Annotated in this window: 118 protein-coding genes and 1 tRNA gene (2 of these 119 only partly in view); 49 read left to right on the plus strand and 70 right to left on the minus strand. The window is 64.0% G+C overall.

Annotation, left to right across the window (positions count from 1 at the left end):
- The 5 genes from ATE64_RS09115 to ATE64_RS09135 form a co-directional block, all read right to left on the minus strand.
- On the minus strand, positions 1–207 hold the 5' portion of the coding sequence (locus ATE64_RS09115) for a phytanoyl-CoA dioxygenase family protein (RefSeq protein ID WP_082657685.1). The gene continues 675 nt to the left of window position 1, outside the view; the window shows 207 of its 882 coding nt (coding positions 1–207); it begins with the start codon at positions 205–207; the stop codon falls past the left edge of the window.
- Positions 208–212: 5 nt separating this feature from the next.
- A complete protein-coding gene (locus ATE64_RS09120; RefSeq protein ID WP_058454899.1) occupies positions 213–827 on the minus strand; it encodes an acyl-homoserine-lactone synthase in 615 nt (204 codons plus the stop codon).
- Positions 828–919: 92 nt separating this feature from the next.
- A complete protein-coding gene (locus tag ATE64_RS09125) occupies positions 920–1,666 on the minus strand; it encodes a LuxR family transcriptional regulator (RefSeq protein ID WP_058454900.1) in 747 nt (248 codons plus the stop codon).
- Between the two features lie 86 nt (positions 1,667–1,752).
- Positions 1,753–2,079, minus strand: a complete 327-nt coding sequence (locus ATE64_RS21130; protein WP_017499963.1) for a helix-turn-helix transcriptional regulator — start codon at positions 2,077–2,079, stop codon at positions 1,753–1,755.
- A gap of 482 nt (positions 2,080–2,561) precedes the next feature.
- The gene (locus ATE64_RS09135; RefSeq protein ID WP_041685272.1) at positions 2,562–3,707 is read right to left on the minus strand and encodes a CaiB/BaiF CoA-transferase family protein; all 1,146 of its coding nucleotides are present in this window, start codon (positions 3,705–3,707) and stop codon (positions 2,562–2,564) included.
- A 116-nt stretch (positions 3,708–3,823) separates the two neighbouring features.
- On the opposite strand from ATE64_RS09135, the gene ATE64_RS09140 reads away from it, so the two are divergent.
- Positions 3,824–4,789 (plus strand): LysR family transcriptional regulator, encoded by a 966-nt coding sequence (locus ATE64_RS09140; RefSeq protein ID WP_217352622.1) that lies wholly within the window; start codon positions 3,824–3,826, stop codon positions 4,787–4,789.
- Positions 4,790–4,953: 164 nt separating this feature from the next.
- Here ATE64_RS09140 and ATE64_RS09145 read toward each other — a convergent pair whose 3' ends face one another.
- The 14 genes from ATE64_RS09145 to ATE64_RS09205 all read right to left on the minus strand — a co-directional run bounded on the left by ATE64_RS09145 (position 4,954) and on the right by ATE64_RS09205 (position 25,384).
- Positions 4,954–7,101, minus strand: coding sequence for a TonB-dependent receptor (locus ATE64_RS09145; protein ID WP_208598043.1), 2,148 nt, complete (start codon positions 7,099–7,101; stop codon positions 4,954–4,956).
- Between the two features lie 197 nt (positions 7,102–7,298).
- Complete coding sequence (locus tag ATE64_RS09150; RefSeq protein ID WP_011415065.1) at positions 7,299–8,201, minus strand: SDR family oxidoreductase; 903 nt, start codon at positions 8,199–8,201, stop codon at positions 7,299–7,301.
- Positions 8,202–8,306: 105 nt separating this feature from the next.
- A complete protein-coding gene (locus ATE64_RS09155; RefSeq protein WP_017499968.1) occupies positions 8,307–9,452 on the minus strand; it encodes an acyl-CoA dehydrogenase family protein in 1,146 nt (381 codons plus the stop codon).
- Between the two features lie 37 nt (positions 9,453–9,489).
- A complete protein-coding gene (locus tag ATE64_RS09160; protein WP_011415063.1) occupies positions 9,490–10,728 on the minus strand; it encodes a thiolase family protein in 1,239 nt (412 codons plus the stop codon).
- A gap of 43 nt (positions 10,729–10,771) precedes the next feature.
- The gene (locus ATE64_RS09165) at positions 10,772–11,566 is read right to left on the minus strand and encodes an enoyl-CoA hydratase/isomerase family protein (RefSeq protein ID WP_058454902.1); all 795 of its coding nucleotides are present in this window, start codon (positions 11,564–11,566) and stop codon (positions 10,772–10,774) included.
- A 66-nt stretch (positions 11,567–11,632) separates the two neighbouring features.
- Positions 11,633–13,177, minus strand: coding sequence for an AMP-binding protein (locus ATE64_RS09170; RefSeq protein WP_082657686.1), 1,545 nt, complete (start codon positions 13,175–13,177; stop codon positions 11,633–11,635).
- Between the two features lie 129 nt (positions 13,178–13,306).
- Positions 13,307–14,941, minus strand: coding sequence for a GMC family oxidoreductase N-terminal domain-containing protein (locus ATE64_RS09175; protein ID WP_082657687.1), 1,635 nt, complete (start codon positions 14,939–14,941; stop codon positions 13,307–13,309).
- A 76-nt stretch (positions 14,942–15,017) separates the two neighbouring features.
- Positions 15,018–16,442 carry an aldehyde dehydrogenase family protein gene (locus ATE64_RS09180; protein ID WP_067678632.1) on the minus strand — a complete coding sequence of 475 codons (1,425 nt, stop codon included), beginning with the start codon at positions 16,440–16,442 and terminating at the stop codon, positions 15,018–15,020.
- Position 16,443: 1 nt separating this feature from the next.
- Positions 16,444–16,587, minus strand: coding sequence for a hypothetical protein (locus tag ATE64_RS21580; RefSeq protein WP_011415058.1), 144 nt, complete (start codon positions 16,585–16,587; stop codon positions 16,444–16,446).
- An 85-nt stretch (positions 16,588–16,672) separates the two neighbouring features.
- Complete coding sequence (locus ATE64_RS09185) at positions 16,673–19,378, minus strand: TonB-dependent receptor (RefSeq protein WP_231729226.1); 2,706 nt, start codon at positions 19,376–19,378, stop codon at positions 16,673–16,675.
- Positions 19,379–19,825: 447 nt separating this feature from the next.
- Positions 19,826–20,755, minus strand: coding sequence for a 3-keto-5-aminohexanoate cleavage protein (locus ATE64_RS09190; RefSeq protein ID WP_011415056.1), 930 nt, complete (start codon positions 20,753–20,755; stop codon positions 19,826–19,828).
- Between the two features lie 13 nt (positions 20,756–20,768).
- The gene (locus ATE64_RS09195) at positions 20,769–21,560 is read right to left on the minus strand and encodes a cyclase family protein (RefSeq protein WP_011415055.1); all 792 of its coding nucleotides are present in this window, start codon (positions 21,558–21,560) and stop codon (positions 20,769–20,771) included.
- A 16-nt stretch (positions 21,561–21,576) separates the two neighbouring features.
- Entirely contained in the window at positions 21,577–23,727 is a 2,151-nt protein-coding gene (locus tag ATE64_RS09200) for a TonB-dependent receptor (RefSeq protein ID WP_231729059.1), read from the minus strand.
- Between the two features lie 238 nt (positions 23,728–23,965).
- Positions 23,966–25,384: an amidohydrolase family protein gene (locus ATE64_RS09205; RefSeq protein ID WP_058454905.1), complete on the minus strand. Its 1,419-nt coding sequence runs from the start codon at positions 25,382–25,384 to the stop codon at positions 23,966–23,968.
- Positions 25,385–25,506: 122 nt separating this feature from the next.
- Here ATE64_RS09205 and ATE64_RS22340 point away from each other — a divergent pair, with 122 nt between their 5' ends.
- A complete protein-coding gene (locus ATE64_RS22340; protein ID WP_058454906.1) occupies positions 25,507–26,214 on the plus strand; it encodes a TetR/AcrR family transcriptional regulator in 708 nt (235 codons plus the stop codon).
- A 219-nt stretch (positions 26,215–26,433) separates the two neighbouring features.
- On the opposite strand, the gene ATE64_RS09215 is transcribed toward ATE64_RS22340, so the two are convergent.
- The 11 genes from ATE64_RS09215 to ATE64_RS09265 form a co-directional block, all read right to left on the minus strand.
- Entirely contained in the window at positions 26,434–27,870 is a 1,437-nt protein-coding gene (locus ATE64_RS09215) for an integrase arm-type DNA-binding domain-containing protein (protein WP_269433210.1), read from the minus strand.
- Between the two features lie 79 nt (positions 27,871–27,949).
- Positions 27,950–28,026: transfer RNA gene (locus ATE64_RS09220), tRNA-Met, on the minus strand.
- A gap of 60 nt (positions 28,027–28,086) precedes the next feature.
- Positions 28,087–28,746 carry a 2'-5' RNA ligase family protein gene (locus ATE64_RS09225; RefSeq protein WP_331458785.1) on the minus strand — a complete coding sequence of 220 codons (660 nt, stop codon included), beginning with the start codon at positions 28,744–28,746 and terminating at the stop codon, positions 28,087–28,089.
- A 56-nt stretch (positions 28,747–28,802) separates the two neighbouring features.
- Positions 28,803–29,555: an alpha/beta hydrolase gene (locus tag ATE64_RS09230; RefSeq protein WP_058454908.1), complete on the minus strand. Its 753-nt coding sequence runs from the start codon at positions 29,553–29,555 to the stop codon at positions 28,803–28,805.
- Entirely contained in the window at positions 29,552–29,914 is a 363-nt protein-coding gene (locus ATE64_RS09235) for a hypothetical protein (protein ID WP_058454909.1), read from the minus strand. Before ATE64_RS09235 ends, ATE64_RS09230 begins: the two co-directional genes overlap by 4 nt.
- 35 nt (positions 29,915–29,949) lie before the next feature.
- On the minus strand, positions 29,950–30,885 hold the full coding sequence (gene mltG, locus ATE64_RS09240; RefSeq protein WP_058454910.1) for an endolytic transglycosylase MltG: 936 nt from the start codon (positions 30,883–30,885) through the stop codon (positions 29,950–29,952).
- Between the two features lie 5 nt (positions 30,886–30,890).
- A complete protein-coding gene (gene fabF / locus ATE64_RS09245; protein WP_058454911.1) occupies positions 30,891–32,153 on the minus strand; it encodes a beta-ketoacyl-ACP synthase II in 1,263 nt (420 codons plus the stop codon).
- A gap of 169 nt (positions 32,154–32,322) precedes the next feature.
- Positions 32,323–32,559 carry an acyl carrier protein gene (locus tag ATE64_RS09250; protein WP_003039428.1) on the minus strand — a complete coding sequence of 79 codons (237 nt, stop codon included), beginning with the start codon at positions 32,557–32,559 and terminating at the stop codon, positions 32,323–32,325.
- Positions 32,560–32,787: 228 nt separating this feature from the next.
- Positions 32,788–34,557 (minus strand): hypothetical protein, encoded by a 1,770-nt coding sequence (locus ATE64_RS09255; RefSeq protein ID WP_058454912.1) that lies wholly within the window; start codon positions 34,555–34,557, stop codon positions 32,788–32,790.
- A gap of 468 nt (positions 34,558–35,025) precedes the next feature.
- Entirely contained in the window at positions 35,026–35,427 is a 402-nt protein-coding gene (locus ATE64_RS09260) for a VOC family protein (RefSeq protein WP_058454913.1), read from the minus strand.
- Positions 35,428–35,500: 73 nt separating this feature from the next.
- Positions 35,501–36,025, minus strand: a complete 525-nt coding sequence (locus tag ATE64_RS09265; protein ID WP_058454914.1) for a DUF3617 domain-containing protein — start codon at positions 36,023–36,025, stop codon at positions 35,501–35,503.
- Positions 36,026–36,086: 61 nt separating this feature from the next.
- On the opposite strand from ATE64_RS09265, the gene uvrB reads away from it, so the two are divergent.
- The 3 genes from uvrB (at position 36,087) to ATE64_RS09280 (ending at position 40,796) form a co-directional block, all read left to right on the plus strand.
- Entirely contained in the window at positions 36,087–38,273 is a 2,187-nt protein-coding gene (uvrB, locus tag ATE64_RS09270) for an excinuclease ABC subunit UvrB (RefSeq protein ID WP_058454915.1), read from the plus strand.
- A 117-nt stretch (positions 38,274–38,390) separates the two neighbouring features.
- Positions 38,391–39,170 (plus strand): hypothetical protein, encoded by a 780-nt coding sequence (locus ATE64_RS09275; protein WP_156416490.1) that lies wholly within the window; start codon positions 38,391–38,393, stop codon positions 39,168–39,170.
- 120 nt (positions 39,171–39,290) lie between these two features.
- Positions 39,291–40,796, plus strand: a complete 1,506-nt coding sequence (locus tag ATE64_RS09280) for a peptidase S10 (protein WP_058454917.1) — start codon at positions 39,291–39,293, stop codon at positions 40,794–40,796.
- A gap of 155 nt (positions 40,797–40,951) precedes the next feature.
- Here the strand turns inward: ATE64_RS09280 and ATE64_RS09285 are convergent, their stop codons facing one another.
- The 3 genes from ATE64_RS09285 to ATE64_RS09295 are packed head-to-tail and all read right to left on the minus strand — an operon-like array spanning position 40,952 to position 42,585.
- Positions 40,952–41,389 carry a hypothetical protein gene (locus ATE64_RS09285; RefSeq protein WP_058454918.1) on the minus strand — a complete coding sequence of 146 codons (438 nt, stop codon included), beginning with the start codon at positions 41,387–41,389 and terminating at the stop codon, positions 40,952–40,954.
- A 23-nt stretch (positions 41,390–41,412) separates the two neighbouring features.
- Complete coding sequence (locus ATE64_RS09290) at positions 41,413–42,021, minus strand: TetR/AcrR family transcriptional regulator (RefSeq protein ID WP_058454919.1); 609 nt, start codon at positions 42,019–42,021, stop codon at positions 41,413–41,415.
- A 9-nt stretch (positions 42,022–42,030) separates the two neighbouring features.
- Positions 42,031–42,585, minus strand: a complete 555-nt coding sequence (locus tag ATE64_RS09295) for a DUF4287 domain-containing protein (protein WP_082657690.1) — start codon at positions 42,583–42,585, stop codon at positions 42,031–42,033.
- Between the two features lie 95 nt (positions 42,586–42,680).
- Here ATE64_RS09295 and ATE64_RS09300 point away from each other — a divergent pair, with 95 nt between their 5' ends.
- Positions 42,681–43,376 carry an NRDE family protein gene (locus tag ATE64_RS09300; protein WP_058454973.1) on the plus strand — a complete coding sequence of 232 codons (696 nt, stop codon included), beginning with the start codon at positions 42,681–42,683 and terminating at the stop codon, positions 43,374–43,376.
- Between the two features lie 11 nt (positions 43,377–43,387).
- Here ATE64_RS09300 and infC read toward each other — a convergent pair whose 3' ends face one another.
- Positions 43,388–43,924, minus strand: coding sequence for a translation initiation factor IF-3 (gene infC, locus ATE64_RS09305; RefSeq protein WP_058454920.1), 537 nt, complete (start codon positions 43,922–43,924; stop codon positions 43,388–43,390).
- A 158-nt stretch (positions 43,925–44,082) separates the two neighbouring features.
- Positions 44,083–45,219: a penicillin-binding protein activator gene (locus ATE64_RS09310; RefSeq protein ID WP_082657691.1), complete on the minus strand. Its 1,137-nt coding sequence runs from the start codon at positions 45,217–45,219 to the stop codon at positions 44,083–44,085.
- Positions 45,220–45,295: 76 nt separating this feature from the next.
- Here ATE64_RS09310 and rsmI point away from each other — a divergent pair, with 76 nt between their 5' ends.
- Genes rsmI through ATE64_RS09330 form a run of 4 tightly spaced genes read left to right on the plus strand, consistent with a single transcriptional unit; the run spans position 45,296 to position 48,102 of the window.
- Positions 45,296–46,156, plus strand: a complete 861-nt coding sequence (gene rsmI, locus ATE64_RS09315; RefSeq protein WP_058454921.1) for a 16S rRNA (cytidine(1402)-2'-O)-methyltransferase — start codon at positions 45,296–45,298, stop codon at positions 46,154–46,156.
- Complete coding sequence (locus ATE64_RS09320) at positions 46,153–46,503, plus strand: YraN family protein (RefSeq protein ID WP_058454922.1); 351 nt, start codon at positions 46,153–46,155, stop codon at positions 46,501–46,503. The genes rsmI and ATE64_RS09320 overlap by 4 nt, the downstream gene beginning before the upstream one ends.
- A gap of 20 nt (positions 46,504–46,523) precedes the next feature.
- Entirely contained in the window at positions 46,524–47,474 is a 951-nt protein-coding gene (gene gshB / locus ATE64_RS09325; RefSeq protein WP_058454975.1) for a glutathione synthase, read from the plus strand.
- A gap of 22 nt (positions 47,475–47,496) precedes the next feature.
- A complete protein-coding gene (locus tag ATE64_RS09330) occupies positions 47,497–48,102 on the plus strand; it encodes a DedA family protein (RefSeq protein ID WP_058454923.1) in 606 nt (201 codons plus the stop codon).
- Here the strand turns inward: ATE64_RS09330 and ATE64_RS09335 are convergent.
- From ATE64_RS09335 to ATE64_RS09355, 5 genes are all read right to left on the minus strand, one after another.
- A complete protein-coding gene (locus ATE64_RS09335) occupies positions 48,099–48,989 on the minus strand; it encodes a tyrosine recombinase XerC (protein ID WP_156416491.1) in 891 nt (296 codons plus the stop codon). The genes ATE64_RS09330 and ATE64_RS09335 overlap by 4 nt on opposite strands.
- Positions 48,990–49,019: 30 nt before the next feature.
- Positions 49,020–50,165 (minus strand): radical SAM family heme chaperone HemW, encoded by a 1,146-nt coding sequence (gene hemW, locus ATE64_RS09340; RefSeq protein WP_082657692.1) that lies wholly within the window; start codon positions 50,163–50,165, stop codon positions 49,020–49,022.
- Between the two features lie 80 nt (positions 50,166–50,245).
- Entirely contained in the window at positions 50,246–50,869 is a 624-nt protein-coding gene (gene rdgB / locus ATE64_RS09345; protein ID WP_058454926.1) for an RdgB/HAM1 family non-canonical purine NTP pyrophosphatase, read from the minus strand.
- A 96-nt stretch (positions 50,870–50,965) separates the two neighbouring features.
- Complete coding sequence (rph, locus tag ATE64_RS09350) at positions 50,966–51,682, minus strand: ribonuclease PH (protein WP_058454927.1); 717 nt, start codon at positions 51,680–51,682, stop codon at positions 50,966–50,968.
- A gap of 48 nt (positions 51,683–51,730) precedes the next feature.
- The gene (locus tag ATE64_RS09355; RefSeq protein ID WP_058454928.1) at positions 51,731–52,531 is read right to left on the minus strand and encodes a dienelactone hydrolase family protein; all 801 of its coding nucleotides are present in this window, start codon (positions 52,529–52,531) and stop codon (positions 51,731–51,733) included.
- 91 nt (positions 52,532–52,622) lie between these two features.
- Between ATE64_RS09355 and hrcA the strand changes: the two genes are divergently transcribed.
- Together hrcA and grpE are read left to right on the plus strand one after the other, a co-directional pair.
- Positions 52,623–53,666, plus strand: a complete 1,044-nt coding sequence (gene hrcA / locus ATE64_RS09360) for a heat-inducible transcriptional repressor HrcA (RefSeq protein WP_058454929.1) — start codon at positions 52,623–52,625, stop codon at positions 53,664–53,666.
- Positions 53,667–53,670: 4 nt separating this feature from the next.
- Positions 53,671–54,222 (plus strand): nucleotide exchange factor GrpE, encoded by a 552-nt coding sequence (gene grpE / locus ATE64_RS09365; RefSeq protein WP_058454930.1) that lies wholly within the window; start codon positions 53,671–53,673, stop codon positions 54,220–54,222.
- 101 nt (positions 54,223–54,323) lie between these two features.
- On the opposite strand, the gene def is transcribed toward grpE, so the two are convergent.
- Positions 54,324–54,857 (minus strand): peptide deformylase, encoded by a 534-nt coding sequence (gene def / locus ATE64_RS09370; protein WP_058454931.1) that lies wholly within the window; start codon positions 54,855–54,857, stop codon positions 54,324–54,326.
- 86 nt (positions 54,858–54,943) lie between these two features.
- Here def and ATE64_RS21585 point away from each other — a divergent pair, with 86 nt between their 5' ends.
- Entirely contained in the window at positions 54,944–55,351 is a 408-nt protein-coding gene (locus ATE64_RS21585; protein ID WP_156416492.1) for a hypothetical protein, read from the plus strand.
- On the opposite strand, the gene recR is transcribed toward ATE64_RS21585, so the two are convergent.
- Positions 55,348–55,944, minus strand: a complete 597-nt coding sequence (gene recR / locus ATE64_RS09380; RefSeq protein ID WP_058454976.1) for a recombination mediator RecR — start codon at positions 55,942–55,944, stop codon at positions 55,348–55,350. The two genes, ATE64_RS21585 and recR, sit on opposite strands and share 4 nt — an antisense overlap.
- A gap of 177 nt (positions 55,945–56,121) precedes the next feature.
- Here recR and fmt point away from each other — a divergent pair, with 177 nt between their 5' ends.
- Positions 56,122–57,042 (plus strand): methionyl-tRNA formyltransferase, encoded by a 921-nt coding sequence (fmt, locus tag ATE64_RS09385; RefSeq protein WP_058454933.1) that lies wholly within the window; start codon positions 56,122–56,124, stop codon positions 57,040–57,042.
- 112 nt (positions 57,043–57,154) lie between these two features.
- Positions 57,155–57,895 (plus strand): tRNA pseudouridine(38-40) synthase TruA, encoded by a 741-nt coding sequence (truA, locus tag ATE64_RS09390; RefSeq protein ID WP_058454934.1) that lies wholly within the window; start codon positions 57,155–57,157, stop codon positions 57,893–57,895.
- 56 nt (positions 57,896–57,951) lie between these two features.
- On the opposite strand, the gene ATE64_RS09395 is transcribed toward truA, so the two are convergent.
- Entirely contained in the window at positions 57,952–58,482 is a 531-nt protein-coding gene (locus ATE64_RS09395; RefSeq protein WP_058454935.1) for a CarD family transcriptional regulator, read from the minus strand.
- A gap of 314 nt (positions 58,483–58,796) precedes the next feature.
- On the opposite strand from ATE64_RS09395, the gene ATE64_RS09400 reads away from it, so the two are divergent.
- The gene (locus ATE64_RS09400; RefSeq protein WP_058454936.1) at positions 58,797–59,615 is read left to right on the plus strand and encodes an SDR family NAD(P)-dependent oxidoreductase; all 819 of its coding nucleotides are present in this window, start codon (positions 58,797–58,799) and stop codon (positions 59,613–59,615) included.
- A 51-nt stretch (positions 59,616–59,666) separates the two neighbouring features.
- Here ATE64_RS09400 and ATE64_RS09405 read toward each other — a convergent pair whose 3' ends face one another.
- The 6 genes from ATE64_RS09405 to hisG form a co-directional block, all read right to left on the minus strand.
- Positions 59,667–60,389: a hypothetical protein gene (locus ATE64_RS09405; RefSeq protein ID WP_231729060.1), complete on the minus strand. Its 723-nt coding sequence runs from the start codon at positions 60,387–60,389 to the stop codon at positions 59,667–59,669.
- A gap of 224 nt (positions 60,390–60,613) precedes the next feature.
- A complete protein-coding gene (locus ATE64_RS09410; protein ID WP_058454938.1) occupies positions 60,614–62,731 on the minus strand; it encodes a sodium-translocating pyrophosphatase in 2,118 nt (705 codons plus the stop codon).
- 183 nt (positions 62,732–62,914) lie between these two features.
- Entirely contained in the window at positions 62,915–63,847 is a 933-nt protein-coding gene (gene thiL / locus ATE64_RS09415) for a thiamine-phosphate kinase (RefSeq protein ID WP_058454939.1), read from the minus strand.
- A gap of 83 nt (positions 63,848–63,930) precedes the next feature.
- Complete coding sequence (gene nusB / locus ATE64_RS09420; RefSeq protein ID WP_058454977.1) at positions 63,931–64,380, minus strand: transcription antitermination factor NusB; 450 nt, start codon at positions 64,378–64,380, stop codon at positions 63,931–63,933.
- Between the two features lie 7 nt (positions 64,381–64,387).
- Positions 64,388–65,680 (minus strand): histidinol dehydrogenase, encoded by a 1,293-nt coding sequence (gene hisD / locus ATE64_RS09425; RefSeq protein ID WP_058454940.1) that lies wholly within the window; start codon positions 65,678–65,680, stop codon positions 64,388–64,390.
- On the minus strand, positions 65,667–66,323 hold the full coding sequence (gene hisG, locus ATE64_RS09430) for an ATP phosphoribosyltransferase (protein ID WP_058454941.1): 657 nt from the start codon (positions 66,321–66,323) through the stop codon (positions 65,667–65,669). The genes hisD and hisG overlap by 14 nt, the downstream gene beginning before the upstream one ends.
- A 38-nt stretch (positions 66,324–66,361) precedes the next feature.
- Here hisG and ATE64_RS09435 point away from each other — a divergent pair, with 38 nt between their 5' ends.
- Positions 66,362–67,444: a DUF2332 domain-containing protein gene (locus tag ATE64_RS09435; RefSeq protein ID WP_058454942.1), complete on the plus strand. Its 1,083-nt coding sequence runs from the start codon at positions 66,362–66,364 to the stop codon at positions 67,442–67,444.
- On the opposite strand, the gene ATE64_RS09440 is transcribed toward ATE64_RS09435, so the two are convergent.
- Together ATE64_RS09440 and ATE64_RS09445 are read right to left on the minus strand one after the other, a co-directional pair.
- Positions 67,441–67,911, minus strand: coding sequence for a DUF1465 family protein (locus ATE64_RS09440; protein WP_058454943.1), 471 nt, complete (start codon positions 67,909–67,911; stop codon positions 67,441–67,443). The two genes, ATE64_RS09435 and ATE64_RS09440, sit on opposite strands and share 4 nt — an antisense overlap.
- A gap of 111 nt (positions 67,912–68,022) precedes the next feature.
- Positions 68,023–68,220: a DUF465 domain-containing protein gene (locus ATE64_RS09445; RefSeq protein WP_058454944.1), complete on the minus strand. Its 198-nt coding sequence runs from the start codon at positions 68,218–68,220 to the stop codon at positions 68,023–68,025.
- Between the two features lie 136 nt (positions 68,221–68,356).
- Between ATE64_RS09445 and ATE64_RS21135 the strand changes: the two genes are divergently transcribed.
- Positions 68,357–68,515, plus strand: a complete 159-nt coding sequence (locus ATE64_RS21135) for a YdcH family protein (protein WP_082657693.1) — start codon at positions 68,357–68,359, stop codon at positions 68,513–68,515.
- Between the two features lie 49 nt (positions 68,516–68,564).
- Here ATE64_RS21135 and ATE64_RS09450 read toward each other — a convergent pair whose 3' ends face one another.
- From ATE64_RS09450 to ATE64_RS09460, 4 genes are all read right to left on the minus strand, one after another.
- Positions 68,565–68,915, minus strand: a complete 351-nt coding sequence (locus ATE64_RS09450) for a PilZ domain-containing protein (RefSeq protein ID WP_231729061.1) — start codon at positions 68,913–68,915, stop codon at positions 68,565–68,567.
- 129 nt (positions 68,916–69,044) lie between these two features.
- A complete protein-coding gene (dksA, locus tag ATE64_RS09455; protein WP_058454946.1) occupies positions 69,045–69,506 on the minus strand; it encodes an RNA polymerase-binding protein DksA in 462 nt (153 codons plus the stop codon).
- 333 nt (positions 69,507–69,839) lie between these two features.
- On the minus strand, positions 69,840–70,130 hold the full coding sequence (locus tag ATE64_RS21140) for a hypothetical protein (RefSeq protein WP_082657694.1): 291 nt from the start codon (positions 70,128–70,130) through the stop codon (positions 69,840–69,842).
- Between the two features lie 54 nt (positions 70,131–70,184).
- Entirely contained in the window at positions 70,185–71,210 is a 1,026-nt protein-coding gene (locus ATE64_RS09460; RefSeq protein WP_231729062.1) for a hypothetical protein, read from the minus strand.
- A 92-nt stretch (positions 71,211–71,302) separates the two neighbouring features.
- Here ATE64_RS09460 and ATE64_RS09465 point away from each other — a divergent pair, with 92 nt between their 5' ends.
- The 5 genes from ATE64_RS09465 (at position 71,303) to ATE64_RS09485 (ending at position 75,512) form a co-directional block, all read left to right on the plus strand.
- Complete coding sequence (locus ATE64_RS09465) at positions 71,303–71,647, plus strand: metalloregulator ArsR/SmtB family transcription factor (protein WP_058455333.1); 345 nt, start codon at positions 71,303–71,305, stop codon at positions 71,645–71,647.
- A complete protein-coding gene (locus ATE64_RS09470) occupies positions 71,644–72,108 on the plus strand; it encodes an SRPBCC domain-containing protein (RefSeq protein ID WP_058455334.1) in 465 nt (154 codons plus the stop codon). Before ATE64_RS09465 ends, ATE64_RS09470 begins: the two co-directional genes overlap by 4 nt.
- 175 nt (positions 72,109–72,283) lie before the next feature.
- On the plus strand, positions 72,284–73,564 hold the full coding sequence (gene serS / locus ATE64_RS09475; protein ID WP_058455512.1) for a serine--tRNA ligase: 1,281 nt from the start codon (positions 72,284–72,286) through the stop codon (positions 73,562–73,564).
- A 94-nt stretch (positions 73,565–73,658) separates the two neighbouring features.
- Positions 73,659–74,423, plus strand: coding sequence for a 5'/3'-nucleotidase SurE (surE, locus tag ATE64_RS09480; protein ID WP_058455335.1), 765 nt, complete (start codon positions 73,659–73,661; stop codon positions 74,421–74,423).
- Between the two features lie 33 nt (positions 74,424–74,456).
- Entirely contained in the window at positions 74,457–75,512 is a 1,056-nt protein-coding gene (locus ATE64_RS09485) for a potassium channel family protein (protein WP_058455336.1), read from the plus strand.
- A gap of 174 nt (positions 75,513–75,686) precedes the next feature.
- On the opposite strand, the gene ATE64_RS09490 is transcribed toward ATE64_RS09485, so the two are convergent.
- On the minus strand, positions 75,687–76,013 hold the full coding sequence (locus ATE64_RS09490) for a DUF423 domain-containing protein (protein WP_058455337.1): 327 nt from the start codon (positions 76,011–76,013) through the stop codon (positions 75,687–75,689).
- Between the two features lie 64 nt (positions 76,014–76,077).
- Here ATE64_RS09490 and ATE64_RS09495 point away from each other — a divergent pair, with 64 nt between their 5' ends.
- The 3 genes from ATE64_RS09495 (at position 76,078) to ATE64_RS09505 (ending at position 80,162) form a co-directional block, all read left to right on the plus strand.
- Positions 76,078–76,785 carry an alpha/beta hydrolase gene (locus ATE64_RS09495; RefSeq protein WP_058455338.1) on the plus strand — a complete coding sequence of 236 codons (708 nt, stop codon included), beginning with the start codon at positions 76,078–76,080 and terminating at the stop codon, positions 76,783–76,785.
- Between the two features lie 165 nt (positions 76,786–76,950).
- On the plus strand, positions 76,951–78,318 hold the full coding sequence (rimO, locus tag ATE64_RS09500; RefSeq protein ID WP_058455339.1) for a 30S ribosomal protein S12 methylthiotransferase RimO: 1,368 nt from the start codon (positions 76,951–76,953) through the stop codon (positions 78,316–78,318).
- Positions 78,319–78,683: 365 nt separating this feature from the next.
- A complete protein-coding gene (locus ATE64_RS09505) occupies positions 78,684–80,162 on the plus strand; it encodes a DUF4403 family protein (protein WP_058455340.1) in 1,479 nt (492 codons plus the stop codon).
- Here ATE64_RS09505 and ATE64_RS09510 read toward each other — a convergent pair whose 3' ends face one another.
- Both ATE64_RS09510 and ATE64_RS09515 read right to left on the minus strand, forming a co-directional pair.
- Positions 80,163–81,176, minus strand: a complete 1,014-nt coding sequence (locus ATE64_RS09510) for an inorganic phosphate transporter (RefSeq protein ID WP_058455341.1) — start codon at positions 81,174–81,176, stop codon at positions 80,163–80,165.
- 15 nt (positions 81,177–81,191) lie between these two features.
- Entirely contained in the window at positions 81,192–82,316 is a 1,125-nt protein-coding gene (locus tag ATE64_RS09515) for a DUF47 family protein (RefSeq protein ID WP_197410146.1), read from the minus strand.
- 192 nt (positions 82,317–82,508) lie between these two features.
- Between ATE64_RS09515 and ATE64_RS09520 the strand changes: the two genes are divergently transcribed.
- Entirely contained in the window at positions 82,509–84,044 is a 1,536-nt protein-coding gene (locus ATE64_RS09520; protein ID WP_058455342.1) for an NAD(P)/FAD-dependent oxidoreductase, read from the plus strand.
- Here ATE64_RS09520 and ATE64_RS09525 read toward each other — a convergent pair whose 3' ends face one another.
- Together ATE64_RS09525 and ATE64_RS09530 are read right to left on the minus strand one after the other, a co-directional pair.
- On the minus strand, positions 84,045–84,227 hold the full coding sequence (locus ATE64_RS09525) for a DUF3008 family protein (protein WP_058455343.1): 183 nt from the start codon (positions 84,225–84,227) through the stop codon (positions 84,045–84,047). It abuts the gene before it with no gap.
- 12 nt (positions 84,228–84,239) lie between these two features.
- A complete protein-coding gene (locus tag ATE64_RS09530) occupies positions 84,240–85,049 on the minus strand; it encodes a DUF4163 domain-containing protein (RefSeq protein ID WP_058455514.1) in 810 nt (269 codons plus the stop codon).
- A gap of 66 nt (positions 85,050–85,115) precedes the next feature.
- Between ATE64_RS09530 and ATE64_RS09535 the strand changes: the two genes are divergently transcribed.
- From ATE64_RS09535 to argC, 3 genes are all read left to right on the plus strand, one after another.
- Positions 85,116–86,528, plus strand: coding sequence for a leucyl aminopeptidase family protein (locus tag ATE64_RS09535; protein ID WP_058455344.1), 1,413 nt, complete (start codon positions 85,116–85,118; stop codon positions 86,526–86,528).
- 75 nt (positions 86,529–86,603) lie between these two features.
- Positions 86,604–87,548 (plus strand): C40 family peptidase, encoded by a 945-nt coding sequence (locus ATE64_RS09540; protein ID WP_231729063.1) that lies wholly within the window; start codon positions 86,604–86,606, stop codon positions 87,546–87,548.
- A 4-nt stretch (positions 87,549–87,552) separates the two neighbouring features.
- Positions 87,553–88,473, plus strand: a complete 921-nt coding sequence (gene argC / locus ATE64_RS09545) for an N-acetyl-gamma-glutamyl-phosphate reductase (RefSeq protein WP_058455346.1) — start codon at positions 87,553–87,555, stop codon at positions 88,471–88,473.
- Positions 88,474–88,476: 3 nt separating this feature from the next.
- On the opposite strand, the gene ATE64_RS09550 is transcribed toward argC, so the two are convergent.
- Entirely contained in the window at positions 88,477–88,692 is a 216-nt protein-coding gene (locus tag ATE64_RS09550) for a hypothetical protein (RefSeq protein ID WP_156416493.1), read from the minus strand.
- A gap of 172 nt (positions 88,693–88,864) precedes the next feature.
- Here ATE64_RS09550 and ATE64_RS09555 point away from each other — a divergent pair, with 172 nt between their 5' ends.
- The gene (locus ATE64_RS09555) at positions 88,865–90,205 is read left to right on the plus strand and encodes a sorbosone dehydrogenase family protein (RefSeq protein ID WP_058455347.1); all 1,341 of its coding nucleotides are present in this window, start codon (positions 88,865–88,867) and stop codon (positions 90,203–90,205) included.
- 52 nt (positions 90,206–90,257) lie between these two features.
- On the opposite strand, the gene dnaN is transcribed toward ATE64_RS09555, so the two are convergent.
- Positions 90,258–91,373, minus strand: coding sequence for a DNA polymerase III subunit beta (dnaN, locus tag ATE64_RS09560; RefSeq protein ID WP_058455348.1), 1,116 nt, complete (start codon positions 91,371–91,373; stop codon positions 90,258–90,260).
- Positions 91,374–91,543: 170 nt separating this feature from the next.
- On the opposite strand from dnaN, the gene ATE64_RS09565 reads away from it, so the two are divergent.
- Together ATE64_RS09565 and ATE64_RS09570 are read left to right on the plus strand one after the other, a co-directional pair.
- A complete protein-coding gene (locus ATE64_RS09565) occupies positions 91,544–92,041 on the plus strand; it encodes a hypothetical protein (protein WP_058455516.1) in 498 nt (165 codons plus the stop codon).
- Positions 92,042–92,355: 314 nt separating this feature from the next.
- Positions 92,356–93,048 carry an aspartate/glutamate racemase family protein gene (locus ATE64_RS09570; RefSeq protein WP_058455349.1) on the plus strand — a complete coding sequence of 231 codons (693 nt, stop codon included), beginning with the start codon at positions 92,356–92,358 and terminating at the stop codon, positions 93,046–93,048.
- On the opposite strand, the gene ATE64_RS09575 is transcribed toward ATE64_RS09570, so the two are convergent.
- A complete protein-coding gene (locus tag ATE64_RS09575; protein ID WP_058455350.1) occupies positions 93,045–93,926 on the minus strand; it encodes a LysR family transcriptional regulator in 882 nt (293 codons plus the stop codon). The two genes, ATE64_RS09570 and ATE64_RS09575, sit on opposite strands and share 4 nt — an antisense overlap.
- 150 nt (positions 93,927–94,076) lie before the next feature.
- Between ATE64_RS09575 and ATE64_RS09580 the strand changes: the two genes are divergently transcribed.
- Positions 94,077–94,400 carry a UrcA family protein gene (locus ATE64_RS09580; RefSeq protein ID WP_058455351.1) on the plus strand — a complete coding sequence of 108 codons (324 nt, stop codon included), beginning with the start codon at positions 94,077–94,079 and terminating at the stop codon, positions 94,398–94,400.
- An 82-nt stretch (positions 94,401–94,482) separates the two neighbouring features.
- Here ATE64_RS09580 and ATE64_RS09585 read toward each other — a convergent pair whose 3' ends face one another.
- Positions 94,483–94,875 carry a helix-turn-helix domain-containing protein gene (locus tag ATE64_RS09585; protein WP_058455352.1) on the minus strand — a complete coding sequence of 131 codons (393 nt, stop codon included), beginning with the start codon at positions 94,873–94,875 and terminating at the stop codon, positions 94,483–94,485.
- 114 nt (positions 94,876–94,989) lie between these two features.
- Here ATE64_RS09585 and ATE64_RS09590 point away from each other — a divergent pair, with 114 nt between their 5' ends.
- Both ATE64_RS09590 and rlmN read left to right on the plus strand, forming a co-directional pair.
- Positions 94,990–95,733, plus strand: a complete 744-nt coding sequence (locus ATE64_RS09590) for an SDR family oxidoreductase (RefSeq protein ID WP_058455353.1) — start codon at positions 94,990–94,992, stop codon at positions 95,731–95,733.
- A gap of 175 nt (positions 95,734–95,908) precedes the next feature.
- Positions 95,909–97,147 carry a 23S rRNA (adenine(2503)-C(2))-methyltransferase RlmN gene (gene rlmN / locus ATE64_RS09595; protein ID WP_058455354.1) on the plus strand — a complete coding sequence of 413 codons (1,239 nt, stop codon included), beginning with the start codon at positions 95,909–95,911 and terminating at the stop codon, positions 97,145–97,147.
- Here the strand turns inward: rlmN and ATE64_RS09600 are convergent.
- Together ATE64_RS09600 and ATE64_RS09605 are read right to left on the minus strand one after the other, a co-directional pair.
- Positions 97,144–98,844, minus strand: coding sequence for a caspase family protein (locus tag ATE64_RS09600; RefSeq protein ID WP_058455355.1), 1,701 nt, complete (start codon positions 98,842–98,844; stop codon positions 97,144–97,146). The two genes, rlmN and ATE64_RS09600, sit on opposite strands and share 4 nt — an antisense overlap.
- Positions 98,845–98,853: 9 nt before the next feature.
- Positions 98,854–99,240 carry a hypothetical protein gene (locus tag ATE64_RS09605; protein WP_058455356.1) on the minus strand — a complete coding sequence of 129 codons (387 nt, stop codon included), beginning with the start codon at positions 99,238–99,240 and terminating at the stop codon, positions 98,854–98,856.
- A gap of 226 nt (positions 99,241–99,466) precedes the next feature.
- Between ATE64_RS09605 and ATE64_RS09610 the strand changes: the two genes are divergently transcribed.
- The 3 genes from ATE64_RS09610 to ATE64_RS09620 all read left to right on the plus strand — a co-directional run bounded on the left by ATE64_RS09610 (position 99,467) and on the right by ATE64_RS09620 (position 101,167).
- Entirely contained in the window at positions 99,467–99,925 is a 459-nt protein-coding gene (locus ATE64_RS09610; protein WP_058455357.1) for an outer membrane beta-barrel protein, read from the plus strand.
- 271 nt (positions 99,926–100,196) lie between these two features.
- Positions 100,197–100,526 carry a YnfA family protein gene (locus ATE64_RS09615; RefSeq protein ID WP_058455358.1) on the plus strand — a complete coding sequence of 110 codons (330 nt, stop codon included), beginning with the start codon at positions 100,197–100,199 and terminating at the stop codon, positions 100,524–100,526.
- Entirely contained in the window at positions 100,523–101,167 is a 645-nt protein-coding gene (locus ATE64_RS09620) for an MOSC domain-containing protein (RefSeq protein ID WP_058455359.1), read from the plus strand. The genes ATE64_RS09615 and ATE64_RS09620 overlap by 4 nt, the downstream gene beginning before the upstream one ends.
- Before the next feature lie 177 nt (positions 101,168–101,344).
- On the opposite strand, the gene ATE64_RS09625 is transcribed toward ATE64_RS09620, so the two are convergent.
- Positions 101,345–102,058 carry an arylesterase gene (locus ATE64_RS09625; RefSeq protein ID WP_082657733.1) on the minus strand — a complete coding sequence of 238 codons (714 nt, stop codon included), beginning with the start codon at positions 102,056–102,058 and terminating at the stop codon, positions 101,345–101,347.
- A gap of 16 nt (positions 102,059–102,074) precedes the next feature.
- Here ATE64_RS09625 and ATE64_RS09630 point away from each other — a divergent pair, with 16 nt between their 5' ends.
- Positions 102,075–102,776: an ATP-binding cassette domain-containing protein gene (locus tag ATE64_RS09630; protein WP_058455360.1), complete on the plus strand. Its 702-nt coding sequence runs from the start codon at positions 102,075–102,077 to the stop codon at positions 102,774–102,776.
- A gap of 2 nt (positions 102,777–102,778) precedes the next feature.
- On the plus strand, positions 102,779–105,280 hold the full coding sequence (locus tag ATE64_RS09635; protein ID WP_197410147.1) for an FtsX-like permease family protein: 2,502 nt from the start codon (positions 102,779–102,781) through the stop codon (positions 105,278–105,280).
- Here ATE64_RS09635 and ATE64_RS09640 read toward each other — a convergent pair.
- The 3 genes from ATE64_RS09640 to thrS are packed head-to-tail and all read right to left on the minus strand — an operon-like array spanning position 105,277 to position 108,892.
- Entirely contained in the window at positions 105,277–106,038 is a 762-nt protein-coding gene (locus ATE64_RS09640; RefSeq protein WP_082657734.1) for a sulfite exporter TauE/SafE family protein, read from the minus strand. The genes ATE64_RS09635 and ATE64_RS09640 overlap by 4 nt on opposite strands.
- A complete protein-coding gene (locus ATE64_RS09645; RefSeq protein ID WP_058455361.1) occupies positions 106,035–106,892 on the minus strand; it encodes a metallophosphoesterase in 858 nt (285 codons plus the stop codon). The genes ATE64_RS09640 and ATE64_RS09645 overlap by 4 nt, the downstream gene beginning before the upstream one ends.
- A complete protein-coding gene (gene thrS / locus ATE64_RS09650) occupies positions 106,889–108,892 on the minus strand; it encodes a threonine--tRNA ligase (protein ID WP_058455362.1) in 2,004 nt (667 codons plus the stop codon). Before thrS ends, ATE64_RS09645 begins: the two co-directional genes overlap by 4 nt.
- Positions 108,893–109,228: 336 nt before the next feature.
- On the opposite strand from thrS, the gene ATE64_RS09655 reads away from it, so the two are divergent.
- From ATE64_RS09655 to ATE64_RS09690, 8 genes are all read left to right on the plus strand, one after another.
- Positions 109,229–109,768: a hypothetical protein gene (locus tag ATE64_RS09655; protein WP_156416494.1), complete on the plus strand. Its 540-nt coding sequence runs from the start codon at positions 109,229–109,231 to the stop codon at positions 109,766–109,768.
- Complete coding sequence (locus ATE64_RS09660; RefSeq protein ID WP_056348973.1) at positions 109,765–109,956, plus strand: helix-turn-helix transcriptional regulator; 192 nt, start codon at positions 109,765–109,767, stop codon at positions 109,954–109,956. Before ATE64_RS09655 ends, ATE64_RS09660 begins: the two co-directional genes overlap by 4 nt.
- 67 nt (positions 109,957–110,023) lie before the next feature.
- Complete coding sequence (locus tag ATE64_RS09665; RefSeq protein ID WP_058455364.1) at positions 110,024–110,278, plus strand: DUF6356 family protein; 255 nt, start codon at positions 110,024–110,026, stop codon at positions 110,276–110,278.
- A gap of 129 nt (positions 110,279–110,407) precedes the next feature.
- A complete protein-coding gene (locus tag ATE64_RS09670; RefSeq protein ID WP_058455365.1) occupies positions 110,408–111,172 on the plus strand; it encodes an alpha/beta hydrolase in 765 nt (254 codons plus the stop codon).
- A 9-nt stretch (positions 111,173–111,181) separates the two neighbouring features.
- Positions 111,182–111,619, plus strand: coding sequence for a thioesterase family protein (locus ATE64_RS09675; protein ID WP_058455366.1), 438 nt, complete (start codon positions 111,182–111,184; stop codon positions 111,617–111,619).
- A 9-nt stretch (positions 111,620–111,628) separates the two neighbouring features.
- Positions 111,629–112,066, plus strand: a complete 438-nt coding sequence (locus ATE64_RS09680) for a VOC family protein (RefSeq protein WP_058455367.1) — start codon at positions 111,629–111,631, stop codon at positions 112,064–112,066.
- Between the two features lie 70 nt (positions 112,067–112,136).
- Positions 112,137–112,877 (plus strand): hydroxyacylglutathione hydrolase, encoded by a 741-nt coding sequence (gloB, locus tag ATE64_RS09685; protein WP_058455368.1) that lies wholly within the window; start codon positions 112,137–112,139, stop codon positions 112,875–112,877.
- A gap of 67 nt (positions 112,878–112,944) precedes the next feature.
- On the plus strand, positions 112,945–113,127 hold the 5' end (the start) of the coding sequence (locus ATE64_RS09690) for a hypothetical protein (protein ID WP_058455369.1). Its footprint extends 258 nt past the window's final position; 183 of the gene's 441 nt are visible here — the first part of the coding sequence; it begins with the start codon at positions 112,945–112,947; its stop codon lies off the right edge, out of view.

The following is a 113,127-nucleotide window of genomic DNA, read 5'->3' on the forward strand; positions in this document are numbered from 1 at the left end:
GATATGCCGTGAACGCCGCAACAACGCGCCAAAGCGCTTGGTGCGGGCTCCGTAGAATCCGCCTTCGCAAAAGGGCGTGGCGACGAAGCGCGGTGCGAGTTCGGCTTCGAGCGCGGTGATTAGCTCGGTCGGCACGGCGTTATCGACAATGACAAAACCGTCGGCGAGCAGCATCGCGGCGAGGCGGGCGGGGTCGTGCATCGCCATTCCCTTCACGCGGCTCTTGCCGCCGCATCGGGAGTGATCGCACCCGGCACATAGATGCCGTTCGACGCCAGCAGCGCAGGCGTACCGGCGCAGATCTCGATGCGGAACGCTCCAAGGAACGCGCCATCGATGCGGCGCGCGGGGCCGAGCGGCGCTGCGCGCCAGCCCATCGCCAAAACCTCCTCGCGAAAAGCAGCGGTCACGACGCCGGTTAGCATGGTGATTCCGCTGCCGAGCGCATGATCGACCATCGCCGAGATGAGCCGGTTGCGGACACGCAGGCGTCCGGGGGCGCCCAATCGTTGCGGCAGGCAAAGTCGCGTAATCTCGCGAACCTGCTCCCCCCGGGGCGCATCGCACTCGCAGAGCGACGCGAAACGATCGGCGAGCAGATGCGCGCCCTCTGTCGATAGCAGCCGCATCGACCCCTGGTGAATGCAGCCATCGTCGGTGGCGATCAGATAGACCGCCTTGTCGCCGTCATAGCTGTCGATTTCATAGCGGCCGCCGACGACCGGAACATCCCAGCCCAGCAGATCGACGAACAGGGTCTTGCGGTCCTCGAACATCGAGGCGGCGCGCGCATCGGTAAGCGAGCACCCTTGGACAATATGGATCATAGCAGTAGCTCCCGTTCAACGTGAACGGTCGCAAAAGGAGCAGAGATGCGGAGTTCAAACAGTCGTCAATATTGAGGATGCGGCGATCCTACTCAGAAGCGCGGGACGATCTCCTCGATGCAGACGATCCCGCAGGCGAGCGCGATCGCCGGGAGCTGCGCGCGGGAATAGATGCCAAAATGCTCGCGCAGGTCGCGCATGTAGGTGCGCACGGTCGTTGGCGCGATGTGCATCATGATCCCGATCTCGACGTCGCTCTTGCCCATCGCCGCCAAGCGAAAGCATTCGAGCCGCTTTGGGCTGAGATGGGGCAATTCCAGGCGGCGCGCCGGAAAGCCGTGCAAGCGCCGCGCCTCGGTAAAAGCCTCGCTCGCCATCAGCGTCGCGATCCGGCAGATATGCGATGGCGGCAATTGCCCGTCGCGCGTTGCGAACGTACAGCATCCGGGCGGCTCGCCGGCGACGCCAATCGGAACGGTGAGGCCGTTGCGCAGGCCATGACGCGCGGCTTCGCGCACGATGCGCGCCTGCCGCCGCGTGAAGCCGCCCAGCAGTCGCTCCATTTCGTGCCAGCCGAACGCCCGGCTTGTCGAGCGCGCCGCGAGCAAGGCGGGATCGTCGCGGTAATTGCCTTCGGCGACGAAAACGTCGCCCCAGCTCTGGAAATTGTCCATGCGGAAATATCGCCCACCGGGCTGAAAGAAGGCCATGCTCTGGACGATCGCGAGCCATGGGAGGCCGAGCTGGCGTGCGGCGGCCTCGCTGCAACTGAACAGCTCGCGATCACTGTTCGCGCGCCTGGCCTGCTTAATATAGGCATCGAGGTCGCGAAACAGCACCGAGGGGCACTCCTTTCGACGCGCGCGTTGCGGGCGCGTCTATCGGGCGCGTGGTTCCAGCCCACGCGCGTGCAGCCCCCGATGATTTACTTGGTCTTGCTCGGCCGCCCCGTCGGCTTGTGCGGATGGCGCCGGAGCGTCACCGCCGGGCGCGCCAGTATCGCGCCGATTTCCAGTTCGTCGTCCGAAACGATCGAGATCGATATCCGGCCGGACAAGAGATAGACGGCATTGACGCCGAGTGCCTTCGCGAGCCGCTCCATTGCTTTCAGCGTCGGGCTCGACCGGCCATTTTCGATCGCACTCAGATAAGAGCTGCTCGTGCCCGCATCATGGGCGAGCGCTTCTTGCGTGATGCGCATCGCAAGCCGCAATTTCCTGAGATTCAAACTGAAGGACTTCGACGCATCCATAAGGGCGTAAGTTCACGCCCTGCGACCATTACTCCACACTGGATACAGGTTGGAGTTATTATCTATATTATTACGTTTTTACAAATATTTAAATGAGATTCCCGAACAACGCGCACTCAACTCTGATGCGGATTCTCAGGCGCGCCAAAAGACCGCATTCGGACGGTCGAATCGGTCGATGACCGAAGCCCTCACGCCAGGACATTGGCCGTGGCCGCCGCAGTGGAAATCCCATCGGCGTCGTCACATCCGGGGCGAGCATTGATTTCAAGCGCCGAGCGAATCACGATGCGAACAACGTCCCGTGGACACGTCCGCAATCGCCGTTCCGGCGTGGCGTACAGGAATCATCGGATAGTTTGACGTGCCTGTGTGTCGTTGTCTCCTTTGATTTGAATGCAGCGAAGCGGAGCGTCGCATTGGTTCATAGTTATGAAATCACCGTTCGTGTCGGGCCGCTGGCCGCCCACCATGCCAACCGACTACTCGCAACAGTCGGTTCTGGCGGTAATCCCGCAGCGGTCCGGTTTGCTCCAGCCCCGCCGAATTGTACTCGGATCTTCATGATGCAGCGGGATCGGTCCGGGGATCGGTAGTGACGAGCCCGAAAAACGTGGCGCCGGCATTGCCTGGAGGATATTGTCGATCTCCCGATAGACGCCTCGCGCTGCCATATGAGGATGGCGCGCCGCTTCGTCCGGATCAAGCACGGGGGCAAAGCAGGCATCGCTGCCTTCCAGCAGTGCGCGCCATTCTTCCCGTGTCCGCATGGCGAATATCTCGCTAAAACGCTGCTTGAGCTCGGGCCAGGCATCACGATCATAGCCGTCGTCAAAACTGCTATCGCCGGCCAACCCCAGCTTTTTGCAAAGCAGCGCATAGAACTTGGGCTCGAGTGATCCGACTGAGATGAAATTCCCGTCGGCGCACCGATAGGTCGAGTACCAGTGAGGGCCGTCAAGGATGCTGCAGCCGCGTATGCTGGCAACCTGGCCGGCGGCCTTCAGGCTCAGGAGCAAGTTCATCATGTGAGCGCTCCCATCGACGATCGCGGCGTCAACCACTTGCCCATTCCCGGTATCCCGGGCGTGCATTGCCGCTGCGAGGACGCCGATGGCCAAATAAAGCGCTCCACCCCCAATATCGCCTACCAGGCTTGGCGGCGCCATTGGCGGTTCACCAGGATGCCCAGCATACCAAAGGGCTCCTGACAGCGCGATATAGTTGATGTCATGGCCGGCCGCTTGGGCGAGAGGTCCCTGCTGCCCCCAACCCGTCATGCGACCGAATACAAGGCGGGGGTTACGCGCTAGGCAAACCTCGGGACCAAGGCCGAGCCTCTCCATCACCCCAGGCCGCATGCCTTCGATCAGTACATCGCCCCTTTGGACGAGATCCAGGACATGCGCGACGCCTTCGGGGGACTTCAGATCCAAGGCAATTACACGTTTCCCGCGGTTCACAATGGCGCCGCTGCCAAGATCGATATTTTCGGAGTTAGGGCTTACGCGTTCAATGACGACGACATCGGCGCCAAGGTCGGCCAACAGCATTCCGCAAAACGGCGCCGGGCCGATGCCCGCAATTTCGAGTATTTTGAGGCCTGCAAGCGGACCAGTTTTCGTCATTCAGGCATACCTGCGTCTGAGACCTTGGCGCTTTGATCCAGGCCGTTTCGCCGCTCCAGATTTCGAGACGGGTTGCAGTCGTGCTGGGCGGCAGTGTCGAAAGTAAGATTGGCAAAATGACCTTGATTCGCCTAATTCATTCTCTGGAGCAATTATTCCTGTGGGGCATGTCCATGCTCGATTCTCGCCTCAAGCATGCCGTCGCGGTTGGTCAGCTTCGTTCCTTCTCCAGGGCAGCGGATGCGGTTGGTGTCACGCAGTCGGCGGTGACCAAGAGTGTCGCTGAACTCGAACGGTATCTTGGCTATTCCCTTTTCCATCGGACCTCACGGGGCGCGATGCCGACAGAGGAGGGACGCGAATTTATCGATCGCGCAGCGCGCTTGCTTGCCGACGCAGCTGAACTACTCGGAGATACAGCCCGCCGCGCCGACGCCTATGCGGGCCCGCTTCGAATCGGACTGTTCCCAGGGTCAATCGACTGGTTGCTCACCCAACCTCTGGTTTCTTTGCTGCGGCGCCATCCGGCAGTGCGCGTCGAAGTCGTTTCGGGCAACAGCGAAAGGGGCGTGCGACTCCTGTCGCGCGGCGATATCGATGTCGCCTTTGGACTTGAAGCGGCCTTTGCACGCTGGCCGGAATTCAAGTGCGAGCGGGTCGCCTCGATCGAAATACTGCCTTTTGTGCGGAACAATCATCCCATTCTGGGGATAAACCCGACCAGCAAGGAGCCGCTGGTCCAGTTCGAATTCGTAGTGCCCTCATCTTCCGAACCCTACACATCGATCATTCAGCAGATGTACGAAAAAAGCGGTAAGCGTCCCGCTGACTGGATCCACATGACAGACTATTTTCAATTGGTTCGACGGATCGTTGCCACATCCGATGCTATCGGGATGGTTGCAAAACAGTTCACCGAGAACTCATGGTTTCGCGCCAATTTCGTGGCCTTGGAGGGAATCGGTTTATTCGATCCATTGACGCTTTGTTATGCTGTGCGTAGCCGCTGGCAGGTAAAACCGGCTGGCCGTGCGCTCGTCAGCCTTGTTCGTCAGGCATGGCGCACCGCACCATCGGATTAACGGCAAGGGGGCGGGGTGCGATCGGAAATCCGCTGCATCCGTCGCGATCAGCTAGAGCATTTCGCGCAGAAGTGGGAACCGGCTTTCCGGCAGGAAATGCTCTAGCAAATTGATCTTGGGCATTTTCCGAGTTGGCGGGTGATTCCACTCGCCTCGAAAATGGCCTAGAAGCTAATCGCCACTTCTCCGCCGATGACGCGCCCCCTGTTTAGCGGTGAAAGGCTTGCACCCGTGCCCCCGAAGGCCGCCGGCAAAGGTGTATCGCCGCCAATCGTCACCTCATTCAGGAGGTTTCGGCCATAGATGGAGAAGCGCCAGTGCTTGTTGTCGGTCGCCAATGTGAGGCTCGCATCGAGCATATCGGCGCCCTGAAGGAAGCCGACGTTGTTGTCGGTGAATGCCGCCTTGTCGCGATGCGTGAAGCTGACACGCGCCGTTGCTGTCCCCAATTCGCCAAGCTGCTGATCATAAGTCAGCCCCACGCCATAGGTCCATGGCGACAGCCTTGGCAATTTGAGCGCACGATCCACATCGTTGATGACGCCATCACCGCTGAGGTCGAACTGGACGTTGCGATACTGGCCATTCACGTAGCCGAGCTGACCCGAAATCACGAGGTTGGACAAAAGAAAAAACTGCCCCTCGGCCTCGACGCCTTTGATTGTGGCGTCGGCGGTGTTCCGTATGACCTGGCTGACGCCAAGCGGTCCGGGCAGGTTGATCTCGCGCTGCAGGTCCTTCATGCGATTGTAGAAGGCCGCCAGGTTGATCCGGTGGCGCCCGAATTGCTTCTTGGCGCCGAGTTCGAAACTGTCCTGGGTCTCTTGATTGAATGGCCCCGGCGGCACAGCGGGATCGGTGTTGCGCAAATTATATCCGCCGCTGCGGAACCCGCGCGTGTAAAGGCCATAAATCTGCGTGTCGTCATCCGGCTTCCACTGAAGGCCGATTTTCGGCGTAAACCCTCGCCATTTTGCCGCGTCGGCGAAATTGGTTGCACAGATCAGCGTGTCTAGATTGCAACCATTTGCGCGTAAGGCCGAGACCCGAACGGCTTTGCGTTCCCAACTATACCGCGCGCCGAGATTCAAGGTCAGCGTATCGGTGAAATGCCAGTCGGTCGAAGCAAAAATGCCCCATGTTGTCTGGTCTTGCGTACCCCCACCGGAAACGATCCGAGCACCGCCCAAAAGATTCCGCAGCTCGGCGTAACGAAGATCCTGGGAAAAATAGTATAGACCGGTTGTCAATTCGACGTCACCGAACCTTCCGGCATAACGAAGTTCGTCGCTGAGTTGATCCTGGTCGATTTCGAAAAAGGCATGAAAGAAGGACTGTGGTGTTCCATCGATATCAGCGCCCGCGGAGGATCGGAATTTCCGATAGCCAGCGATGTTGGTGAAGACGCCTTCGCCCAGACCGACATCGATGTTGGTTTCCACGATCGCCTGGTCCCATTTGGCATCATAGAAACCTGGGAAATTGATCGAAAACCTGAAGCTGTCGCGGGGAAACAGCGCGTGACTCTGGACAGGGGCTCCATCGCTTTCGACATCGCCATGCTCATAGCGGAGATCCATTCGGAAGCGGTCGCCACCCTTGAGCGAAAGTGCCGGGCGAATGATAAGGTCATGTGATTTACCGAAGCTGCGATTGTCGAAGCGGTTGCGAAACCAGCCATTGTCGTCGCTGTAGTAGACGGCCAATTTGGCAGCCAAAACGTCATCGACGATAGGTCCGGTAACCGTGCCGCTTACGGTCTTTTTCAGTCCCGTTTCAATGGATAGCTTGGCTTTGGCTCCAAAATCGAAGCTGGGCCGCGTGGTCCGCACAACCACGGCACCGCCGGTAACGTTGCGACCGAAAAGCAAGCCTTGCGGTCCACGCAGAACTTCGATCCCCTCAAGGTCGAAGTTGTCCAGCACGACACCAGCGTTGATGCCGAGGTAAATACCGTCAGTGAAAACGCCTACGGTGGGGTCGATCGATGGGATCGTGCTGTTGATGCCGAGGCCCCGGATAGTGAAATTGGCATAGCCCGGTGCCGTACCCACATCCTCGAGCTGGACGTTGGGAACGTCGTAGCTCAGACTTTGAAGATTCTGGACGAACTTGGCATCCAGCTGCGCTTCACCAAAAGCCGTGACCGCCATCGGTACTTTCTGCACGCTTTCGCCATAGCCCTTTTTGGTGGCGGTAACGACAATGTCCTCAGCCAGCGCTTCCGTGGCGCTCCCGGTTTGGTCGTTCGCCTGGGGCGTTGCTTCCTGGGCAAATGCTGTTCCCGAGCACAACAACGCGGCAGAAGCCAATAGACATCCTCTCATGGCTGATCCTCTCTTCCCAGGAGATATTGTGTAGTTCATGCCGTTTGGCGGCATTTGAGGGCCGTCGTCCAATTCAATTCGCTGCAGAACTATTCCTGCTGCTCATCGATATCTGGCGGCAGCACGACGCCATCGGCAGCCCGACGGCCGCTCAAAAATATCATGGTAATTCATCGGGTTGATTACGCTCTCAGCGCCCGTTCTACCGCCTCAAGGCTGTCATTCAGCCCGAGCGGGTGCTCGGCATCCGTGAAGTCGACAATTCTACCCCAGTGCCGGGCGACATCATCGAGCGTGAACGCCCTGTCCGCTCCGAAGGCGTGCCCAAGCGCGCGCTCCCACCTAAGCTTGGCGATATAGCCGGCTCCAACTTCAAAAAGCCCTTTGGTTTCGCTGCAATTCTCGTGCGCAAGCCAACCGACCAATGGACTGATCGCTTCCGCTCTGAGATTGGCGAGAAACTCTTGTGGAAAGGCAGTCGCGGTCATACGCGATGCGGCGATTGGGGCGATCGTATTAACCTGGATGTTTCTGGACCGCCCCTCCTCCGCCAGCGCGTTCGCAAGCCCCAATATTCCGAGCTTGGCTGCGGCATAGTTGGCCTGACCGAAGTTGCCGTAGATTGCGGCTGCAGACGTGGTCATGACGATGCGGCCATAGCCCTTGTCGCGCAGTATCGGCCATGCTGCCTGCGTCACTGCCCGCGTCCCATTCAGATGGACCCGCTGAAGCAGTGTCCAGTCTTCGTCGGTCATTTTGTGGAAGCTCACATCGCGCAGGATGCCGGCATTGTTGATGACGACGTCAACGGTTCCGAAGTTGTCAACCGCGGCTTGGATGATCAGCGCGCCCTCCTCGACCGACGCATAATTTGCCACCGCCTGACCGCCCGTGGCTCGAATTTCGTCGACCACATTGTCAGCGGCTGTGGAGCAGCTGCCGCTCCCTTTCTCGTCGCCACCCAGATCATTCACCACCACCTTGGCTCCGCGCCCGCCAAACATCAGCGCGTACTGGCGCCCAAGTCCGCCTCCGGCTCCGGTCACAACCACTACCCTGCCATCGAAACGAAGCTCTTCGTCCATCGCTTGTCTGCCTCTTTTACCTGAGCGACGCATCTGCGCATTTGATCCTGTGCGAGTCAGGCACGCGGCTCCATTTCCGTCGACGCTGTCGTTTTCGTCTGAGCCTTACCGAAAGGCTTGAATGCCGGTCAGGGCGCGCGAAACAACAAGCTTTTGAATCTCCGTCGTGCCATCGGGGATGGGGCAAATGATCGCCTCACGCACCAGCCGCTCAACGATGAATTCGCGGGTGACGCCGTTGCCGCCATGGATCTGAAGCGCATCGCGCGTCGCTTCGATCGCCATTTCGGTGGCGTACCACTTGGCCATCGAGCATTCCGTCTCTGCGCGCGTGCCCGCCTGGACGAGGGATATTGCCCGGTGCGTCAACAGACGGGCTGCGTCGATCTTGGTCGCCATGATGGCGATCTTGTCGGCGATCAGCTGATGGCCGGCGATCTTCTTGCCATGCTGCGCGCGATCGCGAGCGTACGCGATCGCCTCATCCATTGCTCGCCGTGCGATGCCGATACTCCACATCGCCATATGGCAGCGGGCAATCTCGAACACTTGCAACGTATTGCGCAATCCATCGCCGACCCGGCCGATCGTGTTTGCCACCGGTACGCGGCAATCGGACAGGAATATCTGTGCAGTCGATTGGCCGTTGAGCGCCATCTTCTGGATATCGCGCACCTCATACTCACTCTCGTCACGATCGACCAGGATGTGAGTGACTTCATTTTCGCCAGTCTTGCACGTACAGATGAAGATGTCCGAGTAGGCTCCGTTGGTGATCCAGGTCTTTTCGCCATTGATGACCCAGAAATCGCCGTCTCGTACGGCGCGTGTCTTAATGGCGGCGACGTCCGAGCCGACATCGGGCTCCGAGATGCCGAGCGAAACGAACTTCTCGGCCGCGACGAGGTCGGCAAGATAGCGTTGCTTGATCGTCTCCGGGGCGAAGCGGCGGATGAGTTCTGCGCCAACCGCGTTGATGAAGCCGGGTATGGCCACATCGAGCGAGGAATAGGCGATCTCCTCGAAAATGAGCAGATGAGTGAGCCATCCCATATCAAGCCCGCCCCATTGCTCCTGATGCGGTGCGGTAATATGGCCATAGCCGGTCAGTGCTTGAGTCCATTCCTTCATGAGCGGTTTGGGGATGAATCGCTCCCCATGCCGGCGGATTTCCGGCTCAAGCTTGTTGTCGAGAAAGCGGCGGACGGTTTCCACCGCCATGCGTTGTTCATCGGACAGCTCAAAGTTCATATCGTGACCCCGTGTTTCCCTAGGCGCGCTCTGACAACTACCGGCCCAGGATCGTGACGGCGACCACCGCCTCTTCCACCCCGATGACACCTCCGCCGTTCTGCGCGATCGCGAACCGGGCATTCGGAACCTGTCGATCTTCCGCCTCGCCGCGCAATTGCAGCGCAAGCTCGTAGATTTGGCCGAGCCCGGTGGCGCCGATCGGATGTCCCTTGCATTCAAGCCCGCCCGACGTGTTTACCGGAATACGCCCACCCAGCGCCGTCTCACCGCGCTCTGCCGCGAGTCCGCCCTCGCCAGGCGGCGTCAGGCCGAGCGCCTCGATTTCAATGATCTCGCCAACCGCCGTGGCGTCATGCACCTCCGCGACGCCAATATCTTCTGGCCCCACGCCGGCCATCGCATAGGCCCGGTTCGCCGCAAGGCGGCTGACATGGTGGTCATAATCAAAGGGATCGCGCGCGGCGCCGGTTTGCAGCACAGACGCCAGGATTCTTAGCGCCCTGTCCGGGGCTGCCGACAGTTTGCGCCGACCGGCTTCGCTGCAGATGATCGCAGCGGCGGCGCCGTCGCTGATCGGGGAGCACATCGGCAGTGTGAACGGGTAAACGATCGGAGGCGCAGCGAGTACACTTTCGACGGTATATGGGAGGCGATACTGGGCAAGCAGATTGCGCGTCGAATGCATGTGATTTTTCGCCGAGACGGCCGCGATTTGCGCTTGCGTCGAGCCGTAGGTCTTCATGTGCGCGCGTGCCATCGCGGCGTATACATCCATGAAAACGCTGTAAGGCTGACTCGATGTCGTTCCTTCCGGAACATCGACGCCATTGCCCATGGCCAGCAGCTGCGCGCGGCCCGACTCGGTTTCATGCACGTCCCAAGCGCCATCGAATGCACTGAACATGAGCGCCTTGTCGGGCGAGTACATCTTCTCCGCGCCGAGCGCGAGTACGACATCCGCTGCCCCCGATCGAACATAGGCGGCGGCCATGTGCAAGGCCGTGGAAGCCGTCGCACATGCGTTTTCGACATTCACCACGGGAACGCTTGAGATGCCCATCGCTCGCGCCACGATTTCGCCGCGGATCATGTCCTGGCCCTCCATATGCCCCTGGACGCAATTGCCGAAGAAGATGGCTTCGACATCGCCGGCGGTGCATCCTGCGTCGGAAAAGGCCTGCGACGAAGCTTCGGCGCAGAGCATTTTCAGGCTCTTGTCGAACTGTTTTCCGAACGGGGTCATCCCAACCCCCATGACGAATATGTCGGTCATTCGTTGATCCATTCTTCCAATGTGTTCCGCATCCGATCAGGTCTCACCGGTCGGAAAAATCGGGCTTCCGCTTCTCCCGGAATGCCGCCAGTCCTTCGACAATGTCGTTGGACAAGGCGTAAGCAGCCATGGCTTCGAGTTCGTGACGCAGCCCGACTTCGAGCGAGCTATCCTGCGCAGCGCGGACTAGCTGCTTCATGTAGGCGAGCCCTGGCCGGCTCTTTTCTGCAAGAGATTCTACCAGCGCTTGCGCTGCCGCAATGAGATCCTCGGGAGCAACCAGTTGGGTCACGAGTCCGGCTTCCTTCATCTCGGCAGCCGAGATGGTCCCGCCGGTCATCATCAGATGTTTCGCACGCGCTTCGCCGATCTTCCTAGGGAGTCGAACCGACCCTCCACCGCCGGGCAACAGGCCGTAATTTGCATGGGCGTCGCCAAATCTGGCCGGGTGCGCGGCAATGACGAGATCACAGCACAACACCAGTTCCAAGCCGCCGGCGAGCGTAAGGCCGTTGACCGCCGCAATTATCGGAAGGCGCGACGTCTCGATCCTGTTAAAAGCCTGACCGAGCCGCGGCAGAAACAGATTTAAGCGTTCGGCGAGAGTTTGTCCGCCTGTTCCATCGCCAATTGCGAGCAGATCCGCGCCAGCGCAAAACGCCCGTCCGGCGCCGGTAAGAATGCAAGCGCGCACCGTCGCATCTGCTTCCGCTGCCTCGATCGCTGCGGCTAGTTCCTCGGCCAAAGCCAACGACAGACTGTTCAACGCTGCCGGCCGGTTGAGGGTCACCCAAAGCGCTGGGCCGCGTTGCTCAACCAGGATGTATTCATAATCCATTGCAGTCTCCCGCGCGCCGGCAGGCGGTCACCGGAATAGAGGATGTGGCTAGGATGGCTGCGTCGGTCATGCCCCCGAAATGCGCCGGTCCTGGCCCGCCCAATAGGGCTCTCGAAGCTTTGAACGAAGCACCTTTCCGACATTGCTCAACGGCAGTGGCTCGGCGGTAAAAACGACCTTGCTTGGCTTTTTTGCGGAGCCCAGACGCTGGCGCACCAAATCTATTATCTCGGTCTCCGTGATTTGTGCTCCGGGCTTGACACGCACCATTGCAAGCGGCGTTTCACCCCATTTTTCATGGGGCACGCCAAAGACCGCGACCTCGAGTACACCGGGATGGTCGGCAATTACGTTTTCGATTTCGGTGGGATAGATATTGAAGCCGCCTGACACGATCATGTCGTTGTTGCGATCGAGCAGATACAAAAATCCGTTTGTGTCGATCATGCCGACATCGCCGGTTTTGACCCAGCCATCTTCCATGCGCCGGGCGGTTTCCTCCGGATCGTTCCAGAATTCCTCCATCTGGCCATTTTCGAACCGTGCGACGATCTCGCCGGGCTCGTTTGGTCCCAGCACCTTTCCGTCCTCGTTACGGATTTCGATATCGGCGCCGCTCATGGGACGTCCGACCGCCCGAATTGGGGCAGAACCTTCAAATTCGCCGAACCACTCGTTGGGCCCCATAGACGCGATGGGCAGGATTTCGGTCTGTCCATAGCCCGAATGAAGAACATGATTCCCGAATATCTGGCACGACTTGCGAAGCGTCGGCTCGGAGATCGGCGCTGAAGCACTCAGCAGAAACTTCAAATTCGGAAAGTGGCGGCCATATGCCCCGTCGTGATGCACTATGGCATTGAGCATGGTGGGGGCTACAAAGGCATGGCTGATCCGTTCCTGCTCGAGAGTGTCAAGAAAGGACGCTGGATCGAAGCCGTCCATCATCACGTTGCGGGCGCCGCAATACCAGGCCGGCACGAACAGGAAGCCCGATGCATGGGACAACGGGCCGACATGCAGAATGGCATCCCCTGGAGCCACTTGGGGGCCGATGCTGAAAAATGCGGCGGAGATCGTCATCCATGAACGGTGCCGATAGGCAACGCCCTTGGGTTTGCCCGTCGTGCCGCCGGTGTGGCGGATGACACAATAGTCCTCCGGCGCGACGACGGGATCAGGATCCCGGTCCGAGGCTGTCGCCAACCAATTCTCATAGTTGTGATCGCGGATAATGATCCGCTCAAGCGTCGGAGCTTGGGCATCCAGCCCCGCCAACTCCGAAGCCAATGCCTCATCGACCAGCGCCAACCGAGATCCGGTACTCGCGATCATATGGGCGTGCGTTTCACATCGGTTGCGCGCATAGAGAGGAACACGCGTATAGTTTCCAATGGCAGCCGCCAGTATGATGTCGGCGGCCTCGATGGAGTTCTTCTCCAGCGTAGCAATCCGGTCACCCGGTTGAAGGCCGCACTCCGCAAGAGCATTTGCGAGCTTCACGCCGCGCAACCAGGCTTCCGAGAAAGTCAACCGCCTGTGGCCGTGAACGAGAGCCTCTTGCTGGGCGAAATAACGTGCGGCGCGACGTATTTGCGTACGGACGTCCATCAGCCGCGCTCCTCTAAGGCGCTCGCCCACAATGGCGCAGTCGACACATAATAAACTGACATGCGATAGGCCTCTCCGGACTTCTTTTCGTAAGCATCTGTGTCTGCAGCATTGATCCAATCGTCCAATTCAATATTCTGCGATGCTATTCTTGCTGCTCATATTATCGTGCCGGATCATGTCGGCGGCTTTCTCGCCGATCATGATGCAGGTTGCATTGGTGTTGCCGTTGACGACTGATGGCATGATCGAGGCATCGGCCACGCGGATATTTGCGAGGCCGTGAACGCGCAGGCGGTTGTCGACCACCGCCATCTCGTCGGTGCCCATCTTGCATGTTCCCACCGGATGATAAGCATGATTGGCTTCTGCCCGGATATAGGCGTCGATCTCTTCATCAGTTTCAAGGTAGCGGTCAGGATAGAGAGGCCGTTTCATCATCGCCTTCATGCGATCCGAATGCAGGATCTCCTGCACGACACGGAAGGCATTGCGCAACGTCTTGAGGTCGTCGGGATGACTCAAGAGATTGAGGTCCATCTTGGGATCGGATTCGGGGTTTGAGTCATGTAAGGCAACCCAGCCGCGGCTCTTTGGGCGCCCAATATTGAGAATGATCGTATAGCCCCATTTCGTCATCAGCTTGTAGTCGCGCGCATGGTCGCGATAGGCGAGCGGCACGACATGGACCTGGCAATCCGCCCGGTTCTGCCCCGGCGCGGATCGCAAGAAACCGCCTGCAGCCGTGGGCGGCGATGCCAGCCAGCTTTTCCTTTGCGTGAGATACTGGAATAGGTCTCGCACGGTCTTGATCGCGCCAACGACATTGAGTGCGATCCCGAGCCGCTTCTTCGACTGGTAGATCAGCATCAGGTCAGGATGGTCGTGAAGATTCTGGCCGACACCGGGAATATCATGAATCACTTCGATTCCATGCTTCTCCAACTCATCACGCGGTCCGATACCGGAAAGCATCAACAGTTGGGGCGAATTATAGGCGCCGCCGCTGACAATGACTTCCTTTTCGCACGGGATCGTCTTCAACTGCCCGTCCTGGGAATACTCGACTGCCACCGCGCGGTTGCCCTCAAACCTGATACGATGGACGCGGGCATGTACTTCGACGCGGAGGTTGCCGCGCCTGCCCATCACCGGATCAAGGTAACACGCCTTCACGCTGGCGCGCTTCCCGTCCTTCACGGTAAACTGATAGATGCCGACACCTTCCTGGCTGGCCCCATTGAAGTCCGGATTGGCTTGATGGCCCAGTCCAGTCGCCGCCTCGATGAAAGCATCATAGACATCGAATTCGCGCTTGCCGTTGGATACGTGAAGCGGTCCCGACGAGCCGTGAAACTCATCCTCACCGCGCTCATTATTCTCAGCCTTGCGGAAATAGGACAGGACATCGTTGTAACCCCAGCCGTCGTTGCCGAGTTCGGCCCAGTGGTCGAAATCCGACCGGTCGCCGCGGATATAGACCATCCCGTTCATACCGCTCGATCCACCCAGCATCTTCCCGCGCGGATTGTAGAGGCGGCGGTCGTTGAGCGCCTTTGAAGGGTCGGTGTTGAACCGCCAGTTGAGCGTATTGATCCGATAGTCTTGGATCAGCGCCGCAAAAGCGCCGGGCGTGGACACAAGCGGCGAGGTGCCTGGGCCGCCTGCCTCGAGCAGGCAAACGGTGACATCGGGGTCCTCGGACAACCGGCTGGCGATAACGCCGCCCGACGACCCACCTCCAATAATTACATAGTCAGCCATTTGCTTCCCTTGTCATTCGACCCATGCTGGCGACCCGGCGTCATGCAACATGCCAGCATCAACCGCCGCAGCCACGTCAGAGGATCTTTTCGAAGATGTTGAGTAGTCCTTCGGTCTTGCTCGAATAGGGTGGCAGAAGTTGACCAAGCAGGCTGAGTTTCGGCTGAGAGAACACCGGCTTGTAATGAGTGAAGCGCTCGAAACTGGCGACGCCGGTATAGGCACCGATGCCGCTCTGTCCGATGCCACCGAAAGGCAGCCGGCGCTGGAAGACGTGCATGACCGTGCCGTTGAGAGTCACGCCGCCAGCGTGCGTTTCGGAAATGATCTTGCGCCGTTCCTCACTTTCGTCGCCAAAATAATAGAGCGCCAGCGGGCGCTCATGCCGGTTTACGTAGCGAATGAGATCGTCTTCGGAGCGATATGGCATGATCGGCAGGATCGGTCCGAAAATCTCCTCCTGCATCATCGCCATGTCATCGGTAACGTCGAGAACCGCCAACGGCACGATCCGATGCCGTTCAGGAAGCGTTCCATCGCCGTTGTCCGAGAGGTTGAGCACCGTCGCGCCCTTGGCTTCGGCATCATCGAGCAAACCTTGGAGCCGCGCGAACTGTCGGTCATTGATGATACTGGTGAAATCGGGGTTGCTTGCCGCGTTGGGGTAGCATTTGGCAACCTGAGCGCGGAGTGCGGCGACGAAGCTTTCCATCTGATCGACATGGACGAAGGCATAGTCAGCGGCGATGCAGGTCTGGCCGGCGTTGAGCAGCTTGCCGAACACTAAGCTTTCACAGACTTGTGCAAGCGATGCACCCTTGCCCACGATGGCAGGGCATTTGCCGCCAAGTTCCAGAGTAACAGGTGTAAGGTTGGCAGCCGCCGCTTCATAGACTTTGCGGCCAACCGCGGGTGAACCGGTGAAGAGAATATGGTCGAAAGGTAGGGCCGTCATCGCCTGTGCCATGTCGGGCCCGCCCTGGACAATCGCGAATTCCTCTTCGGCGAAATACCGGCGCACAAGCCGCTCGCTGGCTTCGGCGGCGTTGGCGGAAACTTCGCTCGGCTTTGCGATCACGCGGTTGCCGGCCGCCAATGCACCGGCCGCGCCAACGAATATGGTGCCGAGCGGATAGTTCCACGTGCCGAGAACGCCCACCACACCTAGGGGCTGGGGGACCAGGCGCGATGAACCGGGAAGGCCGAAGATGTCAGTCTTCACCCGCCGCGGCCTCAGCCACGTCTTCAGATTGCGGCGCGCAAATTTAATTTCCGATATGCCAAGCATCAGGTCGAGCAGGATAGTCTCGTAGCGGGATCGAATGCCGAAATCGGCGGCAACGGCATCGACCAATTCGTCTCTGTGCTGCTCAAATATCCGGCCAAGGCGCCCGAGCAGGTCCATGCGTTCTTCGTAGCTGCGCGAAACCTGCTCACGCGTCCCTTCGCGTTGGGTCGCGAAAATTCGTTCCAGCTCAGTTCTGTTCCAAGACGCATCCACGTTAAATCGTCCGGAGGCGCGCCGGCCGCTCGGCGCTGCTCGCCTGGGCGGTGCTTTCAGCTGCGCCGATCTCAGTGATCGCAGCGCGCTCGATTCTGTACGCCGTGCCGATGAATGAGGGACCGTTGCCGGTGGAACGCATCATGGATACTCCTCGGTCTGAAAGTCAGGTCGAAAAATCGGGGGCAGCGGGCGGGAGAGGATGCCCGCCGCCCCCGTCGCAGCAGCGATCAGAACTTGACTGTCGCTTCGACGCCATAAGTGCGCGGCATGCCGCGGTTCAGATAATCGTAGCCGAACACGTTGATGTTGAGGCCGTAGGTGTAGTAATATTTGTCGAACAGATTCTTCGCCCACAAGCTAACCGACATATTGTCGTGCGCATAGGTTAATCGCGCATTGGCGAGCCAGTAGCCCGGATTTGCGCATGTAATCGCCTTACCCGCGAGCGTTATGTTCGATCCCGCTGGGGGTGTATCGCACGGTGTCTGCCCATAATTCTTGAACGGATCAAAATAGTACTTGCCCATGTAGGACGCATCACCGCGCAAGGTCAGCTTGTTGGTGCCGTCATCGATCATATCCCAGTCGAATCCGGCCTGGAACGTAACCTCCGGCGCGTTCGGGAAGGGATTGCCGTTGACGTTCAATGTCGGGCTTGCCGGGTTTGCCGGATCGATCACATTGCCTTTGTACTTGCTGTTGAGATAGCCCAGCGAAGCATCGAAACGCAACGTATCGGCCACCTGCCAGGCGAGTTCGGCCTCGCCACCGAACAGGCGACCATTGGCGCTGCGCGTGAAGGTTGTAGCGCCAACCACCTGCGTTACTTGGTGATTCGAATACTCGTAGTAGAAGCCCGCGAGGTTAAGTTGGACGCGGCGATCGAACAGCCGGGTTTTGAGCCCCGCCTCATATGCATTCACCTTTTCAGGCTGGATATAATAGACTTGATTGACGCCCTGATAGGCAAGCCCGTTGAAGCTGCCGCTGCGGTAACCGCGACTGTACTGGAGATAGCCCATGATATCATCGGCGAACTCATAGCTGACATTGATACGGCCGGTTAGCCTGTTTGCCTTTTCGCGCTGCTCAAGCGGCGCGAGATTGGGGTTGTATGGATTGCTGTAGGGGATCAGGTTGACAACCGGCGTCGTACCGTCGAGCGCATAGAGGAAAGTGCTGCCGTTAAGGTAATTGACCTTATCCTGGGTGTAGCGTGCACCCACCGCCACGGTCAGCCGCTCGGTCGTTTTCCAGGTTACGTCGCCGTAGATCGCCTTCGAGGGGCGCGACACGTCAAAACGCTGTTCGCCGAGGATCGGGGTGAACGGAGGCGCGCCTGCCCCGGCGCAGCCCGCCGAAAAGCTACCCCCCATGCCGCCATTGCCCGTATTATTGATCGCGATGTCGGTCTGGAGTGCAATCAGCGAGCGTGCATCAAGGAAGCCGTTGGGATTGATCTCGATCGCGTCGCAGAATCCGGCATCGCCAGGCCCCAACGCCGGATTGGCGGCAAAGGCTGGGATATAGCGGATCGCGTCGGGCGTTCCGATTGCGGCGTTATTGTAGCTGCCCGGAAGACCGGCGCCAAGCAGCAGCGGCCTCAGCGCCCCGAAAAAGTCCGGGTAGTTGACCGTCTTGACCTTGTCCCTGCCATAATAAAGGCCGGCAATGATATCGAGGCGGTCGTTCGAATAGCTGAAACGCAGATCCTGGTTGAAATTCTTGCTCGTCGACGTGAGGCCGATCGAGCAGAGATCGGCTGGGCCGCCATCGCAATCATCAGGATTGTTGATATAGTCGCCGGTGTCGTAGCCGGTAATCGAGGTGACGGAGAATTGGTCGCTGACATCCCATTTGATGTTGAGGGCTATCCCTTTCGACTTGCTGATGTTCTTACCTACCCGATCAACTGCGACCTCATTGTCACGCAGCAACCGCCCGCCTAGGAAAGGTTGCGGATCGTAACGCGAATAGCCGAGCGCATCCTGCCCGCCCGCGAGTTGACCACCTGCATAGGGCGCGGTGCCCCATGGATCGTCCTTCGCGGCATAGAGCTTCAAATTGATGTCGAGATCGGGATCGGGCCGGAAGCGGATCGAGATGCGACCGCCGATCGTATCGGTGGTCCCTAGGTCGCGCTCATTCCCAGGCAGTACATTGCGCTGCCAACCATCCCCTTTTGCAAAAGTACCGGCGACGCGGACGCCCAAGATGTCGGGAACCAGCGTCGCTTCAGCGGCGCCCTGCACCGTGAAAGTGTCGTAATTGGCATAGCCGGCGGTCAGATAGCCATTGGCCTCTCCCAGATCCGGCTTGCGCGTGAAGAAGCTGATCGCGCCACCCGTGGTGTTGCGACCGTAGAGTGTTCCTTGCGGTCCGCGCAGTACCTCGACCCGGTCGATGTCATAGAGTTGCAGGCCATGGCTCGCCCGGAAGCTCTGATAGACTTCATCGACATAGACGCCAACCGGCGACGCAGTGGAGGCGGAAAATTCGTTCGCCACTGAAATCCCGCGCAGCGAGAAATTCGGTTGGGTGCGACCATAGGGAGTGGTGACTTGCAGGCTGGGGATCGCGCCCATCAAGTCTGAGGTCTCCGTGATGCCGCGCGTGCGCAGCGTCTCGCCGCCTATGGCGGAAACGGCGGCCGGAACATCCTGCAAATTCTGTTCGCGCTTCTGCGCCGTGACGACGATTGTCTCAAGGCCACCTTCCTGCGCCTCGGGCTTTTCGCCCTGCGATGCAGCGTCCTGGGCATGTGCCGGCACTGCAAGCGCACACGCGATCGATAGCGCGGTGGCACAAAGCAAATTTGTCCTAAAGGCTGTGACCATGACTGTCCTCCCCACGGCATTTTTTGATTTGGCGCCATTTGCCGCGCCTTGGGGCTCATCGTCCAATTCAATTTGTTGGCGAACTATTCCTTCCACTCATTGATTGAGGATTGTTGAGCCTGCACCGGCGACGTCTCGTGGCGGAGCAAATGACCCCATACACTTCATTGGAATAGTCACGCTGAGCGCGCCCAGCGGGACGGATGCGCGCGCGCGAGGCGTTCCAATCCAGCTTTTCCAAACGGTGTATCGGTGTAATCGGCGGTGCCAACGGTTTTCCCTTGCCGAGTAGCAAAGGAAATCAGCTATTCGGGTGACCGTGAATGCACCATCTCTGTCGCCGTGAGCGGCGACAGCGCGCCTTGAAAGCAGCCCCGTCGACATCCGCGTATACGGGCTGTGCATTGTGCCGTTGTTGGATCATGAAGATGAGGTACGAATTCATCTGGCGATACGGATTCTCAGGCACGCCAAAGGGCCGTGTCTGGACGGCCGAATCGGTCGATGACCGAAGCCCTCATTCGCTTGCTTCCTGTGCACGGCTCAGAAGGCGACGCGGTCACTGCCCTTGAGACCGAGGATTTCCCTCGCTTCGGCGGGGCTCGCGGGTTCGTGACCCATTTCGGCGAGGATGCGCTTGATCTTCTCGACCTGCTGGGCATTCGAAGCCGCAAGGACGCCGCGTTCGATGAAAAGGCTGTCCTCGAGCCCGACGCGGACATAGCCGCCGAGCAACGCCGCCTGCGTCAGAAAGGGCATCTGGTGCCTACCCGCGGCGAGCACCGACCAGCGGTAATTGCCGCGTCCGAAGAGGCGATCGGCGGTTTCCTTCATATAATGAAGATTTTCGAGATCGGCACCGATGCCGCCCAATATGCCGAAGATCATCTGGACGAAGAAGGGTGGCTTCACCAGGCCGCGATCGACGAAATGGGCGAGATTGTAGAGATGGCCGACGTCATAGCATTCATGCTCAAATTTGGTACCCGCCTCCGCCATCGTCGTGAGGATCGTCTCGATATCGCGGAAGGTGTTGCGGAAGATATAGTCGTCGGAGCCGGTGACATAGTCCTTCTCCCACGCGTATTTCCAGTCGGCGATGCGCTTCGCGGCGGGGAAGAAGGCGAAATTGAGCGAGCCCATGTTGAGCGAGCAAAGCTCGGGCTTGAAACGCGCAGAGGCGGCGAGGCGCTCGGCGACCGGCATGGTGGCCGCACCGCCCGTCGTGATGTTGATGACGGCGTCGGTGCGCTGCCGGATCACGGGCAGGAAGCGGGCATAGACCTCGGGATCGCCGGTCGGCCTACCGTCCTCGGGGATGCGGGCATGGAGATGCAGGATCGCCGCGCCCGCTTCGGCGGCGGCGATCGACTGCTCGGCGATCTCCTCGGGCGTGACCGGGAGCGCGTCCGACATCGTCGGCGTGTGCGCCGATCCCGTCACCGCGCAGCTGATGATGACCTTGTTGCTCATGGCCAGACTCCATTCAATCGTCGAGGACGGCGACCGCGCGGGTCCAGCCTGCCGAAGCGCCTTTGATCTTGGTCGGGAAACACATCACGGTGAATCCGGAGGATGGAAGCGCTTCGAGATTATGCAGCTTCTCCAGATGGCAATAGCCGATTTCCCGACCCGCTTTGTGCCCCTCCCAGATCAGGTCGGCATTCCCGGTTTCGGCATATTTCTGCGCCGTGTAAGTGAACGGCGCGTCCCATGACCATGCATCGGTCCCTGTCACCCGGACACCGCGCTCAAGCAGGTGAAGCGTGGCTTCGCGGCCCATTCCACACCCCGCGTTGACATAGTCATCCGTGCCGTAGGCCGAACCGGCCCGCGTGTTGATGACCACGATGGTCAGCGGGCTGAGCTTGACGCCGATCCGATCGAGTTCAGCCCGAACATCCTCGGCGGTCACCACATAGCCATCGGGGAAATGCCGGAAATCGAGCTTGACGCCTGGTTGGCAGCACCAGTGGAGCGGAACCTCGTCGATCGTGATCGCCCGCTTGCCCCCATCCATCGTCGAATGAAAATGGTAAGGTGCGTCGAGATGCGTGCCGTTGTGCGTGATCAGCTCGACATGCTCGATCGCCCAGGCCTCGCCATCGGGCAGGTCGCTGGCCGTCATTCCGGGGAAGAAGGCCAGCATCTGTTCTCGTGTATCATCGTGCCCGAAATATCGGACCCGTGGACGAAAGGCCGCCGGATCCGATACGATATCATTCTCGATGGGCATCGAAATGTCGATGATGGACTCGGCGGTGGGAATCGTGATCATGAGAATATATTCCCGGCTAGAACTTATACCCGATGGTCACGCCATAGGTTCGCGGCTCCTCGAGGAAGCCGTTGACGCCAAATCCCACGATGCTGGAGCTGACAAAGGCGTTTGAGATGTACGTCTTGTTGGCGAGATTCTTGCCGTAGACGGTCACGCTCCAGCGATCGCCCGGATCGGTGTAGATCAGCGAGGCATTGAGCTTGGTCTTTGCCGGCTGCGACACCTGCGGAACGTTGAAGGCACTGAAATAGACCTTATCGACCCACAAGACCTCTCCGCGAAGGGCAAAGGATCCATGGTCCGAGCGCACGGTATATTGTGCCATGGCGTCGACCGTCCATTTGGGGGCTTGCGGCAGGCGGTTGCCGGCGTTGTTGAAAGCCGGTGCGCCGGTCGCCGGGTCGACGGTGCGCCCGTCACCTCCGGGTCGCGCGGGATCGATACTGATGAAACTGTCGAACTTGGCGTTGAGATAGGAGCCGGTCAGACCCAGTTCTAAGTCGGGCGTGGGGCGCGCGCGCAACTCGAGCTCGGCACCGTAGATCGTCGCTGTCGCCGCATTCTCCAGCGCGAGTGACGCGTTGACCACCTTGCCGACCTGGAGATCCTTGTAATCATAATAAAAGCCGGCAAGATTTATGCGGAGCCGCCGATCGAGGAATTCCGATTTCAGGCCCCCTTCATAGGCCGTGACCTTCTCCGGCTTCACGGGCGGCTGCACGCCGCCGACATTGTAGGTGCCGCTTTTGAAGCCTCGCGAAACCGAGGCGTAGAGCAAAGCGTCGGGCGTGATTTGATACTCGAGCGCCACTTTCGGCGTGAAGGATCGGAAGGTCTTGTGCGGTTGGCAGGTCGGGACCGATGGGATATCGGCTCCGCACTGGGCGAGCGGCGCGACGGGATTGGCGGGCGAATAGGGTCGCGCGAGGTCGAACTGAAGCTGTTCGGAAATGCCTTTTCGCTCGATGCTGTAACGGCCACCGACGACGAGGTGAATCTCCGGGGTCAGATTGTAGGTCGCTTGCCCGAAGATGGCGCCGGCATCAGTCTCGAGACGCCCGCCGGCATAATAGCCCTGGCGGATGACGCCGGGACCGCCGAAGCCAATATCATTGTAGGGAATGATGATCGCGCCGGCGTCATTTTCGTGGAAATAAAATGCCCCCAGCAGCCATCGGAACCGGTCGGATTCGGACGAGAGCTGAAACTCCTGGCTGAACTGTTTGTCGTCTTCGTTCTGGAAGATCGGCGCGAGACGAAAACTGGTGGAATCGAGGTCCGATCCGGTAATGTATTTCGTGCTGCGATAGGCCGTGATCGACTTGGCTGTGACGCCGCCGAATCGATATGCAATCTCGCTGCTGACACCCCAGATCGTGCGCCGGTTGAACGGATCGGCTTCGTTTGCGATATCGCGCGGATTGCTTGCGGTGACGCCGCCGAACTGAATGCCGAAAGGTGTGATTGTCTGGCCGCTGGCAGTCTGGCCCGCGGGTCCGAAATAATGATAGCCGTTCGCGTTGTCATTTTCTCGATGATAGTCGGCGATCAGAGTGATGGTGAGATCGTCGGCGGGTAAAAGCTTCAGCGTACCACGGATCGAACGGGCATTGGTGTCGTCGATCCTAGTGCCGGTCGTGATGTTTCGGCCATAGCCGTTGCGGTCGTCCGTCGAGAAAGCGATCCGCGCGAGCACTTTATCAGAGACAATCGGGCCGCTGACGGCGCCGTCGAACGCCAAACGACCATAGTTGCCGACCGTGACATCGCCATAACCCGAAAACGTGTCGGTGGGCTGGCGCGTTATGAGGTTGATTGAGCCGCCGGTCGCGTTGCGGCCATAGAGCGTGCCCTGTGGCCCGCGCAGAACTTCCACGCGATCGACGTCGTAGAATGCGCTGAGCGCTGCGGCGCCGCGCGAAATGAACGCGCTGTTGAGGTGGAAAGCGATACTTCCCTCGGCGCCGGTGCTGAGGTTGTCGAGGCCGATGCCGCGCAGCGAGATTCTCGCGACGCCGAGCTGCTGGCCGAGGTTGAGATTGGGGACGGCGGCCTGCAGACCCTCGATGCTGTTGATGCCCGCCTTCGCGAGGTCATTGCCGGATAGGGCCGTCACCGCGAGAGGAATTTTCTGCACCGACTCGCTGCGCTTCTGCGCAGTCACGATGATGTCCTGAAGACCGGCGCCCTGATCCTGTGCGGCGGGCGTCGATACGGCCTCCGGCTGCGGAGTGCTCGCAGCCGATGAAGCCGGCTCAGTCTGTGCGTAAGCGCTTGTGCCAACGACCGCAGGCAAAAGAAGTCCGATCCGCGCGGCGCGCGGCCAAAGCTTATCCATTTCGTAATCCCCTCCTCGTTGGACGCCGACGCGGTTCATGCGGCGCCTTTGGTTTCCTACCCCGCTATGCGGCCAGGTTCTGGCGCGCGGTCTCCTCCATCTCTGCCATTGCCGTGGTGTTGGGCGGCGGAACGAGCGGACCGCGACGCAGGGCCTGCTCCATGATCCGCTCGCGCGAGCCCTCCGCCATGCGGAGCAACTGCTTGAAGTCGACGCCAGTCAAGCGACCGTGGCGCTTCACGACCTCGCCGCGCAGGACCACCGTATCGATGTTGGAAACGTTAGCCTGCAGCACGACCGCGCCCACCATGTCGTTCAGCGGCATGAGGTTGAAGTCGTTGGGCGCGATGAGAACGATATCGCCATCCTTGCCCGGCGTGAGCGATCCCGTGCGATGATCAAGACCCATCGCTTCCGCGCCGTTGATCGTCATCCACGCGATCGCGTCACGTACCTTGAATGGGATATCCTCAGGCATCCGACCTTGCGCATTGACCGGATCGTTGGCCAGGACGCGCGCGTCTTGAAGACCGAGGCGTGCCTGCGTGAGTAGGTCGCCACCGTTGCAGGAGATAACGTCGGCCCCAAGTGTAGGCTTGATGCCGACATCGTGGGCGCGGCCGATCAAGGGGTGGCCCATGCCCATCTGCAGTTCCGTATCGGGCGTGCATGAAACCTTGGCGCCATTATCGGCGAGCAGGCGAAGTTCGTTGTCTGTCACGGAATTGCAATGCACATGGACCTGGTCGGGTCCAAGGAGTCCGGCCGCCGCGAGTTCCTCTATACCGCTGCAAAAAGCGGAGCCCCAGAAACAGTTCGTGTGAATTGTTTGCTGCACGCCAAGTCGGCGGCCTGTCATGATCTCCTTACGCGTCGAATCGAACGGATACATCCCGACCTCGGTGATCGCGACCGCCATGCCCAGCCGCTGATCGTCCGACGAAAAATGCTGCGTCCTTATCCGTTCCGCATCGGCGATGCGTTGGTCGACGCTCGTAAAATAAGGCCGGTCGACCGGTGCTGGATAGAAGCCGTAGGCATAGAGGCCAGCAATCCGGGCGTCCCGCAGGCCGCGGATGGCCTCATCGGCATGTTCCGGACTGTGCGACGTATGTGAGAAGTCATAGAGCGTCGTGATCCCGGCGTTCAGAGCTTCTAGGGCGCCGATATAATTGCCCACATAGACATCTTCTGGCGTATAGACGGGCGAGATGTTGAAGCGGATGCAGCGCATATACTGCATGAGGCTCATGTCGGCGCAAATCGCGCGTAGCTGAGTCTGCCAAGTATGCCGATGCGTATCGACCATGCCTGGCATTACAATCGTGCCGGTCGCGTCGATCTCCTCTGCCTCATCATGGTGAAGGTTTTGACCGATCTCAGCGATGCGTCCGTTCACGATCAAAACATCCCCACTGGGCACGTCGCCGATCGCAGGATCGCCGGTGATGACATAGCCGTTACGGATCAGGATCGGTCTCACAGTTTCGTTCCCCTACCATCTATTTTTGTGACGGAAGCCAGCGTAGGCTGCGCGTCCTTGATCGAGTGATACGAACGTTCCACTCACATGTCAATTCGGGGCGCTTTTGGGGGAGAAGATGATTGAAATTACCAGATATTAAGCCAAAAAAGGCAATCTCCAAGCCGCAAACGGAACGACCGGATCTGCGCGAGCAGATCCTGGACGCCGCCGAGTCGCTGTTCGCGGACCGGGGCTATTTCGGCGTTTCGGTGCGAGAAATAACGGATGCAGCGTCCACACGGCTCGCCGCTGTGAATTATCATTTTGGAACCAAGGAAGCGCTGTTCACGGAAGTCATAGAACGCCGCAGCGCGTGGTTGAACGAAGAGCGGCTGCGAAGGCTTGCGGAGCTGGACCTCGATCCAGATCGCCCGGAAGCATCGGCTCGACTTCTCATCCGCGCATTTTACGGCCCCCTCTTGAGCCGTTTTGAATCCGGTGAGCCGGGGTGGATGAATTATTGTCGCCTCATCTCACAGATAGCAGGCGTGCAACTCTGGATGGACGAAATAGTTGCACCGCTATTTGATGAAATATCTCGCCGATATGTCGAGGCGATGATATCTATCAAACCAAAGTCATCGCGCGATGATGCCTTGCAGGCCTATCAGTTTATTCTGAGCTGTACGCTGTACACATTCGCCGACAATCGCCGGATCGATCACATGTCGGGTGGGCGACTTTCTTCACGGAACATCTCGGTGACCCTGAAGGCCATGGAGGACTTTTGCGTGGGGGGATTGTTATCGTGTCTTAGGGTACAGGGCATTGGCAAGCTCGATGGTTGATGCCGCTCACCGTGATTGCCTGCTTGATTGAACGAATGTCCGCCATGAGGGCGCTCTTCCGACGTAGGTGAATTTGTGACGTAGGGCATGGTAGGATATGATACGATACTGCTTCTTATTGTTCAGTCCCACTATTCACGGATGCATCTAAGTAACTGACGTTTATAATAATTATGGTGGAAAGCCGCGCTCTTAATCAGCGGTTCCGAGCCGTGACGCTTATCGCGAAGCCGCCCAACGAGGGCGCTGCCAATACGGCTGTCTCCGGTCGCTCGGCGGCAAGCGCTGGATGGGCGCAGAACAGCCCGTGAGCTGTGAGAACTCGATAGGATCCTTCTCGACATCCGACACTGCGGTTGCCGCGTCGATCACGTCGGCCCAATCTTGCAGCATCCGCCTTCGCGGGGTGAGATAGAGCGCGCTGTTATAGGCGCCGCGCACTTCGTCCTCATCCTCGTGGGCGAGCGCCATCTCGATCCAGTCGGGCTTGTAGCGTTCGGCTTCGTTCGCCCAGGTCGAGCCGAGCCCCCGAAACCCATGCACCGTCTGCCGGCCAAGATAGCCCATGCGGTAGCAGGCATAGATCATGGTGTTCTCGGAAATAGGCTTTCCAGGCTTGGCTCCGGGAAAGAGGAACGCATCGTTCGTCGCCTGCAAGCGGCGCTGAACGATCATTGCGGCCTGGCGGGACAGCGGAACAAGATGCTCACGTTCCATCTTCATGCGCTCCGGCGACAGACGCCATAGCGGGTTCGGTCCATAGAGATCCTCGAACTCGTCCCTGGCCGCGAAGCGGGTTTCGCTGGTTCGGACCCATGTGAGCAAGGTGAACAGCAGCGCGTCACGGGTGATCTCGCGGCGGCGCGGCGTGTCCTCGCCGTCATAGGCGAAGATCGCCCGCACCAGCTTCGGAAACTCCGCGAGCGGCACGCGCGCCATGTGCCTGACGGGCGGCTTGGGCTTGAGCGCATCGTTGAGGCCGAGCGTCGGATCGATGGTCGCCCAGCCGCTCGCGATCGCGAAGCGATAGATCTGGCTGACGTTCTGCTTGAGGCGACGGGCGATATCGAGGGCGCCGCGCGCTTCGACCGCGCGGATCATCTCGAGAATCTCGGGCGGGTCGATTTCCGTGATCGGACGCTTCCCGATGACCGGAAAGACGTCGCGCTCCATCCGGTTGATGACGCGCAGGGCATGGGCCGAGTCCAGCCCTTCAATACGATTGGCGTGCCAGGCCCGCGCAATCTCTTCGAACAGCTTGAGCGCGGCCCTCTGCTTCTTCGCCCGCTTCCTGGCCTCGGCGGGGTCCTCACCCTGATCGAGCAGCCGCTTGGCTTCGGTCCGCTTCTCGCGGGCGATCGCCAGCGTGACGGTCGGATATTTGCCGAAGCTCAGCAGTTTTTCCTTGCCGTCGAAGCGGTATTTCAGGCGCCAGAGCTTCGATCCGTTCGGCTGGACGAGCAGGTGCAGGCCTTCTCCATCGGACAGCTTGTAGGGGCGCTGCCGCTTGGTGGCGTATTTGACCTCAAGTTCTTTCAAAGCCATCTGGGGGTATCGCCTGTTTTGGGGACAGCCGAAAAATACCCCCAAAATACCCCCAATCCAAATCGCCGTGGGTGGCCGCAGCGGGTCGCACCGGGACGCCGGCGTACGCAACGGGACGCGAAAAATATTTGATTTTCCTCGAAAAATGTCTGCCAGTGGCCTCAGTGGGCCACCGGTGGACAATCCGGGATGGTAGCGGAGGAGGGACTCGAACCCCCGACACGCGGATTATGATTCCGCTGCTCTAACCTGCTGAGCTACTCCGCCCCGAAAGGCCGCCCTGTGGGCGAGCAGCGCCTATAGGCATGGTGCTGGCGCCGGTCAACATCATCTGCGTCGCCCGCGAAATTTCAATGCGAAGGCCGGTTCCCACGGCCCGTCGCGATAATGCCAGGCTGCCAGGCCGGTGATCTGCAGCGGCCGCGGATGGAAATCCTGCCCAAGTTCGGCGACGAGCATCCGCGCGGTGTCGGACGCCACCTTGTTCTGGACGGTGATGTGGAGTCGCGGCGTTCCCTGGTCCTGCGCGCTCAGAAGACCGTGAAAATGATCGGCAATGCGGGCACGCGCCGCCAGCAGCTCGCGGCTGACGACACGGAAGGCCGTGCCGCGGCCCAGCGAATAAACTTCGCTCACTTCGGCCAGCGGCGCGGGCGTGTCGGCGGCTATCATCCGCACCAAATATTCGAGTTCGTCGAGCGCGGAGGGAGGAAGCTGATGAAAAAGCGTGATGTGCGCCGCAATGAAGTTGCGCAGCGGCGGGTAATGCGCCGCACGAAGCGCGTCGAAATGGCGCTGGTCTGTCGCGCCCATCGTCGCGGTAAGGACGATGGGCGCGGCACCGGCGGCCCGGGAGGGAGGGGGGAAGGCCCGGGTCACCAAGGTCGAGACGGGATGGACGAAGCAGTAAAGGGAGGCTTGCCGTCGTCCATGGGACGCCCTGTCTCGTTGCCCCGCGCATTGGCCGAAGCCGGCAATGCGATCCAATCGATTAATTGGGTCACTATGATTGGCCTTTCCGATGACTTAGCGAAAACCGACGTTTAGAGTTCGCTCCAGAAGCGATGCAGCGCCGCCGCGACCTCGACAGGGCGCTCGGCGATCGCCCAATGCCCTGCTCCTTTAATGAACGTCAGCGGTGCATCATTGTCGGCGGCGAATCGCTCGGCTACCGACTGATCGACATAGGGATCGTCTTCACCCCAGATCAGTGTGCCGTTCGCAGGCAGCTTGTCGAGATCGAGCGCCCAGTCGTGTTGAAAGTTCAGCCCCTTGGCCGAGCGGTAGAGTTTCAGGATCGCGCGACGCTTGTCCTTGTTCGCCCATTGCGCCGCCTCTTCTTCGGCAATCCCGGCGGGCATCCCCTGCTCGGCCAGCCCCTTTGCGAGCGCCGCGGGCTTGCTCAGCGCCATGAAGATTTCGCCGAGAATCGGCGTATTCCAGATGCGCGCGATGCGGTGGCCGCGATAATCGGGATCGATCACCGCGTTTGACACAGCCCAGCTGCGGAACAGGTCGGGCCGTAGCATCGCCGCGCGCTGTGCGATCAGCGCCCCCCAGTCGTGCCCGACGATGTCGACCGGGCCGTGGGCCCCGAACAGCGCCTCGGCCTCTCCCACCGCCCAGTCGGCATAGGCTTCCTTGGTGGCGGAAAAGCCCGCCGGAAGCGGCCCGGTAAATCCCGGCAGCGCAGGGACCGCCACCGGCGTATCGCCGAGGTCGAGCGCGGCAAGCAGCGGCCTCCAGATCGCCGGACTGTCGGGAACGCCGTGAAGGAAAAGTTTGGCGGTGGTCATGATGCGGCCCCTTCGCCGAAACGGATGATCCAGCTTCGGTCGGTCGGCTCGATCCGCCCTTCGCGATATCCGCCGGCGAGCAGCGCCGTGCGCGCGTCAGCCTTGACGAGCGTCATATAGGTCCATGGGCCGCCGAGATCATGGTCGACGCGCGTCGAGGTTCCGCTGGCGACGTCGAAAATCTCCGGTGCGGTGTCGCCGGCCGCGACGAGCTGGTGCGTGGCGCGCGGCGTCGCAAGCTGCGGTCCGTCCTCGATCCAGATATCGCTAACGGCTTGCCCGGCCGCGCTTCCTCCGTTCGCCATGCAGGCGGTCATCGCCTGCAGGATCAGCCCATGGCCCGCAAGGTTTCGCTTCACCGCTTTTCCCCTTCCCGACCGTCGACCGCGCCGGTCTATTCCATTTCCCCGCGATCGCGCCGCAGCTGATACCATTTCTGCACATTCGCATTGTGCTCGCTCAGCGTCCGGGCAAAGGCGTGGCCGCCATCGCCCTTCGCGACGAAATAGAGATAATCATTCGCCTCGGGATCGAGTACCGCGGCGATCGATGCCTTGCCGGGGTTCGCGATCGGCCCTTTCGGCAGGCCGGCCATGCTGTAGGTGTTATAGTCGTTCACTGCGACGATCTCGGACCGCAGGATGCGGCGGCCGAGGGGTTTGCCCTTGGTGATCGGATAGATGATCGTCGGATCGGCCTGAAGCCGCATGCCGACAGCGAGGCGGTTGGTATAGACCCCCGCGACGGTACGGCGCTCCGCCGCGACGCCGGTTTCCTTCTCGACGATCGAGGCGAGCGTGATCGCTTCGTTGCGGTCCTTCGCGGCGCTGCGCGGCGAGCGCTTCGCCCAGAGTTCGTCGAATGCCTTGTTCATCGCGGCCTGCATCCGCTTCACGACCGCGGCGCGCGTCTCGCCGGTCGTGAAGGCATAGCTGTCGGGCAAAATGCTGCCCTCTGCCGGCACCGGAATGTCGCCCTTGAGCCGCGGTTCGGCCATCAACCGCTCCCACACCATGATCGAGGGCATGCCCTCGGGGATCATGACGAGGCGCTGGATCGTCTTGCCCGACTGGAGCAGGCCCAGGATATCGCCCGCGCCCATTCCCTTCTTGATTTCATATTCGCCGGGCTTGATCGGATCGTCGCCGCCAAAGAAGCGCGCGTGGTTGCGGAAGCTGTCCGCCGAGGAGACGGCGCCTGCCTTTTCGAGAATCTCGCCCGCCTTGGCGATGCTCGCGCCCGGCGGAATCACGACGACCGTATCGCGCGGCGCGCCGCCCGAACAGGCGCTGAGCGCGAGCGCCATCAGGGCTGCAAGCAGCCAGCGCATGGCGATCAGTCTTCGACCGCTTTGACGATCAGGCTGGCGTTGGTGCCGCCGAAGCCGAAGCTGTTGTTCAGCGCGGCCTTGACCTTGCGCTTCTTCGCCACCTTCGGGACGAGATCGGCGCCTTCGGTTCCCTCGTCGGGATTGTCGAGGTTGAGCGTCGGGGGGACGACCTGGTCGCGGATCGCAAGGATGCAGAAGATCGTCTCGACCGCGCCCGCGCCGCCCAGCAGGTGGCCGATCGCCGACTTGGTCGAGCTCATCGACACATTCGCCATCGCGTCGCCGAACAGGCGCTTCACTGCGCCGAGTTCGATCGTGTCGGCCATCGTCGAAGTGCCATGCGCATTGATATAGTCGATGTCGGCGGGGGTCATGCCCGCTTTCTTGAGCGCCGCGCTCATCGAACGGAAGGCGCCGTCCATTTCGGGGTCGGGCGCGGTGACGTGATAGGCGTCGCCGGACAGGCCATAGCCCACGACTTCGGCATAGATCTTGGCGCCGCGCGCCTTGGCATGCTCATATTCCTCGAGCACGACGACGCCGGCGCCTTCGCCCATCACGAAGCCGTCGCGGTCCTTGTCATAGGGGCGGCTCGCCTGCTCGGGGCGGTCGTTGTAGCTCATGTTGAGCGCGCGCGCCTGCGCGAAGCCGGCAATGCCGATCGGGCAGATCGTCGCCTCGGCGCCGCCCGCGAGCATGATGTCGGCATCGTCGTCGCGGATCATCCGCGCCGCGTCGCCGATCGAGTGGGCGCCAGTCGAACAGGCGGTGACGACGGCATGGTTCGGACCCTTGAGGCCGTACTTGATGCTGACCTGGCCCGAAATAAGATTGATCAGGCGGCCGTGGACGAAGTGCGGGGAAACGCGGCCCGGGCCCTTTTCGGCGAGCAGCAGGCTTTCGCTCTCGATACCCGGCAGGCCGCCGATGCCCGAGCCGATCGATACGCCGGCGCGAACCTTCTGCTCTTCGGTGAGGTCGGTGAGGCCGGCGTCTTCGAGCGCCTGTCCAGCGGCATCGATGCCGAAAATGATGAAAGGATCGACCTGGCGCTGGACCTTGTGATCGACGCGCTTGGCGGGGTCGAAGCCATATTCGTGGGTCGGGCCCTTCACCTCGCACGCGATCGTGCATTTCTGGTCCGACGCGTCGAAGTGGGTGATCGGACCCGCGCCCGATTTGCCCGCGATCAGATTAGCCCAGGTGGTTTCCACATCGCCGCCCAGCGGCGTCACCAAACCCAAACCCGTCACCACAACCCGGCGCATAAAGATTCCTTTCGTCGGCCCCCGTCCCCACAGGGGCCCGCGTCACTTCCAAAGACGCATATCCATAAAAAAAGCTTCCCGGCCACTGCGCACGAGCGCTCGGGACCGGGAAGCCGGAAACGCGTGGGCGGCGTCGCCGCCGCGTCCGGCTGCGCCGGACAGGGCCCGATTAGCCCTTGTTCGCTTCGATATAGTCGATCGCATCCTTGACGGTGGCGATCTTTTCCGCCGCGTCGTCAGGGATTTCGACGCCGAATTCTTCTTCGAACGCCATCACCAGTTCGACGATGTCGAGGCTGTCGGCGCCCAGATCGTCGATGAAGCTGGCTTCTTCCGTGACCTTGTCGGCTTCGACGCCCAGATGTTCGACGACGATCTTCTTAACCTTTTCGGCCGAATCGCTCATGCACAGTTCCTTTTTTCTGACTATGGCGTGAATGTTGAAATTTGCCCTAGTGCCCAGCGCGGGGGCTGGCAAGAGGGCTGGCATGGGTCGGGCACGGAGCGTCCCGACGATCGCTGGTTTTCGGCGGCAATCTGCGCCAGACGCTCCCCTTCCTGGCCTCTCCTGCAGTTGCGGCCGACATAGGAAATGCCCGGCGCGCCTTCAAGGGAAACGTCGACGGACCGGGATTCAGGAAGCCGGACTGGACGGCACGACACCGGACTCGCGGAGTGCCGCCGACGCACGAACGATCACCGCCGGAGTGATCAGGAACTGCCGCAACACCGTTTCCGGCGCGGCGTTCGCCGGCTGCTTCGTATATTTCAGCAATGCTTGCCAAGTCGCGCGCGCTTCGGGCAGATGCCCCTGTCGCGCCTGGACGATCGCGCGGACCATCATGAATTGCGGTTCCATCTTGCTGGGCGTCGGCACCCGGTCGAGAATGACTTGTGCCGCCTGTTGATCCCCCGCTTGCGACCGCACGAAGGCCAGCGTCACCGCGGGCACGCCGGGGTAAGAGGCGTCGAGATCGAGCGACCGCTGCAACAGCGCGGCACCCTCTTCCGCCTGCGCGCAGGCAAGTTTGAATAATCCGAGAAATCCGGCGATGTCGGCATCATAGGGGTTGAGCCGCATCGCGCCGTCGCCGAACGCGAGCCCGGCGGGGCAATTGCCCGCATAGAAATTCGCGCGCGACATCGCGAATAGTCCCGCCGAGGATCCCGGACCGTTTTCATAGGCGCGCTGGGCCAGCGCCCGCGCCTCGGCAAAGGCGGCGGCGCCCTCGGGCGTGTTGCGGCGCGGTTGCCAGTCACCGAAGCGGACGAGCGACAGGGCGGACAACGCAACCGGATCGTTCGGTGTGCGGTCAAGCGTAGCGCGCAGGCACGCATCGATCTGCTTCGCGGCGGTGGCGCTGCGCATCTGGCGCACCCGGTTGAATTGCGCGAGGCATGGAAAGCCCGGCGCGAAATCGTCCGGATGGCGCTGGACCTGATCACGGACAATCACGCCATAGTCCCCCGCAATCTGGGCGATGGCGGTATCGACTGGCGCGAACTCGGGCATCTGCTCCTTCTCGAGATGAAACTGTTGCGACCAGATCGTCCGCTGATCGGCGACCCGGTTCAGCACCAGCGTGACGTCGGCGGGCCCGTCGAGGTCGCGGACAAGCAGGACGTCGAGGCGATAGTCCGGCTGCGATGCGGCGGCCGATGCTCCATTCGCTTCCGCGCTTCGCAGGTCGACCAGCTCGAACCGCCGGAAACCGTCGCGCAGCCGCCCGTCGAGCGCGCGTGCGAGTGCGCGCGACACCGGCGTTTCGCCCGCCTGCGGCACCCCGACCTCCAGCAGCGGCATCGGCACGGGGGTTGCGCCGCCCATCCGCCCCCAATTGGCGTAGGTCCACCATCCGGCGGCGGCGGCCAGCAGCACGAAAAGCAGTGCCGCCACCCGGCGCGCATAGCCGGATCGCGCCGAGATCCCGGCATCGCGCTTGTGGTGCGATGACGCCACGCCCGCGACGCCCGTATTGGTGTTCGGCGCGAGTTCCACCGCCATGTCACCCTCGGCGTCCGCGGCCGCTCGCGCGGGGGGCGCCGAACGATGCTGGACGACGATTTCGTAACTCCCCTGCGGAACGCGCAGACGGTGGATCCAGGGCGTTTCGGCATAATAGCGGTCGAGGAGCGTCCGGAGCCGACCGACCATGACGCGGGGATAGCTGTCGACCGCAGGATCGAAATCGGCGCTGCGCCCCAACGCCTCGGTTGCGATCGCATAGGCCTTGGGGGCGCTGCGCCCGCCGCGCAGGCGATGCTCGACAAGGAATTGCAATAGACGCGACAGAACCGGCGAACGGGTGAACAGGGCCGACTCGCGCAGCTGTTCGAACTCGGCGGCAATGATCCGGTCGGTTTCATCACCATCGGGAAGCTGATCAGCGATTATATGGTCCATGCAACCTCGAATGCCCCCTCGCGAGGCGTGCGCGCTAGATACGCCAAACGGCCGGGACAGCTAGCCGATTTTACTACCATGTAACGGTAACAGCAGACCGCAACCTTATATCAAAATCATTGCGAGGTGCCAAATGACGCTGAAAAGCGGCATTTGTGGCTAATAATTTCTTGCCGTTTCGCGACATGCCGCGTCGTGACCCCTTGTAACTGCCATACCGCCGAGGGACGTGAGATCGTTAAACGGTCGCGACGTGCCCTGTGCCGTCGTGGTCTGGGCTGGGCTTATGCCCGGTTGGGACAATTGGGGTCACAAGATCGAAGGGCGCGAGCTGGTCCCTGGCGCTTTTCGGCATATCGCGTGGCTCCATAACAGTGACTCCGCCGGACGGACATGCAGCCCCACCTGCATCCCGTCCGGCGAGTCCGAAGCCGGCTACATCGACCCCAGCTTTCCAAATTTCGCTGCTCAGGCCGGCCCGATCCGAAAGGCGCACAGCTTGTTGCCGTCGAGGTCACGGAAATAGGCGGCATAGAAAGCCTGCTCGCCGTCGTCACCGCGAAGTCCGGGCGGCCCTTCGCAAGTGCCCCCGAGTTCGAGCGCCTTGGCGTGGAGCGCATCGACCTTCGCGCGCTCGTCGACGACGATCGCCGCCATATGGCCATTGCCGCGATCGGCGGGCTGGCCGTCATAGGGCCGCGTCACCGCAATGCCGGGCTGGCCCCAACCGGTGCCATAAAGGGTAAAGCCGTTCGCCTCGGTATCCGACATGCGCATCAACTCGCTCGCGCCGATCGTCCCGAGCAGCCCGGTGTAAAATTCGCGGGCGCGCGGCAAATCGTCGGTGCCCATGGTCACATAGCCGATCATGTTTCTCTCTCCCTTCAACAGAAAGGGCGCCGGCTCGCACCGACGCCCCGCTTGTACCCGGTTGCCGTTTGGCTCAGCTCTTGGTCGCGGCTGCGCCGTCCTTGCAGGGACCGGTGTGGGTGCTCGTCATCTGCAGCACCATTTCCATCTCGCCCTGACCGGTCGGCATCTTGCCCTTGGTCGTGATCGTCACGTCGGTCTTCTTCGCTTCCATCGTGCCGGCCATCGCCATGTCGACTGTCTGGCCGTTGGCGGTGCAGGTGCCCGCAACGTCGATCTTGCCGCCGCTGACATCCTTCTTCGACCATTTGCACTCGCCGCCGTTGCCCGGGCCCTTGGCGAGCTCGGCGGCGATATCTTCCTTGTCGACCTGCTCCTGCGTGAAGCACTGGTCCATGCCGCTGGCGCCTTCCATCATCTTCGCCATGCCGTCCTTCATTTCGGGCGGCATGCCCGGAACTTCGAACTTCACCAGCTTGACGTCGGTCTTCCAGTTTCCGGCCTCGCGCTTGACGGTGCCGCCGGCATTTTCGGTCTTGCTGCAGCCAGCCGTCGCCAATGCAACGCCAAGAGCGGCGAACGTGAGTAGCTTTTTCATATCCATCCCCTGTGACTCATTGCGATTGTGCGCCCACCCCATCGATACCATATTGGCAGCGATGGCAATCCAGATTCGTACATCGCTCGATGAAATCGACACCGGCGAGGCCTATGTCCCGCACCGCCCCGCCCGCCCCGACAAGGTCGAGGGCGGCAAGCGTTTTGAACTCGTTAGCGACTATGAGCCCGCCGGCGACCAGCCGACCGCGATCCGCGAACTGGTCGACACCGCGCTCGCGGGCGAGCGTGACCAGGTGCTGCTCGGCGTCACCGGGTCGGGCAAGACCTTTACCATGGCAAAGGTCATCGACGAGTTGCAGCGCCCCGCGCTGATCCTCGCCCCGAACAAGATCCTCGCGGCGCAGCTCTATGGCGAATTCAAGAGCTTCTTTCCGAACAATGCGGTCGAATATTTCGTCAGCTACTACGACTATTACCAGCCCGAGGCCTATGTGCCGCGGTCGGACACCTACATCGAGAAAGAAAGCTCGGTAAACGAGGCGATCGACCGGATGCGCCATTCGGCAACGCGCGCGCTGCTCGAGCGCGACGATGTGATCATCGTCGCCTCGGTTTCGTGCCTTTACGGCATCGGGTCGGTCGAGACTTACTCGGCGATGATCTTCGACCTCAAAAAGGGCCAGGTCGTCGACAATCGCGAGATCATCCGCAAGCTCGTCGCGCTGCAATACAAGCGCAACGACCAGGCCTTCGCGCGCGGCAATTTCCGCGTGCGCGGCGACAGTCTCGAAATCTTCCCTTCGCACTATGAGGATATGGCCTGGCGCGTCAGCTTCTTCGGCGACGAGATCGAGGAGATCGTCGAATTCGACCCGCTGACGGGCAAGAAGATCGCCAGCCTCAACTATGTCCGCGTCTATGCGAACAGCCATTATGTCACGCCCGGCCCGACGCTCAAACAGGCGACCGAGGCGATCCGGCACGAACTGGCGGAGCGCCTCAAGGAACTCGAAGCCGAGGGCCGCCTGCTCGAAGCGCAGCGGCTCGAACAGCGAACCAATTTCGACCTCGAGATGATCGCCGCGACGGGCAGCTGCGCGGGGATCGAGAATTACAGCCGCTTCCTCACCGGCCGCCTCCCCGGCGAGCCGCCGCCGACGCTGTTCGAATATCTGCCCGACAACGCCCTGCTCTTCGTCGACGAAAGTCATCAGACGATCCCGCAGATCGGCGCGATGTCGAAGGGCGACCATCGGCGCAAGATCACGCTCGCCGAATATGGCTTCCGCCTGCCGAGCTGCATCGACAACCGACCGCTGCGCTTCGCCGAATGGGACCTGATGCGTCCGCAGACGGTCAGCGTCTCGGCGACGCCGGGGACGTGGGAGATGGACCGCACGCAGGGCGTCTTCGCCGAACAGGTGATCCGCCCCACCGGGCTGATCGACCCGCCGGTCGAGATCAAACCGGTCGAGGAACAGGTCGACGACCTGATCGCCGAGGCAAAGAAGACCGCCGCGGCGGGATACCGCACGCTGGTTACGACACTGACGAAGCGCATGGCCGAGGATCTGACCGAGTTCCTGCACGAAGCAGGCCTGAAGGTCCGCTACATGCACTCGGATGTCGAGACGCTCGAACGCATCGAGATCATCCGCGACCTCCGCCTCGGCGTGTTCGATGTGCTCGTCGGCATCAACCTGCTCCGCGAAGGGCTCGACATTCCCGAATGCGGGCTCGTCGCGATCCTCGACGCCGACAAGGAAGGCTTCCTGCGTAGCGAAACCTCGCTGGTGCAGACGATCGGGCGCGCCGCGCGCAACGTCGATGGCCGCGTCATCCTTTACGCCGACCGCATCACCGGCAGCATGGAACGCGCGATGCGCGAGACCGACCGCCGCCGCGAAAAACAGGAGGCCTATAACGCCGAGCACGGCATCACCCCGACGACGATCAAGCGCAACATCGGCGACATCATCGCGCATGTCGCGTCGAAGGATCAGGTGACGATCGACATCGGCGACGACAAGCCCGCGCACATGGTCGGGCACAATCTGCGCGCCTATATCGCCGACCTGGAAAAGAAGATGCGCGATGCCGCCGCCGACCTGGAATTCGAGGAAGCCGGGCGGTTGCGCGACGAGATTCGCCGACTGGAGGCCGACGAGCTTGGCCTGCCCGCCGACGAACAGGTAGCGCCGCGCGTGGGGCGGAGCAACGAGGGCAAGCCCGGAACGCGCAAGGGGCGGTTCGGGAAGTCGAGCAAGACCAAGTGGGGACGGTAACGCAAGGCGATGGAGCCTATCGCCGCGCCGGGTAATCCGGCGCTTGCTGTCGACCTTTGATAGTGTCAGTGTCGGCGCAAGGGGAAAAACATGCCCTTTCGTTCGGCCTGGATATATGTGCTGGCGCTGCTCGCGCTGACGTTCGTTGCCTTCTGGCCCGGATATTTCACGAAGCTGCAGACACATAGCATGGCGCACCATGCTCATGCCGCCAGCTCTGTCCTTTGGATCGTCCTTGCGATCGTCCAGAGCTGGACGGCCCACCACCATCGACTCGCGCTGCACCGCGCGACCGGGCTCGCGATATTTCTGCTTTTCCCGTTCTTCCTGGTCGGGGGAATGTGGGTCATCCATGTCGAGGCGGCGACCTTGGCCGGCGATTTCACCAGTATCGAAGGCAAGCAGATCGCGCAGTTCGGTTTTTTCGATCCGCTCGCCAATCTCGCATTCGCCCTTCTCTTCTGGTTGGGACTGAGGCACCGCTATCAGGTCCAACTGCACGCTCGCTATATGCTCGCGACGCTGCTGTTCGTGATTTCTCCGATCGGATTCCGATTGCTTGCCATGCTCATCCCGTTTTTCCGGCCGGATGAGAATTTTTCCTATGCCATGGCAGGCGGCAATCTGATCGCGCTGGCGATCACGCTTTACCTGTTTCGCCAGGCGTCGTCGCATGGCAGGCCATTTCTGATAGCGGCGGGATTCATTGCCGCGCAGGCAATCAGCTTTGATACGCTCGGACGAATTCCAGGCTGGGCGCCGATGTTCGCCGCCGTCTCCCGCGTCAATCTGCCCTTCCTGCTGTTCCTGTCGGCTATCCTTGGCGTCGCGATCGCTTGGCACGGATGGATTGCCGGAGCGCGCCTGGGAACTCCCAAAGCAGCGTTGGCAGCCTGACGATCGCATCGCCCGCTCACCGTCCGGCGCCCTTCGACCAAGGCCCCGCCGCGACCGACCAGCGGCCTTGCCGCCCTTCCCCGCCCCGCTTAGGGTTCGCGCCTCAACGGGGAGAAAATCATGAAAACAGGTCTGTCGCTGATTGCGCTGGCGCTTGCGGTCGCCGCCCCTGCTGTCGTTCATGCACAGGACAAGCCGGATGACAAGGCGAAGGCCGAAAAGCCCGCAGACGTCGAGCCACAGATCCGCACCACGAAACTCTCCGGCACCTTCGGCGGGCAGCGTATCAATTACGCCGCGACGATCGGCGAGACGATCATCAAGAACAAGGACGGCGTGCCGGAAGTCGCGGTCGTCACCACCGCCTATATCAAGGAACCGCGCGATCCGAACCGCCCGGTGACCTTCCTGTTCAACGGCGGCCCCGGCTCGGGCACGGTCTGGTTGATGATGGGCGCCTTCGGGCCGAAGCGCGTTGCGATCCCCAGCGATGCGCGCGATGATGGCGCCCCGCCCTACCCGATCGTCGATAATCCCGACGCGCTGCTCGACGTGACGGACATCGTCTTCATCGACCCGCCGGGCACGGGCTTTTCGCATCTGATCGGAAAAGCCGATCCCAAGGATTATTACGGCGTCACGCAGGACGCCAAGCTGGTCGCCGAGGTCATCCGGCGCTGGCTGAACGACAATGGCCGCTGGAACAGCCCCAAATATCTCGGCGGCGAAAGCTATGGCACCACGCGCTCGGCGGCGGTCGCGAACCAGTTGATGAACGAGACGTACAACGACGTCGCGCTCAATGGCATCATCCTGATCTCGACCGTGCTCGACTTCGCGGCGGGATCCGATACGCCGGGCAACGAACTGAGCTATATCACCAACCTGCCCTCGATGGCGGCCACCGCGATGTTCCACGGCAAGGCGAGCGGCTCGTCGGTCGAGGCCTTTACTGAGGAAGCGCGGCAGTGGGCGATCGGTCCCTATGCCTCGGCGCTGCTCAAGGGGCAGAAGCTGCAGGGCGAGGAACGCGCCGCGATCCGCCGCGACCTCGCGCGCTTTACCGGCCTCTCCGAAACCTATCTCGAAAGCGCCGACCTCCGCGTCACCCCCGGCCGCTTCTACAAGGAATTGCTCCGCGACCGCGGCCTGACGGTCGGCCGCCTCGACAGCCGCTATACCGGCAAGGATTACGACAATGCCGGCGAGCAGCCCGACAACGACCCCAGCTTCTATGGCATCGACGCGAGCTACACCGCGGCGATCAACAGCTGGAGCCGCGATGTTCTGGGTTTCAAGACTACCCTCGAATATCAGTCAATCAGCGGCATCGGCGGGCTGTGGGACTGGCGGATCGGCGGGCGCGACACCAACGCCTATCTCAACGTCACACCCTATATCGGACAGGCGCTCCGCGAGAATTCGGGGCTGCGCGTGTTCGTCGGACAGGGCTATTATGATTTCGCGACGCCCTTTTTCGCCGCCGAATATGCGCTGTCGCGCACCGGCATCCCACAGGACCGGATCACCTATCAATATTATGGCGCGGGCCACATGATGTACATCCGCGACGAGGATCGCCATAAATTGTCGCAGGATATCCGCGCCTTCATTCGGGCGCGTTGAGCGGCCGGTTCCGATCGATTGCGGACATTGTGATCCCCGGCGAAAGCCGGGGCCCAGAGCGGCAAAACACCAGGCTTGTGTGAGAATTCCCTGGGCCCCGGCTTTCGCCGGGGATCACAGAAGGATGTCCGCTTCCTACCCCAAAACGGACGCGGTCACCGCAGTACGCCCGCCGCCGCTTGCTTCCGTGCATAGACGAACAGCGCGATCAGGATCACCCAGATGATCGCCGTGAAGATCATCGGGAACGTTCCGAACAGGCGCATCAGGTCGCCATAATGCAGGCCAAACTGGTAGATGCAGCTGATCGCGAGTCCGACGAGCGAGACGGCGAACGCCGACACCGCATGGCGGCTTCGTGCGAGAAGCAGCAGCGATCCGAGTACCGATCCCCAGACGCCCAGCGCCCAGCCGATATTCGCCCACAGCGGGAAGCTCGCGAACCACGCCTGCTGTTCGGGCGTGAAGGCCGCGAGATATTCAGGGTTCTGCATCTTGGTCATCGTATAGTCGAACGCGCCGACGGCGTTCCACAACAGCGACACAACCCCGACGATCCACAGATGCACGGGTGTCTTGCGTACTTCAGTCATCACTATCTCCCCCTCCAGAAAGATCAGGCGAAACTATCAGATTTCGCGGCGCTCATCAACGATGTGATATAGTCGCGTAACACAGCGATGTTGCGGTCGAAATAGCCGATGTCGCGATAGGTGCGCGCCTGCATCACCGCGCCCTCCATCACCGTCAGCACGAATTCGCCGAGTGCGTTGCGATCGGCACCGGGCGGCAAGCGATCCGATGCCGCATCGAAGCAGCCGGCAATCGCGGCCGACCAGTTGGTGAAATTCGCCGCCATCAGATCGCGGACCACCGGGTCGGGCTCGTGGATTTCGAGCGCGAGGCTCCCGATCGGGCAGCCATAGGTGCAGTCGGTGACGATCAGGTGCGTCCTGTAACCAGCGAGCAACGCGAAAATACGCTCGATGGGGTCGTCGACCCCCTCCCAGTTGGGCGCCAGCAGCATCTCGTCGATCCCGTCGCGATAGAGTTCGAGAACACCGACGAGCACGTCCTGCTTGCCCGGAAAGAAATGGTAGAGGCTGCCCGAATGGACCTGGCTGCGCGAGAGGATGTCGGAGACCGAGGTCGAGAGATAGCCCTTTTCCCAAAAGAGCTCCATCGCGGTCATCAGGATGCGGTTGCGGGTGTCGGCGGCGTTCATCGGCGGCTCCTATCCCGCGCGATCATACGCGGCGCGAAGCCGGTCCGCCACCTCGCGCCCCGCGTCTTCTCCCGCGTTGATGCGAATGCGGTGCGACACCATCGCATTCCAGCTTCCCGCGAGTTCCAGCATGCCCGCCGGCTCTTCGCCCTTCAGCGCCAGCCCGATATCGAACCGGTCCTTGGTCGAGGGCATCAGCAGCGCGAACTGCTTCTTGCGGCGGAGGCTGACATAGCCCTTCTTCGGCGCCAGTTCGACGTCGCCGCCGAAACCTTGCACCAGCGCCACCAGCCGGTCGTAAAGCGGCCGCCAATGCGCCTTCGCTCCATCGAACGCCGCCGCGACGAGCGCCTCGTCGTCCTGCGACGCGGCCGACGAGGCATTCGCCGCGTGGACGATCATATTGGCATAGCCATGCCCGAGACCATGTTCGGATTTCAGGTGGTTCACCAGCGCCATATGGCCCGAAATGCCCGTAGCGCGCGCGACTGCGACCCATTCGTCCAGCACCTTGCCCGTCTTGGCGCGCAGGCTATCGCCCATCTTTTCGAATTCGTCGGCCATATCGCCCTCCTTCGCAAGATCACTTGATTGAACATTCAACCAAGTGATTTGTCAAGAGGCTTGGCAAGCGGGCGCCAAGCCCCGATATGCGCCGCATGTGCGTCGTCGCCCTCGCCTATCAAGCCCACCCCGACTGGCCTCTGATCCTCATCGGCAATCGCGACGAATTTCACGCGCGACCGGCCGCGCCGCTCGGCCATTGGCCCGACGGCAGCGGGATCGTCGCGGGACGGGATATTCAGGCCGGCGGAACATGGCTGGGAGTCCACCAGCCGAGCGGGCGCGTGGTGGTGGTGACGAACGTCCGCGGCGCGATGCCCGACCCCGCGAAGGAGTCGCGCGGCGCGCTCGTCGTCGACATGCTGCGTGGCGACGGCCGCTTCGCCGAACCGGCGGAGGCCGACCTCGACCGCTTCAACGCGTTCAACCTGTTTGCCGTCGGCGGCGCCCCGCGTCTGCTCACCAACCGGCCGACGCCGCTGATCGCGGCGCTGGCGCCCGGCGTCCATGCCCTTGCCAACGAACCGGTCGATGCGCCGTGTCCGCGCGCCGAACGGCTCCGCACCGCGCTGTCGGCGGTGGTCGAGGCGCAAGGCGACCCCGAAGGCCTGCTCGACACGCTGACAGCAGAAGGCGAGCCCGCGCTGTTCCTGCACGGCGAGGTCTATGGCACCCGCGCCTCGACGCTCGTCGCGATTGCCGCGGCGGGTGACGTACATATGGTGGAGCGCCGATACGAAGCGGGCGGCCGTCCTGGTGGAACGACCGCCCTCGATTTTCGCATCGGCTGAGCCGCGACGCCTTATTTCGGCGCGATCACCATGACCATCTGGCGGCCTTCGGTGCGCGGATGCGCCTCGACCTTCGCGATCTCGGCGGTCATTTCGGCGACGCGCTGAAGCACGTTGAGGCCGAGCTGCGTGTGGCTCATCTCGCGGCCGCGGAAACGCATGGTCATCTTGACCTTGTCGCCTTCCTCAAGGAAGTCGAAGACCTTCTTCATCTTCACATCGAAATCATGATCGTCGATGTTCGGACGCATCTTGATCTCTTTGATTTCCTGCGTCTTCTGGCTCTTGCGCGCCAGATTGGCCTTTTTCTGGGCTTCGTACTTATACTTGCCCACATCGAGGAACTTGCACACCGGCGGATCGGCGTTGGGAGACACTTCAACCAGGTCCAGACCGACCGAGGCAGCTTGCTCGATCGCTTCGGCCGTCAGCATTACGCCCAGATTCTCCCCTTCCTCGTCGATCACGCGGACCTTCGGAGAGGAAATGAATTCATTGTATCGCGGGCCGTTTTTGGGCGGCACGGGCGCCATCGAGCGGCGGGTCATGGGCGGTGGTATAGCTGTATCTCCTGGTCATTTACGATAGGCGCGCGGAATCGACGCGATCGCGGCGCGCCATGCCCATATAGTGAACGCGAGCGCGCCGTAAAGGCCGCCCGCGTCACAAACATGACGCTTTTCGCCACGCTGTGGCGGTTATGCCACTACCATTTCGTCGGCGCGGGGTCGATCACGCGGAAGCCTCCGGCCCCGACCTCGCTGACCTCGAGCGCGCGCATCGCGATCCCGCGGTTGTTGAAGCGGAAAATGCCGTCGATGCCCCCGAACCCCTCCTCGGCGAGCAATCGCGCGGCGGGAAAGGTCATGCCCGGCTTCCAGTCGCGCGCGATGCGGACGGTCAGCAGCACCGAGTCGTAGCCGAGGCTGGCGAGCCGGTACGGCGCCTTGCCGTAGCGTGTGCGATATTTCGCGGCGAGCTGACCGTAAAGGCCATCCGAAACGCTGGCGAACCACGACCCGCGCATAGCGGGATTACCGCCAAGCGCCGCGTCTGTATTCCACAGCTCGGTGCCGAGGATCTGTTTGTTTCCCGTGCTCTTGACGACCGGCACGGCGCGGATCGCGTTGCCGCCGCTGTCTGCGACGAGCACCGCGTCCATCGCGCCGGCATTGGCAAGCCGCCGCGCCGCGCCCGTCAGCGCGGTCGCGCTGCGGTCATAGGTTTCGACCGCGACCAGCGTACCCCCCGCGGCCGACACCGCCGAGCGGAAGGCCGCGGCCGAGCGGTCGCCATAGACCGTCTTGGGCACGAGCGCGCCGAACCGCTGCTGCCCCTTGCTGCGCGCATAGGCGACGACGCGCTCGACCGACTGGCCGGGAACGAAGCCCATGATGAAGACGCCATTGCCCGCGACGCTGCTGTCGTTCGAGAAGCTCAGCACCGGCACCTTCGCCTCGCGCGCGATCGGCGCGACGGCGGCGACATCCTCGCTGAGCAGCGGGCCGAGGATCAGCTTGTTGCCGTCGGCGACCGCCTGCCGCGCCGCGGCGGCGGCACCAAGCGCGGTGTCATAGGTCGTGATGCGAACCCGCTCGGTCTTCGAATCGAGCAGCGCCATCGTCGTCGCGTTCGCAATCGCCATACCGACATCGGCGTTGGGCCCGGTCTGCGGGACGAGCAACGCGACGCGGTGGCGGTCGGTATCGGTCGGAAGGCCGGGGCCGACGCCATCGGCGGGCTTTTCGGGCGGCGGCGCGGTGGCCGGGCCTGTCGCCTTAGGCACCATCTGGCACGCGGCGAGCAGACCGCCCAGCGTCAGCATCGCGATCCCGCGCAGCATTTTGCGCCGTGACGATGCATAAACCTGGCGCGAGCCCCCGTGGCAATCTTGGGCAGTTTCTGCCATTTTCGGCGTCATGCCGGATTCGACCATCTCAAAATCTCCCTTGCCCGGTCTCTATATCGTCGCGACGCCCATCGGCAACCTCGGCGACATCAGTGCGCGGGCAGCCGCCACTCTTGCCTCGGCCAACGTCATCGCCGCCGAGGACACGCGTGTGACCGCGAAGTTGCTGTCGCATCTGGGTTTGCGCGTTCCGATGACCCCCTATCACGACCACAGCGACGAACGCACCCGCGCCGCGCTGGTTGCGCGCATGGAGCGTGAAGTTGTCGTTTTGGTGTCAGACGCGGGAACCCCGTTGATTTCGGATCCAGGGTACAAGCTGGTGCGCGACGCGCGCGCAGGCGGACGACACGTCACCACCCTGCCCGGCCCCTGCGCCGCGATCGCCGCGATCACGCTCTCGGGATTGCCGAGCGACCGCTTCCTGTTTGCGGGTTTCCTGCCGAACAAGGCGAAGGCGCGCGCTGACACGATCGCCGAGTTCGCGGGGCTCCGCGCGACGCTCGTCTTCTACGAGAGCGGCCCGCGCCTCGCCGCCGCGCTGACGGCACTGGCTGGCGGCCTCGGCAACCGCGAGGCCGCCGTCGCGCGCGAGATCAGCAAGCTTTACGAGGAATGCGCGACCGGCACGCTCGCCGATCTCGCGGCGCGCTACGCCGACGCGCCGCCCAAGGGCGAGATCGTGATCGTCGTGGGCCCGCGCGGCGAGGAAAGCGGCGAGGAAGCCGATGCGGCGACCATCGACGCCGCGCTGCGCGCCGCGATGGCGGACCGGCCCGTCGCGCAGGCCGCCAAGGCCGTCGCGAAGCAATATGGGCTCGATCGGCACGAGGTTTATGCCCGTGCGCTGGCATTGAAAGAGCGGGCTTGAACCGCGCCGCCGCCGAAGCGCGGGGCCGCAGGGCCGAACGGCGCGCCGCATGGTGGCTGCGCCTGCACGGCTGGCGCATTCTCGGCCAGCGGCTCCGCGTTGCCGCGGGCGAGGTCGACCTCGTCGCGCGGCGCGGCAAAACGCTCGCCTTCATCGAGGTGAAGTGGCGCGAGCGCCCCGAAGACCTCGACCTTGCGATCGACCAGTGGCGCTTGCGACGCGTCGCAGCGGCGGCGGAAATGCTCATCCCCCGATTCGCGCGTCCGTCGGATGACGTCCGCATCGACGTGATGCTCCTTGCGCCGAAGCGATTGCCTCGCCATCTGGTCCACGTCTGGCAGCCGTGACGGCGCCCAAGGAGAAGAAGATGACCCTGCGTGCAGCCGTGCAAATGGACCCGATGGACGCGATCAACATCAATGGCGACAGCAGTTTCCACCTGATCCTGAAAGCGCTCGAACGCGGGTACGAGCTCTATCACTACGACGTGCGCGGGCTGACGTGGGAGGCCGGGCGGCTGACCACCAAGGCGCACCGCATCCTCGACGCGAAGCGCGAGGCCGGCGCGCACTATGAATTTGGCGATTTCGTCACGCTCGACCTCGGCCGCGACGTCGATGTCGTGCTGATGCGGCAGGATCCGCCCTTCGACCTCGGCTACCTCACCGGCACCTGGCTGCTCGAGCGCATCCGCGGCGAAACGCTCGTGGTCAACGATCCTGTCTCGGTGCGCAATGCGCCCGAGAAGGTGTTCGTGCTCGATTTCCCCGAGTTCATGCCGCCGACGATGGTCACGCGCGACCTTGACGCGGTGAAGGATTTTCAGGCCCGTTATGGCGCGGTGGTGATCAAGCCGCTCCACGGCAACGGCGGCAAGGCGGTATTTCGCGTCGACGCCGACGGCAGCAACCTGGGCGCGCTCGTCGAGCTGTTCGGGCAGGTGTGGCCCGAACCGTTCATGGTCCAGCAATTCCTGCCGAGCGTCGCCAGGGGCGACAAGCGCATCGTCCTCGTCGACGGCGAGGTCGCGGGCGCGATCAACCGCAAGCCCGGCGAAGGCGAATTCCGCTCGAACCTTGCGGTCGGCGGCTATGCCGAGGCTGCGGGGCTTACACCGCGCGAGCAGGAGATTTGCGACGTGCTCGGCCCCGAGCTTCGCGAACGCGGATTGCTGTTCGTTGGCATCGATGTGATCGGCGGCGAATGGCTGACCGAAATCAACGTCACCTCGCCCACCGGAATCGTCGCGATCGACCGTTTCAACAACAGCGATACGGCGGGGATGATCTGGGACGCGATCATCGGGCGGATCGGCTGACGGCCCCGCGCGTTCTCTTCGCATGACCGACTTTATCCTGAACCTGATCCAGAGCTGGGGGTATGTGGGGATCTTCATCCTCATGTTCCTGGAAAATGTGTTCCCGCCGATCCCCTCCGAAGTAATCATGGGGCTCGGCGGCATTGCCGTTTCCAAGGGGCATTTCGATTTCTGGACGCTCATCGCGGTCGCCGTGGCGGGAACGACCGCCGGAAACTGGATCTGGTACGGCATCGGCCGGTGGATCGGATACGAACGGCTCAAGCCCTTCATCGACCGCCATGGCCGCTGGCTGACGCTCGACTGGGCCGAGGTCGAGCGGTTGCACAACTGGTTCCTGAAATACGGCCCCGGCATCGTGTTCGTCGCACGCTTCATGCCCGTCGCGCGGACGATGGTGTCCTTGCCCGCGGGCATGGTGAAGATGAACCAGGCGAAATTCCTGGCTTGGACCGCCGCAGGTTCGACAATCTGGATCGCCGCACTCGCGGGCGCCGGCAACTGGTTCGGGGGGAAGTTCGCGAACCTCGACGCCTTCGTCGGCCCCGTCGCGCTGGTGGCGATCGGTTCGCTCGTGGCCATCTATATCTACCGCGTCATCACCTGGAAACCCAAACGGGCTAACTAGGCGCGCGGGTGCGCGCTCCGGTAAATGTCCAGCAGATGCGCGGCGTCGACCGCTGTATAGACCTGCGTCGAGGCAAGGCTGGCGTGGCCGAGCAATTCCTGCAGACTGCGAAGGTCCGCCCCGCCCGCAAGCAGGTGCGTCGCGAAGCTGTGGCGCAATGCATGCGGCGTCGTGCGTTCGGGCAGGCCCAGCGCGCGCCGCGCCGAGCGCACGCTCGCGCGGACCACCCCGGGCTGGAGCGGCCCGCCGCGAGCGCCGAGGAACAGCGGTGCCTCTTTCCCGATCGGCCACGGGCAAGCCTCGACATAGCGCGACACGGCGGCCGCAACGGCGGGCAGGATCGGGACGATCCGGGTCTTGTTCCGCTTGCCCGTGACGCGCAGCGTGTCGCCCAGCGGCAGCGCGGCGCCGGTCAGTCCCAGCGCCTCGCCGATACGAAGGCCGGCGCCATAGAGCAAAAGCAGCAGCGCAAAATCGCGCGCGCCAACCCAGCCTTCGCGGGCATTGTCCTCGACATCCTGCGCCAGTTGGAGCGCTTCCGCAGGCGCGACGGGCCGCGGCAGGCCCTTCTTGACGCGCGGCCCGCGCATCTGCGGAACGGCCGCGTTCGATCCGCCGACGAAGCGCAGGAAGGTGCGCAGAGCGCTGAGTTCGCGTGCGGCGGACGCATTGCCCAGCCCGTCGGCGCGGCGGTCGGCAAGGTAAGAGCGAAGATCGTTCGGCGTCAGACCCTTGAGCATCCGCGCATCGACCGCGCCGCCGCGATGATGCGACAGGAAGGCGCAAAATCGCTCCGCCGTCGCGATATAGGCACGGCGCGTATGCTCCGACCGGCGCTTTTCGTGCGCCAGATGGGCATCCCAGTCGCGGATCAGTCCGTCAGCCAATATCCATTCCCGTTCGGGCTTTGCGCGAACCTAGCCGGTCCGCACGACCTCGGAAAGGATGCTGTCGAGCAGCAGAATGCCATCGTCCGTGACCGCAAGCCGGTCGCCTTTCTGCACCAACAGCCCCTGCCCAGCCAGCCGCGCCACCGCCCCCTCATCGACGAACGCATCGCGCCTCAACCCGCTGCGCGCCTCAATCCGCGCCAAGTCGATCCCCTCGGTCAGCCGCAGCCCCATCAGCATCGCCTCGGTCGCGCGTTCGTGCGCGGGCAGGTCGGTTTCGACCTTCAGGCCGTGTCCGTTACGCTCGACCGCTGCGATAAAATTCTCGGGCTTCTTGTGCCGCTCGGTCGCCTGGCCGAGGCGCCGCCCGTGCGCCCCCGGCCCGACCCCGGCATAGTCGCCATAGCGCCAATATGTCAGATTGTGCCGACTCTCCTCACCGGGCCGCGCATGGTTCGACACCTCGTAGCGCGGGAGCCCCGCAGCGCTCGTCATCGCCTGCGTCGCGTCGAACAGGTCGGCCGCCGTATCGCCGTCGGGGATGACGAGGTCGCCCTTCGCCGCAAGCGTCGCGAAACGCGTGCCGGGTTCGATGGTGAGCTGGTAGAGCGAGAGATGCCCCGTTCCGAACGCCAGCGCGTCGTTCAACTCGGTTTCCCATTGGGCGAGAGTTTGCCCCGGCCGCGCGTAGATTAGATCGAAGCTGACGCGCGCGAAATGCTCCTGCGCCGCGGCAATCGCACGCCGCGCCTCGTCGCCGCTGTGCGCGCGCCCAAGAAATTCAAGTATTTGCGGCTCGAAGCTTTGCACGCCGATCGACACGCGATTGACACCAGCCGATGCGAGCGCAGCGAAATTGGCGACCTCTACCGAATTCGGGTTCGCCTCCAGCGTGATCTCGCAATCGCCCGCCAGACCCCACGCATCGTCGGCAGCCCCGATGACTGCTGCAACGGTTTCGGGCGGCATCAGGCTGGGCGTACCCCCGCCGAAGAAGATCGACGACACCGGGCGGCCCGGAAGCAGTTCCGCCTCATGCCGCAAGTCAGCGAGCAGCGCGGCGCGCCACACCTCTTGGTCGACACTCTCGCGGACATGGCTGTTGAAGTCGCAATAGGGGCATTTGCTGACGCAAAACGGCCAATGGACATAAAGGGCGAGCGGTTCGGCCATGGGGGGCCTTACTCCCATTCGTCATTCCGGCGAAAGCCGGAATCCATGGGTCCCGGATCAGGTCCGGGGCGACGACGATATCAAAACGCTCCGGCCACCAGCTTGGCGAAAGCATCGGCGCGATGACTGATTGCGTGCTTCTCTGCCGGATCGATCTCCGCGAAAGTCAGCGTGTTACCGGCTGGAACGAACACCGGATCATAACCGAAACCCATCGTCCCGCGCGGCGGCCAGGTCAAACTGCCCTCAGCCTTGCCCTCGAACACCTCCGCATGACCGTCGGGCCATGCCAGCGCGAGGGTGCAGACGAAGCGCGCGCTGCGGTCGACATCCGGCCCCTGCTCGGCGAGCAGGCCTTCGACCTTGCCCATCGCCAGATACCAGTCGCGGCCCGGCGCGCCTTCGAACCATTGCCGTTCGGCCCAGTCGGCGGTGTACACGCCTGGACGACCGCCGAGCGCCGCGACTTCGAGGCCGCTGTCGTCGGCGAGCGCCGGCAGCCCCGCCGCCGATGCGCTCGCATGCGCCTTCAGCAGCGCATTCTCGGCGAAGGTCGTCCCCGTCTCCTCGGGCTCGGGAAGGCCGAGGTCACCCGCCGACACGGGATCGATCCCATAAGGTTCGAGCAGCGCGCGGATTTCGCGCACCTTGCCCGCATTGTGGCTCGCGATGACGAGCTTGCCGGGGGTGAGCTTGCGGGTCATTCGAAGATCCTTCTTTCGTCATGCCGGACTCGATCCGGCATCCATTCCGGCCTCGGCTGCATGGACCCCGGATCAAGTCCGGGGTGACGAACAATATTACCGGCCCGCCGCCTTCGCCTGCGCCGCGAAGATATCGGTGCAGCCGATGCGCGCGAGGCGGAGCAGGCGCAGCAGGCCCTCTTCGTCGTAGGTCGCGCCCTCGGCGCTCGCCTGCACCTCGACGATCTGGCCCTTGCCGGTCAGCACGAAATTGCCGTCGGCTTCGGCGACCGAATCCTCGTCATAGTCGAGGTCGAGCACCGGCGTGCCCTTGTAGATGCCGCACGAGATCGCCGCGACGCTGTCCTCGATCGGATCCTCGGTCAACGCCTTGCTTTCGAGCAGCTTGTCGACCGCAAGGCGCAGCGCGACCCACGCGCCCGAAATCGAGGCGGTGCGCGTGCCGCCATCGGCCTGGATCACGTCGCAGTCGATGACGATCTGACGCTCGCCGAGCTTCGCCATGTCGACGACGGCGCGCAAGCTGCGACCGATAAGTCGCTGGATTTCCTGCGTCCGGCCCGACTGCTTGCCCTTCGCCGCTTCGCGGCTACCGCGGGTGTGCGTCGCGCGGGGCAGCATGCCATATTCGGCGGTGACCCAGCCCTGCCCCTTGCCGCGCAGGAACGGCGGAACCTTTTCCTCGACGCTGGCGGTTACCAGCACCTTGGTATTGCCGAAGCTGACAAGGACGCTGCCCTCGGCGTGGATGGTGAAATTTGTTTCGATGGCGATCGACCGCATCTGGTCGGGCGCGCGGCCGGAGGGGCGCATGGGATATCCTTTCGATTGACGATTGCGGAGGCCCTTAGGCCGCCACCCTCAACCGCTCAAGCGCATCCTGAAGAAATCGAGGATTTCGTCGCGCGCCTGCACGGTCGGCTGGCCGGCCTCGTCGATCAGGTGGATGGTGACGACGCTGTGCGGGTTCTTCATCGGGCTGTCGGGGTTCGCGGCGTCGTCGGGCAGCACCTTGCCGATGAACCGGTCGCCGAGCGCATTTTCGAACGCCTCGAACCGCGCAGCCTTGCAGAATTTGTCGCCTTCGAAACGGTAGGCGAGCACCGTCAGATCCTCGGCTTCCATCCGCGCTTTGACGGCGACGAGTTCATCGGGGTGGATATGCATCCCCGCCGCGTCGTTCAGCGGCAGCGAGGGCTGCGACAGCACCGGCGCGAGCACCGCGGGTTCGAGCATCATCGACAGTGCGAAATTGCCGGTGAAGCACATCCCGATCGCACCGACGCCCTTGCCGCCGCATTCCTTGTGCGCCAGCCCCGCAAGCGCGCGCAGCCACCGCGTTGCGGGCGAGCTTTCGTTCGCCTGGAAGGCCCGGAACTGGCGGCTGATGCAGCCGCCGAGGATTGTAAACAGCGCGCCGGGCATCCGCGGCACGGCGCCGTCCTTGCCAAAGATATGCGGCATGTAGACGGTGAAACCGGCATCGCGCACCCAGCGCGCGAAGCGCGCGACATGCGGGCTGATTCCCGGCATTTCGGTCATCACGATCACCGCGGGACCGCTTCCCATTATATAGACCAGCCGGTCTTGGCCGAGCAGCGAGATGGTGCGGCGCTGGAAGTCGTCAAGCGGATCGTCGCGGTCGAGCGGTCGGTCGGTCATGCTTTTCTCCCCTGCAAGGCAGGCTAACGCCACTCCCATGCTCTGACCAGCAGAGCTTGCCCCCACCCCCCTCCATCCCTAAATCCACTCCATGACCACTCCGCCCATCACCGAATTGACCACGCGCGCGCGCGATGTGTTCCGGTTGGTCGTCGACGCCTATCTGGAAACGGGTCAGCCGGTCGGATCGCGGACGCTGTCGAAACTCGCGACGCTCAACCTGTCGCCCGCCTCGATCCGCAATGTGATGCAGGATCTGGAGGAGTTCGGCCTGCTCGCCAGCCCGCACACCAGCGCGGGCCGGTTGCCGACCGAACAGGGGCTGCGCCTCTTCGTCGACGGCATGATGCAGGTCGCCGAACCTTCGCCCGAGGACCGCGCCCAGATCGAGGCGAGCCTCGTCGAGGGCGGCCCGATCGAGAGTGCGCTCGCGCAGGCGACGGCAGCACTGTCCGGGCTGTCGGCGTGCGCGGGCCTCGTTCTCGTTCCCAAGCATGAGCGCGTGCTGAAGCAGCTCGCCTTCGTCCCGCTGTCGGCCAGCCAGTCGCTCGTCGTGCTCGTCGCGGGCGACGGGACGGTCGAGAATCGCGTGATCGACATTCCAGCGGGGCTCAACCCGTCGGCGCTGGTCGAGGCGGGCAATTATATCAGCGCAACCTTGTCGGGCCTGACCCTCACCGAAGCGATGGCGCGCGTCCGCCACGAGATCGAGGCCGAGCGAATTGCGATCGACCGCGCGGCGCAGGATCTGGTCAGCCGCGGGCTCGCGATCTGGTCGTCCGACGGCGCCGACCGGCCGGTGCTGATCGTGCGCGGGCAAGCCAATCTGCTCGATGAAAGCGCGGTCGGCGATCTCGACCGCGTGCGGCAGTTGCTCGACGAACTCGAAACCAAGCAGGATATCGCCCAGCTTCTCGACAGCGCGCGCGAAGGCGCGGCGACGCGCATTTTCATCGGGTCGGAAAATAAATTATTCTCGCTTTCGGGCTCGTCCGTGATAGCGGCGCCCTATCGCGGTTCGGACGGGCGCGTGGTCGGCGTTGTCGGGGTTATCGGCCCGACGCGCTTGAACTATGCCCGGATCGTACCCATGGTGGATTTCACCGCACAATCGCTCTCAAGACTGATACGATAGGTTTATGACGAATATCGAAAATGACACGCCCGTCGACGACGGCGCGACCGAAGAAACCGCAGCCCCCGAAGCCGTCGCCGCCGAACCGCAGGATGAAGCGGCGAAGCTGGCCGAACAGATCGCCGCGCTGCAGCAGGACCTGCTCTATGCGCGCGCCGAGACGCAGAATGTGACGCGCCGCAAGGACAAGGAAATCGCCGACGCGCACGCCTATGCGTCGACCAAATTCGCGCGCGACATCCTTTCGGTCGCCGACAATCTCGGCCGTGCGCTCGCGGCGCTGACCGCCGAGCAGCGCGAGGATGCGGCGATCAAGCCATTGATCATCGGCCTCGAAGCGACCGAGCGCGAATTGCTGAGCGTGTTCGAACGCAACGGCATCACGCGCATCGCCGCGATCGGCCTGCCGCTCGATCCGAACCAGCATCAGGCGATGCTCGAAATCCCGAGCGACAAGGAACCCGGCACGATCGTGCAGGAAATGCAGGCGGGCTATATGATGAAGGACCGGCTGCTGCGCCCCGCGATGGTGGGCGTCGCGAAGAAGGCGGACTAAGCCCGACTTACTGGATATCGTCATGCCGGACCTGATCCGGCATCCATTGCTGCATCGCGGTTGTGGACCCCGGATCAGGTCCGGGGTGACGAATGTTGGCGCTAAGCCGCTTTGCGCAGCTTGGCCAATTTCTTCAGCACCATCTCGCGCTTCAACCGCGACAGATGGTCGATGAACAATATGCCCTCCAGATGGTCATGCTCGTGCTGGATGCACGTCGCCATCAGGCCGGTCATGCGCTCGCGGTGCGGCTTGCCGTCCTCGTCCTGCCAGTCGACGGTGACCTCGGCGGGACGCGTCACATCGGCATATTGCTCGGGGACCGACAGGCAGCCTTCCTGATAGACGCTATGCTCCTCGCTCTCGTCGGAGAAGACGGGGTTGATGAAGACGCGCGGATCGCGGATCACCTTCTTGCCCTCTTCGTCCTCGGGATCGGGTTCCTGCAGGTCGATGACGAGGATGCGCTTCGGCACCCCCACTTGAATGGCGGCAAGCCCGATGCCGGGCGCGTCGTACATCGTCTCGAACATGTCGGCGACCAGCGTCTTCAGCTCAGCGTCGAAGGTCTCGACGGGCTTCGAAATGACGCGCAGCCGCGGATCGGGGGTCTCTATGATGGGTAGGATGGCCATGCGTGCGAGGTATGATCGCGGAGGCGCGGGGTCAAGAGGTTGGTCGTATCGTTGACTCGAGCATTGGGTTGGGGAAGCTGTACGGGATGGCGGACGATGACACCCCGACTTGGACACTCGCTGAACATCTCAAAGCAGGCGAAGCCGCTTTGGATGAAATTCAAGGCGATCCTGAACGAGCAGCTTCCGCTCAGCCCGTTTGCCACCATTTCGATGAGATCGAACCCACCGACATACTGCAGGTCGATCGCGAGGATATATACACAGCAGTTTCTAAACAGCTTTCTGATCTTGGCGTCGTTTTTGCGGCAGATCGACTGGAAGGCTGGGAAACATCTGCGCCAACTCATAGTTGGCTAGGTCAGCGTATTCCCGGCCCCTTTCATGCCGCCAATGCCGCCGGACTGATCTATTGCGGCTGGACGTGGGAACCAACAGGTCGGCAGCCGGTCGGCGCATCCACGCTAACGATAATAAACAACCGATCCGATTAGCCCACCGGCCGTCGCGCCCGCAGCGCCTGCGCCAGCGTTCCCTCGTCCAGATAATCGAGCTCGCCCCCCACCGGCAGGCCATGCGCGAGCTGCGTCAGCCTTACCGGATAGCCTTCCAGCCGCTCGGCTAGATAATGCGCGGTCGTCTGCCCTTCCAGCGTCGCGTTCATCGCCAGCACCACCTCGTCGATGCCCCCCGCGGCGACGCGCGCGACGAGGGCATCGATGCTGAGATCCTGCGGCCGCACGCCCTCCAGCGCCGACAGCCGGCCGCCGAGGACGTGATATTTGCCCGGAAAGAGCCGCGACTTGTCGAGCGCCCAGAGATCGGACACCTCCTCGACGACGCACAGCGAGCGCGCATCGCGGCGCGGGTCGGCGCAGATCGCGCACGGATCTTGCGTATCGACATTGCCGCAGATGCCGCAAGTGACGAGGCGCTCGGACACCGTCTGGAGCGCCGCGAGCAAGGGCGCAAAGCTGCTCTCGCGCTTCTTCATCAGGTGCAGCACCGCACGCCGCGCCGACCGCGGGCCGAGGCCGGGGAGCCGGGCGAGTTGCTGGACGAGGGCTTCGATTTCGGTGGAGGCCATGGCGGGGTGGTAGTGGCTGCGCAAGATATGCACAATATTCCCCGTGTTCCTGCGAAGGCAGGAACCCATCTCCGGCCGGTGCGAGTTGGAACCGGCCGAAGATGGGCCCCTGCCTTCGCAGGGGCACGCCGCGCCAAGACTTGAATGTCGCACTAACCTCCGCCAAAGCCCGCACCCATGCGTATCGCCTTCATGGGAACGCCGCCCTTTGCGGTGCCGACGCTCGCCGCGCTCCACGCGGCGGGGCACGAGATCGCGGCCGTCTACACGCAGCCGCCGCGCCCGGCGCAGCGCGGCAAGAAATTGCAGCAGAGCGCAGTGCATGATTGGGCCGACGCCCATGACCTGCCCGTCCGCACGCCCAAGAGCCTGCGCAGCGAGGAAGCGCAGGCCGAATTCACCGCGCTCGACCTCGATATCGCGGTCGTTGCGGCTTACGGCCTGATCCTGCCGCAGGCGATCCTCGACGCGCCGCGCGAGGGCTGCCTCAACGTCCATGGCTCGGTCCTGCCGCGCTGGCGCGGCGCGGCACCGGTGCAGCGCGCCATTCTCGCGGGCGATGCCGAAACCGGCGTGACGATCATGCAGATGGATATCGGGCTCGATACCGGCGCGATGCGGCTGGTCGAGACGACGCCGGTCGCGCGCAAGACCGCGGGCCTGCTCACCGACGAACTCGCCGAAATGGGTGCGTTGATGATGGTCAAGGTCCTGAGCGACCTCCACGCCTTCGCGCCCGCGCCGCAGCCCGACGAGGGCGTCACTTATGCGGCGAAGATCGACAAGAGCGAGGCGCGGCTCGATTTTCTGACCAGCGCGGTGCAGGTCGAGCGACAGATACGCGCATTCAACCCGATGCCGGGGGCTTTCTTCGAACTCGACGGCGAGCGCTACAAGATATTGGCGGCCGAGGTGGTGCATCCGGCCGAGACCGTCGCGGGCGCGGCGCCGGGCGTCACGCTCGACGACGCGCTGACCATCGCCTGCAACCCCGGCGCGATCCGTGCGATGCGTGTCCAGCGCGCCGGCAAGCCCGCGATGGACGCCGCCGAACTGCTGCGCGGACGGCCGGTCCCGATGGGGACGCGGTTGGCATGACCCGGCCTGTCCCCCTTCGTCACCCAGGAGTTGATCCGGGGTTCATGACTTCAGCGCTGCCGCGGACCCCGCATCACGTCCGGGCTGACGCGAATGGGCGCAGCGGCCGCTCATGACAAGATTTGCCCTCACCATCGAATATGACGGCCGCCCCTTCATGGGCTGGCAGCGGCAGAGCCACGGCCCCAGCGTCCAGCAAGCGCTCGAAGAGGCCGTCACGCGCATTACCGGCGAAGAAGCCGCGGTGCATGGCGCGGGGCGCACCGACGCCGGCGTCCACGCGATCGCGATGCGCGCGCACGTCGACATCGAAAAGGCGATCCGGCCCTTCCGGCTGATGGAGGCGCTGAACGCGCAGCTTCGCCCTGCCCCGGTCGCGGTGCTCGCGTGCGCCGAGGTTGCCGACGACTGGCACGCGCGCTTTTCGTGCATCGGCCGCGCCTATGAGTATCGCATCGTCAATCGCCGTGCGCCCCTGACGTGGGACAAGGGGCTATCGTGGCAGTTCGCCAAGCCGCTCGATGCCGGAGCGATGCACGGCGCGGCGCAGGCGCTGGTCGGCCGCCATGACTTCACGACCTTCCGCTCGGTGCATTGCCAGGCGGAAAGCCCGGTCAAGACGCTCGACCGCATCAGCGTCAGCCGCCACGGCGACGAGATCATCATCGAGACCGCGGCGCGAAGCTTCCTGCACCATCAGGTGCGCTCGATGGTCGGCTGCTTGAGCATGGTCGGCGAAGGCAAATGGTCGGCGCGCGATCTGAAAGCGGCGCTCGATGCTGCCGACCGCAAAGCGCTGGGGCTCAACGCCCCGCCGGATGGCCTCTACTTCGTTGAGGCGAAATACCCCTGAATCAAAAAGGGCGGCCCCGCAGGACCGCCCTTTTCGCTTCATCCGGTTCGGTCGGATCAGACCGCCTTTTCCAGATAATATTTCGGCGCATGTTCGTTGAGGATCTGGAGGATCTTCGCCTGCGCGGTCTTTTCGTCGCTTTCTTCCATCGCGGCGAGTTCGCGCGCGAGGCGGCTCGACGCCGCTTCGAAGATCTGGCGTTCCGAATAGCTCTGCTCCGGCTGGTCGTCGGCGCGGAACAGGTCGCGGGTCACTTCGGCGATCGACACGAGGTCGCCCGAATTGATCTTGGCTTCATATTCCTGCGCGCGGCGCGACCACATGGTGCGCTTCACCTTCGGCTTGGTCGTCAGCACCTGAAGCGCTTCCTTCAGCGTCTTGTCCGACGACAGCTTGCGCATACCAACGCCTTCGGCCTTGTTGGTGGGAACGCGCAGCGTCATCTTCTCCTTTTCGAAGCGGAGAACATAAAGTTCCAGCTGCATACCGGCGATTTCGGACTTCTGCAGTTCGATGACGCGCCCCACGCCATGCTTTGGATAAACAACATAATCCCCGACTTCGAAGACGAGCGTGTTTGCGGACATGCAAGTTCCTTTCTTGGCCTTGCCGATGGACTGGGAAGCGCAGAAAGCCGGTCCTATCCTGCCTTATGAAGCGGCGGATCGGCGTTGTTGGGCGGCGCTAGCCAGTCAGAGTGACAAGGGATATGGCTCCATCAGGACGCCCACAGCTCCCCTTGCACCCGGCGGGCAGAGGCAAACTGTCGATGCGTTGATATTTATTATAACAGATTCGCAACAAAATTGCCACCCCTGTCGCGGAATTCCGCGGGTTGGCACCTTGACGGGCTCCCAGGCCCGTTTCAGGTTGCAACGAAACGATGAGATAGGATGTCGATATGCAGGATCAAGTGTGGTGGGTCACCGGGGCGTCGTCGGGGATCGGTGCGGCGCTGGCAAAGGGACTCGCGGCGCGCGGCGCGCGGCTGATTCTCTCGGGCCGCAATATCGCCGCGCTCGAAGCCGTCGCAAGGGAGATCGGCCCGGGAACGATGATCCTGCCGTTCGAAGCGACCGACTATGCCGCGCTGCCGACCTTGGTCGACGAGGCCTGGGACTGGTGCGGACGGATCGACGGGCTCGTCAACAATGCCGGCATCTCGCAGCGCAGCCTGGCGGTCGATACCGATTTCGCGGTCTATCAGAAGATCGTCGACGTCGACCTGCTCGCGCCGATCGCCCTCACCCAGCAGCTATTGCCGCGCATGATCGCCGCAGGCGGAGGGCAGATTGTCGCCATATCCAGCGTCGCGGGCATCGCGGGCGTGCCGCTCCGCAGCGCCTATTGTGCCGCCAAGCACGGCCTGATCGGCTATCACGACAGCGTCCGCGCCGAGAATGAGCATCTCGGGCTGAAGGTGCTCGTCGTCGCACCGGGATCGGTCGCGACAAATGTCAGCCGCAACGCGCTGAACGCCGACGGCAGCATGCGCGGCGAAAGCGACGCGGCGATAGAGAACGGTCTCTCGCCCGATTTCGCCGCGGAGAAGATCCTCGATGCGGTCGAGGCGGGGACGCGCGAACTGGTCGTCGCCGGGGGCGCCGAGACGGCGGTTGCGGAACTCCGCCGTAGCAATCCCGATGCCCTGTTCGACCGGATGAGTGCGATGGTGCAGGCCGGCTATGCGCAGCAAATGAAGGCTACGTCGGCGTCCTGAACCCGCCGTTCCCTCCGGTTCGGGCCACAAGCGCTCGCGCTACAGCCGATCCTATTGTCGCCTCATGACATAATCGATCCTGATCCGGACCCAGCTGCCGACCAGCAGCTTGCCGCCGAGCCGCGGGGGCCGCACCTTGAACTGCCACGCTGCGGCGAGCACGGCGCGATTGATCTGCGACCCGGTCGGATATTCGTCCAGCCCGACGCAATCTTCGACGCGGTAATCGGGGGCGGTGCGGCAAGCGATCAGGCCCCAGCCAGGCCCGCTGGCGGTGGACAGATAGCCGCGCAGCTCGTCGTCGCTCGGCTGGCGATACCAGGTCGCCGCATAGAGCGGCTCGCCATTGGGCGCCGTTCCGACGCGTTCCGAATCGCGGAACGACGAGGATGAGCCGCCGGTGTTGGGCGGCCCATATGTGCCAGGACGAAGGACGGGGCGGGCAATCGCCGGCGACGGCTGTTGCACGACAGGCGCGGGACTCGGCGGCGCGGGCACCGGCTGCACGGCCGGCAGCGGCTGCGGTTCGCTGGGCTTGGTTGGCGGGGTTTCGTCGGCCTGCGGCTTCGGCTCGGGCTGCTTCTCGCTCCGCTCGGCCTTCGCGGCGCTCGGTTCGGGCGCCTCGTCGGCAATCTCGCTGGCCTCAAGGCTCACCATGCTGACGCGTTCGGTTTGGGAGTCGGGTTTCCCCACCGAACCGAAGGTAAGCAGCATGAGCAACAGCAGCGCCGAAATCAGGACGGCGAGACTTATGGCGAGCGCGCGGCGCCCCACCCCGATGTTGAGCTGTTCGACGTAGGGCGTGACTGGACCAGGGTGCAGCAGAAAATATCTTCGGTGACGGTGCGCGCTTGTGAGAGCGCCGGGGCAAGGGCCACGGAGGGATAGGCGCGCGCCCGACCATTGACAAGCGCGGGTTGGCCGTCGCTAAACTCGCATGAAAAAGCCCCGCCGGATCGCTCCGGCGGGGCCTTTCTTTTGCCCGTAGGCGGCGCGGATCAGACCGCGCCGTGCGCCAGCGCCGCGAGGAGCAGGATCGCCACGATGTTGGTGATCTTGATCATCGGGTTGACTGCCGGGCCCGCGGTATCCTTGTACGGATCGCCCACGGTGTCGCCGGTGACCGCAGCCTTGTGAGCTTCGCTGCCCTTGCCGCCGTGGTTGCCGTCTTCGATATATTTCTTGGCATTGTCCCAAGCGCCGCCGCCCGAGGTCATCGAGATGGCGACAAACAACCCGCCGACGATCACGCCGAGCAGGAGCGCACCGAGCGCCTCGAGCGCCGCGGCCGGACCGGCCACGCCGCGGATCACCAGGAACACCACGATCGGCGCGAGCACCGGCAGCAGCGACGGGACGATCATTTCCTTGATCGCCGCCTTGGTAACGAGGTCGACCGTGCGCGCATAGTCGGGCTTGCTCTCATAGGTCATGATGCCGGGATTGTTCTTGAACTGCTCGCGAACATCCTTGACGACCTCGCCCGCCGCGCGGCCGACGGCGGTCATGCCGAACGCGCCGAACAGGTACGGCAGCAACGCGCCGAGCAGCAGACCGACGATGACGTACGGCGACGACAGCGAGAAGGTCAGCGGCTCGGTCAGCCCGAGCTTCGCCGAATATTCGGTGATGTCGGCCGTATAAGTACCGAACAGCACCAGCGCCGCCAGACCCGCCGAACCGATGGCATAGCCCTTGGTCACGGCCTTCGTCGTGTTGCCCACAGCGTCGAGGAGGTCGGTCTTTTCACGAACCGAATCATCGAGGCCCGCCATTTCGGCGATGCCGCCGGCGTTGTCGGTGACCGGGCCGTAGGCGTCGAGCGCAACGACCATGCCTGCCAGCGCGAGCATTGCGGTCGCGGCGAACGCGATGCCGACGATGCCGGCGATCTGGAACGCAGCGATGATGCCGGCGCAGATGACGAGCGTCGGCGCTGCGGTCGATTCGAGGCTGATAGCCAGACCCTGAATGACGTTGGTGCCGTGGCCGGTTTCCGACGCCTTGGCGATCGACCGCACCGGGCGATAATTGGTGCCGGTGTAATATTCGGTGATCCAGATGATCAGGCCGGTGATGACGAGCCCGAGCAGCGAACACAGGAAGAGATCCATGCCGTTGAAGGTCTGGCCCGTCACATCGGTATTCATGTCGCCCTTCAGCACATAGCTGGTCGAGAACCAGATCGCGGGGACCGACAGAACCGCGGTGACGAGGAAGCCCTTGTACATCGCGCCCATGACATTCTTGCCGCCGCCGAGGCGGACGAAATAGGTGCCGATGATCGAGGTGATGATGCAGACGCCGCCCATCAGCAGCGGCAGGCTCATCAGCGGCAGCAGCATGTCGCCTGCGCTCTTCAGCAGCAGCGCGATCAGCACCATGGTGGCGCCGACGGTGACGACATAGGTTTCGAACAGGTCCGCCGCCATGCCGGCGCAGTCGCCGACATTGTCGCCGACGTTATCGGCAATCACCGCGGGGTTGCGCGGATCGTCCTCGGGAATTCCGGCCTCGACCTTGCCGACGAGGTCGGCGCCGACGTCGGCGGCCTTGGTGAAGATACCGCCGCCAAGACGCGCGAAGATCGAGATCAACGAAGCGCCGAACGCCAGCGCAACGAGCGCGTCGACGACGGTGCGGTCATCGCCGCCGACGGTGTAACCGCCGGGGCCGATCAGGTACCAGAAGAAGACCGAGATCGCGAGCAGCGCAAGGCCCGCCACCAGCAGGCCGGTGATCGCGCCGGCGCGGAACGCCATGGTCAGGCCCGCCTGCAGCCCGGTCTGCGCCGCGGCGGCGGTACGGACGTTCGACTTGACCGAAATATTCATGCCGACGAAGCCCGCGACGCCCGACAGGACGGCGCCGATGACGAAACCCGTCGCCGAAATCGGACCGAGGAAAAACCCGACCAGAACGGCGACAACGACGCCGACGATGGCGATGGTGCGATATTGGCGGCCTAGATAGGCCTTCGCGCCTTCCTGGATGGCGGCGGCGATTTCCTGCATTTTCTCATTACCCGCCGAGGCGCCGAGCACCTGCCGCGAGGTAATGAACCCATAGAGCACGGCCAACAGGCCACACCCTATCGCGATCAAAACCGGATTCATGCGTGTCTATTCCTTCCCCATTGAGAAGGGCGAACGCAGGATAGCAGTCGAACGTCCGACTTATTGATGCCGGCTCGCTCTCTCCCCTGATGCGACCGCCCCAAATTTGGACGGGCGAGTTATGGGAAGAAAGAAAGCCGAGGGCAAGCCCGGTTTTTCGGCAATTTTCCGTATGTTTCGGGCCTAATGTGTGAAACCGAGACGCTCGGGCAGCACGATCCGCTGCGCCTTGTGAATCAGGGTAAGCCCCTCGCCGACCCCTGCATGGCCCACCGGCGTCAGTGCGATTCCCAACCCTGCACCGATCTCGCGGATCGCCACCGCTTCGCCCGGATCGGCCGCGAACAGCAGCTGGTAGTCATCGCCCGCGGTCGCCGCCGCGAGCCGCGTGTCGAGCACATCGGGACGTACCGCAAGCAACGCCGCCGACAACGGCACCGCCTCCAGCATCAGCGTGATGTCGCACCCGCTGGCGCGCGCCATGCGGTCGGCATCGATCAGCAGGCCGTCGGACACGTCCATCATCGCGTGGACGTGCCGCACCAGCGCCTGACCGAGCGTGAGCTGCGGCTGCGGGCGGCGGTAGGCCGCAAGGCACGTTTCGTTCGGATCGACCTCGCCCAGCCGCATCGCTAGGCCGACGCCGGCATTGCCGATCGAACCGCTGACCCAGATCTGGTCGCCGGGACGCACGCCGCTGCGCGCCGGAACGCCGTCGGGCGACGCGCGGCCGATCGCTGTCAGGCTGAAGCTGCGTGGAGCGCCGCCGGGCACGCGAACCGTATCGCCGCCGAGCAGCGCGGCGCCATAGCGGCGGAGTACGCTCTCGAGGCCCGCCACAAATTCGGCGTCCCAGTTCTCATCGCCGGTCAGGCTGTAGCCGAGCAACACGCCCACTGGCGCGGCGCCCTTCGCGGCAAGGTCGGAGAGATTCACCGCGACCAGCTTCCATGCGACATCCTGCGGACCGTCGTCGGGCAGGAAATGAACGCCCTCGACGATCATGTCGTGCGTGAGAACGAGGTCGCCAAGCAGCGCGGCATCGTCATCGAGCCCGCGCGCGGCGGGGTCGGTTGCGATGGTACGCAGGCGAGCAATGAAATCGGCTTCGCTCATTACGAAAAGCCTAGCGAATACCGTAGCGGTATAAAAGATACCGAACGATCCTCCCTGTCGCGAAGCGATGGGGAGGATTTCAGCTACTTGGCCCGCACATCCTTGCCGATCGCATCGAGCAGGCCGTTGGCAAATCCCGCCTCGCGCCCGTCGAAAAAGGCCTTCGCCACATCGACATATTCGCTGACGACCGCGCCGACCGGCACATCGCCGCGCGCCAGCAGTTCATAAGCACCCGCGCGCAGGATCGCCTTCATCGTGCGGTCGAGCCGGTCCATCGTCCAGCCGCTCGCGAGTCTGGCGGTGATCGCCGCGTCGATCTCCTCCGCCCGCGCGAGCGCGCCCTTCACGATATCGTCGAAGAAGGCGACGTCGGCGTCGGCATATTCGGCGCCCTCGATCGTCGCGCCGATCCGGTGCTGGTGGAATTCATGGATGAGCTGCGCGACCGGCGTGCCCTCCATCTCGTGCTGGTAGAGCGCCTGCACGGCGGCAAGGCGGGCGGCGGAGCGGGACTGGGCGCGTTTGTTCATGATCATTCTACTTCAGTCTGTTCTGGACGCTGAGCGCGTGCGCGGGAAGCCCCTCGGCACCCGCGAGCGCGACGGCAGCGGGGCCGATCGCGGCGAGGCTTGCTTCGTCGAGCGCGAGGAAGCTGGTGCGCTTCATGAAGTCGGTGACCGACAGCCCGCTCGAAAAGCGCGCGCGGCGTCCGGTGGGGAGAACGTGGTTAGGGCCGGCAACATAGTCGCCGATGGCCTCGGGGGTCTGGCGGCCGAGGAAGACCGAGCCCGCATGGCGCACCTTGGCGAAGAGCGCATCAGCCTCGGCCGGATCGACCGCGAGTTCGAGATGTTCGGGCGCCAGCCGGTCGCAGAGCGGGATCGCGTCGGCCAGCGTCGGCACTACGATCACCGCGCCATTGTCGGCCCAGCTCGCCTGCATCGTCGATGCTGTGTTCAGCGTCGGAATGACGTGCGCGACCGCCGCCGCGACGGCATCGGCGAAATTGCCATCGTCGGTGAACAGGATCGACTGGCTCGTCGGATCATGCTCGGCCTGGCTCAGCAGGTCGGCGGCAATGACATGCGGTTCGTTCTTGTTGTCGGCCACGACGACGATCTCGCTCGGCCCGGCGACCATATCGATACCGACCACGCCATAGACCTGCCGTTTCGCCTCGGCGACCCAGGCGTTGCCGGGACCGGTCACGACGTCCACGGGCGCGATCCTGCTGGTGCCATAGGCAAGCGCCGCAACCGCCTGCGCCCCGCCGACGCGCCATATCTCATCGACCCCGCCGATATGCGCCGCGGCCATCACGACCGGATTGGTCTCGCCACCCGGCGTCGGCGTCATCATCACGATGCGTTCGACCCCGGCGACCTTCGCGGGCAAGATGTTCATCAGCACCGACGAGGGATAAGCCGCACGCCCGCCGGGGACATAAACGCCCGCCGCATCGACCGCACTCCAACGCGCGCCCAAACGCGCCCCGGTCGCATCGCGGTAGTCGCGATCCTCGGGAAGCTGCGCGGCATGATAGGCGCGGATACGCGCCGCCGCGAGGTCGAGGGCATCGCGCAGCTCGGGAGCAAGCGCGTCATAGGCGGCCGCACATTCCTCCTTCGAAATGCTCCAGCCGCGGGTTTCAAGATCGAAGCGATCGAACCTGGCGGTATAGTCGGCGAGCGCGACGTCGCCCTCGGCCTTCACCCGCGCAATGATAGCCGCGACGTCAGTCGAAACATCGGAGTCGCTCTCGCGCCGGTCATTGACCAGCGCGTCGAACTCCGCGGCGAAGCCGGGGTCGGACGCGTCAAGCCGCCGCATTGCCCACGGCCTCGCGGAATTTCTCGACCAGCGCGGGCACTTCGGCCGAGCGCAGCTTGAACGCCGCGCGATTGACGATCAGCCGCGCCGAAACCTCGCTGATGATCTGCTGCTCGGCGAGGGCGTTTTCGACCAGCGTCCGTCCGGTCGAAACAAGATCGACGATGTGCGAGGCGAGCCCCAGCTTCGGCGCGATCTCCATCGCGCCATTGAGCTTGATGCACTCGGCCTGGATCCCCTGCCCCTCGAACCAGCGGCGCGTCGTCGCGGGATATTTGGTCGCGACGCGGATGTGGCTCTCACCGATGCCGGGAGGCGCGCTGTCTGCGGGTCCCGCAAGCGACAGCCGGCAATGCCCGATGCCAAGGTCGACCGGCGCATAAAGCTCCGAATAGTCGAACTCGTCGACGACGTCCGACCCGACGATGCCGAGTTGCGCGGCGCCATGCGCGACGAAGGTTGCGACGTCGAACGCGCGCACGCGGATCAGCGAGATATGCGGCTGGTTCGTGCCGAACACGAGCGCGCGGCTGCTCTTGTCGAAAAAGTCCGCTGCCGGCTCGATCCCGACACGCGCGAGCAAGGGCAGCGCCTCGTCGAGGATGCGCCCCTTGGGGATGGCAAAGATGATCGGTTCGGGCATAAGCGCCGTGCCTTTAGGCGGCGAGAGGAGAAAGGGCAATGAGCGAGCGCTACCAACTGGTCGACATGGCCGAGACGGGGCCCGCGGCGGTGCGCACCGCCTTTGCGAATCAAGTCGCCTATTGCCGGGCCAACGACGCGCGAGTCACCGCGCGGATCGTCGCCGCGCTCGCGACCTTGCTCGACAAGCCCGCGACCGAATTCGCGCGGCGGATCGCCGACTGGCAGGGGCCGCCGCTCGCCGACGCCCTGCCGCTGCGCGCCGCCGGCGGACTCCATGCGCTGCATCTGTCGGGCAAGTCGCCCGCGCTCGCCCCGATCTACGCCGACGCCGACGACATCAACGACGCAGCCGTCGTCGCGGGGGTCGTGGCGGGCCACGAGGCGGCGCTGCTCCCGTGGCTCGACGGGCCGCCACAGACCAATGAGGCGGGCCGTTCGTCGAATTTCATCGCCGCGATGCTGTGGCTGACCGACCAGGGGTTGCCGCCGCATTTCGATTGCCTCGAAATCGGGTCGAGCGCCGGCATCAACCTGATGATCGACCGCTATCACTACGACCTTGGCGGGGTGCAGGTCGGCCCCGAGCCAGGAGTCATGGCCTTCACCCCCGAATGGCGCGGGAGCCACCCGCCGCAGCACAAGATCGACTTTGCCGGACTGAAAGGGTGCGACGTCGGGCGGGTGGACCTCACCGATCCGGCACAGGCGCTGCGCCTCAAGGCCTATATCTGGCCCGAACATGCGATCCGTTTCCAGCGCATCGAGGCCGCGATCGCGGCAGCGCGCGCGAAGAAACCGAACCTCGTCCACGCCAACGCCGCCGATTTCGTCGAGGCGGAGCTTCGCAAGCCGCAGGCGAAGGGGACGACGCGCGTGCTGATGCACTCGATCGTCTGGCAATATGTCCCCGAGGACCAGCAGATGCGCGTGACGACCGCGATGGAAGAGGCCGGCGCCGAGGCGACCGCCGATCGGCCGCTGGCGTGGATCGCGCTCGAAGCCAACCGTACCGTGCATCAACACGAACTCGTCGTCCGCTACTGGCCCGGCGGCGAAGCGGCGAAGATGCTTGGCCGCGCGCACGCCCATGGCGCGTGGGTCGAGTGGGCGGCCGCCTAAAGCCGCGCTTCGAGCTGCGCGAGCATCGCCTGCACCGGGGTGACCGCGACCGGTGTTTCCCAACCGGCCTCCAGCGCGGCGATCCGCTCGAACAGCCGTTCGCTCGCGGCGACGATCCGGCGCAGCGGCATTGCGAAACGCGCACAGACCTCCCAGTCGGCCGCAACCGGCTCGCCGATCCGCGCCGCGCTGTCACCCGCCCCCGCACCGGGATCGCCAGCGATCATCGCGCGGCGATGGAGCAGCCAGGCGATGATGTGCATCAGCCGCGTCGTCGTCTTGAGTGATTCGCACGCAAGGCTGACCTGCAGAAGGGCGTCGCGACCGACGGCACCGAGGTCGCGTTCGGCCGCAAAGGCCGCGTGCGCCTCATCGGCGAGCAGCATCGCCTCGACATAGAGATTCTCGACCTGCGCGCGGTGAACCGGCAGCCCGATCGCGATACCGTTTGTTGGGTCCGTCGCCATGGCCGCGGAGATGACACGTTCACCGCTGTGGCGGCAACGACGGTAACCATGAAAAATCGAACCGCCAACGTCCCGTTTTGAATCAGGAGCCTTGAAGCGGAACCGTTCCCGTCAGGCGATGATGTCGGGAATGATCTGATCCTCGCACCACGAGATCTCGTCGCGCAGGCGCAGCTTGCGTTTCTTCATCCGCGCGAGCTGGAGCTGGTCTGGTACCGTCGCCTCGCCAAGGGCGATGATCGCCGCGTCGAGATCGCGATGCTCGAGGCGAAGCAGTTCCAGGCGCTGGGTAATTTCTTCGGCGTTCACACCTGCCTCCTGCCACGATAGCGAGCGGTCCGCAACGGGCTGTCCGGGCCGCCTACCGGCTGGCCGAATCGGCACGACAAAGGGTGCGATTCGTGATTTACTCGGCTCCCCCAACCGAGTCGAAGGAGAATGGCCAATGAGCATCTCGCATCTTTCCGCCCTGAAGTCCCGCCACGCGGACCTCGACGCGAAAATTGCGAATGAAGAGCGCCGTCCTTGCCCTGATACGGGACTATTGGCGCAGTTGAAGAAGCAGAAGCTGAGGCTCAAGGAAGAAATGGCCGCGACCGCCTGACCGTCGCACGACCGCTACCGCCCGCTGGTGCTTCCCCTCGCGGAGCGCATCAGCGTCGGCGGTAGAAGGGGCCCTTGTTCAGCGCCGACAGATGCGGCGGAACTTCCGATTTCTGGACAACCTGACGCCGAACCGCCTGCGGATCGACCTGACGGTCGAACGCGATCCCGAACTTGCCCTCGCCGACCCAGACGATTCGCCCTGGAACCGGGCCAACGTTGCGCAGATCCACCTCGATCGCCGCCCCTTGGGCCAGCCCGCGAAACGTGGCTTCTGCAAGCATCCCCCCAGCGGACAGATTGCGAACGCGAACGACGAGCGGCGCGGCCTGTCCGGGAATCAGGACATGCGCCTGCAGGAACAGGCTGTCCCGGTCGGCACTGCGCGACAGCGCCGCCACCTCTTCATCCACCGATAGTGGTTCACGCGATTCCATTGCGACCTTTTCCCCGCGCTGAGTGTCAGGCGGCGAATCTAGGTCGCAGCGATTGCGGAAACGTAAATGCCGCCGACTTTGTCCCGGCGAGGATCAGTCTTCGCGCGAGATGCGTTCGTTGCGCTCGTGACGCTCCTGCGCCTCGAGCGTCATCGTCGCGATAGGGCGGGCCTGGAGCCGCGCGAGCGAGATCGGCTCGCCGGTCACCGCGCAATAGCCATATTCGCCTTCGTCGATGCGCCGGATCGCCGAATCGATCTTCGCGATCAGCTTGCGCTGGCGGTCGCGGGTGCGCAGCTCGATCGCCCAGTCGGTCTCGCTCGACGCGCGGTCAGCAAGGTCGGGTTCGCGAAGCGGCCCGTCCTGCAACTGTGCCAGCGTCGATTCGGATTCGGAGAGGATCGACTTTTTCCATGCGAGCAGCAGGCCACGGAAATACTCCTGCTGCCGCTCGTTCATAAACTCTTCGTCTTCGCTGGGAACATAATCCGAATCGAGGTTCGATTTGGCTTCGCGAAGCGCGTCGGCGCCAACATCGGCGATCTGGGTTGGCATAAAGGGCTTTTCGCGTCCTTTCGTGTCGCCGTCCGCCCGGAACGGACGGAACGGGGAATGCGCCGCGCCTATAACCAGCCGCCGGTTGCGACACAAGCGCCGAAGCAGCCGCTAAGCATTTGGCGGTGAAGCAAAGCTGAACCGGCCACGGCCCGACCGGCGAGACTTAACTTCGCCATGGGTTCGAATTTGTCCAATAGGGCCGATTTGAAGTCATTTACGTGCTGATTTGGGACAGTTATGCTATTCGGGGTTGATTCCGGGGGGCAAATCCCGCTGTCGGACAGGCAAACGCGGTTAACGCAATTGCCGCGTTCACAAAGCTTTGGCCTTTTACGTCCAGTGGAGGGCACGGCGGCGAAGCGTCGGACACCCGCAACGGGAAAGAGAGAAGTCTATGTCGGTTCGAATGGCCCTCGCCAAACTATGTGCTTGCACCTGCGGCGGTGCGATCATTGGCAGCGGCGCGATGCAGATCGCCGACGTCCCGGCGGCACGCGCCCAGTCGGCGAAGCCCTGCACCCCCTGCGGCGGCGCCAAGAAGGTCGTTCGCAAGCGCCATGCCGCGAAAAAGCCGGTGAAGCGCATCCGCCGCGTCGTCACGACGAAGCGTGTGATCCGCACCGCAACTCCGCAGCAACAGGTCGTGACGCAGACGATCCCCCTGCCCCCGATTCCCTATGCGCCCTTCCCGCAGCGCGGATGGGAAGGTGGCGGCAGCGGCGGCGGTGTGACAGTGATCGGCGGCGGCTTCGGCGGCGGTTTCGGCGGCGGCTTCTTTGGCGGCTTCTTTGGGGGCAGCAGCAGCGGCGGGGGCGGCAGCGTGGTTGTCACCTCGACGACGACCGGCGGCATCACCTCGAGCACCAGCTCGACCTCGGGCGGCGTATCCACCTCGACCGGCGGGGTTTCCACCTCGACGTCGAGCTCCTCGGGCAATGTGTCGACGTCGACCGGCGGGGTTTCCACCTCGACGTCGACGGGCGGCGTCAGCACTTCAACGGGCGGCGTTTCGACGTCGACCGGCGGGGTCAGCACCTCCTCGGGCAACGTCTCGACCTCGTCGGGCAATGTCAGCACGTCGTCGGGCAATGTGTCGACCTCGACCGGCGGCATCAGCAGCACCTCGTCGAGCAGCAGCTCGTCGTCGAGTTCGTCTTCTTCCTCCTCGTCTTCGTCGTCGAGCTCGTCGTCCTCGGGCGGGGGCAGCTCGTCGAAGGGCGGTTCGTCGCATGGTTCCTCGGGCTGGGGCAGCTCGTCGAGGGGTGGCAGCAGTTCAGGCGGTTCGAGCAGCAGCTCGGGTGGTTCGAGCAGCAGCAGTTCAGGCGGTTCGGGAAGCAGTTCGTCGTCGAGCAGTTCCTCCTCGTCATCCTCGTCCAGCAGCAGCTCATCGGGCGGTGCGACCTCGTCGGGCGCGACGAGCACCAGCAGCAGCTTCGGCGGCACCAGCACCAGCACCGGGTCCTCGTCGTCGAGCAGCAGTTCCTCTTCGAGCTCTTCTTCCTCGTCGTCGAGTTCGGGCGGCAGCACCAGCAGCTCGTCGGGCGATCCGACCCCGGTGCCGGCCCCGCCGATGATCCTGCTCTTCGGCGCCGCAGCCGCCGCGCTCGTCGCGCGCCGCCGCGCCGCGAACCGCAACGACGACGACAAGTCGGACGCGGCGTAAACGAATCCACTGGCGGTCGAGGGGGCTAACCCGACCACCTAACTGGGGGCCGCCCGCAAGGACGGCCCTCTTTTCATGTGGCGCGCATTTTCAGTTTGCCAATCGGCAAACTATCTATAAAGTTCGCCACATGGTGAACCAATCATCCGCTCTCGACTCGGTCTTTCACGCACTCGCCGACCCGACGCGCCGTGCTGTGATCGGCCGCCTGCTGAGCGGCGCGGCGCCCGTGAAGCGGCTCGCCGAGCCCTTCGACATGGGCCTTCCCGCCTTTTTGAAGCATCTGGCGGTGCTGGAGGGCTCCGGGCTCATTCGCTCGGCGAAGCAGGGCCGCGTGCGCACCTGCCACCTGAACGAAGCCCGGCTCGCCGAGGCGGAAGGCTGGCTGTCCGAACAGCGGGCCGTCTGGCAGGCGCGCACCGACCGGCTGGCGGCATTCGTGGAAGCACAACATCCTCAGGAGCAACGCAGGTGACAAACGGAACCGAGCTTACCATCTCCCGCCTGATCAAGGCGCCGCCGTCGGCGGTCTGGAACGCCTGGAGCGTGCCCGAAAATCTTGAGAAATGGTGGATTCCCGCACCGATCGAATGCCGCGTCGACACGCTCGAGCTCCGTCCCGGCGGCGGTTTCGTGACCCGCATGCGCGAGCAAGGCGCCACCGATTTCCAGCCGCATGTCGACGGCTGCTTCCTCGAGGCGGTCCCCGAGCAGAGGCTGGTCTTCACGACCGTCCTGACCGCAGGCTGGCAGCCCGTCGAACCGTGGCTCGCCATCACCGCGATCCTTACCTTCGAACCGAAGGACGGCGGCACACTCTATGCGGCGCGGGTGCTCCACAAGAGCCCCGAGGATAGCGCGAAGCATGACGAGATGGGCTTCTACGAAGGCTGGGGCACGGCGATCAGCCAGCTCGCCAGGCTGATCGAACCATAGCCCTGCCTGTCGCGCAGCGATGGGGAGGCGGCAGCGCGAAGCGCTGACGGAGGGGCCACGAAGCAACGTTGCAGCCCCTCCACCATCGCCTGCGGCGGCGGTCCCCCTCCCATGCCTGCGGCACTGGGAGGATCAAGGCTTGCACCGCTCGCCCCGCGCCGCCATAGCGCGGCGCATGCACGATATCCGCCTGATCCGGGAAAATCCCGCAGCCTTCGACGCCGGCCTCGCGCGCCGCGGCCTCGAACCCCTGTCCGCGCCAATCCTTGCCGCCGACGCATCGCTGCGCGCGCTTCAGACCGAAATCCAGGCTTCGCTCGCGCGCCGCAACGAAGCGTCGAAACTGATCGGTCAGGCGATGGCGCAGGGCGACAAGGACAAGGCCGAAGCGCTGAAGGCCGAGGTCACCGATCTCAAGACGACCCTCCCCGCAAAGGAAGAGACCGAGCGCGAACAGCTCGCCGCCTTGCAGGACCTGCTCGCTGCGCTTCCGAACCTTCCCGCCGACGACGTCCCCGATGGCGAGGACGAGGACGCGAATGTCGAGATTTCGCGCTGGGGCACGCCGCGAACCTTCGACTTCGCGCCGCAGGAACATGCCGATTTCGCTCCCGCGCTCGGCCTCGACTTCGAGACCGCGGCGAAGATGTCGGGCGCGCGCTTCGCTTTCCTGAAAGGTCAGATGGCGCGGCTCGAACGCGCGCTCGGCCAGTTCATGCTCGATATGCAGACCGGCGAGCCCGGCTATGTCGAATGCGCGACCCCGCTGATGGTCCGCGACGAGGCGGCGTTCGGCACCACGCAGCTCCCGAAGTTCCGCGAGGACCTGTTCCAGACCACCGACGGGCGGTGGCTCATCTCGACCTCCGAAATGAGCCTGACCAACGCGGTGCGCGAGGAAATCCTGTCCGAGGCCGAGCTGCCGATCCGCATGACCGCGCTTACCCCCTGCTTCCGCTCCGAGGCGGGGTCGGCGGGCCGCGACACGCGGGGTTATATTCGTCAGCACCAGTTCTGGAAGGTCGAGCTTGTCTCGATCGTCCGTCCCGAGGACAGCGACGCCGAACTCGAACGCAAGACAAGGGCGGCCGAGAAGATACTGGAAGCACTAGACCTTCCCTATCGCAAGATGCTGCTCTGCGCAGGCGACATGGGCTTCGCCGCGCGCAAGACCTATGACCTCGAAGTGTGGCTTCCCGGTCAGGATAGCTATCGCGAGATTTCGAGCTGCTCCAATTGTGGCGACTTCCAGGCGCGCCGCATGAATACGCGCTTCCGCCGCGAAGATGCGAAGGCCAACGAGTTCGTCCACACGCTGAACGGCTCGGGGCTTGCCGTGGGGCGGACGCTGGTGGCGATCCTCGAGAATTATCAGCAGGCGGATGGCAGCGTCGATATTCCGGCGGCGTTGCTGCCGTATATGGGCGGCCTCACCAAGCTGACGCCCGCGTCCTGAACTCGTCACCCCGGACTTGATCCGGGGTCCACGACGCCGGCGCCAAATGGATCCCGGATCAAGTCCGGGATGACGAAGAAAGAGAGACTCGAAAGTGCGCATCCTCCTCACCAACGACGACGGCTATCACGCCCCCGGTATGGCGGTGCTCGAAGCCATCGCGCGCCAGCTTTCGGACGACATCTGGGTCTGCGCCCCCGCCGAGGAACAGTCGGGCGCGGGCCACTCGCTCACCCTGTCGCGCCCCGTCCGCATCCGCCAGCACGGCGAGCGGCGCTGGTCGTGCAGCGGCACCCCGACCGACTCTGTGATGATGGCAATCGGCAAGCTGATGCCCGAAAAGCCGGACCTGATCCTGTCGGGCGTCAACCGCGGCGCCAACCTGGGCGACGACATCACTTACTCGGGCACCGTTTCGGCTGCGATCGAGGGCGCGCTCGCCGGCATTCGCGCGATCGCGCTGAGCCAGGTCTATGCCAAGGAAGGGATGGGTGACAGCGTCCCCTTCGAAGCGGCCGAAGCGTGGGGCGCCAAGGTGCTGCGCCCGTTGCTCGATCACGACATGCCGCCGCGCACGCTGATCAATGTCAACTTTCCGGCCATCCCGGCGGCCGATGTGCGTGGCATTCGCGTCACCCGGCAGGGATTCCACGATTACGGCCGCGGCTCGATCGTCGAGGGCACCGATCCGCGCGGCTATCCCTATTATTGGTTCGGGCTGCACGGGATCGAGCACAGCCCCGGTCACGACAGCGACCTTGAGGCGATCGACGATCGATATATCTCGGTCACCCCGCTCCAGCTCGACCTCACGCACGACGCTTCGCTGGCGGCGCTGCGCAGCGTCTATAGCGACTAGCCTTCGCGCCACGGCTTTGGCACAAGGTCCGCAATGAGCAAGCGGCCGAAACCCAAGCTCCATATCCAGAGCGGCTTTCACCTGCTGCGCCGTGACGCGAAATGGCCGGTCTGGGCTGACCTGCTCGCGCGGCTTGGCCTCGCCTTCTTCCTCATCGCAATCGTCGTCCTCGTCCACTGGATCGACCGCGCGGGGCTGAAGGACAGCCACGACGGCCACATCAGTTTTCTCGACGTCGTCTATTTCACGATGATTTCGGTCACGACGACTGGTTTTGGCGACATTGCCCCCGTCTCTGACCGATCGCGGCTGATCGAGGCGGTGATCGTGACCCCGATCCGTATCGCGGTGCTCTTCATATTTGTCGGCACCGCCTATAATTTCGTCATCAAACGCACATGGGAAAAATGGCGCATGGCCCGCATCCAGGCAAAGCTCACCGATCATTGCGTCGTGCTCGGTTACGGCACCAGCGGCGCCGAAGCGGTCCGCGAACTCATCGCGCGCGGCACCGACCCCGCGTGCATCGTCGTGATCGACCAGTCGGGCCCCCGCATCGCGGCCGCCGAAGCCGCCGGCTGCAACGTGCTGCAGGGCGACGCATCGAACGACGACACATTGGTCGACGTCCAGATCGCCAAGGCGCGAACGGTCCTCGTATCGGCGGGCCGCGACGACAGCTCGATCCTGATCGTCCTCACCGTCCGTCACCTTGCCCCGCATGTCCCGATCAGCGTCGTCATCCGCGCGAAGGATAATGAACTGCTCGCGCGGCAGGCCGGCGCAAGCACCGTCATCAACCCCGTCAGCTTCACGGGCCTGCTCCTCGCGGGCTCGGCGCAGGGCGAGCATGTCGCGGACTATATGGCCGACCTCGCCGCGACGGGGGGCAAGGTGCAACTGCGCGAGCGGCCCGTGGGCAGCGAGGAAGTCGGCCGCGGTCTCGACCAGCTCGCCAGCGGCGGCCGCGGCCTCCGGATCTACCGCGCCGGCAAGCCCTACGGCTTCTGGGAGCCTGAGGTGCAGACGCTCGAACCCGGCGACACGATCGTCGAGGTGGTCAGGTGCGAGACGTGCGAAGCGGATTGATGGGCGCTCGCAAATGACGCTTTTGGGTGCGAGCTGACGTTCGCTATCCTGAAATTCGTCATCCCGGACTTGATCCGGGATCTATCGCAGCGCCGAGGTCACGGACCCCGGATCGAGTCCGGGGAGACGATAAGAGATATGTCCCCTTATCGTTGAAATCGGCTGCCTGCGACTTCAGCCCCGCCAATAAAGCCAAGCCGCCCACAGCCAGCCACCAATGAGCAACGTCCCGCCGATCGGCGTCACTGCACCAAACCATTTCGGCGCGCCGAGCGCCATCGCGTAAAGCGTGACCGCAAAAATCGCGCCGCCAACCAGCAACATGATCGCTGGTCCGCGCGCAACGCCCATGATCGCGAGCGCCGCGACCGCATGGATGAGCTGATAGATGCCGCCGGTGCGCAGCCATTCGGCCTCCTGCGGTCCTGCCGCGCCGTGCGCACCGAACGCGCCCGCTGCCACCGCCATCGCCGCTGAAATCGCTGCCAATGCACCGAGCACCCGCGTCCCCTTCCCTAACTGCCTGCAATCGGCCAAGCTATAGGCGGAGAAGAGGGAGAAGGCGATGCCCCGTGACGTTCCATTTCCCGAGGGGCTGAAGCCGCCGAGCAAGCTCGCGACGCTCGGCGAGCTTGCGCTGCCGTTCGATATGATCCGCTTCGGCCTTGGCGGCTATCACCTGATCGCCGCGCCCCGCGGCGACGGACGCCCTGTCGCACTCCTGCCCGGCTATGGCGCCAGCGAATTGTCGATGCGGCCGCTGGAGGCATATCTCCGTCACCTCGGCTACAACGTCCGCGACTGGGGCATGGGTCGGAACAACGGCCGCGTCGCCGCCGACGTCGAACGCTTCGCCGCGCAGGCGGCCGAATGGGTGAAGACCGACGGTGCGCCGCTGACCCTCATCGGCTGGAGCCTCGGCGGCGTCATCGCGCGCGAGACTGCCCGCGCCTACCCGCACCTCGTCCGCGAGATCATCACCCTCGGCACCCCGATCATCGGCGGCCCCAAATATACGGCTCTGGCGCAGCGCTTTGCGGGCCGTGACTTCGACGCGATCGAGCGCGACATCCATGCCCGCAACCTCAAGGGCCTGACCCAGCCGCTCACCGTCATCTATTCCGACCGCGACGGCATCGTCGGGCCGGACATTGCGGTCGACATCTACAACGACCAGGCACGGAATATAAAGGTCGACGCGACGCATCTGGGCCTTGGCATCGCCCCGCGCGTCTGGCGGATCATCGCCGATACGTTGGCGGGGAAGAGCTGACAGACAACATTTTTCCTTCGTCACCCCGGACTTGATCCGGGGTCCATGCCTTCGGCGCTACGACGGATCCCGGATCAAGTCCGGGATGACGAAGACAAGCGTGAGCCACGCCAAGCACAGCTATGGTGACAAACCACAAAAAATCCCCTATGCGCCCCGCCAATCATGACAGTCAAAACCCTCCCCACCCAGCCGAAGGTCGGCATGGTGTCGCTCGGCTGCCCGAAGGCGCTCGTCGACAGCGAACGGATTCTCACCAAGCTGCGCGCCGACGGATACGGCCTGTCGCCCGACTATGCGGGCGCCGACGTCGTGCTCGTCAACACCTGCGGCTTCCTCGATTCCGCCAAGGAAGAAAGCCTCGAAGCGATCGGCGAAGCGATGGCCGAGAACGGCCGCGTCATCGTCACCGGCTGTATGGGCAACGAAGCCGAAGTCATCCGCGCGCGCTTCCCGAACGTGCTCGCGGTCACCGGCGCGCATCAGTATGAACAGGTCGTCGACGCCGTCCACGACGCCGCGCCGCCCACCCAAGGACCGTTCGTCGACCTCGTCCCCGAAGGCGGGTTGAAGCTCACCCCCCGCCACTACAGCTATCTGAAGATCAGCGAAGGCTGCAACCACAGCTGCTCCTTCTGCATCATCCCCGATCTGCGCGGCAAACTCGTCAGCCGCCGCATCGACGCGGTGCTGCGCGAGGCCGAGAAGCTAGTCGCGGCGGGCACCAAGGAACTGCTGGTGATCAGCCAGGACACGTCAGCCTATGGCGTCGATATCCGCCACGATCCGCGTCCGTGGCACGGCCGCGAGGTGCGCGCGCATATGACCGACCTTGCGCGCGAACTCGGCCAATTGAAGACCAGCGAAGGCCGCGCCCCCTGGGTGCGCCTCCATTATGTCTATCCCTACCCGCACGTCGATGCGGTGATCCCGCTGATGGCCGAAGGGCTGCTGACCCCTTATCTCGACATCCCCTTCCAGCATGCGGCGCCGAGCGTCCTCAAGCGGATGAAGCGTCCGGCGAACGAAGCGAAGGTGCTCGAACGGCTGAAAAGCTGGCGCGCGATCGCCCCCGATATCGCGATCCGCTCGAGCTTCGTCGTCGGCTTCCCCGGCGAGACCGAGGAAGATTTCCAATATCTGCTCGACTGGCTCGACGAGGCCCAGCTCGACCGCGTCGGAGCGTTCCGCTTCGAACCCGTCGCGGGCGCGCAGGCCAATGCGCTCGACAATCCGGTCCCCGAAGAGGTCAAGGAAGAGCGCTACCAGCGTATCATGGCGAAGACCGCCGCGATCAGCGCCGCGAAGCTCGAAGCCAAGATCGGCCGCACGCTGCCGGTGATCATCGACGAAGTGGGCGAAGCGGATGAGGACGGCAGCATTGGCGCCACCGGCCGCAGCCAGGCCGATGCGCCCGAGATCGACGGCCATGTATATCTTCGCGACGTCGCGAAAACGCTGAAGCCCGGCGACATCGTCGACGTCGAGATCGAGGACGCCGACGAACATGATCTGTTCGGGGTGGTGGCCTAGCCAGCCTGCGAAAAATCGCTGTCCTACATTGCCCGGGCCGCATAGCTTTGCGGAATGACGGCTGCTCGCCCCCGCAAACAGCAAATCGCGAGTGAAGTTGCGCAGTTTTCCGCCGTTTCGGAAACCAGCCCCATTCCTCTCCTTCGTCACCCCGGACGTGATCCGGGGTCCATTCTTGTCACCGGTGGCCGGTGGCCCCCGGATCAGGTCCGGGGTCACGAGGGGAGGTTGCTTAGCGCCCACAAAATGCGATTCCAGAGTGAAGTTAGGCAGATTTCCGCCGCTTTTCGTGCCGTGCTTTTCTGCAAGGAACGGCTTCCGCCAATTGCCGTTATAAGGAGCAGAGACGGTAGCGGGGGCACAATATGCGACTAGTCCAGCTGGCGACCGCCACGTTGCTGTCGAGCGTCGCGCTGACCGGCTGCGACCGCCAGACCGAGGTCGAAGCGCCGCCGCGCGCGACCGACAAGGCGCCCTCGCCCACGCAGAAATCGCTGATCGCGGTGCCGATCAACGCCAGCACCGCTTCGCTCAAACAGGCGCTCGAACGTGCGGTGCCGACAACGCTGTGGACGATCAACCAGCGCGAGCGGGCGTGCGTCCAGCCGCAGCGGGTCAAGGTCTTCGGCAAGAAGGTCAAGGTCACCCCTCCGATCGCCTGCACGATCGTCGGCCAGGTGACGCGCGGCCCGCTGCGACTGCGCGGCGAGGGCGACGAGATCGTCGTCGACGTGCCGCTCCACGCGACGATCGCCGCGCGCGACGTGGGCGGGGTGCTGAAGGGCGAGACCGCGACCGGCGCCGCCATGGCGCATGCGCGCGTCCGCATCGAACTCACGCCCGACTGGCGCACGCAGGGCAAGGCGCGCATCAGCTATGGCTGGACCAAGGCGCCGGGGATCGATTTCCTTGGGCGGCGTATCACCTTCACCGATCAGGCCGATGCCAAGCTGAAACCCGTCGTGCGCGACGTCGAGCGCGAGGTGAACCGGGAGATCGCGAAGATCGACATTCGCAAACAAGCCGCCGACGTGTGGCGGCAGAGCTTCACCGCGCTCGAACTCAACCGCGAGAATCCGCCGGTGTGGATGCGCGTGACGCCGCAGCGCATCCTGTACGGCGGCTACCGGATCGAGGGTGATCGCATGAACCTCAACCTCGGGCTCGAGGCGATCACAGAAACCTTCGTGTCGGGTCGCCCGGCCGATCCGAAGCCCACCCCGTTACCGCGCCTTGTGCGTGAAATGCCCAAGCCGCATCTCGATGTCCGCGTGCCGGTGATCGCTGACTATGCGATACTCCAGCCCGTCGTCGATCGCGCGCTCGCCAAACGGTCGGCGCGGCCCTTTGTCCTTCCGAAGCTCGGCTCGATGATGGTGACGTTCGGCAAGTCCACCATTTACGGCGCGCCCGGCGGCCGGATTGCGGTTGGCGTCGACGTCGAAGCAAAGCTGGAAATGCGAACGGGCGAACCGACGCGCGGACGCATCTGGATGACCGCAATCCCGACCAACAAGCCGGGCTCGGCCGAGGTCCATTTTACCAATCTTTCGATCAACGGCGACACCGACGGGGTCGGCGGCGACCTGCTGATCACGCTCGGTCAGAGCCCGGGCTTTGCCCCGCAGATTGCCGATGCATTGACGCAGAATTTCTCGCGCGACCTCGACGAGCTCCAAGGCAAGATCAAACGCGCGGTGAACCAGCGGCGTGAGGGCGCCTTTGTCATCCGCACGCGGGTCGACGGCTTTGAAACGGGCGAAATCAAGGCGTACGGCAACGGCCTCTATCTGCCGGTGCGGATGACCGGCGCGGCCGATATTGCGTATCGCCCCGCGAAATGATCAGAAGAGGCGCGTCAGCGCGTAGAAGGCGGCCGCCACGATGGCGCTCGCCGGAATGGTGATGAACCACGCCGCGACGACATTGCTCGCGACGCCCCAGCGCACCGCGCTCGCGCGGCGGGCAACGCCGGCGCCGATGATGCTGCCGGTGATCGTGTGCGTCGTCGACACCGGGATGCCGAGCAGGCTGGCGGTGAACACGACGATCGAGCCGCCGGTCGAAGCGGCGAAGCCCTGATGATGCGACAGTTTGGTGATGCGGCCGCCCATCGTCTCGATGATCTTCCAGCCCCCCGACAGCGTTCCGAGGCCGATCGCGATATAGCAGCTGATCGCCACCCAGTGCGGGACATGGAACTCGCCGGTCAGATAACCGGTCGAATAGAGCAGGACCGTGATGATCCCCATCGTCTTCTGCGCATCGTTGAGCCCGTGGCTCAAGGAATAGGCTGCCGACGAGAAGAGATGCAGTGTGCGGAAGGTGCTTTCGGCAAATTTCGCGCTCGCGCGGCGCAAGGCCCAGCTGCTGAGCAGCATCACCAGCATGGCAAGCAGCATACCGAGCATCGGCGACACGAAGATCGCGAGCACCGTCTTGTTGAGTCCGGTCCACTCGATCCCCTCGAACCCGGCATGGGCAACGCCCGCGCCGACGATCCCGCCGACGAGCGCGTGGCTCGACGAGGAGGGGATGCCCTTCAGCCATGTCACGACGTTCCAGAACATCGCCCCGACCAGGGCGCCGAACACGACCGCGGGGGTCACCAGATCCTTATCGATGATCCCCTTCCCGATCGTTTCGGCGACCTTGTGGAGTTCGGGAAAGGCGAGCGACAGGAAATAGGCGGCAAAGTTGAAGAAGGCGGCAAAGACCACGGCCTGCACCGGCCGCAGAAGGCGCGTCGCGACGACGGTCGCGATACTGTTCGCCGCGTCGTGCAGACCGTTCAGAAAATCGAACGCCAGCGCGAGGATGATCAGGCCGACAAGAAGCGGAAAAGCGAGTTCGTGCATCGGGCGGACCCCCGCTTACGCGTGGTCGATGACGAGGCCGTCGATTTCGTTCGCGACATCCTCGAAGCTGTCGGTGACGCGTTCGAGATGTCGGAACAGTTCGCGAGCGATCAGAAACTGCGTCGGGTTCGCCTCGCCATGCTCCTTGAAAAGCCGCTTGAGGCCCGCGGCATGTATCTCGTCGGCATGGCCCTCCATCCGGACCAGCCGTTCGGTGAGTTCATGAAGGCGCGTCCCGTTCGCCGAAATATTGCGCAGCAGCGGCAGCGCCTCGGCGGTCAACCGGGCGGCATCGACAATGATCCCGCCGATATCGCGCATTTCGGGCTCGAATTCGGTGACGTCGTACAGGTCGACCGCGCCGGCGGTCTTCTGCATCTCGTCGATTGCATCGTCCATCGAGGCGATCAGGTCGGTGATCGCGCTGCGATCGAACGGGGTCAGGAAGGTGCGGCGAACGGTTTGCAGTACCTCGCGCGTGATCGCGTCGGCGTCATGCTCGCGCTCGATGATCTCCTGGACATGGTCGGCCATGCCCTCGCCGCCCTGCAGCATCCGCGCGAGCGCTTCGGCGCCCGCGGTCAGCGTCGCCGCGTGTGCCTCGAACAGCTCGAAGAAATTGCCCTGCTTCGGAAGCAGGCGCTGGAACCAGCCGAACATGTGATTGACCCCTGTCTTTTGGGCAACATTATAGACGACGCCCGAACGCTCCGCCGCGGCGCGAAAACCACGGTCGCCGAACGACCGGATCATCGCCTGAAGATCGGGCTCGTCGACCGACGCAGCGGCCTGATCGAGCGTGAACCAGCGCCGCTCGCGCTCGTCCATTTCCTTCCATTCGTCGAGTTCGCGCGTCACCGCGAGGGGAAACACCTCGACATTGTACATGATCGCGGCGCCGTTCGCGCGGCGCTTGCGATATTCATAGCTACCGATCGAGGTCGGGCAGACCGCGCCGAGCACGCCGGCTTCCTCTTCCGCCTCGATCGCCGCCGACGCATGCCGGTCGAGCCCGGTGAGCGGGTTCCCCTTGGGAATCACCCAGCGCCCCGTTCCGCGCGAGGTGACGAGCAGGATTTCGGTCGGACCATCCTTGTCGAGGCCACCGAACCGGTAAGGAAGAACGGCAATCTGGCGCATTTATTCGGGTCTGCAGGTTCCGCTGGCCGCCCCGCGCCGCAATGTGAAATTGCAATTTGGTGACGATAATATGACAATTGAATGACAGAAGTGGCAGCCCTTAGCCCGATCGGACCTTTCCGTAAACGTCAATTCGATTGCAAAATGCAACGCGGTGCGTAAGCTGCGCGCCAAAGACAAACGGGAGACGAAATGATGGCAGGCACGGCGAGCCCGGTGGACCAGGACGTCCTGATCGTTGGCGCGGGCATTTCGGGCATCGGCATGGCAGTGCACCTGCAGATGCACTGCCCCGACCGCAGTTTCGCGCTCGCCGAACGGCGCGCGAACCTTGGGGGCACCTGGGACCTGTTCCGCTATCCGGGGATCCGTTCCGACAGCGACATGCACACGCTGGGCTTCGTGTTCGAACCGTGGAAGCATGAGAAGTCGATCGCCGACGGCCCATCGATCCTCGAATATCTGAATCGCATCGTCGACGAGCGCGGTATCCGCGACAAGATCCGCTTCAACGCCAAGGTCGTCGGCGCCGACTGGGACAGCGCCACCGCGCGCTGGACGGTGACGATGGAGGATGAAAAGGGCGCGACCTCGACCACGACCGCACGATGGCTCTACCTTGGCTCGGGTTATTATGACTATGACGAGCCGTTCGATGCGCAATTTGCGGGTCGGGAGGATTTTCAGGGGCAGATCGTCCATCCGCAATTCTGGCCCAAGGATCTCGACTATGCGGGCAAGAAGGTCGTCGTGATCGGCTCCGGCGCCACCGCGGTCACCATCGTTCCCTCGATGACCGAAAAGGGCGACGGCAAGGGCGCCGCCCATGTCACCATGCTCCAGCGCACGCCGACCTGGTATGCGATCCGCCCGGCCAAAGACGCCTTCGCGAACTTTCTCCGCAAAGTCCTGCCGAGCGAACTCGCCTACAAGATCACGCGTTTCAAGAATGTGAAGATGCAGGACATCGTCTTCAACAAGGCGCGCACCAAGCCCGAGAAGGTTCGCGAGTTCCTGACCAAACAGCTCCAGAAGAACCTGGGCGACAAATATGACCCCGAAGCCTTCACCCCGCCCTACAATCCCTGGGAGCAGCGCCTCTGCCTCGTCCCTGACGCCGATTTCTTCGAGGCGATGAAGGCCGACAAGGCATCGGTGGTGACCGACCATATCGAACGCTTCGATGCGACCGGTATCCAGCTCAAATCAGGCAAGCATCTCGACGCCGACATCATCGTGACCGCGACGGGCCTGAAGCTCGCGGTCGCGGGCAAAATTCCGGTGCGCGTCGATGGCGAAACGATCCAGTGGAACGAGCATTTCTATTACAAGGCGTGCATGTTCTCGAACGTCCCGAATTTCTCGGTCGTGTTCGGCTATCTCAACGCCAGTTGGACGCTACGCGCCGACATCGTGTCGGAATATGTCTGCCGCGTGCTGAACCACATGAAGGCGGCCGGCGCCGATATCGCAACACCGGTGCTAGAGGATCCGAACAGCCTGACCGAAGAGAATATCTTCGACTTTTCGTCGGGCTATATCCAGCGTTCACTGCACATCATGCCGAAAAATGCCGACGCGCTGCCGTGGCGGCTCAACCAGCATTATGTGAAAGACCGCGTCGACATGCGCACAGGCGAGATCGCCGATGGCGTGCTGACCTTCACCAAGGCGGGCGCGGTGGCGACGGCCGCCACAGCAGCTGCGGAACTCGAAGCGGCCGAATAATCATCCGAGGCGTTCGGGTTTGCCTTTGGCCGAGCCTTTCGCGAAATCCTCAAGCTGTTTCTCGGTCATGCTTTCGAGCATGTCCTTTGATGCACCCTTGAGTTTCGACTTCGGCGTTTCGCCGCGCTTGGCGCTGAGCGCGGCACCTGCCGCTCTCTGTTGCGCTTTGGATCTGGCAGGCACGATCGATCTCCTTCAGTTGACCGGCAGGAAGTCGCGCGCGAACTCAGGCTTCACGACGCGCACCAGCGCCGAAGTCACCGGCATGTTGATCTTGTAGCTCCCCTCGGCAAAGGGCCCGATCTCGTAGGGAGCGATAGCGATCGTCATCCGGTCCAGATAACGGCCGTCCGAAGAGCCGACCCAGACCGTCTGCGCCGACACGGGCGGGCATCTGGCAGACGGGCTGCCGGGCTCGTCAGGCGTCTGAATGCCCTTCGCCGCTTTTGCCTGCTTGATCCGATCGCAGAAATCCTCGCGGATCGCGGCATCGAAGGCTTCGGGGCTGACGAACAGATCGACGGGTTTCAACCGGGCACGTTTGTTGCGATCCCACAGCAAGGTGTCGAAGCTCGTCATGCCATGAGCGCCGCCCGCATATGTCTCGATTTCCGCCGAAAGGCTGAGAAAGCGGGGTGTATTGGTGACCCGCAGCCATTTCTGCAGGTGACTGTGTGCGTGATAAGGGAAATGCCCCTTCGCCGACGCCGCCCTGTCGCGCTCGGCTGCCGCGACCAGTGCGGTGTGTTTGACCTGTCGATCGGCGTCGAGAAATTTGGCGAGTTCGGGAATTTGTGCCGCCTCGGCGGGATAGGCATAAGCGAATTCGATCAGATCGTTCTTTTCCTTTATGTCCGAAGCGGGCGCGCCTTTGGCCAGCGCATCCTCGCTTCCGCCCGGCGGGGCGCCTGGGACCGATGCGGCGACCGCCTTGTCGACCTTCGTCGGCTCGTCTTTCGAGCAGCCTGCGGCGAGTAGCAGGATCGAGAGGATTATGGCGGTCATTCGGTAGGGCATGATCGCACAACGCAGGGAATCGACAAAATATCCCCGGCGGCCTAGCACCTCGGCATGACCGACTATTCCGACCTGATCCAGCCCGACAAGGGACAGGATGCCCGCCCGATCCATCTCGTCGACAAGAAGGGCTATGATGAATGGCTGAAGGGGCGCAATGCCCGCGAGCGCGCGCATCTGGCCGCGGTCGGTTTCAAACCGGACGCCTTCGTCCACGCAATCCTGCCCGGCGACGATCCCGAGCGTTGGGCAGTCGTCACGACGGTCGCGAAAGTCGACGAGTTATCGGCGTGGTGTCTTGCCAAGCTCGCCCAGATCCTGCCCGAGGGACGCTATCGGGTTGAGGGCCATCAGCCGGGCAAGGCGCTGTTCGGATGGCTGAGCGCACAATATCGGTTCGACGCGTATAAATCGAACCCGCCGACGAAAGGCCCGCGCGTGCTGCTGACCACCGATGTCGCTGCGATCGCGCCGGCGGTTGCCGAGATGCGCGCGACCGCGCTCGTCCGCGACCTCGTCAACACACCCGCCGCCGACATGGGGCCCGCTGCGATCGAAAAGGCGGCCGAACGCATCGCCAAGGCGCACGGCGCCAAGCTGACCGTGACCAAGGGCGAAGCGCTCGAACAGGGCTATCCGATGATCTACGCGGTCGGGCGCGCGGCGGCGAAGCATCATGCACCGCGACTGATCGAGATCGAATGGGGCAAGGACGATCATCCGCGCGTCGCGCTCGTCGGCAAGGGGATCAGCTTCGACAGCGGCGGGCTCGACATCAAGCCCGCAGCGGGGATGCGGCTGATGAAGAAGGATATGGGCGGCGCCGCGCATGTGCTCGCGCTTGCCGAACTGGTAATGGCAAGCGGGCTGCCGGTCCGCCTGCACTGCCTCGTAGCGGCGGCCGAGAATGCGATTTCGGCCGATGCATTCCGACCCGGTGACGTGCTCAAGAGCCGCAAGGGGCTGACGGTCGAGATCGGCAATACCGACGCCGAAGGGCGACTGGTGCTGGGCGACGCGCTTGCCAGGGCGGGCGAAGACCAGCCTGAACTGATCGTCGATTTCGCGACTCTGACGGGTGCCGCACGGACGGCGCTGGGCCCCGACCTTCCGGCGCTTTACGCCAACGACGACAGCCTCGCCGAAGACCTGCTCAAGGGCGGGACCGACCGCGACGATCCGCTGTGGCGGATGCCGTTGTGGGATGGTTATGCCGACCTTCTCGAAACCGATATCGCCGATATCGGCAATGCCGGAAGCTCGCCCTTCGCGGGATCGATCACCGCCGCCCTCTTCCTGAAGCGCTTCGTCCCCGACGGCACACCCTGGGCGCATTTCGACACCTTCGCCTGGCGCCCCTCGGCGAAACCCGGCCGACCGAAGGGCGGCGCCGCACTCGGCCTGCGCGCCGCATGGGCGATGCTTCAAGCCCGCTATGACCGCCGCAAGAAGGGCGATCGTCCTTGATAAAGCCGGGGCCGCTGGTCTAATGCGCCGCGACTTTCCGCAAAGCGCGGATAAAGACGAGTTACAGGACAAGACGTGACAGCGAACAGCGGCGAACATTCAGCGGCAAACCGCGTGCGCATGGGACGCCCCGGCCTGGCCGGACAAGGCCGCGATCATTTCGGCCTGACGGGCACATCGCACGCGTTCGATCCGCGCATCGTGGCAATCCGCCCCGACCTCGCCGACATCGCGGTCGCGGGCATTCATTTTGCGCCGCATTACGCCGCGCCAATGATGGTGAGCGGCGTGCTGCCGGCCGCGGTGATGCGCGGGTCGCCGTCGCTCGACGCCGACCAAACGAGCGAGTTGCTGTTTGGCGAGGGTTTCGCGCTGCTCGATCTCACGGGCGGCTGGGCCTGGGGCTATAGCCTCGCCGATCACTATGTCGGTTATTTGGCGGCCGAAGCGCTCGGTGCGCCGATCGCACCGACCCACCGCGTCGACATGATCGAGGCTATGCTGCACTCGGCGCCCGACGCCGCCACCGGCGGCCCTGCCGTCCTGCCGCGCGGGGCGCTCGTGATGGGCGAGACCGAGGGCGAGTGGCTGAAGACCGCCCATGGTTATTTGCCGATCGCCGCGCTGGTCGAGGTCGGCAGCGAGCATGACGATCCCGCTGCGGTTGCGGAATCGATGGTCGGCACGCCCTATCTGTGGGGCGGCCGCACCGCGAAGGGCATCGATTGTTCGGGGCTGGTGCAGCTCGCCTGGGCGTCGGCCGGTGTGCAATTGCCGCGCGACAGCGATCTGCAGCTTGCCGCGCTCGGCGTGGACAAGGATGTCGACCAAGCCGATCTCGCGCGCGGCGATCTCGTCTTCTTTCCCGGCCATGTCGGGATCATGGCCGATAGTCAGAACATCATCCACGCGAGCCGCCAGTGGATGGAAGTGCGCGTCGAATCGCTTGCAGAGGTTGCGAAGCGGTCGGCTGCGAAAGGTAATGACGTGCCGGTCATCGGCTACAAAAGACTGCGATAAAGCCATGACCCAGACGGTCTTCATAGACGGAGCGGCGGGAACGACGGGCCTGGAAATCGCCGAGCGGCTCGCCGGTCGGAGCGAATTCGCGCTCATCGCGCTGCCCGACGCCGAGCGCAAGGATGCCGCGCGCCGTGCCGAGGCGCTGAACGGCGCCGACTTCGTCGTCCTCTGCCTGCCGGACGCTGCCGCGATCGAAGCGGTGGCGATGGTCACCAATCCCGATGTGCGGATCATCGACGCATCGACAGCGCACCGCGTTGCACGCGGTTGGGCCTATGGTTTTCCCGAACTCAGCGCCGTGCAGCGTGACGCGATCGCGGGTTCGAAGCGTGTCAGCAACCCGGGATGCTATCCGACAGGTTTTCTCGCGCTCGTTGCGCCGCTGGTTGCCGCGGGGATTATTGCCCGCGACGCTCAGCTCAGCGTCAACGCGGTGTCGGGTTATTCGGGCGGCGGCAAGGAGCTGATCGCAAGGTTCGAGGCGGATGAGGACATTGGCTTTCGCAGTTATGGCCTGAACCTTGCCCACAAGCATGTACCCGAAATGACGAAAGGCGCCGGGCTGGTACATCCGCCGCTGTTCGCGCCCGCGGTGGTGCCAGTCTATCGCGGTATGCTGGTCGAGGTTCCGCTGAACTTCGGCGCTGCGACCGCCGACGCCGCCTTCGAAGCGCTCGCTGCTCATTTCGAAGGGTCGCCGCTTGTCAGCGTCCGCCGCGCGCGCGACGAAAGTGAACTACTGCTGAGGAAAAGCGACGAAGCGACCGACCGGATGGAACTGATGCTCTACGCCAGCCCCGACGGCACGCAGATCCGCCTCGTCGCGCGGCTCGACAATCTGGGCAAGGGCGCGAGCGGCGCCTGTGTCCAGAACCTCAATATCATGGCAGGACTGCCGGAAACGGCGGGCTTGCGGCTCTAGGTCTCAGTGAACCGTGTCGAGCGCGATGTCGATCGACAGATAGGTGATCAGCCGTTCGATCTGGCGCCAGCGCGCGAAATGGACGTGATTGCCAAGCACGCGATATTGCTCGGCGCGCGCGGCGGCGGCGAAACCGGCTTCCTCTCCATGCTCGCGGATCATCGCGTTCGCATCCTCGACGGCGCCGCGATCGGCGAGATAGGGTGATGGCAGATGCATGTCGTTCCCGGCCCTGTGTTCCGGTCTCGGCTCTAGACCGACCGTGTCACCGCGCCGTTCTCAACCGTAATGAACGCCGGGGTAAGGTTAATCCCGGCGACGCTCGGGTTAACCATCGGGTGGTGCCAATCGCCCCTTTGCCGTCGTCCCGTCGCCGTGTAAGACCGATCCCATGCGCAAAATCCTGAAATATGCCGCCATTGCCCTCGCCGTCCTGATCGTCGTCGGCGGGATCATATTATACGTGCTTTCACGCCCCGACGTGGCCCGCTTCTCGACCGCAGAGCTCAGCGGCCGCGTGCCCGTGATGGCGTCGCAGAATGCGCAGACCATCCCGACGATGAACGTGCCCGAGGCGACGAGCTGGCCCGCGGGTCAGGCGCCGCGCGCGGCGCAAGGCCTGAAGGTCGAGCGCTTTGCGGAGGGACTCGACCATCCGCGCTCGATGCTCGTGCTCCCGAACGGTGACGTCCTCGTCGCCGAAGCCGAGAGCCCGCCGCGCAAGGACGGTGGGATCGAGGGCAAGATCATGAAGTCGATGATGAGCAAGGCGGGCGCCGGCGGCGCGTCCGCGAACCGCATTACCCTGCTCCGCGACGCCGACGGTGACGGCGAGGCCGAGGTCAAGGCCGCCTACATCACCGGCCTCAACTCGCCCTATGGCATGGCGCTGGTCGGCAAGACGCTCTACGTCGCCAACACCGACGCGATCCTCGCTTTCCCTTATGTCGAGGGCGAGACGAAAATGAGCGGCAAGCCGGCGAAGCTCGTCGACCTGCCCGCAAAGGGCACCAACCGCCACTGGACCAAGAGCCTCGTCGCCGCGCCCAACGGTTGGCTTTACGTCGGCGTCGGCGCCGATTCGAACATCGGCGAGAAGGGCATGGGCAACGAGGTGCGACGCGCGAGCGTGCTCGAGGTGCGGCCCGAGAATAAATATATGCGGACCTTCGCGGCGGGTATCCGCAATCCGGTCGGCCTCGCCTTCTACCCCGGCAGCGAGCGGCTGTGGACGGTGGTCAACGAGCGCGACATGCTGGGTAGCGACCTTGTCCCGGACTATCTGACCGACGTAACCGAGGGCGATTTCTATGGCTGGCCCTGGTATTATTGGGGCGGCTTCATCGATCCGCGGGTGCCGCCGGAAGCCGAGGATCGCCGCCAATATGTGAAGCGCCCCGAATATGGGCTCGGCGCGCATGTCGCACCGTTGGGCTTCACCTTCACCGACAAGCTCGACCTTGGCGAGCGCTGGGCGAATGGCGCGCTGATCGCGCTGCACGGGTCTTGGAACCGCGAACCCGTCGCCGGGTACGACGTCGTGTTCGTCAAGTTCGGTGCCAATGGCAAGCCGGTGGACGCCCTGCCCGTCACCTTCCTCGACCAGTTCCTTGCCAAGGACGGCAAGACGACGCGCGGCCGGCCGGCCGACGTCAAGGTCGCGAAGGACGGCAGCGCCCTCGTCGCCGACGATACCGGCAATACGATCTGGCGGGTGTCGAAGGCGGGATAAAAAAGGCCCCGCGATCGCGGGGCCTCTTCTGGTATCGGTTTAGCGGCGGGCGTCAGACGCGCATCGGCATCAACACGTAAAGCGCCGGGCTCTTCTCGCTCTCGCGGATCAGCGTCGGGGCGTTGGCGTCGGCGAGGTGGAGTTCGACGCTGTCGCCGTCGACCTGCCCCAGGATGTCACTGAGATAGCGGGCGTTGAAGCCGATCTCCATCGGATCGCTATCGTAGCCTGCAGCCAGTTCTTCGGCGGCGGTGCCGTTCTCGGGGCTGGTCACCGAAAGGGTGATGCGATCCTTGTCGAGCCCGACCTTGACCGCGCGGGTCTTTTCGCTGGCGATCGTCGAGACGCGGTCGACGCCCTGGAACAGGCTCTTCGGATCGACCTTCAAAAGCTTGTCGTTCGCGGTCGGGATCACGCGGCTGTAGTCGGGGAAAGTCCCGTCGATCAGCTTCGATGTGAGGACGGCGTTGCCGAGCTGGAAACGGATCTTCGACGCCGACAGGCTGATCTCGACATTGCCCTCGGCTTCGTCGAGCAGCTTGCGGATTTCGCCGACGCATTTGCGCGGCACGATGACGTCGGGCATCGCCGCAGCGCCATCGGGGCGCGTCACCGTGTAGCGCGCGAGGCGGTGGCCGTCGGTCGCCGCAGCCTTCAACACCGGTCCCGTCGCATCCTCGGCGACGTGGAAGAAGATGCCGTTGAGGTAATAGCGCGTTTCCTCGGTCGAGATCGCGAAGCGCGTCTTGTCGATAATCTGGATGAGCTCGGCGACGGGCAATTCGAAGCTGGTCGGCAGATCACCCTCGGCGATCACCGGGAAGTCGTCGCGCGGCAAGGTCGGCAGGTTGAAGTTCGAGCGGCCGGCCTTGACCTGCATCTTGCCTTCGGCGGCGGCGAGGCTGACCTCCGCGCCCTCGGGCAGCTTGCGCGCGATTTCGAAGAGCGTGTGCGCCGACACGGTGGTCGTGCCCGGCGTTTCGACCTTTGCCGCGATGGTTTCGACGACCTGCAGGTCGAGATCGGTCGCCATCAGTTTCAATTGGCCGGTGCTGTCGGCCTCGATCAGCACGTTGGAGAGGATCGGAATCGTGTTCCGCCGTTCGACCACGGACTGGACGTGGCCAAGGCTTTTCAGAAGCACTGCGCGTTCGATCGTCGCTTTCATTCTAATTCGCCATCCCTGTAACGATAAGGGGAAAGTCCCTGAGAGAGTCCGGCGGAGCGGGCCATTCGCCCCGAATCCCGTCCCCCGAAAATGTCCACCTTCCTTAACGAACGCGTCGCGCCGCGCAAGCCATGCTTGCAAAGCATTTCCATTCGGGCAAACGGGGCGCAATGCGGCGGACAGCCTTCCTTTTCCTGATCGCGTCGGCGGTTCCGGCGATGGCCCTTGCCGCGCCGCGTACCGCTTTGGGAATTTTCGAGGGCTGGGGCGCGTTTCGCGAGTCCGCAATCCCGCGCTGCTACGCGATCGCGGCGCCATCGGCGACGATCGGACGCCCCGAGATCAAACCCTATGCCAGCGTCGGATATTGGCCGAAGTCGCGCATAAGGGGGCAATTCTATGTTCGCCTGTCGAAAGAGCGCGCGCCGGGACGCGAACTGCGCCTGAGCGTCGGAAGCCGCCGCTTCATCCTGACCGGCAACGGCCCACACGGCTGGGCGAGCGACGCGCGCATGGACGCGGCGATCATCGCGGCGATGCGATCGGCGCCGAGCATGAGCGTCGCCAGCAGCACCGCCACCGGCCGCGCGATCGCCGATACCTATCGCCTGCGCGGTGCCGCGACCGCGATCGATGCGGCGGCGCTGGGGTGCGCCAGCATCCGGTGAAGGCATTTCGAAAAATCGCGGATTCCTGCGCAACTTCACTCGCGATTCACGCTTCTCGAATGCGGCTATAGCGATCCCCGGCAAAAGCCGGGCGCCGAGACGCAAGGGCGGGGTGCGGGAGTATGGGCCCCGGCTTTCGCCCGGGATCGGCTTTCCGGAAACCCCCGGAAAACTGCGCAACTTCACTCGGAATCGCATGGGGCGCGCGGTTTCGCGCGCGAACGGCATCGGGAATGTTGCATGGCGCCGCATCGGTCGAAACGCTATGCCCGTCCGACAATGTAGGACAGCGATTTCTCTGCAGGATTTGCGCCATGAAAACCATCGGCCTGATCGGCGGTCTGAGCTGGGAAAGCTCGGCCGAATATTATCGCCTGCTCAATCGGGCCGTCCGCGACCGCCTCGGCGGGCTGCACGCCGCGAACATCGTCCTGCACTCGCTCGACTTCGCACCGATTGCCGCCCTGCAAGCGGAAGGCGACTGGCCGGCGCTCGACCGCGCGATGGTCGAAGCCGCCGCCGCTCTGGAACGCAGCGGCGCCGATTTGCTGCTGATCTGCTCGAATACGATGCACCGCTGCGCGGGCGCGATCGAGGCCGCATCGGCCCTTCCGCTGATCCACATTGCCGACCCGGTGACTGCCGCAATCAAGGCGGCGGGGCTCAGTCGCGTCGGCCTGCTCGGCACCGCCTTCACGATGGAACAGGATTTCTACAGGGGGCGGATGGCGAAGGCCGGGCTCGACGTGATCGTCCCCGACGAAGCCGGCCGCGCGGCGGTCCACCGGATCATCTACGACGAGCTTGTGCAGGGCGTGATCCGAGAGGAATCGCGCGGCGCGTACCGGCAAGTCATCGCCGCGCTCGTCGACCGCGGCGCCGAGGCGATCATCCTCGGCTGCACCGAAATCATGCTGCTGGTCGGACCGGAGGACAGCGCGGTGCCGCTGTTCGATACGCTCGCGCTCCATGTCGAGGCGGCGGTGGAACGGGCGCTGGAAGCCTAGGTTCGCCCCAGCTTCGTCAGTTCGGCCGCCAGAAAGTCCAGCACCAGCCGCACGCGCGGCACGTGGCGCAGGCGCTCGTGCGTCAGCAGCCACAGGCCGGTGGTGTCCTCGCGCTTGGGCGGGATGCAGCGGATAAGGTCGGGTTCGCGGTCGGCGAGGAAGGCGGGCAGGATGGTCAGCCCCATCCCCGAGCGCACCCCTGCGAGCAAGCCCGATGCGCTGTCATATTGCATCACGACCGACTCCTCGAGCCGGTATTGCTTGAGCCAGGCCTGATAGGGCTCCCAGACATAGCCGCCGCCGCCGATGAAGGGATGGGTCGCAAGCTGTTCGCGGCTGTGCGGAATACCGTGGAGGTCGGCATAGTCGCGACTGCAATAGACGGTCCACGGATTGTCGGCGATGCGGCGCCCGACGAGCCCCGCCCCGCTCGGCTGCTTGCTGCTGCGGATCGCGATGTCGGCGGCGCCCGAGGCGAGGTCGCGCGGCTCGTCGGAAGTGTCGAGATGGATGTGGATGCCGGGGTGCGCGGCGCGGAGGTCGCGCAGGATCGGCGGAAGCACGGTCACGGCGAAGATTTCCATCGTGGATACGCTGACCGTCCCGCCGGCATCGCGTGACTTCGCGCCGGCGGCTTCGCCGAAGCGGTCGGCGGCGTCGCGCACCGCGATCGCGCTCGCGAGCATCGCCTCGCCCACCGGGGTCAGCGCATAGCCCGCCTGCCGCCGCTCGAAGAGGTTGAGGCCGGTTGCCTCCTCCAGCGCCGCGATGCGCCGCGCGACGGTGGTCTGGCTGACGCGCAGCGCCTGCGCGGCGGACAAGGTGCTGCCGGTCTCCGCCACGGCCAGAAAGGCCTTAAGGTCATTCCAATCGTACATGATGCCTTGTGCGTCATAATCGCGCCCGCCTCATTCTGCAATTTTGCAGAATGGTCGCGCAACATCGTTGCTCCAATTGCACGCGGCGATGGATTATCTGGTTCTCCACCGGCTTCCTCCCCTCCTTCAGCCGGCCGATGGAGATAGAAGATGACAAAGACTCTGATCCTCGCCGCGTTGGCCGCAACCTCGCTGGTCCAGCCCGCTTTCGCCGAACCCGTAACCCAGACAGTGGTCGTCCAGCACAGCGACCTCGACCTCAACACCGCTGCCGGTGCGAAGACGCTGCAGCACCGTGTGTGGCGCGCCGTCGTCGCCGTGTGCGGCACGGCGTCGGACGCCGACGTGGTCGGCAAGAACGACATCCGCCAGTGCCGCCGCGACACGATGCAGGTCGCCTCGGCCAAGGCCGACCTCGCGATCGCCGGCGCTTCGCAGGGCGAACCACTGCGCGTCGCTTCGATCCGCAACTGAATTCAGACCCTATCGGCAGGCACTCCGCCGACACCTTTCGGGGCGGCGATCCCATCCGGATCGCGGCCCCGATTTTCGTTCGTCAGCCGCGGTCGTCGAACGCCTTGCGCGCCGCCTCGACGCGGTCGAGATTATCGCCCGCCCAGTGCCAGACGCCGCAAAAGGCCTCGCCAAGGCTGTGCCCGAGATCGGTCAGGCGATATTCGACCTTCGGCGGGATCACCGGATGAACGGTCCGTTCGACCAGACCGTCGCGTTCCATTGCGCGGAGCGTCTGCGTCAGCATCTTCTGGCTGATCCCCGGAACCAGCCGCGCGAGTTCGGTGAAGCGCAGCACCCCATTGTCCTCCAGCTCCTCGAGAACGAGCAGGGTCCATTTGTCGGCGACTCGGCCGATCAGTTCGTTGACGAGCATTTCGACGCGCGGATCGACCGGCGCGTTCGGATCGTGGACGATTTTTTCCTGGGTAGGCATGGCAGAAAATCCAAATCTCTCTTCTCGGTAACTATGGCACTTTCGGGTGCCTTCTTTCTTTTGGAGAGTGTAGAGATATCTGGGCCTTCTCACCACCCCCTCAGGAGAGAAACCATGAAGACCAGCGGCAACACCATTCTCGTCAGCGGCGGCGGCTCGGGCATCGGACTCGCGCTCGCGCAGCGCTGGCACGATGCGGGCAACACCGTGATCATAACCGGGCGCAACGCGGCGAAGCTCGAAAGCGCCGTCGCGGGACGCGCGAACATGCACGCGGCGCAGCTCGACGTCACCGACCCCGGTGCGATTCTGGCCTTCGCGGCCGACATCGTGGCGAAATTCCCGGCACTCAACGTCCTCGTCAACAATGCCGGCATCATGGGCTATGAGGATGCGACCGCGGCGCGCGACCTTTCGGCCGCCGAGGATACCGTCGTCACCAACCTGCTCGGCCCGATCCGGTTGATCGATGCGCTCGTCGGCCATCTGGCGGAGCAGGCGGACAGTGCGATCGTCAACGTCACCTCGGGTCTCGCCTTCGTTCCCTTCCCCAAGGCGCCGACCTATTCGGCGACCAAGGCGGCGCTGCACAGCTATACCCAGGCGCTACGCGTCCAGCTGGAAGGCAAGGTCGAACTGATCGAGCTGGCGCCGCCCGCGGTGCGCACCGACCTGACCCCCGGCCAGTCGACGCGCGAAGGCTATATGCCGCTCGACGACTTCGCCGACGAGGTGATGGCGCTGTTTGCCAAGAGCCCGACCCCGGAAGAAATCCTGGTGCAGAATGTGTTGCCGCTGCGCAACGCCGAGGCGAATGGCAGTGTGCCGCAGGTGCTGGCGATGCTGAAGTCGCTGTAGTGTGGCTCCCCTCCCGCTTGCGGGAGGGGTCGGGGGTGGGCAGCAACGTCTGACGGCCCACCCCGCTGCGACTAGCGAGCAAGCTCGCAAGCCTCGCTGCCCCTCCCGCTTGCGGGAGGGGACGAATCGCGCACAATTGCGCTCTTGGGCCTTCCCCACTATATGGCCGCGTATCATGCAGATTCCCGGCCATATCGACCCCGTCACGACGGGCACCGTTCCCTTGCGCGGCGGCAACCGTATCGACCTTGTCGGGCTGACCCGCGACGCGATCCGCGCCGAACTGGTCGAGGCCGGATTGGACGCGAAGGCCGCGAAGCTGCGCGCCAAGCAGATCTGGCACTGGATCTATCACCGCGGCGTCACCGATTTCGAGGCGATGACCGACATCGCGAAATCCATGCGCCCCTGGCTGACCGACCGTTATATCATCGGCCGGCCCACCGTGCGCGAGGCGCAGGTGTCGAACGACGGGACGCGCAAATGGCTGCTCGCCGCCGCCGACGGGCAGGAATATGAAATGGTGTTCATTCCCGATGCCGATCGCGGGACGCTCTGCGTGTCGAGCCAGGTGGGATGCACATTGAACTGCCGCTTCTGCCACACGGGGACGATGCGCCTTGTCCGCAACCTCGCCGCGGGCGAGATCGTGGGGCAGGTGCTGCTGGCGCGCGACGCGCTCGGCGAATGGCCGAAGGGGACGATGGCGTCGGCGCCCGAGACCGACGACGAGGATGACGACGCCGGCCATTACACGGCCGACGGGCGCATGCTCACCAACATCGTGATGATGGGCATGGGCGAACCGCTCTATAATTTCGACGAGGTCAAGGGCGCACTCAAGATCGTGATGGACGGCGACGGGCTGGCCCTGTCGAAGCGGCGCATCACCTTGTCGACGAGCGGCGTGGTGCCGATGATGGCGCGCGCGGGCGAAGAGATCGGGGTCAATCTGGCGGTCTCGCTCCACGCGGTGAACAAGGAAATCCGCGACGAGATCGTGCCGCTCAACCGCAAATATGGCATCGAGGAGTTGCTGCAGGCCTGCGCCGACTATCCGGGGGCGAACAATGCACGGCGCATCACCTTCGAATATGTGATGCTGAAGGACAAGAACGACAGCGACGAGGATGCGCGCGAGCTCGTCCGGCTGATCAAGCAGTACAAGCTGCCGGCGAAGGTGAACCTGATCCCCTTCAACCCCTGGCCCGGCGCGCCCTACGAATGTTCGACGCCCGAACGGGTGCGCAAATTCAGCAACCTCATCTTCGAGGCGGGCATCTCGGCACCGATCCGCACCCCGCGCGGGCGCGACATCATGGCGGCGTGCGGGCAGCTGAAGAGCGCCGCGACCAAGCCGACGCGCGCCGAACTCGACCGGATTGCCGAGGAAAAGCAGGCGGCGCTCGGCTAAGGCGTCGTCACGCCCATCGCGGTGTTGAGGCGGTCGCGTTCGCCGCAAGCGGTCGAATAGCCCTTGGTGCAGCCGAGATTGTAATAGTCGCGCGCCGAATAGAGATTGATCGTCGCGCCGACGCCATTTTCGTAATTATAGCCGAGATAGCCGCAGCCGCGCGCATTGTCCTGTTTGCACGCCGCGTCGGCAAGCAGGTAGGAGCGGTCGGGCTTGTCGGGCCTGATGCGGAAGCTGGCGTAGGCGCAGGCCTCGGCATGGCCGCGATAGCAAGCCTTTTCGTAAAGGCTGGTCGCGACCGCGAAGTCCTGCGTCTCGCCCTCGCCATTCTCGAACGCCTTGCCGAGTTCGAAGCAGGATGCGGCCGCCGAGTAGGTGAAATCCTTGTTACAGGCGGCGACCAGCATGGGATAGGTCGTGCTGGCGGCAACATAGTTCGCAAATTCCTCTCCGCCCGTGCCGAAGACCGGAGGCGGCGTCGCGGTGTCCGTGCCGCCCGAAGACGAACTGGTGCTGCTGGTACTCGTGCCGGTGATGTCGGTGCCATCGGTCCCCTCGCCGTCCTTGTCGGGACGCAGGATCATGACGAGCAGCGCGATCACCATCGCCGCGAACACGCCGATGAAAATCTTCGTCGCGGTGTCGAAGGTCGGGCCGGGATCGGGCTTCGGGTCCGGGATGGGGTCGGGCTTGGGGGTCGGATCGGGCTTCGGCAGGTCGCCGAAGAGGGACATTTTTCTCCTGTCCTGCTCGGCGAGTGCCGTCAGTTCGACCTGCGCGCGGCGTTTGACGCGATCATCGGGGTCCTCGCCAAGCGACTGGAGCGCCGCGAGCGCCGGACCGCGCTGCCGGTCACCGTTTCGCACGATCTCGGCGAGCGGGATGCAGGCCGCGGCGCGCGTCTCCCAGTTGCGGCTGGCGACGCGCTTGAGCATCGCGGGCGCAAGCGGGACTGCCCGCGGGACCGGGTTGCGCGCGATGACCATGTCGCCGTCGATCGCGTTGAGGCGCTTGGGCTCCTGCCCCGGCCCTTCGCGGTGGAGCGCGGTGCGGACATAGTCGAACAGTTCGTCGAGCGTGATGTTGCCGGTGCCGTTGACGTCGGCCGCCCCCGTCTCGATCCCCTCGATCAGATGGCGCGTGAAGCGCGACTGCATCCGCCCCTCGGCGGCGGCCTCGCTCGCGAGCTGGGTGCTCGACGCCGCAGTGATGATCGCGGTGCCGCGCCCGCCATTCTCGCCGAAATCCTCAGCGGTAATCGCCGCCGATCCCGATTTGAAGACATGCCCCTTGGCAAAGGCGCCGCTGTAGCAGGTGTCGATCAGCAGCACCTTCTGCTTCGCGCGGCTGCGCGCCGCCTGCTTCGACACGAAATGCGCGCCGATCGCGGTCGATGAAAGCAGGTCGCGATCGGTATCCTGTGCGAGGAAATAGAGGTCGCCGTCGGCGTCCTTGTCGCCATGCCCCGAGACGAAGAGCAGCAGCGTGTCGTCGGGGCCCGCCGACTGGAAATAGCGCTCGATGGCGACGCGCTGCGCCATCAGCCCGGCATCGGACAGCATCGTGACGTCATAGGGTCCGACATCGTCGCGGATCAGCAGCAGGCGTAGCCGCTCGGCATCGGGAACGGGCGATTTCAGGGCGGTGATCCGGCTGTCGGCATAGGTGCCGGTCGCAAGGATCAGCGCGCGCTTCACGGGGCGCGCCTATTTCGCTCGCGGCATGAAGTTGTTGAGCTTTTCGAGCACGTCCGCCGGCGCTTCGCCCGCGACGCTGACCTCGAAATATTTGCCCTCGGCATTCTTGCCCTTCAGCGTCAGCGTGGTTTCGGCGTCCTGCCGGTCGAGCCAGCGTTCGATCGCCGGGACCGCCCAGGACGACGCGAGCGCGCCGAGGCTGATCGCAACCTCGGCGGTCATCGCCCACTCGCCGGCCTTCGACCCCGGCGGCGCTTCGGCCGTGCCGAGACTCGCAGCGCCGGGCTCATGCTCGTTGAGTTCGGCGATCAGCGAGCGCGCAAGACGATCGCGCCCCTCTTCATCGAGGCCGCGACGATCATCGACAAGGATGTAAAGCAGATCCCTTTCCGCCATCGCCTTCCCCCGCGGGACCGACCCGCTCGGGTACCGATTAACTGCCACTTCGCACGGCGAGTCAAGACTCGGCCCATCATGCGAACGTGTGTTGCAAAATCAACACAGGTAAGAAAATTGTCATAATCTGAACGATACGTTCATTGCAGCGACAGGCGCGAGGGCCATTTAGGGCCCGGGCCGCGACCCAAAGGGCGTGGTCCTGATTAGCGTAAAGGAAAAGAAAATGAAGAAGTTCGCAGTTGCTGCCGCTCTCCTCTCGGCCGTCGTTGCCACCCCCGCTCTCGCTGCCGACGGCGGCGAAGCCCGCGTCGAAGTACGCGGCGGGTACATCAGCGGCAACGGCCTCGACGACGCCACCATCGGTGCCGCCGCCGGCTACGACCTCGACCTTGGCGACAAGGCTTTCCTCGGTGCCGAAGTCGCGGGCGACAAGGTCCTGAAGGACGGTTTCGACGTGCAGTTCTCGGCCGGCGGCCGTCTCGGCGCGAAGGTTGGCGCCGCTGGCAAGGCTTATGTCACCGGCGGTTACACCTTCAGCGACATCGACGACCCCTATGTCGGCGCGGGCTACCAGCACAAGCTGGGCCAGAACCTGTACGCCAAGGCCGAATATCGCCACCAGTTCATCGGCAACTTCGGCGACTTCGACAGCGTTGCGGTGGGCCTCGGCCTCGCGTTCTGATCCTTCGGAACAGCGATATCGCAAGGAAGGGGCGGCCTGCGGGTCGCCCCTTTTCTTTTGCTGGTGCGGATGGCGATCGGAGGTGGATATTGTGATCCCCGGCGAAAGCCGGGGCCCAGAGCGGCAAAAAGCCAGTCTTGTGTGAGAATTCGCTGGGCCCCGGCTTTCGCCGGGGATCACAAAAGGATGTCCGCTCTCCACCCCAAGCCGCCCTCCACCAACCCCGTCAAAGCCCCTTCCCTTTCCGCGCCTCCCGCGCCACGGTGAGCCGATGACCGCCTTCGCCTATATCGCCGCCGCGCTGGCCGAGATTGCCGGGTGCTTCGCCTTCTGGGCGTGGCTGCGGCTGGACAAGTCGGTCTGGTGGCTGGCGCCCGGAATGGCGTCGCTGGCGCTGTTCGCCTACCTGCTCACGCTCGTCGACGCCGACCATGCCGGGCGCGCTTACGCTGCCTATGGCGCGGTCTATATCGTCGCGGCGCTGCTGTGGCTGTGGGCGGTCGAGGGCGCGCGGCCCGACCGGTGGGATGTGATCGGGGCATCGATCTGCCTGGGCGGAGCGGCGATCATCCTGTTCGGGCCAAGGGGGACCGCGGCATGAGCTATGCGATCGACGCGGTCCTGACCGGCAAGGCACGCTCTTTTCGTGGCGACGAGACAAGCGCAATAGCCAAGATGCCGGTGGATGGGGCGCTGCGCGTCGGCCTGCTCGGTATCGACGGCGACGAACAGGCCGATCTGACGGTGCATGGCGGCGTCGACAAGGCGATCCACCATTATCCGCGCGATCATTATGACTGGTGGGCGGGGGAACTGGGCGATCATGCGCTGCTCGGCGCGCCCGGCGCGTTCGGCGAAAATATCTCGACCGAGGGGCTGATCGAGAGCGAAGCCCGCATCGGCGACCGCTACCGGATGGGAAGCGCGCTCGTCGAGATCAGCCAGGGACGCCAGCCGTGCTGGAAACTGGGGCACCGTTTCGGGATCGCGACGGTTCCGGCGACGGTCGTCACGACGCGGCGCAGCGGCTGGTATTATCGGGTGATCGAGGAAGGTAGCGTTGCAGCGGGCGACGCGCTGGCGCTGGTCGAGCGGCCGCTGCCCGAGTGGAGCGTCGAGCGGGTCTTTCACCTGTTGGTCGGCGGTGCGGGAAAGCGCGAGCCGGAGGAGTTGAGGGCGCTGGCCGCGATGGATGCGCTCGCGACGAGCTGGCGCGCGCGGGCGGAGAAGCTACTAGGCTGATCCTCCCTGTCGCGCAGCGATGGGGAGGTGGCAGCGCCCTTCGACTGCCTTGCAGGCGCTCAGGATAAACTTCGCCCTTGGCGAAGCGCTGACGGAGGGGCACGTGGCTCGATATTGCGGCCCCTCCACCGCCTTCGGCGGTCCCCCTCCCCACGGCTTCGCCGCAGGGAGGATTTGCTATTTTTCGTCGGGCAGCGCGTCCTCGACCAGCGGCGCAAGCCCCTCGACCACGATCTTCACCCCCTTCGCGTTGGGATGAATATGGTCGCCAAGCATCAGATCGGGCTTGCCCACGACATTGTCGAGGATGAACGGGTAAAGGCTCGCGCCATATTTCGCGGCAAGTTCGGGATAGATCGGATTGAATTTCTTTGCATATTCCGGCCCGAGGTTTGGCGCGGCAACCATGCCGGTCAGCACCACCGGGATATCCCGCTTCTTGAGTTCCGCCAGCATCGCGTCGAGGTTGGCCCGCGTTTGCGCCGCGTCGATCCCCCGCAGCATGTCATTGCCGCCGAGCCCAAGGACGACAAGCGCCGGTTTCGCCTTCGCATTGTCGAGAACATAGCTCAGCCGCTGGCGGCCTGCTGCGGTCGTATCACCCGAGACACCGGCGTTCTGCACGCGCGCCGCGACGCCGTCCTCCGCCAGCGCGGCCTGAAGCTGCGGCGCGAGGCCCTCCTTCGGGCCCAGCTGGTAACCGGCGTAGAGGCTGTCGCCGAAGGCGATCACAAGCGGCGCGTTCGCCGGGATCGCCGCGACCGCCCTCGTATCGCCCTTGTCGTTCGTCGATGCCGCCGGCGCATCCGCCGAGCCGCACGCGGCAAGCGGTTGGCAAAGCGCGATAACGCAACCATATATCAAGGCGGAGCGCCATCCGGCGGTTTTCATTCCAAAGGGTTCCTTCTTGTCCGACACCGAACGACCATCGCCTCACTTGGCGATCGCCGCCCATAATGTGACGCTGACTTTGGGGAGCGACAAGGCCCCGGTCGAAATTTTGCGCGGGGTTGACCTGGAGGTCGAAGCGGGCAACTCGGTTGCGCTGCTAGGGCCCTCGGGATCGGGCAAAAGCTCGCTGATGGCGGTGCTCGCGGGGCTCGAACGCGCGAGCGGCGGAACGATCCGCGTCGCCGGGCTCGACTTCGGTGCGATGGACGAGGACGATCTCGCCAGGGCGCGGCGCGGGCGGATCGGCATCGTGCTGCAAGCGTTCCACCTGCTGCCGACGATGACCGCGCTCGAAAATGTCGCGGTGCCGCTGGAGCTGGCGGGAATCGACGATCCGTTCGGCAAGGCGCGGGCGGAACTGGAAGCCGTCGGGCTCGGGCATCGCCTGACCCATTATCCGGCGCAGCTTTCGGGCGGCGAGCAACAGCGCGTCGCCATTGCGCGTGCAATGGCGAGCAGCCCGGCGATCATCTTTGCCGACGAACCGACGGGCAATCTCGACACCGCGACCGGCCAGTCGATCATCGAACTGATCTTCGCGCGCCGCGCGGCGTTGGGCGCGACGCTGCTGATCATCACCCACGACCCCGACCTTGCCGAACATTGCGACCGCGTGGTCGTGATGCACGACGGGCGTATCGAAGAGCGGACCGCCTGAGCGTGTTACCGCTCGCGACCCTCTGGCGGATCGCACGGCGCGACCTCGCGACGCGCATCCGCGGGCTTCGTTTGCTCGCGGTGTGCCTGTTCCTGGGCGTTGCGACGCTCGCGGCGATCGGCAGTCTGACGAGCGGGATCACCTCCGAGCTCGAACGGCGCGGGCAAACGATCCTTGGCGGCGACATCGAATTCAGCCTTCCCCAACGCGAGGCGAGCGCCGAAGAAATGGCCGGCTTCCGCAGCATCGGAGCGCCCTCGGCCACCGTGCGACTGCGCGCGATGGCGAACGCGCCCGGCGGCGATGCCCTGCTGTCCGAGTTGAAGGGCGTCGACGGCGCCTATCCGCTTTACGGCACGATGCGGCTGGAGAGCGGCGCGCGCAAGGGCGCGCCGCCCGCCGGATCGATCTGGATCGGCAAGGATCTCGCCTCGCGGCTGGGCCTGAAGGTCGGCGGCGCGGTGAAGTTCGGCGAGAAGAGCTTCAAAATCGACGGCATCATTGCCGAGGAACCCGACCGGCTGGGCGAAGGCTTCACGCTGGGGCCGGTGGCCATCATCGGGCTCGGCGACCTGCCCGCGACGCAGCTAATCCAGCCGGGCAGCCTCTATGAGAGCAAATATCGCGTGCGCCTGCCCGCGAGCGCAAACCCCGACGCGGTCGGCAAGGCGCTGAGCGAGCGCTTCCCCGACGCAGGCTGGGACATCACCGACAGCAGCAACGGCGCGCCGGGAACGCGGCGCTTCATCGAAAGGATGGGGCAGTTTTTGTCGCTGGTCGGGCTTGCGGCGCTAGTGATCGCGGGGATCGGCGTCGGCAACGGCGTCGCGAGCTACCTTGCGGGCAAGCGCCCCGGATTGGCGACGCTGAAGGTGCTGGGCGCCGACAGCGCGGTGGTGCTGCGCATTTACGGCCTGCAAATTCTCGCCGTCGCCGCGGCTTCGATCACCGCGGGACTGGTCGTCGGCGCGCTGATGCCGAGCCTGATCGGCGCGGTCGCGGGCGACGTGCTGCCGGTGCGGCCGGGCTTTGCGCTCTATCCGCTGCCTTTGATCGTGAGCGCCGCCTATGGCCTGCTGATCGCGATCGCCTTTGCCCTGCCGCCGCTTGCGGCGACGCGGCATGTGCCCGCGGCGGGGCTCTATCGCGCGACGGTCGACGGCGGCGCGCGGATCGACCGGCGAACCATCGTTTCGGTCGGCGCGGCGCTGGCGGCGATCATCACCTTGGCGGTCGGGACCGCGCGCGAGCCCTTGTTCGCGCTGTCCTTCATCGGCGCGGCAATCGGCCTGCTGCTGATCCTTGTCGCGCTCGGCTGGCTGGTGCGGCGCACGGCGAGCCGGGTGCCGCGGCCGAAGCGGCCGTTGCTGCGGCTTGCGGTCGCGAACCTGCACCGGCCCGGCGCCGCGACCGGTGCGCTGGTTGTGGCGTTGGGGCTGGGCCTGACGCTGTTCGTAACGCTCGCGGCGATCCAGACCAGCATCACCGCCGAAATCGCCCGCACCGTGCCGCAACGCGCGCCGAGCTTCTTCGTGCTCGACATTCCGCGGGGCGATGCACCGAAATTCCGGTCGATGATTGTCGATGCCGCGCCCGATGCGCAGGTCAACATGATCCCTGCGCTGCGCGGCAGCGTTACCGAGTATAAGGGCCAGCGCGTCGACGAACTCGCCGAGCTGCCCGAGGGCGCATGGGTGCTGCGCGGCGACCGTGGGCTGACCTATAGCCCCGTCCTGCCGAACGGCAGCGAGCTGGTCGGCGGAAAATGGTGGGCGGCCGACTACAAGGGGCCGCCGCTGGTCAGCGTCGAGCAGGAGGTCGCGGCATCGCTCGGGCTCAAACTCGGCGACACGCTGTCGGTCAATGTGCTGGGGGTCGAGGTGCAGGCGAAGGTCGCATCGTTCCGCACCGTCGAGTGGGACAATTTCGGGCTCAACTATGTGCTCGTCTTCTCGCCGGGCACGTTCGACGCGGCACCGCATAATATGGTCGCGACCGTAGCCGTCCCGCCGAAGGCCGAGGTCGAGCTGGCGCGCAGCATTCCGCGGGCCTTTCCATCGGCGTCGCTCATTCAGGTGCGCGATGTCGTGTCGCAGGTGACGACTTTGCTCACCCAGATGAGCCAGGCGATCGCCGCGGCGGCGAGCATCGCGATCCTCGCCGGCATCGCGGTGCTGATCGGCGCGATTGCGGCAAGCCGCGAGCGGCGCGTGTACGACAGCGTGATCCTGAAGCTGCTCGGTGCGACGCGCGGCCAGATATTGGGCGCGCAGGCTATGGAATATGCCGTGCTGGCCGGCATTCTTGCGCTGCTGGCGCTGGGCCTTGGGCTGGCGGGGGCGTGGTATGTCGTGACGCAGCTCTTCGACTTCCGCTTCGCGCCCGATCCGCTGATCGTCGGGCTGACGCTGGTCGGCGGCGCCGGGCTGTCGTTCGTGATCGGGATTGCGGGAAGCTGGCCATTGCTTTCGGTGAAGCCCGCGCAGGCGCTGCGCAGCCTCTAGTTCAGCAGACGGACGAGCGCGGAGATGCCGGCGGCGCCAAGGACGACCGCGACGATGCTGCGCCAGACCGGCACCGGTACGCGGCCAAAGAGGCGGGTGCCGACCTGGTCGCCCAGCACCATCGGAATGAAGAGCAGCAGCGCAAGGGTAAAGAGCTTGCCCGTCGCGAGACCCAGCCACAGCGATGCGCCGGTTCCCGCGATCGCGGTCGCGAAGAAGACAAGCATCATCGACGCGCGCGCGGTCGCGGGCGCGATACGCTGGCGGAGATAGAAGGGCACGACAGGCGGTCCCGGCATCGCGGCGAAGCCAGTCAGGATGCCCGACGCGACGCCGGTGGCGCCGATTGCGCCCCGGCCCGGCTTATGCCCGTCGGGATGCTGCGGCATGAGGATCAGCAGGAACGCGCCGATCGCGATAATCGCGATCAGCAGCCGCGCGACGTCGGGGGTGGCGGCCTTGAGCGCGAGCATCCCGAGCGGGGTCGCCAGCATCGCGAGCAGCGCGATCGGCACCGCAGTGCGGCGGTCGGCGTTGTCGGCGATGCGGCGAAATCCGACGGGGCCGATCAGCAGTTGCAGGATGATCCCGAGCACCACCGCCTGCCCCGGCGGCATCAGCATGCCGAGCAGGGGGACGAGGATGATCGCCATGCCGAAACCGGTGAGGCCGCGTACGAACGCCGCGCCGAAAGTCATCGCCGCCGCACCCGCGAAGGTCAGCGGCGCGAGGCCGACGAGGTGGAGAATTCCGTTCACCGCGTGGCGCCCTTCGGCCCGATCGTCACCAGCCACACATCGGGCGGGGTGTTGAAGCGGAGCGGCAAGATGCTCGTCCCGAGCCCTGCACCGACGAACAGCCGCTGACCCTTGTCGGTCATGTCGCCGCACGCGAAACGGCTCCCGTAGCGCGAGACATAGGTCAGCGCGCCGATCACCGGCAGGCGGATCTGCCCGCAATGCGTATGCCCCGCGAACACCGCCGCGACGGGGCGATGGATATCGGGAACGATGTCGGGGCTGTGCGAGACGATGACCGGCACGCCCGGCCCGAGCGCATCCATCGCGGCGAGCGTCTTCGGGATATCGTCATGGCCCGTATAATCGTCGTCGACCCCGCCGACGATAAGCGGGCCGCGCTTCACCGCCTCATTCTGGAGGACGCGAAGCCCCTGCTTCTCGAGCGCGCCGCGCAGCGCATCGGGCCGGAACCAGTGATCGTGATTGCCCGGCGCAACGACGACGCCGAGGGGCGCCTTGAACCGGCCGAGCGGGGCGACGATTTCGGCGGGCGTGTAGATGTGGGTCGCGGTGCGCTTTTCGCTGACCAGATCGCCCGCGATCAGCACCAGGTCGGGCTTCAGTCGATTGAGCCCGTCGACAATCCGCGCGAGCCGTTCGGGCGGCATATCGGGCCCGGCAACATGCGTGTCCGAAAGCAGCAGCACCCGCAGCGGTGCCTGCCACGCAGGCCAGTCGGCGACCGCGACCGCCGCCGAGCGGACGACGGGGTCGCGGGTCGAGTTCCAGTAGCCGCTCGCGAGGATCGCGACGCCGAGCAATGCCAGAAGCGCGGCCCAGCGCCGCCATCGCCGCCGCGGTTTCGCCCTCAATCCTTGAGGTCCGGCGGGGTGGCCTCACCCTTCAGCATCGCGACCGCCTCGGCGAGCGGCATGATGCGCTGGCCGTCCTGCCCAAGCGTGCGGATCGCGACGGTGCCTTCTTCGGCCTCGCGCTTGCCGACGACGAGCAGATAGGGAACCTTCTGCAGGCTGTGCTCGCGAACCTTGTAGTTGATCTTCTCGTTGCGCAGATCGGCCTCGACGCGCACGCCCGCGGCTTCGAGTTGCGCCACCGCATCCTTCGCATAGTCGTCGGCGTCGGAAACGATCGTCGCGACCACCGCCTGCACCGGCGCGAGCCAGGTGGGGAAGCGACCGGCGAAATGCTCGATCAATATGCCGATGAAACGCTCGTAAGTGCCGAGGATCGCGCGGTGGAGCATCACCGGGCGATGGCGCTCGCCATCTTCGCCGATGTACGAGGCATCGAGGCGTTCGGGCATCACGCGGTCGGACTGGATCGTCCCGCACTGCCACGTCCGCCCGATCGCATCGGTCAGGTGGAATTCGAGCTTGGGCGCATAGAAGGCGCCCTCGCCCGGAAGCTCTTCCCAGCCATAATCGTCGTTCGCCATGCCGGCGCGTTCGACGGCCTCGCGAAGCTCCTGCTCGGCCTTGTCCCACATCTCCTCGGTGCCGAAGCGCATGTCGGGGCGCAGCGCGAGCTTGACCGCATATTTCTCGAACCCGAGCTGCTTGTAGACGCGGTCGAGAAGCTGGCAGAAATCGCGCACCTCCTCGACGATCTGGTCCTCGCGGCAGAAGATATGGCCGTCGTCCTGCGTGAACTGGCGGACGCGCATGATGCCGTGGAGCGCGCCGTGCGGCTCGTTGCGGTGGCAGCAGCCCATTTCGGCCATGCGCAGTGGCAGGTCGCGGTACGACTTGATCCCCTGGCGGAAGATCAGGACGTGCGCAGGACAGTTCATCGGCTTCAGCGCCATCCACTCGGCGTCGTCGGACACCAGCGGGCCGTCGTCCTCGATATTCGGAACCTCGTCGGGGATGACGAACATATTCTCGCGATATTTGCCCCAGTGACCCGACTGCTCCCACTGGCGCGCGTCCATCACCTGCGGAGTCTTGACCTCCTGATAGCCGGCACCGTCGATCGCGCGCCGCATATAGGCCTCGAGCTCGCGGTAGATGCGATAGCCCTTCGGGTGCCAGAAAACGCTGCCGTGCGCCTCTTCCTGCAGGTGGAAGAGATCCATCTCGCGCCCGATCTTGCGATGGTCGCGCTTCGCGGCCTCCTCCAGCCGGACGAGATGCTCGGCGAGCTGCTTCTTGTTGAGCCAGCCGGTGCCATAGATGCGGCTCAATTGCGCATTCTTCTGGTCGCCGCGCCAATAAGCGCCCGAGACGCGCGTCAGCTTGAACGCCGCGGGGTCGAGCTTGCCCGTCGATGCGAGGTGCGGGCCGCGGCACATGTCCATCCAGCCGTCGCCGGAGCGATAGACGGTGAGTTCCTCGCCTTCGGGCAGTTCGTGCGCCCATTCGGCCTTGAAGGTTTCGCCCTCCGCCTGCCACTTGGCGATCAGCTTGTCACGCTCCCAAACCTCGCGCGTCAGCGGAAGGTCGGCGGCGATGATCCGGCGCATCTCCTCCTCGATCAGCGGCAGTTCGTCGTCGCGGAACGCACCATGTTCGGCGGTCGGCGCGAAGTCGTAATAGAAGCCGTCGTTCGTCGATGGCCCGAAAGTGATCTGCGTGCCCGGGAACAGGTTCTGCACCGCCTCCGCCAGCACATGTGCATAGTCGTGGCGCACGAGTTCGAGCGCGTCGGCCTCGTCGCGGCTCGTCACCAGCGCGAGGTTCGTGTCTTCCTCCAGCGGGCGCATGATGTCGCGCAGCTCGCCGTCGACCTTCGCGGCGAGCGCGGCCTTCGCGAGGCCGGGTCCGATATCCGCTGCAATCTGCGCCGGGGTAGTCCCGCGCGCGACTTCTCGGGCAGAGCCATCGGGAAGGGTGACGCGGATCATCTGGGACATGGAAAGATCGGCCTTTCTGGCGGGGTAAAGAGCGCCCCTTTGCCAGCATGCGATATGGGCGGCAAGGGCGCTGTTCGCAACGGTCGCCGGGCGCTCTACGGGCTGCGGCAGGCGCGCGCCCCGACCCGATGGCGTGCCGCCGATCGAGACGCAAAGGCAAGTGGACGGAGCATCCTTGTCATTATGTCAACGTCACTTGACTTTACAGACGCAGTAATGTAAAGCTGACTTGTCTATCAGATAAGGAAGTTTGACATGCCCCAGAAGGCTGCAAAAATCGAAACCGGCCTTGCGGGTCGCCACCCCGCCTTGTGGGCGTTCGCCTTCGCGGCGGCGATGGCCGCCATCGCCTATTGCGAGCATCGCGGCTTTCTGGGCGGTTGGCGTTCGCTGCCTTTTGTTGCAGCGGCGACGCTGTTTCTCATTCCACTGACGAAGGCGGCGAACAATCGGCAAGCCGCAGCAGGCGCGTTGTCGCCGGCGACACGGCGATATAATCGACGCTTGTTGATCTGGTCCCTCGGTTATGTCCTGTGTCTGGGCATAGCTATGACCGTTCGCAACTATCTCCATCCGCAAGGCGCCCTGCTGTGGGGGATCGCCGTCCTGCCTTCGGTGCCTATGATCTTCTTCGTGTGGACGTTGGCGCGCTATGTGGTCGAGGAAGAGGATGAATACCTGCGCTATCGCCAGACCAGCGCCGCGCTGATCGGCCTTGCACTCGTCCTTCTGGCCGGTACGCTGTGGGGCTTTCTGGAAACATTCGGCATTGCCCCGCATGTGCCCGCCTGGTGGGTGGTGCCGGTCTGGGCGATCGGTCTGGGGCTGGGCCAGATGATCATGACATCGGCCGACCGGCGCGCGGGCCGCACATGAAGAACCGCCTGAAAGTGCTGCGCGCCGAGCGTGACTGGAGCCAGCAGGATCTCGCCGAGCGGCTGGAGGTGTCGCGCCAGTCGGTCAACGCGATCGAGACCGGCAAATACGACCCCTCGCTCCCCCTCGCCTTTCGCATCGCCGACCTTTTCGAAATGCGGATCGAGGAGATTTTCCAGCGCGACTGAACGGCAACCTTGCTCCCCCGCCGCCGCCCCGCTAGGGCGGCGGCAGCCGGAAAGGAGCCGTCCCGCCATGTTCAAGCGCCTGTTCGTCGATCACCCGAAGAGCGTCGACGAGAATTATCTCGAGCATTTCGGCGTTGCATCGAAATTCGGGGTGACGATGATCTATGGCGGCCTTTGCGCGCTGGTCCACGCGGTGGTTCCGGGCTGGTGCATCACCACCGGCAGCGACACGATCCAGCGGCTGAACAAGATCATGGTCGAACAGCGGCGCGCCAAGGGGCAGGCCGTGATGCAGATGAGCACGATCGACTGGGTCATCTGATCCGCGTGCTCCCGCTCCCTTATGGCTCAACTGAATCTCCGCTCGTGTCGAGCGAAGTCGAGACACCCATCGGGACAGCGCGAGGCCGAAGGGCATCTCGACTTCGCTCGATGCGAACGGGATTAGACAATGACTGACCCGATCGCCCCCGATTATCTCGACCGTTCGGGCCGTCCGCGGCTCGCCTATCGCCATGTCGCAGGCCGCGGACCGACGATCGTCTTCCTGCCGGGCTATATGTCCGACATGGCGGGCGGCAAGGCGACCGCGCTGTTCGACTGGGCGGCGACCGAGGGTCAGGCATGCCTGTTGCTCGACTATGCCGGATGCGGGCAGTCGGACGGGCTGTTTGCCGATCAGACCCTGCTCGACTGGCGCGGCGATGTGCTCGACCTGATCGACGCAAAAGTCGAGGGCGCCGTGCTGATCGTCGGATCGTCGATGGGCGGCTGGTTGATGCTGCTGACCGCGCTCGCGCTCGTGCAGCGAGACGGGTATGCGCGCGTCGCGGGGCTCGTCGGGATCGCGGCGGCGCCCGATTTCACCGACTGGGGGTTCAGCGACGCCGAAAAGGCCATCATCCTCGCCGAGGGAGCGCTGGTCGAGGAAACGCCCTACAGCGACCAGCCCTATGTGACGACGCGCGGCTTTTTCCAGTCGGGCGAGGCGAACCGGCTGCTCGGCGCCGAAATCCCCCTCACCTGCCCGGTGCGATTGCTCCACGGGCAGGAGGATGGCGACGTGCCGCCTGACATCAGCCTGCGCCTGTCGGCCGCGCTGGCGAGCGAGGATGTGCAGGTGACCCTCGTCAAGGGCGGCGACCACCAGCTATCGCGCGATACCGACATCGCGCTTCTGATCGACACCGTCGCGCGTCTGGCGACCCCGAACTAGAGGACAGATATGGCCCGCAGCGATTTCAAGTTCAGCGTCAGGAAGCGCGTCCGCTATGCCGAGATCGACGCGCAGGCGGTGGTGTTCAACAGCCGCTATCTCGAATATTTCGATATCGGGATCACCGAATATTGGCGCGCGGCGGGGGTGTATGACCGCTGGCCCGCGAACGACAGCCCCGAATTCCACGTCGCGCGCGCCGAGGTCGATTACAAGGTACCGATCCTGCTCGACGAGGAAATCGACATCTGCGTGCGCTGCTCGCGCGTCGGGCGAAGCTCGATGACCTTCCTGTTCGAACTGCACGGCGCGGGCAAGGACGACCTGCGTGCGACGGGGCTGGAGGTCAGCGTCCATGTCGAGGAAGCGCAGGGGGCGACCGCGCCGGTGCCCGATGAATTCGTAAACTTGTTCGAAGCGTTTGAAGGTCGGCCGCTTCGTGCCTAATATAGGCGCATGACCAAATATCTTCACACGATGATCCGCGTGACGGATCCAGACGCCACCGTCGATTTCTTCAAACTGATCGGGCTGGAAGAAGTGCGTCGCTTCGATAACGAGGGTGGCCGCTTCACTTTGATCTTCCTCGCCCCGCCCGGCCAGGCGGGGGTCGCAGAGGTCGAGCTTACCTACAACTGGCCGCCCGAAGATGGCAGCGCGCCCGAAGCCTATGGCGGCGGGCGCAATTTCGGGCATCTCGCGTACCGCGTCGACGACATCTATGCGACTTGCCAGCGGCTCATGGACGCCGGCGTGACGATCAACCGGCCGCCGCGCGATGGGCATATGGCGTTCGTCCGCTCGCCCGATGGCATTTCGATCGAGCTGCTGCAGGACGGCCATTTACCGCCGCAGGAACCCTGGGCGTCGATGCCGAATACGGGAAGCTGGTAAGCGTGGCCAAGGCGGAGCATGGTCTGCTCCGTCTTGGAAGCATGAGGCCGGCGAAACAGAGGAGAGACGCGTGAGCGCGCTGGAAATCGTCCGCATCCCCGTCCTCAGCGACAATTATGTCTGGCTGGTCCACGACCCCGACAGCAAAGCGACGATGGTCGTCGATCCGGCGGTCGCCGATCCGGTGCTGGAAGCGGCGAGCGCGCGCAGCTGGACGATCACCGACATCTGGAACACCCACTGGCACCCCGACCACACCGGCGGCAACGCGGCGATCAAGGAAGCAGCCAAGGCATGGGGCGGCTGTACGATTACCGGGCCTGCGGCGGAATTTGCGCGCATCCCGACACTCGACGTGCAGGTCAAGGGCGGCGACCGCGTGATGCTGGGCGCGCACCTTGCCGAAGTGTGGGACGTTCCGGCGCATACCGCCGGGCACATCGCCTATCATTTCGCGCAGGACGAGGCGATCTTCGTCGGCGACACAATGTTCGCGATGGGATGTGGCCGCCTGTTCGAGGGCACCGCCGAGCAGATGTTCGCGAACATGCAGCAATTCGCTGCGCTCGACGATGCGACGCGCGTCTATTGCGCCCACGAATATACGCTGTCGAACGCGCGTTTCGCGGTGACCGTCGACCCGGACAACGGCGCGCTCGTCGACCGGCTGGCGGCGGTCGAAGCCGCGCGCGCGGCCGGCGAGCCCACGGTCCCGACGACCATCGGCGCCGAGCGCGCAACGAACCCCTTCCTGCGCGCACCCACGGCGGCCGAGCTGGGGCGCATCCGCGCACTGAAGGATGCGGCGTGACGCCACGGCTTAAGTCTCCGTTCATTTCCAACATGTCAGCATCGCTAATGCTGCAAGGAGCAGAATCATGAAGGCGATTGGCGCCGCAGCCCTGATCATGCTCGCCAGCCCGTTGATCGCGAGCTGTGCGCCCTCGGGAACCGCCGCTCCCGGGGCGGCCGCGCTGACGCCGAAGCAGGCCGAACGGCTCGACAGGCAACTCGCGGGCAAGGCCCCCGGCGAACCGGTCCGATGCCTGCCGAATTATCGT

Source organism: Sphingopyxis sp. H073 (assembly GCF_001468395.1).
GTDB lineage: Bacteria > Pseudomonadota > Alphaproteobacteria > Sphingomonadales > Sphingomonadaceae > Sphingopyxis.

Coding starts and splice junctions, on each gene's coding strand:
- ATE64_RS09230 (WP_058454908.1), bottom strand. CDS start 29,555: ATGACCACCGCCAAACTTTTCCTTCACGGCGTTCCCGACAGTCCGGCG.
- nusB (WP_058454977.1), bottom strand. CDS start 64,380: ATGAACAAACGCGCCCAGTCCCGCTCCGCCGCCCGCCTTGCCGCCGTG.
- ATE64_RS09260 (WP_058454913.1), bottom strand. CDS start 35,427: ATGATCGGCTATGTGACCATGGGCACCGACGATTTGCCGCGCGCCCGC.
- ATE64_RS09625 (WP_082657733.1), bottom strand. CDS start 102,058: ATGAAAACCGCCGGATGGCGCTCCGCCTTGATATATGGTTGCGTTATC.
- ATE64_RS09400 (WP_058454936.1), top strand. CDS start 58,797: ATGCAGGATCAAGTGTGGTGGGTCACCGGGGCGTCGTCGGGGATCGGT.
- ATE64_RS09300 (WP_058454973.1), top strand. CDS start 42,681: ATGTGCGTCGTCGCCCTCGCCTATCAAGCCCACCCCGACTGGCCTCTG.
- ATE64_RS09265 (WP_058454914.1), bottom strand. CDS start 36,025: ATGAAAAAGCTACTCACGTTCGCCGCTCTTGGCGTTGCATTGGCGACG.
- dksA (WP_058454946.1), bottom strand. CDS start 69,506: ATGCCAACCCAGATCGCCGATGTTGGCGCCGACGCGCTTCGCGAAGCC.
- rlmN (WP_058455354.1), top strand. CDS start 95,909: ATGCAGATTCCCGGCCATATCGACCCCGTCACGACGGGCACCGTTCCC.
- ATE64_RS09135 (WP_041685272.1), bottom strand. CDS start 3,707: ATGACGAAAACTGGTCCGCTTGCAGGCCTCAAAATACTCGAAATTGCG.
- ATE64_RS09395 (WP_058454935.1), bottom strand. CDS start 58,482: ATGTCCGCAAACACGCTCGTCTTCGAAGTCGGGGATTATGTTGTTTAT.
- ATE64_RS09660 (WP_056348973.1), top strand. CDS start 109,765: ATGAAGAACCGCCTGAAAGTGCTGCGCGCCGAGCGTGACTGGAGCCAG.
- ATE64_RS09680 (WP_058455367.1), top strand. CDS start 111,629: ATGACCAAATATCTTCACACGATGATCCGCGTGACGGATCCAGACGCC.
- ATE64_RS09550 (WP_156416493.1), bottom strand. CDS start 88,692: ATGCATCTGCCATCACCCTATCTCGCCGATCGCGGCGCCGTCGAGGAT.
- ATE64_RS09410 (WP_058454938.1), bottom strand. CDS start 62,731: ATGAATCCGGTTTTGATCGCGATAGGGTGTGGCCTGTTGGCCGTGCTC.
- ATE64_RS09255 (WP_058454912.1), bottom strand. CDS start 34,557: ATGGACCATATAATCGCTGATCAGCTTCCCGATGGTGATGAAACCGAC.
- ATE64_RS09250 (WP_003039428.1), bottom strand. CDS start 32,559: ATGAGCGATTCGGCCGAAAAGGTTAAGAAGATCGTCGTCGAACATCTG.
- hemW (WP_082657692.1), bottom strand. CDS start 50,165: ATGGCCGAACCGCTCGCCCTTTATGTCCATTGGCCGTTTTGCGTCAGC.
- ATE64_RS09605 (WP_058455356.1), bottom strand. CDS start 99,240: ATGGCGGAAAGGGATCTGCTTTACATCCTTGTCGATGATCGTCGCGGC.
- hrcA (WP_058454929.1), top strand. CDS start 52,623: ATGACCACTCCGCCCATCACCGAATTGACCACGCGCGCGCGCGATGTG.
- ATE64_RS09565 (WP_058455516.1), top strand. CDS start 91,544: ATGCGGCGGACAGCCTTCCTTTTCCTGATCGCGTCGGCGGTTCCGGCG.
- ATE64_RS09175 (WP_082657687.1), bottom strand. CDS start 14,941: ATGGCTGACTATGTAATTATTGGAGGTGGGTCGTCGGGCGGCGTTATC.
- ATE64_RS09505 (WP_058455340.1), top strand. CDS start 78,684: ATGCGACTAGTCCAGCTGGCGACCGCCACGTTGCTGTCGAGCGTCGCG.
- ATE64_RS09290 (WP_058454919.1), bottom strand. CDS start 42,021: ATGAACGCCGCCGACACCCGCAACCGCATCCTGATGACCGCGATGGAG.
- ATE64_RS09295 (WP_082657690.1), bottom strand. CDS start 42,585: ATGGCCGACGAATTCGAAAAGATGGGCGATAGCCTGCGCGCCAAGACG.
- ATE64_RS09485 (WP_058455336.1), top strand. CDS start 74,457: ATGAGCAAGCGGCCGAAACCCAAGCTCCATATCCAGAGCGGCTTTCAC.
- ATE64_RS09155 (WP_017499968.1), bottom strand. CDS start 9,452: ATGAACTTTGAGCTGTCCGATGAACAACGCATGGCGGTGGAAACCGTC.
- ATE64_RS09580 (WP_058455351.1), top strand. CDS start 94,077: ATGACAAAGACTCTGATCCTCGCCGCGTTGGCCGCAACCTCGCTGGTC.
- ATE64_RS09330 (WP_058454923.1), top strand. CDS start 47,497: ATGACCGACTTTATCCTGAACCTGATCCAGAGCTGGGGGTATGTGGGG.
- ATE64_RS09440 (WP_058454943.1), bottom strand. CDS start 67,911: ATGGCGACGGACCCAACAAACGGTATCGCGATCGGGCTGCCGGTTCAC.
- ATE64_RS09570 (WP_058455349.1), top strand. CDS start 92,356: ATGAAAACCATCGGCCTGATCGGCGGTCTGAGCTGGGAAAGCTCGGCC.
- gshB (WP_058454975.1), top strand. CDS start 46,524: ATGACCCTGCGTGCAGCCGTGCAAATGGACCCGATGGACGCGATCAAC.
- ATE64_RS09535 (WP_058455344.1), top strand. CDS start 85,116: ATGACCGACTATTCCGACCTGATCCAGCCCGACAAGGGACAGGATGCC.
- ATE64_RS09150 (WP_011415065.1), bottom strand. CDS start 8,201: ATGGACGAAGAGCTTCGTTTCGATGGCAGGGTAGTGGTTGTGACCGGA.
- rph (WP_058454927.1), bottom strand. CDS start 51,682: ATGCGCCCCTCCGGCCGCGCGCCCGACCAGATGCGGTCGATCGCCATC.
- grpE (WP_058454930.1), top strand. CDS start 53,671: ATGACGAATATCGAAAATGACACGCCCGTCGACGACGGCGCGACCGAA.
- rsmI (WP_058454921.1), top strand. CDS start 45,296: ATGCCGGATTCGACCATCTCAAAATCTCCCTTGCCCGGTCTCTATATC.
- ATE64_RS21580 (WP_011415058.1), bottom strand. CDS start 16,587: ATGATGCGTTCCACCGGCAACGGTCCCTCATTCATCGGCACGGCGTAC.
- ATE64_RS09435 (WP_058454942.1), top strand. CDS start 66,362: ATGAGCGAGCGCTACCAACTGGTCGACATGGCCGAGACGGGGCCCGCG.
- ATE64_RS09495 (WP_058455338.1), top strand. CDS start 76,078: ATGCCCCGTGACGTTCCATTTCCCGAGGGGCTGAAGCCGCCGAGCAAG.
- ATE64_RS09170 (WP_082657686.1), bottom strand. CDS start 13,177: ATGGACGTCCGTACGCAAATACGTCGCGCCGCACGTTATTTCGCCCAG.
- ATE64_RS09655 (WP_156416494.1), top strand. CDS start 109,229: ATGGCCGCCATCGCCTATTGCGAGCATCGCGGCTTTCTGGGCGGTTGG.
- ATE64_RS09670 (WP_058455365.1), top strand. CDS start 110,408: ATGACTGACCCGATCGCCCCCGATTATCTCGACCGTTCGGGCCGTCCG.
- ATE64_RS09575 (WP_058455350.1), bottom strand. CDS start 93,926: ATGTACGATTGGAATGACCTTAAGGCCTTTCTGGCCGTGGCGGAGACC.
- ATE64_RS09590 (WP_058455353.1), top strand. CDS start 94,990: ATGAAGACCAGCGGCAACACCATTCTCGTCAGCGGCGGCGGCTCGGGC.
- dnaN (WP_058455348.1), bottom strand. CDS start 91,373: ATGAAAGCGACGATCGAACGCGCAGTGCTTCTGAAAAGCCTTGGCCAC.
- rimO (WP_058455339.1), top strand. CDS start 76,951: ATGACAGTCAAAACCCTCCCCACCCAGCCGAAGGTCGGCATGGTGTCG.
- ATE64_RS09615 (WP_058455358.1), top strand. CDS start 100,197: ATGACCGCCTTCGCCTATATCGCCGCCGCGCTGGCCGAGATTGCCGGG.
- ATE64_RS09280 (WP_058454917.1), top strand. CDS start 39,291: ATGAAAACAGGTCTGTCGCTGATTGCGCTGGCGCTTGCGGTCGCCGCC.
- ATE64_RS09120 (WP_058454899.1), bottom strand. CDS start 827: ATGATCCATATTGTCCAAGGGTGCTCGCTTACCGATGCGCGCGCCGCC.
- ATE64_RS21135 (WP_082657693.1), top strand. CDS start 68,357: ATGAGCATCTCGCATCTTTCCGCCCTGAAGTCCCGCCACGCGGACCTC.
- ATE64_RS09620 (WP_058455359.1), top strand. CDS start 100,523: ATGAGCTATGCGATCGACGCGGTCCTGACCGGCAAGGCACGCTCTTTT.
- ATE64_RS09140 (WP_217352622.1), top strand. CDS start 3,824: ATGACCTTGATTCGCCTAATTCATTCTCTGGAGCAATTATTCCTGTGG.
- ATE64_RS09585 (WP_058455352.1), bottom strand. CDS start 94,875: ATGCCTACCCAGGAAAAAATCGTCCACGATCCGAACGCGCCGGTCGAT.
- ATE64_RS09515 (WP_197410146.1), bottom strand. CDS start 82,316: ATGCGCCAGATTGCCGTTCTTCCTTACCGGTTCGGTGGCCTCGACAAG.
- ATE64_RS09665 (WP_058455364.1), top strand. CDS start 110,024: ATGTTCAAGCGCCTGTTCGTCGATCACCCGAAGAGCGTCGACGAGAAT.
- ATE64_RS09355 (WP_058454928.1), bottom strand. CDS start 52,531: ATGACCGACCGACCGCTCGACCGCGACGATCCGCTTGACGACTTCCAG.
- ATE64_RS09610 (WP_058455357.1), top strand. CDS start 99,467: ATGAAGAAGTTCGCAGTTGCTGCCGCTCTCCTCTCGGCCGTCGTTGCC.
- hisD (WP_058454940.1), bottom strand. CDS start 65,680: ATGCGGCGGCTTGACGCGTCCGACCCCGGCTTCGCCGCGGAGTTCGAC.
- ATE64_RS09520 (WP_058455342.1), top strand. CDS start 82,509: ATGATGGCAGGCACGGCGAGCCCGGTGGACCAGGACGTCCTGATCGTT.
- serS (WP_058455512.1), top strand. CDS start 72,284: ATGCACGATATCCGCCTGATCCGGGAAAATCCCGCAGCCTTCGACGCC.
- ATE64_RS09675 (WP_058455366.1), top strand. CDS start 111,182: ATGGCCCGCAGCGATTTCAAGTTCAGCGTCAGGAAGCGCGTCCGCTAT.
- ATE64_RS09285 (WP_058454918.1), bottom strand. CDS start 41,389: ATGACTGAAGTACGCAAGACACCCGTGCATCTGTGGATCGTCGGGGTT.
- hisG (WP_058454941.1), bottom strand. CDS start 66,323: ATGCCCGAACCGATCATCTTTGCCATCCCCAAGGGGCGCATCCTCGAC.
- ATE64_RS09165 (WP_058454902.1), bottom strand. CDS start 11,566: ATGGATTATGAATACATCCTGGTTGAGCAACGCGGCCCAGCGCTTTGG.
- ATE64_RS09190 (WP_011415056.1), bottom strand. CDS start 20,755: ATGAGCAACAAGGTCATCATCAGCTGCGCGGTGACGGGATCGGCGCAC.
- truA (WP_058454934.1), top strand. CDS start 57,155: ATGACAAGATTTGCCCTCACCATCGAATATGACGGCCGCCCCTTCATG.
- ATE64_RS09555 (WP_058455347.1), top strand. CDS start 88,865: ATGCGCAAAATCCTGAAATATGCCGCCATTGCCCTCGCCGTCCTGATC.
- ATE64_RS09530 (WP_058455514.1), bottom strand. CDS start 85,049: ATGACCGCCATAATCCTCTCGATCCTGCTACTCGCCGCAGGCTGCTCG.
- thiL (WP_058454939.1), bottom strand. CDS start 63,847: ATGAGCGAAGCCGATTTCATTGCTCGCCTGCGTACCATCGCAACCGAC.
- fabF (WP_058454911.1), bottom strand. CDS start 32,153: ATGCGCCGGGTTGTGGTGACGGGTTTGGGTTTGGTGACGCCGCTGGGC.
- ATE64_RS21585 (WP_156416492.1), top strand. CDS start 54,944: ATGGCGGACGATGACACCCCGACTTGGACACTCGCTGAACATCTCAAA.
- fmt (WP_058454933.1), top strand. CDS start 56,122: ATGCGTATCGCCTTCATGGGAACGCCGCCCTTTGCGGTGCCGACGCTC.
- ATE64_RS09160 (WP_011415063.1), bottom strand. CDS start 10,728: ATGACCGACATATTCGTCATGGGGGTTGGGATGACCCCGTTCGGAAAA.
- uvrB (WP_058454915.1), top strand. CDS start 36,087: ATGGCAATCCAGATTCGTACATCGCTCGATGAAATCGACACCGGCGAG.
- infC (WP_058454920.1), bottom strand. CDS start 43,924: ATGACCCGCCGCTCGATGGCGCCCGTGCCGCCCAAAAACGGCCCGCGA.
- mltG (WP_058454910.1), bottom strand. CDS start 30,885: ATGCGCTGGCTGCTTGCAGCCCTGATGGCGCTCGCGCTCAGCGCCTGT.
- ATE64_RS09510 (WP_058455341.1), bottom strand. CDS start 81,176: ATGCACGAACTCGCTTTTCCGCTTCTTGTCGGCCTGATCATCCTCGCG.
- def (WP_058454931.1), bottom strand. CDS start 54,857: ATGGCCATCCTACCCATCATAGAGACCCCCGATCCGCGGCTGCGCGTC.
- recR (WP_058454976.1), bottom strand. CDS start 55,944: ATGGCCTCCACCGAAATCGAAGCCCTCGTCCAGCAACTCGCCCGGCTC.
- rdgB (WP_058454926.1), bottom strand. CDS start 50,869: ATGACCCGCAAGCTCACCCCCGGCAAGCTCGTCATCGCGAGCCACAAT.
- thrS (WP_058455362.1), bottom strand. CDS start 108,892: ATGTCCCAGATGATCCGCGTCACCCTTCCCGATGGCTCTGCCCGAGAA.
- ATE64_RS09195 (WP_011415055.1), bottom strand. CDS start 21,560: ATGATCACGATTCCCACCGCCGAGTCCATCATCGACATTTCGATGCCC.
- argC (WP_058455346.1), top strand. CDS start 87,553: ATGACCCAGACGGTCTTCATAGACGGAGCGGCGGGAACGACGGGCCTG.
- ATE64_RS21130 (WP_017499963.1), bottom strand. CDS start 2,079: ATGGATGCGTCGAAGTCCTTCAGTTTGAATCTCAGGAAATTGCGGCTT.
- ATE64_RS09310 (WP_082657691.1), bottom strand. CDS start 45,219: ATGCTGCGCGGGATCGCGATGCTGACGCTGGGCGGTCTGCTCGCCGCG.
- ATE64_RS09465 (WP_058455333.1), top strand. CDS start 71,303: ATGGTGAACCAATCATCCGCTCTCGACTCGGTCTTTCACGCACTCGCC.